The sequence below is a fragment of the Myxococcus sp. CA051A genome (assembly GCF_013336705.1).
GTDB lineage: Bacteria > Myxococcota > Myxococcia > Myxococcales > Myxococcaceae > Myxococcus > Myxococcus llanfairpwllgwyngyllgogerychwyrndrobwllllantysiliogogogochensis.
On record NZ_JABUMS010000019.1, the window covers coordinates 1 to 115,343 of the forward strand.

Here is a 115,343-nt window from a genome sequence, read left to right on the forward strand (position 1 = left end):
CCGACAACTTCTTCGCACTCGGTGGCCACTCCCTCCTCGCCACCCAGGTCATCTCTCGCGTCCGCTCCTCCTTCGGCGTCGAGTTGCCCCTTCGCGCCCTCTTCGAGGCACCCACTGTCGCCTCCCTTGCCGCGCGCATCCTCGCGGCCTCGCAGGAGAGCCTCACCTCTCAGCCTCCCCCCATCCTCCCGGTGCCGCGCTCCGGCCCGCTGCCTCTCTCCTTCGCTCAGCAGCGCCTCTGGTTCATCGACCAGCTCCAGCCCGGCAGCTCCATCTACAACATGCCCTCCTTCGTCCGGTTGGACGGGCATCTCGACATCCACGCGCTCCAGCTCAGCTTCGATGAACTCGTCCGCCGTCATGAAGCGCTCCGCACCACGTTCTTCGAGCTGGATGGGCAACCCTTCCAGCGCATCTCTCCCGTGGGCGAACTCCCGATGGTGCGCGTGGACCTCCGAGGCCTCGACGCGGAGACGTCTCACAGCGAGGTCCAGCGCAGATTGAAAGAGGAGTACCAGCGGCCCTTCGACCTCTCGACGGGTCCGCTCATCCGCGCTCAGGTCCTCGAGTTGAGCGACACCGAGCACGTGCTCGCGCTCAACATGCACCACGTCGTCTCCGACGGTTGGTCCATGGGCGTGCTCACCCAGGAGGTCGCCGCGCTCTACGACGCCTTCGCCCACGGCAGGCCGTCGCCCCTCGCGCCGCTCTCCATCCAGTACGCCGACTACGCCGTCTGGCAGCGTGACTGGCTCCAGGGTGCGGTGCTGGACCAGCAGCTCTCCTATTGGCGCAACCAGCTCACCGGGACTCCCTCGTTGGAGCTGCCCATCGACAAGGCGCGACCTCCGCTCCAGACGTTCCGAGGGTCCACGCTTCCGGTCTTCCTCTCGAAGGCCGTCTCGGAGCAGCTCAAGGCCCTTGGCCAGAGTGAAGGCGCTACACCGTTCATGCTGCTGCTCGCGGCGTGGCAGCTCCTGCTCTCCCGCTACTCGGGACAGGATGACATCGCCGTCGGCTCGCCCATCGCCGGCCGCCACCGCTCGGAAGTCGAAGGGCTCATCGGCTTCTTCATCAACACGCTGGTGCTGCGCGCGCGCGTCGACTCACGGGCGTCCTTCCTCCAGTTGTTGAGGCAGGTGAAGGAGTCCGCGCTGGGTGCCTATGCCCATCAGGACATTCCGTTCGAGCGACTCGTCGAGGAGCTTCAGCCCGCGCGTGACATGAGCCGCAGCCCGCTGTTCCAGGCGCTCTTCGTCCTCCAGAACACGCCCGAGTCCGCCGTCCAGAAGTCGGAGCTGACGCTCAGTCCGGTGGACCTGGGCAGCGTGGCGGTCACCGCCAAGTTCGAGCTTCAGTTGAACCTGACGGAGACGTCTGAAGGAGTCTTCGGTGGTCTGGGCTACAACTCCGACCTCTTCGAGCGCTCCACCATCGAGCGGATGGCTCGACACTTCGAGTTGCTCGTCGAAGCTCTCGTGGCGCGCCCCGACGTCCCGGTCCGCGCTCACGGAATGCTGACCATCGAGGAGCGGCACAACCTCCTCGTGGATTGGGCCACCGCTCCCGCGCACGTCTCGCCCGAGTCCACCCTGCCCGCCGTCTTCGCCGACGTCGTCGCACGTGCGCCCGACTCCGTCGCGCTCCTTTTCGGTGACACCTCCCTCACCTACCGTCAGCTCGACGAGCGCTCCAACCAGCTCGCCTGGCACCTGCGCTCCCTCGGCGTCCGCACCGACTCCCGCGTCGCCATCGCCATCGAGCGCTCCGCCGAACTCATCATCGCCCTCGTCGCCATCCTCAAGGCTGGCGCCGCCTACGTCCCCCTCGACACCCAATATCCGCGCGAGCGCATTGCATTCATGCTCGAGGACGCTCAGCCCCAGGTCCTCATCTCCACGCGGGCCGTCCTCGACAAGGTGCCCGCCGATGGCCTGACGTGCGTCCTCCTGGATGAGGTGTCGCTGACCAACAGCCCCACCGAAGCCCTGCCGTCGTCCGCGCTTCCCGAGTCGCTCGCCTATATCGACTTCACCTCCGGCTCCACCGGCAAGCCCAAAGGCGTTGGCTGCACCCACAGCGGCGTCATCCACACCCTCATCGGCGTCGACTTCACCCACCTCGGGCCCGAGCAGACCCACCTCCTCCTCGCTCCCATCTCCTTCGACGCCACCACCTTCGAAATCTGGGGCGCACTGCTCCACGGCGCGCGCCTCGTCGTCCTCCCGCCTCAGGCGCCCTCGCTCGAAGAGCTCTTCCAGACCGTCGCCCGCCATGGCGTCACCACGCTCTGGGCCACCAGTGGTCTGTTCTCCCAGCTCGTCGAGAGTCGCCTCCCCGCGCCTCCTTCACTCCAGCGCGTCCTCACTGGTGGCGACATCGTCTCGCCTCTCCATGTCCGACGCGCGTTGCAGGACTGGGGCATCTCCGTCACCAACTGCTACGGCCCGACCGAATCCACCGTCTTCGCCACGACCTTCCTGGTCGCTCGGCCCGAGGACGTTGGGGCAACGGTGCCCATCGGCAAGCCCACCAACGGCACCCGCCTGCTCGTCCTCGACTCCTCGCTTCAGCCCGTCCCCATCGGCATCACCGGTGAGCTCTTCATCGGTGGTGACGGCCTGGCTCGCGGCTACGTCGGCCAGCCTTCACTCACCGCGGAGCGCTTCATCCCGGACCCGTTCTCCTCCGTCCCTGGGGCGCGCCTCTATCGCTCCGGCGACCTCGTCCGCTGGAGCCACGACGGGACGCTCGCCTTCATCGGTCGCGCCGACGCGCAGGTGAAGGTGCGCGGCTTCCGCATCGAGTTGCCCGAAGTCGAAGCCGCGATGCTCACGCATCCATCCATCCGCGAGGCCATCGCCATCGCTCGCGAGGACGTCCCCGGCGACAAGCGGCTCGTCGGCTACTTCGTCGGCGACGACCTGGACGCCGTCTCCCTCCGAGCCTTCCTCAAGTCTCGGCTTCCTGAGTACATGGTGCCGTCGTCCCTGCTCCGCCTCGACGCGCTCCCTCTCACCTCCAACGCGAAGATTGACCGCAAGGCACTGCCTCCTCCCGAGGCCGTGCTCTCTGCTCCCTCCTCCACCTACGTCGCGCCGCGCACGCTCACCGAGGAGCTGCTCGCCTCCATCTGGGCGCAGGTCCTTCGCGTCCCACAGGTCGGTATCGAGGACGACTTCTTCGAACTCGGCGGCCACTCACTCCTCGCCATCAAGCTGATGGCGCGGATTCGCGAGCGCACAGGAGTCTCGCTCCCCGTCACCGCGCTCTTCCAGGGCTCCAGCATCGAGCGTCTGGCGCCATTCCTGGAGCAGCAGCAGGACGGCACGCGCGCCACGCCGAACCTCGTGCGCCTCGACTCGGGCACCTCCACCGAGCGCCCGTTGTTCCTGGTCCACGGAGGCGGCGGCAGCGCGCTGGGCTACACGGAGCTCGTTCGTCAGCTCGCGCCGAGCCGGCCCATTCACGGCCTCTCCGCGAGCGGCATTGATGGAGGCGAGTTGCCTCCCGCGTCCGTCGCGATTCTCGCGCGGGACTACCTCTCGCAGCTTCGCGCCGTACAACCCCATGGCCCCTACCTGCTCGCGGGCTGGTCCTTCGGCGGGCTCGTCGCCTATGAGATGGCGCGTCGGCTCCAGGCATCAGGCGAGCAGGTGGAGCTGCTGGCGATGATCGACAGCCATGCTCCCAAGCCGGAGCCGCGTCCGACACCGGATGCACTGTCGCAGCTCGCGGCCTTCGGACAGGTGCTCGGTCTGCCGTGGCGAGACCTCCCGGTGGACCCGGAGCGACTGGCCCGCCTCGAAGGCCGGGAGCGGCTCGCCTATCTGCTGGAGCTGACCCGCCGCGCCTCCACGCACGCCTTCGACCTGGACGTCGACGCGGCGGAGCGTCTCTTCGCGCTCTACCAGCGACTGAGCGAAGCCCAGCGCGGCTATGTGCCCACGGGCGCGCCGTATGAGGGGACCACCGTGCTCATCAAGGCCGCGACGCCGCTCCCGGGGCTCACCGTGACGGCGGACCTGGGCTGGGGCCCGTGGCTGGCCACCGCGCCGACGGTGCATGAGTCACCGGGAGACCACTACACGATGCTGCGCGCGCCGCACGTCACCACACTGGCCGAGCTGTTCGCTCGACTGCTCGCCGCGCTGAAGCGAGACGCCGCTTGATGTACGCGCGCTGCGCGGTCCCCCACGTCGGGGCTGCTAACGTCAGCAGGCCCGCTCCCGGAGTGGATGCTCTGGGGTGTCGGGCCCCGAGGGAGCACGCATCGTGATTGTCAGCATCGATGACCTGCGCCAGCGAGCAAGACGTCGGTTGCCCAGAACCGTCTTCGACTACGTGGAGGGCGCCGCCGACGACGGTTTCACCTCCGGTGCCAACCGACGCGGCTTCGACCGCTATCTCTTCCGAGCGCGGGCCCTGGTGGACGTGAGCGCGGTGGACCACTCCACCACGCTGCTCGGAGAGAATCTGGCCACCCCCATCATCCTGGGCCCCACGGGGCTCGCGGGGCTGCTCGCGCCTCGGGGCGAAGAGCTGGCCGCGAAGGCCGCGGCGAGCCGAGGCACCGTCTTCACCCTCAGCACCATGTCCATCGGAACCCTGGAGGAAGTGGCCGCCGCGGCGCCCTCCCCACTCTGGTTCCAGCTCTACGTCTGGAAGGACCGGAGCGTCACGCGTGCGCTGGTGGAGCGCGCGAAGGCGGCGGGTTATCGCGCGCTGTGCCTCACAGTGGACGTGCCCGTCATGGGCAACCGGGAGCAGGACCGGCGCAATGGCTTCACCCTGCCTCCTCGCGTCCAGTTCTCCAACGTGATGGACGTGCTGCGCCACCTGGGTTGGGTGCTGCGCATGTCAAAGAGCCCGCGAGCCACCTTCGGCAACTTCGTGGACCATCCTTCGCTGACCCGCACGGACGCGGTGGGTGTCGCGCGCTTCACCAACAGCCAGTTCGATCCTTCGGTGACATGGAAGGACGTGGAGTGGCTTCGCTCCATCTGGACCGGCCCGCTCGTGCTCAAGGGCATCACCTGCGCGGAGGATGCGCGACATGCCGTCTCGCTGGGTGTCGAGGCCGTCATCGTCTCGAACCACGGAGGCCGGCAGCTCGACTTCCTCCCGGGCGCCATCGACGTACTTCCGGAGGTGGTGGACGCGGTCGAGGGCCGAGCGGAGGTCATCCTCGACGGGGGCATCCGCCGAGGCTCCGACGTGGTGAAGGCCGTCGCCATGGGCGCACGCGCCTGCATGGTGGGTCGCCCGTTCCTCTACGGGCTGGCGGCGGACGGGCAGGCGGGCGTGGAGCTGTCGCTGGACATCCTCACCTCGGAGATTGACCGGACGCTCGCGCTGCTGGGTCGTCCGCGGCTCCGTGAGCTGGAGCGCTCCGCGCTGCGTGTCGATACCCCCGCGACCCTGGAACCCACCGCGTCCTCGCACCGACTGGAGACTTCCACCGTCACGAGGCGGGCGGGTGGGACAAGCGACACCTGAGTACCCCTCGGGACAAGGAGGTCAGGTTGACGGCGCGAGGTGACAGCCGTTAGCTTGCCGTTCCGTGTTGACGCCTTTCACTCCGATGGCCGCGCTGTTCCGCCGCTGCTGTCGGTCGTGTGCCTGTTGTGCCCTCTCGGGCCTGGGCTGTTGAAGCGCGCGCCGGAAGCCTCCTGATTCCCTCCGCGCCTCGCCTGGCCCCACCTCCGTCCCGAGGTCTGGGTCTGTTCCGTTGTTTCCCGCACACCGCTTCCCGACGCTCCCTCATGCACCTTCTCTCCACCCAGCCAGTCGCGACGCAGCAGGCGCCCCACGGAGCCCGCTGTGCGTGCTGTCTGGCGTGTGCGTGTGAGGTGTGTCCGCCGACAGGCGGGCCCCGAGCCCCGAGGAGCGGATAGCGGTTCCATCCCTTCTCCCCTGCTCGCGCGGCCCGCCCTCGAAAGAGGCGCGGGCCGTCTGCTTTTCAGCCCCTGGAGTCCACCGTGTCCGTCGTGCCGTCGTCTCCCGCACTTGGAATCGCTCGCGAACCCTCGGCCCTGCTCGCGGAAGCCGCGTCGCTCGAAGCCGCCACCACCGAGGAGATTCTCGCCTGGGTCGAGCAGCGGCTCGGCGCGCGCGCGGCCATCGCCTCGAGCTTCGGAGTGGAGGACATGGTCCTCATCGACCTGGCGCGCAAGCACGCGCCCAGCCTGCGCGTCTTCACCCTCGACACCGGTCGCCTGCCGTCGGAGACCTACGAGCTCATCGAGGTCGTCCGCAATCGCTACGGCATTCCCGTGGAGACCTACTTCCCGGAGCGAGCCCGCGTCGAGGCGCTGGAGTCGACCCAGGGCTACTTCTCGTTTCGCCGGAGCCTCGACGCGCGCAAGGAGTGCTGCGCCATCCGCAAGGTGGAGCCCTTGCGTCGCGCGCTGCAGGGACTGGACGGTTGGGTGACGGGGCTGCGCCGCGAGCAGTCCGCCAACCGCACCGAGGTCGCCATCGTCGAGCACGACCGCGACCATGGCGGGCTGCTCAAGCTCAACCCCCTGGCGGCCTGGAGCCGGCAACAGGTGTGGAGCTACATCCAGGCGAACGCCGTCCCGTACAACGCCCTGCATGACCGGGGCTACCCGTCCATCGGCTGCGCGCCGTGCACGCGCGCGGTGAAGCCGTACGAGGACGAGCGCGCGGGCCGGTGGTGGTGGGAGTCACGAGAGCACAGCGAGTGCGGACTGCACCGCGTTCGGTGACGCGGACTCCCGCCATGGCGACCTCTACCCCTATCGACTATCCCGTCTGCCTCCGGCTCGAGGGCCGCCGCGTCCTGCTGGTGGGCGGAGGCGCCGTGGCCGAAGGCCGGGCCCTGGCCCTGCTCGAAGCGGGCGCGCGGCTCCACCTGATAGCCCCTGACGTCACCGACACCCTCCAACGCCTGGCCGCCGAGGGACGTCTGGACTGGGAGCGCAGGGCCTACGCCTCCGGCGATGTACGCGGCCACGCGCTGGTGCTGGCCGCGACGGATGAGCCCGCCGTGAATCAACACCTGACGGCCGAGGCGCGTGAGCTGGGCTTGTGGGTGAACACGGCGGACGAGCCGGAGCTGTGCGACTTCACCCTGCCCTCGGTGGAGCGACGAGGCCCCATCACCGTCGCGGTCTCCACCGCCGGTCAGGCCCCCGCGCTGGCGCGCCACCTGCGCAGGGAGCTGGGGGCCCAGGTCGCGCCCCACCACGTCTGGCTGGCGAGGCTGAGTGGATGGCTGCGCCGACGGCTGCCTCGTGGTCCCCGGCGTCAGCGCCTGCTGAAGCAATTGGTGGAGGGAGAGCCTGGCGCGCTGCTCGCGCGCGGTGAGCGAGGGGCCGCGGTGGCTCGGCTTCGCTCGGAACTGAAGACCTTCAAGTCGTCTGGAGAGTTCACATGAAGGAGTCGTCGAGAGGGCGCGTGTACCTGGTGGGTGCGGGCCCTGGAGATCCAGAGCTGCTCACGCTGCGCGCGGCGCGCTTGCTGCGAGAGGCGGACACGGTGGTGCATGACCGGCTCATCCACCCCGGAGTGCTGGAGCACGCGCGTCCGCACGCCCGGCTCATCTACGTGGGCAAGGAAGGTGGGGGCGAGTCGGTACAACAGGAGGCCATCCACGCGGTGCTCATCGCCCAGGCACGGCTCGGCCGCACCGTGGTTCGCCTCAAGGGCGGAGACCCGTTCGTCTTCGGTCGCGGCGGGGAGGAGGCCCTGGCGCTGGAGGCCGCGCGCATTCCCTACGAGGTGGTGCCCGGCATCTCCTCGGGCATCGCGGTGCCCGCCTCGGCGGGTATTCCCGTCACCCATCGGGACATGTCCGGCGAGGTGACCTTCGCCACGGCGTTCCGCGCGGGGGGAGCGCCCGACTGGGGCTTCCTCGCACGCGCCCAGACGCTGGTGCTGTTCATGGCGGGAAACCGCCTGGAGGAGACGACGGCGGCCCTGGTCACCGCGGGTCGCGCGGCCTCCACGCCCGCCGCCCTGGTGGAAGCAGGCACCTGGGAACACCAGCGCGTGGTGGAGGCCACCCTGGGCACCGTCGCCCAGGAGGCGCGCAAGGCCGGACTGGGCTCTCCCTCGCTGCTGGTGGTGGGCGAAGTCGTCGCGCTGCGCGCTCGGCTCCCTTCGCTCGCGGCGAGGAATCACACGGCGACGGGAGACTCCGTCCCCCGGTTCGCGGAGGCGGGACATGACTGACACGACCCATGCACGCTCCACGCACCTGGAGGAGCTTGAAGCAGAGAGCATCCACATCCTCCGCGAGACGGTGGCGGAGTTCGCCAACCCGGTGATGCTCTACAGCATCGGCAAGGACTCGCAGGTGCTGCTGCACCTGGCGCGCAAGGCCTTCCACCCCGCGCCCCTGCCCTTCCCGCTGCTCCATGTCGACACGACGTGGAAGTTCCGGGACATGTACGCGTTTCGCGACGCCTTCATCGCGCGACACGGTCTGCGGCTGCTCGTCCATCAGAACCACAAGGCGCTCGCCGAGGGCATCAACCCCTTCGACCACGGCAGCCAGAAGTACACGCACGCGATGAAGACGCAGGCGCTGCTCGAAGCGCTCGCGCTGCACGGCTTCGACGCCGCCTTCGGTGGAGCCCGCCGCGATGAGGAGAAGTCCCGGGCCAAGGAGCGCGTGTTCTCCTTCCGGGACAAGCATGGCCAGTGGGACCCGCGCCGGCAGCGGCCAGAGCTGTGGAACCTCTTCAACGGCCGCGTGGACGCGGGCGAGAGCATGCGCGTCTTCCCCCTGTCCAACTGGACGGAGCTGGATGTGTGGCACTACGTCCTGCGCGAGAAAATCCCGGTGGTGCCGCTCTATTTCGCCGCCGAGCGCCCCGTCATCGACCGGGGTGGCACGCTGCTGATGGTGGATGACGAACGCATGCGCCTGCGCGCCGGGGAGCGGCCCACGCTCCGGCGGGTGCGCTTCCGGACGCTCGGCTGCTACCCGCTCAGCGGAGCCATCGAGTCATCCGCCACCACGGTGGAGGCCGTCATCCACGAGATGGTCCACGCACGTCAGTCCGAGCGCCAGGGCCGACTCATCGACCACGACGAAGAAGGCTCCATGGAGCTGAAGAAGCGCGAGGGGTACTTCTGATGGACACCGCACTCCAGGCCGTTGCGCAACCCGACATCCAACGACTCCTCGACGAGCACTCCAACCGGGCGCTGCTGCGGCTCGCGGTGGTGGGCTCGGTGGACGATGGCAAGTCCACGCTCATCGGCCGACTCCTCTTCGAGTGTGACGGACTCTTCGAGGACCAGATCTCCGCGGTGCGACGTGCCAGCGCGAAGCGGGCCGCCGCCCGGACGGAGCTTCCTCCAGAGCTGCTGGTGCAGGGGCTCAAGGCCGCGGCGGGCGCGGGTGACGAGGAGGAGCTGGACTTCTCCCTCTTCACCGACGGCCTGCGCGCCGAGCGCGAGCAGGGCATCACCATCGACGTGGCGTACCGGTACCTGTCCACGGCGCTGCGGAAGATCATCATCGCCGACACGCCAGGACACCTTCAGTACACGCGCAACATGGCCACGGGTGCCTCCACGGCGGACGCGGGCGTCATCCTGGTGGACGCGAGACTCGGCGTCCTGCCGCAGACGCGGCGCCACGCGTACATCGCCTCGCTGCTGGGCATCCCCTACCTCGCGGTGGTGGTGAACAAGATGGACCTGGTGGGCTACGAGCGCGCGACGTTCGAGCGCATCGGCTCCGAGCTGGTGGACTTCGCGCGCACGCTGGGCTTCGAGGGCGTGCGCCTGTTCCCCGTCAGCGCCAGCCGGGGCGACAACATCACCCGCCTCAGTCCCCGCACACCCTGGCACGAGGGCGGCACGCTGCTGGGCTGGCTGGAGTCGCTTCCTCACCAGCGAAGGCTCGACGGCGCGCCCTTCCGCTTCCCCGTCCAGTACGTGCTGCGGCCCCATCAGGACTACCGGGGACTCGCGGGCCAGGTGGCCTCCGGCACGGTGCGCGTGGGAGACGAGGTGCAGGTGCTGCCCTCGGGTCGCAGGACGCGCGTGGAGGCCATCGACACCTTCGACGGCGCCAAGGAGGAAGCCTCCGCGACGGACTCCGTCACACTGCTGCTCACGGACGACGTGGACGCCAGCCGAGGCGACCTGCTCGCCCACGTGGACCAGCCGCCCCTGGCACTACAACACCTGGACGCGATGCTGGTGTGGTTCGGTGAGCAGCCGCTGGACGTGACTCGCCGCTACCTGGTGAAGCAGACCACGCGCACTGCACCCGCGCAGTTCGAGCGTGTGCTCTGGCGCAAGGAGCTGGAGACCCTCTCGGAGGTGCCCTCGGAGTCGCTGGCGCTCAACGACATCGGCCGCGTCCGGCTGGTGTGCCGCCGGCCCCTGTTGTGCGACCCGTACCAGGAGAACCGGCGCACGGGGGCTTTCATCGTCATCGACGCGCTCACCCACGACACCGTGGGCGCGGGCATGGTGCTGGGCCCCGCGGAGTCCACTTCGCGCGCCGGTGCGCCGCTCGTCACGAGCGCCGAGCGACACGGACGGCTGGGCCAGGTCGGCGCCGTCGTCCTGCTTCCCGCCACATCCGAGGCGGCCAGTCGCGCGTTCGCGCTGGAGCGTGAGCTGTTCAACCTGGGCCGCCATGTCGCCACCGTGCCCGGGGATGTGGAAGTGGCCCTGGCCCTGGCGCGCGCGGGCTTGTTCGCCCTCGTCTACGCGGAGGCGCCCCAGGTCCGGCGTGCGCTGCGAGAGGAAGCCCATGACGCGGGCACGGGCTGGTGGGAGCTGGACGACGCGGAGGTCCCGGAGCAGTGGGCGCGACGCCTGACCGCGCCACGGGAGGACGCGACATGAGCGCCTCCTCCCCAGGCAATCTCACCCTGTCCCCGCCTCCTTTCATCGGTGCATTGCTGGGCGCGGAGAAGGGCACGTTGCTGCTGGAACTGGTGGCGGGGCTGGACCCGACGGCGCTTCATTGGCTGAGTGGTTACGCCGCGGGCCTCGCGGCACGCCCCGGTGCGGTCTCCACGGCGGCGACCGTCGCGATGGCTCCCACGGCGACACCCGCCGCGCCCCTCACCATCGTCTACGGCACGCAGACGGGAAACAGCCGGCTGATCGCCGAGCGACTCAAGCACCAGACGGAGAGCGCGGGCCTTCCCGTGCGCATCATCCGGGCCAGTGAGTACCCGGTGCGAGAGCTGGCACGCGAGAAGCTGCTGGCCGTGGTCATCAGCACGCAAGGAGACGGAGACCCTCCCGACGACGCGCGTGGGTTCTGCGAGCACCTGCTGGGCAAGCGCGCTCCCCGACTGGAGGGCCTGAGCTACGCGGTGCTCGGACTCGGGGACACCAGCTATCCGAAGTTCTGCGAAGTGGGGCGGGCACTCGACGCGCGACTGGCGGAGCTGGGTGCCACGCGACTGGTGGAGCGCGCCGACTGCGACCTGGACTTCGAGCCCATCGCCACGGGCTGGTTGGACCAGACGCTCGCTCGCGCTCGCGAGGCGCTCGAACCGCGCACGCCCTCTGTCGCCACCGTCGTCCCGCTGCGAGGCGCCACGGCCACACCTACCGTGGGAAAGGAAGCCCCCTTCGCCGCGACCGTGCTGGTCAACCAGCGCATCACCGGACGGGGCGCGCTCAAGGACGTCCGCCACGTTGAAATCTCCCTCGAAGGCTCCGGTCTGGAATACGCGCCGGGCGACGCGTTGGGGGTGTGGGCACCCAATCCACCGGAGCTGGTGGACGCCGTCTTGAGGCAGCAGCGACTGGATGGCGCGGAGCCGGTGACGCGCGACGGGAAGACACTCCCGCTGGCGGTGTGGCTCTCGGAGGGACTGGAGCTGACGCGCCTGAGCCGGCCCTTCCTGGAGCGACACGCCACGCTCGGCGCGAGCACCGCGCTCCAGTCCGTGCTGACGCCCACGGGCGCGGAGGCCTTCCGCGCGCTGCTGAAGAGTCATCAGGTCATCGACGTGCTTCGCCAGCACCCCGCGCCGTGGAGCGCGAAGGAACTGGTCCTCGCGCTGCGCAAGCAGACGCCCCGGCTGTACTCGATTGCCTCCAGTCCCAAGCGCGTGGGCGAGGAGGCACACCTCACGGTGGCGGTGGTCGACTACACGGCCTTCGGCGAGCGCCACCTCGGCGCCGCGTCGTCTCACCTTTCCACGCGAGGGGCGGACGCGGACTCGGTGCGGGTCTTCGTGGAGCGCAACGAGCGCTTCCGGCTGCCGGAGGACACGGACCGGGACGTGGTGATGATTGGCCCCGGCACAGGCGTGGCGCCCTTCCGGGCCTTCGTGCAGGAGCGCGCGGAGGTCGGCGCGCGCGGACGCAACTGGCTGTTCTTCGGAGAGCAGCACTTCCGCAGCCAGTTCCTCTACCAGTCGGAGTGGCAGGAGGCGTTGAAGAAGAAGACGCTCCACAAGCTCTCGCTCGCCTTCTCCCGCGACACGGCGGCGAAGGTCTACGTCCAGCACCGGCTGCGCGAGGCGGGCAAGGAACTCTACACCTGGCTGGAAGGCGGCGCCCACCTCTACGTGTGCGGCGATGCCCAGCGCATGGCACCGGATGTCCACGCGGCCCTGGTGGACGTCGTCGCCGAGCACGGTGGCCGCGGCCGAGAGGACGCCGAGGACTGGCTCAAGACGCTGCGTGACGAGCGGCGCTACCTGCGTGACGTCTACTGAATCCTTCTGACTGTGAGCAATGACATGAGCACCCAGCCCAAGCCCCTCTCCGAAGTGGAGCACATCAAGGCGAACAGCCGCCTTTTGCGCGGAACGCTGGCGGAGAGCCTGGCGGACCCGGTGACGGGCGCCATCTCCACGCCGGACACCAGCCTCATCAAGTTCCACGGCAGCTACCAGCAGGATGACCGGGACCTCCGCGAGGAGCGTCGCCAGCAAAAGCTGGAGCCGGACTACAGCTTCATGCTGCGCACCCGGCTCCCCGGGGGCGTCTGCACCGCCGCGCAGTGGCTCGTCATGGACGGGCTGGCGCGAGAGCACGCCAACGGCACCCTGCGAATCACCACGCGGCAGGCCTTCCAACTGCACGGCATCCTCAAGGGCGACCTCAAGCCGACGATTGCGCGCATCAACGCCGCCCTCATCGACACGCTGGCCGCATGCGGCGACGTCAACCGCAACGTGCTGTGCAATCCCAACCCGGTGGACACCCGCGTGCATGAAGTGGTGTACGGCTGGGCGGTGCGCCTGTCCGAGCACCTGCTGCCCAAGACTCGCGCGTACTACGAGCTCTGGTTGGACGAGGAGAAGGTGGCCGGCGGCGAGGAGGAGCCCCTGTACGGCGCCACCTACCTGCCCCGGAAGTTCAAGGCCGCCGTCGCGGTGCCGCCCGAGAACGACGTGGACCTGTTCGCGCAGGACCTGGGCTACATCGCCATCATCGAGGACGGCGTCCTCCAGGGTTTCAACGTCGCGGTGGGCGGCGGCCTGGGCGCGACCCACGGTGACGCCAACACCTTTCCCCGGCTGGCGGATGTGCTGGGCTTCGTGCCTCCCGAACAGATGCTCGCGGTGGCCGAGGAGGTGCTGAAGATTCATCGTGACTACGGAGACCGGGGCAACCGCAAGCGCGCGCGCCTGAAGTACGTCCTGGAGGACCGGGGCGTCGCCTGGTTCACCGAGGAACTGGAGCGCCGCCTCGGCTTCAAGCTGGAGCCCACGCGGCCCTTCACCTTCGAGCACAACGGAGACCGCTTCGGCTGGAGGGAGGGCCACGACGGGCGCTGGCACCTGACGTTGCATCTGGACAGTGGCCGCGTGGCGGACCGGCCCGGCGCGCTCCACCTCACGGGGCTGCGCGAGATTGCCCAGGTGCATGCCGGCGACTTCCGGCTGACCCCCAATCAGAACCTCGTCATCGCGGGAGTGCCCCCGGAGTCCAAGGAGCACATCGACGCGCTCGTCCGGGCCCATGGACTGGAGAGCTTCCGGACCGCCAGTCCGCTGCGGCGCAACGCGCTCGCCTGCGTGGCCCTGCCCACGTGCGCCCTCGCCATGGCCGAGGCGGAGCGCTACCTGCCGACCTTCGTGGAGCGCGTGGAGGGCCGCCTTCAGGCACATGGCCTCCAGGACGCCAACATCCTGCTGCGCATCACCGGCTGCCCCAACGGCTGCGCGCGCCCCTACCTCGCGGAGATTGGCCTCGTGGGCAAGGCCCCCGGTCGCTACAACCTCCACCTGGGCGGGGATGCCCGGGGCCAGCGCCTCAACCGACTGGTCCGGGAGAACATCGACGAGGCGACCATCCTCTCAGTGCTGGAGCCACTGTTCGCGGCGTATGCGAGCGAGCGACAGCAGGGTGAGGGCTTCGGCGACTATCTGGTGCGGGCGGGGCACGTCCCCGCGCCTCCGTCCCGCACACCTCAAGCCGCCTGAGCGACGCGCTCACTCACGCGCCGAACCAGCCACGCTGGCGGGCCTCTTCCAGACGGCCCTCCAGGTACTCCCACAGGGCGGGGCACCCCGCCTGGATGGGGGGCGCGATGCGGGCCACCACCCTCGCGTGGCTGATGCCGTTCTCCCGCCAGCTCTGTCCCTCGTTGGAGAGGTTCAGCAACACCGGCATCGCACGGTCCACCGCGTTCGCGTACCGGGACTCGGGAGTCTCCGCCTGCTCGAACTCCTTCCAGAGCGCGAGGAATGCAGGGCCCTGGGGCGCGGGCAACAAACCGAAGATGCGCTCCACCGCGGCCAGCTCCGCGGCCTTGCGCTCCTTCCACCCGCCCTCCACGAACGCCAGCGTGTCGCCGGTGTCGATTTCGCCCACGTCATGCACCAGCAGCATCCGAACCACGCGGTCCTGGTCAATCCCAGGTGGAGCATGGTGGGACAGGGAGAGGGCCAGCATGGCCAATTGCCAGCTGTGCTCCGCGGAGTTCTCGTAGCGAGCAAGGCCCAACGGTTTGACCTTGCGCGTGACACCCTTGAGCTTGTCCAGCTCCAGGATGAAGCCGATGACCTGTTGCATTCCGTCGCCGTGAGCCATCCCTGGATTGTTCCCCACCCCCCAGGCCCGCTCAACTCCAGAAGCGCCACCCCGAGGAATCAGGGAATGACCTTCGCGCGGCGGAAGTCATCGAAGAGGCGCAGGAACATCGCCTCGGTGTCGACGAACTCGTGGAAGCCGAAGCGCCGCGCCTTGGTGCCGTCGGCGAACATGTCGTAGTCCCACGAGAAGACGAAGTCGCCGAAGCGCCAGGAGGACACGTCCTGGTAGGAGTGGCCCGCCAGCCCGTGCTTCTCCGTCATCGCCTTCCAGAGCGGCGCCTTGTCCGCCATGACGACGTCGAGCGACATCTGCAGCGGAGGCGCCACCTCCAACCCGAAGTAGCGGGCAATCTTCGGCCACAGCTCGCTCCAGCGGAACAGGTCCCCGTTGTTGATGTTGAACGCCTGGTTCGCGCAGCGCGCATCCGTCGCCGCCCACACCGTCGCCTTCGCGAGCAGCCCCGCGTCGGTCATCTCCAGCAGCGAGTGATACGCACCGGGCTTGCCAGGGAAGCGCAGCGGCAGCCCCAGCTCCTTGGAGATGGACGCATAGACGGCAATCACCAGGGCCAGGTTCATCGGGTTGCCGAGCGCGACGCCGCCCACCACCGACGGACGCAGCGCGGTCCACGTCCACGCCTTGCCCTTCTGCCGCTGCTCCAGGAAGCGCTGCTGGTCCACGTTGAACTCGGGCGGCATGTGGTCCGGGTCTGTCTCCCGGGCCGGCGTCTTGAAGGGCCCCAGGTGCGCGCCGTAGACCTTGTAGCCCTGCATGAGACTGACGTGGCGCAGGCCCGCGGCCACCGGCTCGATGGCGTCCACGACGTTGACGAGCATCGCCAGGTTGGGCGCGACAAGCTCCGCCCACGTCGGCCGCTCCTGGTACGCGGCGTAGAAGATGTGCGTCACATGGCCCAGGTTCGCCAGCTTCACGCGGCAGTCTTCCGCGTCGAGCAGGTCCACCTGCACGTGCCGCACGCGCTCGGAGGAAGGGCCGCCTCGCCGGGACAGGCCGATGACCTCCCAGTCACCCAGCGACTCGAGGTGCTCGATGAGGTTGCGACCGATGACACCCTGCGCGCCCACCACGAGGGCGACCTTGTTGACCGTGCTCATGACACTCCTCCTTGCAGCATTCGTTCGTTGGGAGCGCCGAGGCGGCGCTCGCGGGACTCCAGGCGCAGCGCCAGGAGGACGATGAAGATGGCGGACACCGGCACCAGCGCCGACACCCACGTGACGGCGCCCAGGCCCGGGCCGCGGTCGATGATGACGCCACCGAACCAGGCGCCCAGCGCGTTGCCCAGGTTGAAGGCTCCGATGTTGAGGCTCGACGCGAGGCTCTGACCGGCCCCTTCGGCCTTCTCCAGCACCCACATCTGAAGCGGCGGCACCGTGGCGAACGCGGCGGCGCCGAAGAGGCCGATGGCGATGACCGTGAGGACGCGGTCATGCAGGACGAACGTCATCCCGAACAGCACCAGCGCCAGCACCGCGAGGCTGCCGAGGATGGACGGCACCAGCCGCCGGTCCGCGAGCTTGCCGCCCACGAGGTTTCCCACCACCAGCCCACCGCCGAAGACGAGCAGGATGGGAGACACCGCCGTCGGTGAGAAGCCGCTGAGCCGCGTCAGGATGGGCGCGATGAAGGTAAACACGGTGAACACCCCGGCGAAGCCGAGCACCGTCGTCAACAGTCCCAGCAACACCGGCCGCCGTCCCAGGGCCCTCAAATCAGCGCGCCAGTCGTTCGCCTCTTGCGACGCCTCGTCACGCGGTACGAACAGCGCAATCACCGCCACGGCGAGCAGGCCAATCAGCGCCACGGCCCAGAACGTCGAGCGCCATCCGAGCGACTGCCCCAGCCACGTGCCCAGCGGCACACCGAGGATGTTCGCCACCGTCAGGCCGGTGAACATGATGGCGATGGCCGACGCGCGCTTGTCCACCGGCACCAGGCCCGTGGCCACCACGGAGCCCACGCCGAAGAACGTGCCGTGGGAGAGCGCGGTCAACACCCGCGCGGCCATCAGCGTGCCGTACGTGGGCGCCAGCGCGCAGCCGATGTTGCCCAGCGTGAAGATGACCATCAACCCCAGCAGCACGTGCTTGCGGGACCAGCGCCCCGTCAACACGGTCAGCACCGGGGCGCCGGCCACGACGCCCAGTGCGTAGCCGGAGATGAGCAGGCCCGCCGTGGAGATGGAGACCCCCAGGTCCGTGCCCACCTCCAGCAACAAGCCCATGATGACGAACTCCGTGACGCCGATTCCAAAGGCGCCCGCGGTCAATGCGAACAAGGCCAGCGGCATGATTCGCGGCCCTCCCGTGAAGAAGTTGGATGGGGCCTTGTATGGACGGGGCGAATTCGCTGCGGTAGAGCGACGTGCGGAATAGGACTTGTGAGTTCGGCTCACCATGGCTCGCCTGGACGTCAATCGCTTCGGAGAGATGGAAGTCTTCGTGAAGGTGGTGGAGCTGGGAGGCTTCTCCGCCGCGGCGCGAGCCTTCCGGATGACCCCCTCCGCGGTGAGCAAGCTGGTGGCCCGGCTGGAGCAGCGGTTGGGGGCTCGGCTGGTCAATCGCTCCACGCGCGCGCTCCAGCTCACGCCGGAAGGCTGCGGCTTCTATGAACGCAGCGTGCGAATCCTGGGTGAGCTCGACGAGGCGGAGCGCGGTGCCGCCGCGAGCGACGAGCCCAGTGGGCGACTGCGCATCAACACCAACCCGGCCTTCGGGCGCTGCATCCTCATCCCCCTGCTCCCCGGCTTCTTCGCCCGATATCCGTCGGTGACGGTGGACCTCACGCTGACGGACAAGCTCATCGACCTGCTCGATGACCGCACGGATGTGGCCATTCGCCACGGGCAGCTCAAGGACTCCCAGCTCACCGCGCGCAGGCTCGGTGAGACGCGGATGGTCATCGTCGGCTCGCCGGACTACCTGAAGCGCCAGGGCGTGCCGAAGACTCCGGGCGAGTTGGCGTCACACAACCGGCTGGGCTTCAGCTACGCGCGCGCCATCGAGGGCTGGCCCCTGACGGAGTCCTCCTCGCAGCTCTCGCTGTCCCCGGTCGGCAACATCCAGGCGAGCGACGGTGAAGCGCTGCGACAACTGGTGCTGGCCGGAGTGGGCCTGGCACGGCTCGCGCGCTTCCAGGTGAAGGACGACCTGGACGAGGGCCGCCTCGTGGCCGTGCTGGAGGAGCACAACCCCGGCGACACGGAGGTCATCCATGCCCTCTTCCTCAGCCAGGGCGGACACCTGCCCGCGCGCGTGCGCGCCTTCGTGGACCACCTCACCACGCACGTGCGCCTGCCCTGACGGGCGACGACGCGCTCAGCTTCGCGCCAGCGCCTCGGCGAGCCTGGGCAGCACGTCTCCAGCGCTCGCTTCCACGCGAAGGTCCGCCAGCTCCACGCCACGACACTCGCCCAGGTTGAGGATGGCGATGGGCACGTGGCGCTCCGCGGCGCGGACGAGGAAGCGATAGCCGGAGTAGATGGCGAGCGACGAGCCCACCACCAGCAGCGCGTCCCCTTCTTCCAGCAAGGCGAACGCCTCCGTCACCGTGGGCGCGGGCACGTTGTCGCCGAAGAACACCACGTCCGGCTTCAGCGTCCCGCCACAGCGCACGCAAGCGGGCACCTGGAAGGACTGGAGCGCCTCCGACGACAGCTCCGCGTCACCGTCCGGCCGAAGCTCCAGCACCTGGTGGGAGAAGTCCGGGTTGAGCGCCAGCAGTCGCGCCTGCAGGTCGACACGCGCCTCCTGCGCCGCACAGTCCAGACAGCGCACGCGAGCCAGCGCGCCGTGCAACTCGATGACGCGCGAGCTGCCCGCGGCGTGGTGCAACCGGTCCACGTTCTGGGTGATGAGGCCGGGGACATGTCCACCCTGCTCCAGCGCGGCCAGCGCCCGGTGCGCGGGGTTCGGGTGGGCGGAAGCGAAGCGGGGCCAGCCGAGCAGACTCCGGGCCCAGTAGCGGGCCCGCACCTCGGGGCGCTGGAGGAACTCCCGGTGCTGGATGGGATTGCGCGCCCGGGCACGCGTGCCCGGCCCGCGATAGTCCGGGATGCCTGACTCGGTGCTGCAACCCGCGCCGGTGAGCACCACGGTGCGCCGTCCGCGCAGCAACGAAACCAGGGCGTCCACATCCTGGGCGGCCCCGGGAACGGGCGACGTCTGCGACAGAGGGGTCATGGCGGCCTAGGTATAATGGCCTCCCCGGCGGCTTGCCCAGACTCCCTGTCGGGCCCCCACCGCGACGCCCACCTCGCGGGCCAGGCCGGCGGTCGGGCCTCTGCTCGGCGCCCGTGTTAGAGTGGGCATCAGGGGCCAGTTCCGAGGAAGTACATGTACGCGTTGGTTCTTGTCCTGTTCTTCGCCTCCCAGGCTCCGGCCTCGGCGACCGAGCAGCCCCCTTTCCACGGCGCCCCCGGGCTTCAGGCCGCGTATGAGCAGGCTGACGCGGCCTTGCGGAACGACCAGCCGGAAGAGGCGTTGCGCAACTTCCACCGCTTGCTCGCGGATGCACCCAAGCATCCCGCGACGCACTGGCTCCACGGGCGGCTGCGCCTCAAGCGAGGCCATTTCGCCGAGGCCGAGACGGCGCTGAGTCAGGCGCTCGCGCGCGGCATCGACCCGAGGCATCGCGAGGAGGTCGAAGGTCAGCTCGACGCCGTCCGACGGCACCTGTCGGCCATGGAGGAAGCGCGCCTGGGGATGTCGTCGGAGCACGGCGTGAACGCTCACGACCCGGAGTCGCTCTTCGACGCGGGGATTCGCTCCCTCGAGGCGGGCGAGGTCGAGGGTGCGCTGGCCCATGCACGGCGACTGACGGCGCTCGCGCCCTGGAATGGCGAGGGCCATGCGCTGCTCGCCGTGATTCTGGAGACCCGGGGAGACAACGAGGCCGCGCGGGAAGCGGCCCGGCGAGCCCGTGAACTGGGCGCCACCCAGGGACTGCTGCGGGTCGTCGAGGAGCGGTTCGAGGACCGGCGCAGGGGGTGGCTGCTGGTGGGGATTCCCCTCGGGATGGCGCTGTTCCTGGGGTTGGGGCTGCTGCTCTCCTGGCTCGCGGGCCGAGCGTTGTCCTCGGCGCAGTTGGGCCGGCTCCAGGCGAGCGACCTGCACCTGCTGCGCGAGGAACAGACCGCGAGCGAGCGACTGGTGGACCGGATCTACATCGCGGTGCTCTGGTTCTCGTCCCTGCTGTTCTACGTCGCCGTGCCGATGATGGTGGTGCTGACCCTGGCCGTGTTCGGAGGACTGCTCCTCGCCATGGCCATGATGCCCGTCATCCCGGTGAAGCTCCTGTTCATCGGGGTGATTGCCTGCCTCGGTGGAATCATTGGCATCTTCCGGGGCCTGTTCTTCCGTGACACCCAGCCAGACGAAGGCCGCGCGCTGAAACGCGAGGAGGCCCCGCGCCTCTTCGCCGCGCTGGAGGAAGTGGCGGACGTCGCGAAGTCGCGCAAGGTGGACCGCGTCCTCATCGACGCGGGCACGGGAATCGGCGTGAGTGAGCGAGGAGGACGGCTGAGGGTGCTGCTGGGACGTGGTGAGCGAGTCCTCCAACTGGGGCTGGGCGTCGTGCGACTGCTCACGGTCTCCGAGCTCAAGTCCATCCTCGCGCACGAGTATGGCCACTTCTCCCATGGCGAGACGCGGCTGACTCCCATCATCGGTCGCATCCAGATCCAGATGGTCCGCATGCTCCACGCCATCCAGGCGGCGGGCTGGGCCTCCATCAATCCGGTGTGGTGGTTCCTGCGCACGTACTTCTTCGTCCACCTGCGCATCACCGCCGGGCACGGACGCCGCAGGGAGCTGCTCGCGGACCGGGTGTCCGCGCTCGCCTATGGCGGCGACACCTTCGCTCGCGCGCTGACGAAGGCGGTGGAGGGCAGTGACGCGTTCAAGCGCGGAATGAGCGTGACGGTGGGTCTGCGCGCCACGGGAAGGCCCACGAAGGACCTGTTCCACACCATCGACGTGGTGGCCCGGGACACGCCGCTCGAGTTCCAGGCGTTCATGCATGCGCAGCTCTTCGCGTGCCCCGTGGACGCGTACGACACCCACCCGCCTCCGTCCGAGCGCATCGAACGCGTGGCGGGCCTCCCTGGCCACCGCCCTGTCGAAGACACGTCCGCGCTGACACTGTTCGCCGATGGCGAAGCGCTCACGGACGAGCTGGGCGGCGAGCTGCTTTCGAACCTGGAGAACACGCTGGAGGGTCAGGGCCATGAGGCAGCCCCGCCCGTGGACGTGACGGACGAGGAGCGGGACCGCCTGGCCGCCGCCCTCGCCCTGCACCATGCGGCAGTCGTCCTGGGAGAACACCAGCACCCGGTCGCCTATCCCCTGCTTCAGGAGTCGGTGGGTCGACTCGAGCAGACCGCCGGTGAAAAACACCCGTATCTGGTGCCCCTGCTCACGGACCTGTCGAGGCTCCACGTCGAGCACCAGGCGCTCGACGCCGCGAGGCACGCGCTCCAGCGCGCCATCGACATCGTCCAGTCCCGGCCGGACCACGTGCGGCAAGAGGTGGATGCACTCAACGTGTTGCTGTCGGAGATTCCCCACGACACCAGAGCTGAGTCCCGCACCGCCTGAACCTCCGCAAGGAGCGAGCATCCGTGGTAGACGCCTTCCGCATGCCGAACTGGCAATGGAAGGCGTTCTCGGAGCTGACGTTGGACGAGCTGTATGACGTGCTCGCCCTGCGCCAGGAGGTGTTCATCGTGGAGCAGAAGTCGCTCTACCTGGACGTGGACGGGCTGGACCGGAGCGCCCTCCACCTCCTCGCCTTCGAGGACGCAGGCCCTCAGTCCTTCCTCGCAGCCTATCTGCGCATCCTCCCACCCGACGTGAAGTTCCCCGGCGCCTCCAGCCTGGGCCGCGTGGTGACGTCACCCAGGGCGCGAGGGCGTGGACTGGGACGAGAGCTGACGGCGCGAGGCATCACCCGGCTCGAAGCCCTCTACCCCGACGCGGACATCCGCATCTCCGCGCAGGACTACCTGCGGGCCTTCTACACAAGCCTCGGCTTCGTCGCCGAGGGTGACATCTACGACGAGGACGGCATCCCTCACGTCGAGATGGTCCGCCGCCCCCGACGCTGAGCAACGCCGCGTACACGCGCGACTGGAGCGCCTCACGCTACGTGTGACAGGCGCCGTGGTTTTCGCGCCCCCTGAAGCTCAAGGGGATGCCGTTGCTGGAGGCTCCGCGTCAGCGACCCGGAGGAGGTGTTCGGTGCCGTCCACTCGCACCGGACACTCGAAGCCCACCGGACGCCCGTCGGAGCCCGCGTCCGCCGCGAGACTCGGACCGGACAGAAGGGACAGCGCAAGCACCATCACTGAGCGGACCGTACGGCGAATCGAAGGGAGGGGCATGCGGTGACTCCCAATGTGTCGCTGAAATGTCCCAGACATACACTCCGGGCACAACCGCTCGCCAACCGCGGCCCCTCCACCGCGCGCTGACACGGGCGGACTACAGCTTGCGCAACCGCACGCGCTTCACCTTGTGGTCCGGTCCCTTGAGCAGGATGAGCCGGGCGCGCGAGCGAGTGGGCGCGATGTTCTGCGCCAGGTTGGGGCCATTGATGTCGCCCCACACGGACTCGGCCATCGTCACCGCCTCGTCCTTCGTCAGGTCGGAGAAGCGGCGGAAGTAGCTGCGCTCGTCGCGAAACGCCGTCTGCTGGAGCCGCAGGAAGCGGTCGACATACCAGCGGCGGATGTCCTGCTCGCTCGCATCCACGTAGATGGAGAAGTCGAAGAAGTCCGACAGGAAGGTGTGCGGCACCCGCTGTCCGGTGGCGCCGGACTGGAGCACGTTGAGCCCTTCCAGGATGAGGATGTCGGGCTGGCGGATGACCTTCGCCTCGTCGGGAACCACGTCGTAGACGAGGTGCGAGTAGACCGGCGCCGACACCTCTGGACGTCCCGCCTTCAGCTCCGCGAGCAGGCGCACCAGCGCGCGCCGGTCATAGCTCTCCGGAAAGCCCTTGCGCTTCATCAGCCCACGCTCGGTGAGGACGCGGTTGGGAAAGAGGAAGCCGTCCGTGGTGACCAGCTCCACGCGAGGATGGTCCGGCCACCGGCCGAGCAGGGCCTGGAGGATGCGGGCCGTGGTGCTCTTGCCCACCGCCACGCTGCCAGCGATGGCGATGATGAACGGCACCTTGCTCGTGGAGCCCCCCAGGAACGCCTGCTGCTCCATCCACAGCCGCTGGGCCGCGGCCACCTGGAGATTGAGCAGCCGGGACAGGGGCAGGTAGACGTCGGAGACCTCCTCCAGGTCCAGGTGCTCGCCCAGCCCCCGCAGACCGTCCAGGTCCTCCGTCGTGAGCGTCAGCGGCGTGGACGCGCGCAGCGCCCGCCAGGCTTCGCGCTCCAGCTCGACGAACATGGACACCGAGGGCGCAGCGGGTGCGGACATTGCGAGTCTCTCCTGCGGGTGCTGGATATCGCGCCTACCACAGCGGGGCGGGCCGCGCGCGGACTCAGGTGCCCGAGGCCGGGTCCCAGCCGTAGAAACGCTTCAGCTCTTCATACAAATCCGGCGTCTTCTCGCGCATCCGCGTGGGGCGCTCGAAGAAGTTCTCGGTCGCCACCGCGAAGAACTCCGCCTCGTTGACGGCGCCGTAGTCATCCAACACCTGGCGCTCCCGGGGGCGTCCCTCCTGGAGCCCATGGTAGTGCTCGCTCATCACCGAGGCCCAGGTCCGGTAGTGCGAATAGCTGCGCAGCTTCGGCGTCCCGTCGAAGGCCCCGTCCGCCCGGTCCAGGACGTGGGCGAACTCATGCGTGGCGGTGTCATGGCCGTCGTCCGGATTGCGCAGGCCCCCGAGCACCGCGGCCCAGGAGAGGATGACGGAGCCCCAGTTCTTGGCCTCGCCCAGCACCACACCGGTGCGGTCTGGCAGCAGGAAGGCATCGGGGTAGACGATGACTTCGCGCAGCCGGTCGTAATAGGCCAGGTCCAGGTGCACCACGAGCTGCACGGCGGTGGCGGACACGACGACGCGAATCTCGTCGGTGATTTCCAGTCCCCCGGCCCCGATGAACTCCTTCTCCCAGGCGAAGACCTTCAGCTTGGCGAGGAAGTCGTCGCGCAGCGCGGGAGACAGCGTGGCGAAGAAGGGCACTCGCGCGTCGAGGTAGCCGAGCCAGTCGGGAGGAAAGGGCCGACGCATGAGACGTCGGCGCCGCAGCTGACGAAAGAGACCGGTCATCGGGTCGGCGCCCCGGGGGCTCCCAGGGCTTCCTGGGGTCAGGCATAGCAAATGTTTCGCGGAAGTTCCTTGCCCACAGTCCGTGGCCCCACGAGGCACAGGGGGCGGTAGGGTGGGCTTCCATGGGTCCAGGCCGGCGGCCCCGCTGCAGTCACGGGACGTGCGACGAGTCATGAGCAGACGTGTGGTGAAGTGGTGCGCGGCGCTGGGAATCGCCCTGTTGTCGGGGCAGGCGGACGCGCAAGGTCCGGGGCAGGTGGTGGACGAGGTGGTGGTGCGCGGCCCCGAGAAGACGCTGCCGGAGACGGTGCGCTCCTTTTCGCGCATCGACACCGGCGACGAAATCACCTTCGAGGAGCTGGACAAGGTGGAGCGACGGCTGGTCGCCACCGGCCTGTTCCAGGAGGTGAAGGTGAGCCTGGAGCCCACGGCCCCCAACCGTGTGCGCCTCATCCTGGAGGTGGAGGACAAGGCGTCCTGGGTGGTGGCGCCCACGTTCGCGCTGTCCTCGGACAACATCGGCGGCGGCCTGCTGTACGCGGAGAACAACCTCTGGGGCCGGGCCAAGAAGTTCGCGACGGCCGCGCAGGTGAGCACGGCGGAGAGCGGCATCTTCGCCGGCTATCTGGACCCGAACCTCTTTGGGCTGCCGCAGCTGCGGTTCAGCCTGGAGGGCCAGCTTCGCAGCGACCGCATGGACGAGTACCAGCCAGGAGCGGGCCAGGAGGACCCGGTCGTCGTTCGGCGCACGCGGCTCAACTCGGCGTCCATCTCGAGCGAGCTGGGGGTGATGCTCTTCGAGCGCGTGCGCGCCGCCGTGAAGTACCGGCTGATGAGCATCGACGCGAAGTCCCCGGACCCGGAGAAGGAGGTCACCACGCCCGCGTTCTCCATCGGACCCTCGCAGCGAGATACCTCCCTGCGCCTGATGGTGGGGATCGACACCCGGCAGAACCTCCACGCGGTGATGGAGGGCCTCAACCTGGAGGCCTCCTACGAGGTGTCCAACCCCGGCGTGTGGAGCGACTTCCGCTACCGGCGCTTCGGGTTGTTGTACCGCCATGGCCTGCGCCTGTTCGAAGAGCACAACCTGGTGCTGCGCGGTGAAGCCGCCGCGGGCGTGGACCTGCCCTTCCACCAGGAACTGGTGATGGGAGGCAACGGCCTGCGGGGCTTCGTCCACCGTCAGTTCCGAGGCGACACCCGGCTGTCCTTCACCGCCGAGTATCACTTCCCCCTCTTCACCATCCGCTCCCTGTCCTTCCGGGGCGTGGGCTTCTCCGACACGGGGCTGATGGCGTGGAGGGAGCTGCCCTCGGACGGCGAGCTGCGGGACGTGAATGGGCGCGTGGTGCGCGGATACCTGCCCGACAGCCAGAGCGGACTGAAGGGCGCCACCCTGGCGCAGGGCCTGGGCGCGGGGTTGCGGCTCTATCTGCGCAACCTCGTGCTGCCCCTGGTGGGAGTGGACGCCGCCTACGGAGTCAACTCCGGGGAGTTCCGCTTCTATCTGGTGGCGGGAGTGAGTCCGACCTGAAGCAGACTGTCAGCCGGGCCGGCGGCGTGGCGTCAGGTGCGACGCGTCCGCTGGCCTCTCTCCGAAGCCTCAGATGTAGTCGGCGGAAGTCTCCCCTTCTCTTGTGAGTGCTCGCCATGTCCCAGGACCGCTTCACGACGAGCCGCGAGGTGTATCACCGCATCCGGTGGGACCCTCGCCTGGAGGCTCGCGAGTTCGTCATCGGCTACGACGCGCACGGCGAGGCCCTGGAGGAGATGCCATTCGAGGCCTTCGTCCCAGACGGTGAGATTCCGTGGCACCGCGTCTGGTACTTCAAGCGTGGCCGCGAGGTGATGTGGGACCGCAAGGAACGCATCGACCGGCTGAGTCACACCGCGTCCCCTACCGAGGAGCCCGCGCCCGCACCGCGTCGCGCGAGCGCGGCTCCTGGCTTCACACCCCTCCCCTCCTATCGCTACGACACGCGCGCGGAGGAATGGAGGAAGGTGTCGCCCACCTCGAACGAGGTGGCAGCGACACCGGACGTGCTCACCGTCGTCACGTTCAACGTCCTCTTCGACTTGTATGACGCGGAGAAGCTGGAGACCGAACGCAGGACTCCGGCGACGATGAACCTGTTGCGCGAGACGGATGCGGACGTCATCGCCCTCCAGGAAGTCACCACCTCCTTCCTGCAGGCCCTGCTCGATGAGCCGTGGGTACGTGAGCACTACTGGGTGTCGGACGGCCCGGAGGCGAACACGGTGGAGACCTATGGCCAGGTGCTCCTGTCGCGCGTGCCTTTCGCCTCGGTGTGGCAGCGCGTCTTCTCCCGGGACAAGCGCATCATCGCCGGCGAGCTGCGGGTGGCGGGCACTTCGCTGTGGGTCGCCACGCCTCACCTCACGAGCAACCGGGATGCGTCAGGCGCCGCCGCGCGAGGCGTGCAAGTCCAGGCGCTCGTCGACTGGGCTCGTGAGCTGACGGCATCGGCTGAAGGCGGTGCACCGGACATCGTGCTGGCCGGTGACTTCAACTTCGGAGAAGGAGAGCAGGAGGCGGACACCTTCACACGGGCGGGCTTCGTGGATGCGTGGCCCACCTTGCGGCCCTCGGAGACCGGGGAGACCTACAACCCCCTGCTCAATCCGCTGGCCGCGCTCACCACCGTCTCCGGTCGACTCCAACGACCGGACCGCGTGCTGGTGAAGTCTCCATCGGGTCGACTCGTTCCGGAGGCCGTTGGCCTCTTCGGCGAGGCCCCGCTGGCCGGGCCTCCGACTCCTTTGGGAGACGCGCTCTTCGCCTCCGACCACTTCGGAGTCCGCTGTGTCCTGGCGCGTGAGGTTTCCTCGCGGCCCAGCACCCTCCCGGGAGCGGAGCGACGGGTCCATCACACGGCCGTGGTGCTCATTCCACCCGAGGCCGCGTGGCCGCCCATCCAGGCCTTGCGCAAGAAGCACGACGCGAAGTTCGAGCGGTGGATGCCACACGTCACGCTGCTCTACCCCTTCCTCCCGGAAGAGGACTTCGACACCGCCGAGGCGGTGCTCGCGGAGACGCTCCGAGACATCGAGCCCTTCGACGTGACGCTCTCCTCTTTCGCCCACTTCGAGCACCGAGCCAATGCGACGGCCTGGCTCCGGCCAGACACCCAGCCCGAAGACGCGCTGGCGGCTCTGCACGCGAAGCTCGTGGCGGCCGTGCCCGAGTGCGCGCCCCCAACCCACGGATTCACACCGCACCTCTCCGTGGGACAGCTTCCACGCACGGGGGACGTGGAACTCGAACGGACGATCTCCTCGTGGGCCCGAGGCTGGCGTCCGGTGAGCTTCCGCGTGAACGAGGTCTGCATCATCCGTCGCAAGGGCGACACCCCGTTCGAAGTCGTGCGGCGAATTCCCCTGGGAGCATCCGCCCCGTCCCGGAAACCAGGGCCGGCGGAGTCGCAGGCGGCGGCCGGGCAGGAAGACACCCCGCTGCGCGCGGTGCTCGCGACCCTGTGCGCCCAAGCGACCGATGCGTCACGTGCGTCCAGACTCCAGGCGGTGAAAGGCCTCAAGGAGCTCTGCGAACGCGTGGGCACCACGCTGCATCCCTATGGCTCATCGCTGCTCGGCACGGATGGACCGGACAGCGACGTGGACGCGGTGGCCATTGGCCCCGCCACCCTCTCCCGTGAGGATTTCGCGCATGCACTGCTTCGAGAGCTGGAGAAGCAGCCGCCCTCCGCATCGGGCTCCGCGCGATTCGTGGCCGATGCCGCCATTCCCCTGGTGAAGCTGTCACTGGGAGGCGTGAGCTTCGAGGTGTCCTACGCCAGCCGTCCCGAAGGCGTGGCTCCTTGCGAGCCCTCGACGCTGCTGTCGCTCCATGGAGAGGAGCTGGATGTTGCGGGACTCCGCTCCGTCCTGGGACTCGCGGACATGCAAGGCGTGCTGGAAACACTGGGCGAGGACGAAGGACAGCGCGAGCGCTTCCGGACCCTGCTTCGCGCGGTGAAGACGTGGGCCAAGGCCCGGGGCGTCTACTCGCATGCGCTCGGCTATCTCGGCGGGCTGTCGTGGACGGTGCTCGCGACGTGGGCCTTCACGAGGGCGGCGCCGGGCACGGTGAAGACCGACGCGGAGCTGCTCGCCCACTTCTTCGGGACCTTCGCCACCTGGCCCTGGCCACAGCCCGTGGCCCTCACGCCGGAGCTGGCGCGCTATCGTCCGGATGGCAAGCGAGACCTGCTGCCCGTCATCGCCCCGGCCGCACCCGCGCGGAATACGGCGCGCAATGTGTCGCGCTCCACGTTCCGCGTCCTCCGCGATGAGTGGATGCGCGCTCGAGCGCTCGTGGCGGAAGCCCGCGCGGCGGGTACGACTCTCGCGTGGGAGGCGTTGTTCCAACCTGTCGACACCGCCCAGGACCTGCCCACGCGGCTGCGCCTGTCCGTCGAAGCACGCTCCGTGGAGGACCACGAAGTCGCCGTGGGCTGGGTCCTCGGCCATCTCACGGCCCTGGTGTACCGGCTGGAGGGAGACCGGCGGCTCTCCGTACGCCCGCTTCAGGCCACACCCGCGAAGGGCTCTTTCGTCATCGGCCTGAGCACCCGGGATGCGCAAGATGCGGGCGCGCTGGCCTGGAAGGCGGGCAGCCCGCTGGTCGAGGCCGTGGAGTCCTTCCGCGCATCCTTCCTGGAGTGGGCGCACCGTCCCGAAGGCACCGTGCTCCAGGTGGAGTTTCTACGGGGAAACAACAGGGGCGGATTGGACTCACAGGCCTCGTAACGCGTTGCACCAGCCGCGACCTCATGTCACGAATTGGAAAGGCCAGACCTTTCCATGAGAGCAACGACCAGGCTCCGCGCCTCCTTTTCCAGGAGGCTGTATGAGCAAGCGTTGGAGTGGTGTGACGGCCACCGTGGTGGCCTCACTGGTCCTGCTGGCGTGCGGCGGCATCGCGACGGAAGCCGACGACTCGGCGGTCGCAAAGCTCGAGCAGCAGTCCGCCGAGGCGGGCCTTGGCCACCAGTGCGGCGATCGCGAATGCGATGGGAACGAGCGCGTCACCTGTCCTTCGGACTGCCCGGCCTCTTGCGGCAATGGCATCTGTGAAGTGGGCGAGAATCAATCGACGTGTCCCACCGACTGTGGATATTCGCCGTACTGTGGCGATGGTGTCTGCGGCGCGGGCGAGAACTGCCCGGTGGACTGCGGCCCCGTGTGTCTCACGCCCAAGGCAATCACCCCTCCGCCCCAGGATGAAAACTTCATCCACGTGTGCGGCGACGGCTATTGCGAAGTGTCTGAGTACAGCAACTGCCCCAGGGACTGCTGCTCCTAGCGCGGACCAGTCGGGGCACCCGCCCGGCACCTCCCCCGCCACGTCCTGCGAACAACTCCCGGAGTGAGTTAGACTTCACATCAGGTCATCTTCTCCGGGGGGTCCTGTCTTGGCGGAAACCTATCGTGTCGCGAAGCTTCCCATCCGACTTCGCGGCTTCGTGGAGCCGGACACGAACGCGCAGTTCGAGGGCTACGTCGAGCCAGGCACCTACTTCGTCCTGGACGAGCGCCTCGGTTTTCCGACGCCCGACACGGACTACGTGCGCCTGGAAGTCCCGACGTTGGGCGCGCTGGACACCTGGATTTGCGTGCGGTGGCGGACCCAGCGCTACGCGACCGTCGTCCAGCAGGAGAAGCCGCCTCCGGCCGTAAGGCTGCCTTTCGACGACGAGCCGCTGGCCGTGGCCGAGGACCGGCTCGTCGCGCTCCTCGGCGGGCTGCGCGACTACCGTTACGACCCGGACAAGGCCTACTACCCGTGGACGCTGCCAGGCATTCGCGTCCCCCTGGGGCCTCCCCGGTTCAACAACTGCTGCACCTTCGTGGAGGCCCTCACCGTGAAGGCCTTCGCCGATGCGCACGGCGCGGCCTTCGCCTGGGACTCCCGCCGTCACCGACAGATGATGATTGCCTCCGCGGAGGACAACTTTTCCCCCGTCACCTCCGCCGTCGAGAGCGGCATGGCCATCCCGCCTCCGTCAGCGGACGTGCCACCCCACCCGTGGACACTCATCCAGGGCTGGCGAAACCAGTGGCGCTCCGGCCACACGCTCCTCGTCGTGGACCATCACCCCGCGACGGACAAGGTCCTGGTCCTCGAGTCCAACTGCGCCTTCGGGCTCGACGGCGTCGGCTACCGGGGCATCGGCAACCTGCGGGACAAGGGCATCCAGCCGCCCGCGGCGTGGTGGAAGCTGCCGGACGTGTGGACGTGGCGCCAGCTCTGCTCGACCTACCTGTTCAGGCAACAGGCCTGGCTCAAGGTCAAGAACCGCTCCCTGTCGCGGCTGTCTCCCACGGACCCCTGAGGCCCACGGCGCGGTGCGTGGCCCGTGCCTCACGACACGGCCACGAACCGCCTGCGTCGCAGGTCCAGCATCCACGCCTCCAGCGCGTCCACCGCCGCCTGGGAGGGCTCCTCCGGCAACACGGAAGCCTCCAGGGCGGCATCGAGCACTTCGAAGGAGCGGGCCACGTCGGCGCGCCACTTCGCGCTGAGCGATTCGGGCAGTTCGGACTTCTCCCCGCGTCGCTTCTGCTCCACCAGTTCGTGCGCCTCCGCGAAGCCGTGGGAATCCAGCAGCTCGGTGACATCCGTCTCCACCTCGCCGGTGCGCAGCGCGTGCGTCCCGGTGAGCGTGGTGCGCAACACGTAGAGGAGCTTCTTCGCGGAGCGGAAGCCGCTCTTCTCCCACTCCCGGAGCTGACCGTAGGCGAAGCCCCGGTAGTGCCGGTGCACCCGACGCGACAACACGCCGCGCACCAGCGGCTGAAGGGCCTCCAGCTCCGGGGAGACCCGCACGGGAATGGCCCCCAGCAGGCGCTCCAGGTAGTTGCCATTGCCCTGCAAGAGTCCCTGGAGCACGGGCTGGAGTTCGTTGGACGAGTAGTCCACCTCCACTCCGTCCACCACCTGGAGCCGCTCGGCGTTGAGCTGCCGGGGTTGCAGGCCCAGCAGCAGGGCCGTGGGCGCGATGTGGATGGACTTCAGGTCCAAATCACTGTCCGGCGAGGGAAAGCCATACGCATGCGCACCCGACAAGGACACCACCAGGTGCTCTCGCTTCGCGGACTCCTCGTCGAGCACGGCGTCCGCCACCTTCCGCTCGTGCTCCGTCATGGCGCCCTTCATTCCGAATCCCTCCACTCCGTCTCCGGGGCCTCGGGCGCCTCGCGCCCCAGCGGTCCCGGTGTCTTCAACACCCAGCGTCGCGCCACCTCGGCCCCCACGCGTCGCAACAGTCGGTCCGCGCGCGCGTAGTCGGGATGCTCCGGCAGTCGACTCTCCCGTCGCGCCGCCTCCAGCTCCGGCGCCATCGCCTCCGCGTCCCGCAGCACGTCATCGAGCGGCACGCTCCCCGCCTTGATGTCCAGCAGCCGTGCCTTCAGTGCGCCCGTCGCCTCGAAGACGGGCTCGCCATGGCGCAGCCAGCCCGTGGCCGTGGAGATCAACCGCAGCAGGTTGTACGCGTTCTTCGGCCGCAGCTCCCGCGCGGAGGGAGGACGCTGCCCCCCACCCCGGGCATAGGCCGTGAGCGCCGCGAAGTCGTTCGCCGTCAACAACCCCTGGTCCCACAGCGAGCGGTAGAGCTGCTTCACGTACGTCTTCGCCGCCAGCAGCGCGTCCTGCTGCGTGGGCGCTTCACGCGGAGACACCTCGGACAGGCGCCGCGCCACCTCGTCCAGGTTCGGAGCGGGCTCCTCGCACAGCCACTCCAGCAACAGGTCCCGGTGCTCGGCCAGCCGCTGGCTGCGCGTGAGCTTGTCCAGCTGACTCATGGCGTAGCGCCCGAAGCTGCCGAAGATGGCCTGCGAGGCGAACGCCTCACGCTCCGCGAGGAACCACTCGCCCAGTTCGTCCAGCGCCCGGGCTCCCGGCACGAACAGCGTCTCCAGCGTGTTCGGGTCCGCCCGCAGCGCCTGCTCCACCGTCTTGCGCGTCTCCCAGTAGGTGCTGCTGCCATCGGCGCTCACCAGGTCCATGGGCGCTTCGACCAGGCCGAAGGTCCACGAGAGCGGCAGCGCGAAGACGCCACGCACGTCCACGTCGGACTGGGCGTTCGCCAGTCCCCACGCATGGCTGCCCACGCGCGTCTCCAGCACCACGCAGGGCACCAGGGACTGCCACGCCGCCTCGCGACGCCGCGCGAACTGGACCTGCCCCGGACGACGAGGCACCAGCTCCTCACGCGTGAACCAGACCTCGCCCACGCCGACAATCTGGATGTCGAGCCCGCCATCCCGGGCGCGCACCACGCGCCCCACCACGCCCTGCGGAATGCGGCGCCCGCCCGAGGCCAGGCGCTCCACGCGCGTCGTCACCTCGGTGCCGTGCGGCAAGGGCACCGACAGCCGGTCCACCTGCTCCAGCCCCCGGATGCGAGAAGTCCCCGAGCGGGGAGGGTCCGTTGGAGAGTCGCTCATCGTTCACCTCGAAGTGGAAGTCGCGGTCGGCCAGGGACGGCGCGAAGCCCGAGGGGCTGACCACCCCGTCGGCTCAGCTCCGGGGCACCGTCGTCCCGATGCTCTCACGCAGCCGGGACAGCAGCCTGCGAGCCGTCTCCAGCTCCGCCCGGCAGCGGTCCAGGCGCTCCGCCATGTCGGCGACCTCGCCCGCGTCCGCGCGCAATTCGATGTCCCGGCACTGCGCCTCCAGCCCCGAGGCGCCGAACCACGCCGCGTTGGACTTGAGGGTGTGCGCCGCGCGGCTGACATCATCCAGCAGCCCATGCCGCAACGCCGTGTACGCGTCTTCGAGCAGGGCCGGCATGCTGAGCAGCGCGGTGTCGATGAGCTCCGGGAGGATGTTCCCCGCCTGGGTGCCCAGCTCCCGCCACAACCGCGCCAGCGCGGCGGGCTGCAGGCCGGGAATGCGCGCCGCCACCGGCACGATGTCCTCGTCGAGCGGCGCGTCCACGAGCGCGCCACGCTCGGGTCTGGAGCGCGTGCCGCCCTGCGGCCGCGGCGTCTGACAGCGCACCAGCGCGGCGGTCAGCGCCTCCACGCGGATGGGCTTGGCGAGGAAGTCATCCATCCCCGCCTCGAAACACTGCTCGCGGTCGGAGTCCATCGCGTTGGCCGTCATCGCGATGACCCATGGCTGCACGTTGGGCGGCAGCTCCTGACGCAGCCGACGCGTGGCCTCCAGCCCATCCATCTCCGGCATCTGCAGGTCCATGAGCACCACGTCGAAGCGCTGACGCATGGCCCACTGGAGCGCCTCGCGACCATTGGACGCGGCCTGCACCGGATAGCCCAGTCGATCCAACATCAGGCTGGCCAGCCGCTGATTGGTGGGGTTGTCCTCCGCCAACAGGATGCGCAGGGGCACGCGGTCTCCCGGACGGTCCCTGGGGATGGGCGCCCCCGCGGCGGCGGACTCCGCGCGAGCCCGGGCCACGTCCTGGGAGAAGCAGGACATCAACGTGTCATGGAGCTGGGAGGCTTTCATCGGGCGGGACAGCACCCCTGTGAAGAGGCCCGGCGGCGGCACCGCGCGACGACCGGGCGAAGTGAGCAGCAACAAGGGCAGCGCCCGCAGGTCCTCGCGCTCACGGATGCGCGCGGCGAGCGAAGGCCCGTCCAACCCCGGCATCTGATGGTCGATGAGCACGACGTCGAAGCCCGCGCCTGGCTGGAGCTTCGCGAGCGCCTCCATCCCCGAGCCCGCTTCCACCGGCACCGCGCCCCAGGTCTGGAGCTGCCGTCCGAGGAGCCGTCGGTTGATGGCGTTGTCGTCGACGATGAGCACGCGCCGGCCTTGCAACAGCGGCTGGTCCGCGCGCAGGTACCCGGCGGTCGTCTGCGGCGCGGCCTGCACGGTGAGGGAGAAATGGAACGTGGCGCCCTTGCCCGGCACGCCCTCGCTCTCCACCCAGATGCGTCCACCCATCGCCTCCACCAGGCGCTTGGAGATGGCGAGCCCCAGGCCCGTACCGCCAAACTTGCGCGTCACCGAGACGTCCAGCTGGTTGAAGGGCTGGAAGAGTCCCTTCTGCTTCTCCTCGGTGATGCCGGGCCCCGTATCCTGCACGGAGAAGGTGAGTTCCCAGGGAGCGTCCGGAGCTTCCTTGCGGCGCGCGCCGTCCACGGAGACGACGGCGCCTCCGGACTCGGTGAACTTGAGCGCGTTGCCCACGAGGTTGAGCAGCACCTGACGCAGCCGCGAGGCATCGCCCATCACCACCTGCGGCACCTGCGGCGAGATATCCGCGCCCAGGTCCAACCCCTTCTCGCTGGCGCGCACCGCGAGCAGGTCCAGCACCGACTCCACGCACTGCCGCAGGTCGAACGGGTGCGGGTCCGTCTCGAAGCGGCCCGCTTCAATCTTGGAGAAGTCCAGCACGTCGTTGAGCAGCGTGAGCAACGCCTCGCTGCTCTGACGGATGGTGGAGATGAACTCCCGCTGCTCCACCGTCAGGTGAGTGTCCAGCATCAGCCCCGTCATGCCGATGATGGCGTTCATCGGCGTGCGAATCTCGTGGCTCATCGTCGCCAGGAACAGGCTCTTGGCCTGGTTGGCGGACTCGGCCGCCTGGCGCGCGCGCTGGAGGTCGGTGATGTCGTGGTAGATGGCGATGAAGCCCAGTTGCCGTCCGCCCACCGACACCGGCAGCGCGAGCAGCTCCACGTCGACGATGGTGTGGTCCTTGCGCAGCCGCCGGGTGACGGAGTGCACGCGGCCTCGCTGCGTGACATCTCGCTGCGCCTTCTTCGCGTCGGGGAGGACGGTCTCCTCCGTGGCGACGAGGTCGAAGATGTGTTTGCCCAGCGCCTCCTGCGGCGTGTACCCGAAGAGGCGCTCGGCGGCGGGGTTCCACGAGAGCACGATGAACTGGCGGGTGATGGTGACGATGGCCACCGGGCTGTTGCGCACCACCGCCTCGAAGAACTCCTTCTGCTGGCGGATGGACGCTTCCACCTCCAGGCTTCCGCGCATGTCCTGGAGCTGGAGCACCCAGCCGAGCGGGGCGCCTTGCGCGTCCACCTGGGTCAGCGTCTGCACGCGCAGGTAGTACGCGGGCCCCGTGCCACCCGGACGCTGCCCGGCGAGCTCCGTCTCATGGGGCGTGTCCGGCGAGCCTCGCGTGTCCGGGGGGCGCCAGCCCGACAACAGCCGCGTCACCGCCATGCCCACCAGCTCCGCGCGGGGGCCGAAGATGCGCTCCGCCGCGCGGTTGACCTCCTGGATGAGGTGCGTGGCGTCGAGCACGAGCACCGCGTCGCGCGCGTGCTCGAAGACGGTGGAATGTGCTCTGGACGCCAGGTCGGTCACCGTTCCCCCTCCCGTCGCGAGTGTAGGTCAGCTCGGCCCCCCGTCACTATTTAGGGGCGCTCGAACAGATGATGGACCCCACCATTCCCAAAAAGAGGGCTCGTTGGGAGCCGCTCCCCGTGGGCCTGGGTCCTCTCCAGGTTGAACCCGGCCGGTGACCGCGCACTCGCCAGTCACCTTCCGCCCCGGAGAGGGCCCTGCGCGGCGGACGTGCTTCGTTGCCTGCTAGCGGCTGGTCCACCACACCTTGAACTGGCTCCAGGAGATCTTCCCCGTGCGGTCCGTGTCGACGATGTCGACGGCGATCTCCAGCTCCTCGTCCGTGACGTTCTGCCCGAGCGCTTCCAGCAGCCGCGCGAACTCGGTGCGCTCAATCGAGCCGGTGCGGTTGCGGTCGTAGCGCTGGAAGATGTCGAGCAGCTCGTTGCCGGAGCTGGTCAGCTCGTCCACCGCCGCGTGGACGGGCGCCAGGGGCTGGATGCCGGCGGATGAGGTCTCCACCTCCTCGACGAAGGGCGAGCCCGTGGCGGGGCGCTCGTCCCAGGCAACCGAGGTGACCTCGACGGACGGCGACGCGGGCGCCTTCCGGGAGACAGCGCGCCGGGGCGATGGGGACGTCGAGGTCCTGCCTCCGCTCGAGGGCACGGACGTCGTCGTCTTCGCGGCACTCGTGCGCGCCGTGCCCTTCTTCGCGGCGCTCTTTCGAGTCGCGCTCTTCTTCGCCGCGCTCTTGCGAGTCGCGCTCTTCTTCGCCGCGCTCTTGCGAGCCGCGCCCTTCTTCGCGGCGCTCTTGCGAGTCGCGCTCTTCTTCGCGGGGGCCTTCCGTGTCGCGCTCTTGCGAGTCGCGGCCTTCTTCGGGGTGGAGGCGCGCCGGGATGACTTCTTCGCAGCACTGGTCTTGCGTTTCTTCGTCGCCATGGGTGACTCCTCCTGGGCGGCGCGCATCGTAGCGCTCTCCCGGTGCGGGTCGGCAGCCCCCTGCGTGCAGGTAAGCCCCAGCCTGCCCTCCCCTCCCGACGGCCCATTCCGCCTGGCCCGCATGCCCGGCCTCCGGAATCTGGAGGACTCCGCGGGGTTGTTGCCCCTGCCCTCTCTCCGAGCGACCGGCGTGCCACCAGGTCGCTCGGCACCCAGGCCCCTCCTGCTCAGAACGGGCTGCCGGAGAGGTCTCGAGGACAAGGTCCGACATGACCCACCCGCTCTGGCGTCCCCTTGATACCCTGGAACCCTGGCAGACAAACTGTTAGCAGGCCGAGCGTCGGCCCTCCTGACTGCTCGCGGCGACAACGCGGTAGAAAGAGGGCCCCGCCAGATGTTCACATGCCACCGCGCGCTGCGAGTAGGGCCGCACCGCGCGCGTTTCGAGACACCCGCCCGAGCCCCATCAGGACTTCCGCCTCTGAATGAATGACTCGCTAGAGACCCTCCTCGCCGACGGAATCATCGAGGCCGTCATCGGCCAGTTGAAGACCGGTAAGGAAGCGGAGGTGTGGCTGGTTCAGCACTCCGGGCAGGTGGTCGCAGCCAAGTTGTACAAGCAGCGCCACGAGCGGAACTTCCGCAACAACGTGGGCTATCGGGAAGGGCGCGAGGTGCGCAACTCCCGGACGCGCCGCGCCATGGAGAAGGGCAGCCGCTTCGGGCAGGCCGCTTCCGAGGAGGCATGGAAGAGCGCCGAGGCCGACTCGCTCTACAAGTTGCACGCCCAGGGCGTGCGCGTGCCGACGCCGGTGATGTTCTACGAGGGCATCCTGCTGATGGAGCTGGTGCTCGACGCGCAGGGACAACCCGCGCCCCGGCTGGTGGAGGCTCCTCCGGCGACGCCCGAGGAAGCGCAGGCGATGTACGTGGACCTGCGGGCCCAGGTGGTCAGCATGCTGTGCGCCGACCTCATCCATGGGGACCTGTCGCCCTACAACATCCTGATGGGCTACCTGGGGCCCACCATCATCGACTTTCCGCAGACTATCGCCGCCGCGCGCAACAACCGCGCGGAGTTCTACTTCCGGCGCGACCTGGACAACGTGCGCGAGTTCCTCGCGGGCATCGCGCCCTGGTTGCACGGTGCCGGGGGCGACACGAGCGAAATCTGGAGCGCGTACACGCGGCGTGAGCTCACGCCCTCGTTCGTTCCCTCCGGCAGCTTCCGCGAGGCGCCGCGTCGCAATGGTAGCGCGGGCCGGGGAGCGAGCCGCCCCGTCCATGCGCAGCCGGTGGAAGCGCCCCCAGAGGCGCCCATGACGCCCGAGGAGGCCGAAGAGGCGGAGCTGCGCGCGCTGGAGGCATTGGTGCTCCGGCAGGGTGGTGGTGAGCGGAGCAAGCCTCCCGCGGCCCCAGCGCCGCGAGGCGGACGCCGCGGGCCCGGTCGGTCGCCGCCGCGTTCCGGAGGCAATCGCCCGAATGCTCCCGCTTCGGCGCCGCGAACGGGTGGCGCTGGCGATCAGCGAAATGCCGCGCGCCCGCCGCAGGGTGGTCAGCACTCGGGTGGACCGCGCTCGGCGCCCGCTGAGCAACGCAATGGGAGTTCACGCGCGCCTCAGGTCGAGCAGCGCAATGGGAGCACTCGCGCGCCTCAGGTCGAACAGCGCAATGGGAGCCCTCGCTCGCCTCAGGTCGAGCAGCGCAATGGGAGCCCCCGCTCGCCTCAGGTCGAACAGCGCAACGGGAGCCCGCGCTCCGTGCCGGGTGAACAGCGCAACAGCAGCCCTCGCTCGGCTCAGGTCGAACAGCACAACGGGAGCCCGCGCGCTCTCCAGTTCGAGCAGCGCAACGGAAGCCCACGCTCGCCGCAGGTTGAACAGCGCAACGGAAGCCCGCGCTCCGCGCCGGATGAGCAGCGCAACGGAAGCCCCCGCTCGCCTCAGGTCGAACAGCGCAACGGGAGCCCGCGCTCCGCGCCGGATGAGCAGCGCAACGGGAGCCCGCGCTCCGCGCCGGGTGAGCAGCGCAACGGAAGCACGTTATCGCCTCAGGTCGAGCAGCGCCGCGGAAGCACGCGCTCCGCGCCGGGTGAGCAGCGCAGCGGAAGCACGCTCTCGCCTCAGGACGAGCAGCGCCACGGAAGCACGCGCTCCGCGCCGGGTGAGCAGCGCAGCGGAAGCACGCTCTCGCCTCAAGACGAGCAGCGCAGCGGTGGTCCGCGAGGCACGAGTGATCCGCGCAACGGCGGTCCCCGTGACGCTCAAGGAGAGCCCCGCAACGGTCGGGCGGCTCGCGCGTCGGGGGACTCACGCAGCGGAACCCCGCGTGCCTCGGACGAGTTGCGCAACGCAGAACCTCGCTTCTCGGATGACTCGCGCAACGGGAACACTCGGGCTTCGGACGCTCCGCGCGGCGGCCACCCTCGTGCCTCGGACGAGTCGCGCAATGGCGGCTCTCGCGGCTCGGCGGAATCACGCAACGGAACGCCTCGCGCTTTCGATGGCGAGCAACGGAACGGCAACGGCTCCCGCACCGCGGATGAATCGCGCAACGGCAGCCCGCGCACCCGCTCCAGCGAGCAGCACTCCGCCCCGGGCGAACACCACCGGGCCCCGAGAGAACAGTCCGGAGTGGACAACACCCGCCCGGCTTCGGGAGAGCAGCGCCGTGGCTCCTCACGTTCCGCGCAGGGCGAGCAGCGCGACGGAGGCCCCCGGTCCACCCAGGGAGACTCACGCAGCGGCCCACGCGCCCCCCAGGGGGACGCCCGCAACGGCACGCCTCGTGAGCAATCCTCCGCGCCAAACGGCCGTCACGGCAACGAGGTCCAGGCTGGCGCCGAAAGCCCCTTCCCCGAGTCGCGGCAGCGACCTGCCCGGAACGAGCAGCGAGGTGGCAATCGGGGCAACGGCAGGGCCTCACTGCCTGTCGTGGAGGCCCGCCCCGAGACGAACGCACCTGATGCCAATCCCGGCGGCAACACGCTGCGAGAGCCTCGGCAGAATGGCCCCGGCCCCCGGCAGCAACGCTCCGCTCCGAACCGGGGCGGCGGCTCGCGCGCTCCTCGCGGCGGTCCCCAGGTGAGCTACGTCGCTCGCAACAACAACCCTTCGGACTCGGGCCCGACGGAAACGGGTTCCTGACCACCCCGTAGGACCCAGGCCCGGTGAGCACTTCACGTCACCGGGCCCGTCTCCACTCCTGCGATACAGAGCAGCACCCGCTCACCCGACGCGAACGACCACCTTCCCGAAGTGGGCGCCGCTCTTGAGGTGATGGAACGCCGCCACCGCCTCGTCGAAGGCGAAGACGCGGTCCACCACGGGACGGACCGAGTGCTGCGAGAAGGCACGCACCAGCGCCTCGAAGCCCTGGCGATGCCCCACCAGGATTCCCTGCACGCGAAGGTTCTGCATCAGGATGGACGTCAGCGGCACGGCGCCCGAGCCACCGCTCAGCACGCCGATGACGGACACCGTGCCCCCGGGCCGCACCGCGCGCAGTGACTTCTCGAACGTCCCGGCCCCACCCACCTCCACGACGTGGTCCACGCCCGCGTTCCCGGTGAGCGCCCGCGCCGCCTTGTCCCAGTCCGGCGTCGTCACGTAGTTGATGAGGTCGTGCGCTCCCAGCGCGCGCGCTCGCTCCAACTTGTCGTCGCGACTGGAAGTGATGATGACGCGCGCGCCCAGCAGCTTCGCGATCTGCAGCGCGAAGATGGAGACGCCGCCGGTGCCCTGGAGCAACACCACGTCTCCTGCCTTCAACGCGCCATAGGTCACCAGCGCGCTCCACGCCGTGAGCGCCGCGCACGGCAGCGTCGCCGCCTCCTCGTCCGACAGGTACGCGGGCGTGAGCATCACCCCGTCCTCGTGCAGCACCATCGTGTCGCCCAGCGCGCCGTCCAGCGGCCCCCCCAGCGTGTGCTGCTGCGCCGTGCGCGTCGGCTCACCCGCGGGCCACGCCTGCGAGAACAGGCCCATCACCCGGTCTCCCGGCTTCACGCGCGTGACGCCCTGCCCCACCGCGTCCACCACCCCCGCGCCGTCCGAGTTGGGAATCAGCGGCAGCTTCTGCCTCGGGTTGTAGCGGCCTTCCACCATCATCAGGTCGCGGTAGTTGAGGCTCGTCGCCTTCACCCGCACCCGCACCTGGAACGGGCCCGGCTCGGGGTCCGGCCGCTCGCCCAGCACCAGCTTGTCCAACCCGAATCCGCCTCGAATTTCATAGGCCCGCATGGGTCGGGTTCTACCGCGCCCACGCCCCAGAGTGGGAGTCGCGCTCGCACACGGAGGGCGCCTACACTCCCCGCCTCATCGTGCACGCCCTCCTCCTCATCTGCGCACTGCTCGCCTCCGCGCCCGGCCCTCGCTTCCCCCAGGGCACCGCGCGCATGGAGGTTGGCCCCGCGCCGCACGGGCTCCCCGACTGGAGCGTCCAGCGCTGCGCGGAGTGCCACGCCCCCCAGGTCGAGGCCTGGAAGCGCAGCGGCCACGCCACCGCGCGCACGGACGACGTCTTCCAGGTCGCCATCACCGAGGACCGGCCCGCCTGGTGTGTCCAGTGTCACGCCCCGCTCGCGCGGAACCTCGAGCGCGGCGCGCTTCCCACGGGCAGCCCTCCCGAGGAGCACGGCGTCACCTGCGCGGGCTGTCACGCCCCCCTCGGTGACGCGAAGGCCGCCCCCGCGATGCCCTGCGCGGGCTGTCACCAGTTCGGCTTCCCGGTGCTCCAGGGCGATGGCCAGCGCGTCCGGCTTTCCGACACCCAGTGGCAACAGGACACCGTGGGCGAATGGACCCGGTGGCGCAAACAGACGGGGGACACGCGCCACTGCACGAACTGCCACATGCCTCGCGGCGACCACGGACTGGGCGGCACCCGTCGCACGGAGTCCCTCAAGGCCGCGCTCGTCGTGGAGGCGGTGGACGGCGCGCTCCTGCTCTCCACGCGCGATGTGGGCCACGCCTTCCCCTCCGGTGACGTCATGCGCTGGGTCAGCGTGGAGGTCTCGGACCAACCCCTCTTCGAGTCCTCGCGCACCGTGGCCACGCTGGGCCGTCGAATCGAAGTGCGCTCCTGGCCACCGGAGCCGCTACCGCACCTGGGCGCCGTCGAGGACACCCGGCTGGTTCCGGGCCCGCCTCGCCGCATCCGCATGCCCGCGGGCGCGCGTTATGCCCGCGTCGTCTACCACCTGGTGTCCCGAGAGCAGGAAGACTCGGGACTCTATCCCCCGGGGCTCTCACAGCTGGTGCTGTGGGCCGCGCCCCTTCCCTCGACCCGCACACCCCTGGAGCGCAAGCCATGATTCTCCTGTCGCTCATCCTCGCCGCCGCGCCGCCGGTCCTCCTGGAGCCCGACGCGGGCACCGCCCACCGCCTGCATCCCCGCCGCGTGACGGCGTCCTCCTTCCTGGAGAACGGCTGGAACAAACACGCCCAGAACTACCTCCCCCTCTACGTCGCCGACGATGACCCGGCCACCGCCTGGGTGGAGGGCGCCAAGGGACGCGGCGAGGGCGAGGCCATCGAGTGGTGGGGCCCGGAGCTGACGCGCGCGAAGTCCTTCCGCGTCTTCCTGCGCAATGGCTACCAGAAGACGGACAAGCTCTACCGGGCCAACGCCCGTCCCAAGGGTGTGAAGCTGGAGCCGCTCGTCCAGGGCGAGACGGGGCCGCAGACGACGGGCACCGCCGTGGAGGTGGAGCTGAAGGACGTGCTCGGCTGGCAGGAAATCCCCCTGCCCGTGCCCGGCAAGGTCCAGGGCGTGCGGCTCACCCTCGTGTCCACCTATCCCGGCGCGTCGTACGACGACACCTGCCTGAGCGACCTGCGCGTCTACGTGGAGGGCGAGGACCCCTACAAGGCGGAGATGGAGACGGCCGCCTTCGAACAGGTGCGCGCCTACGCGTACGAGCGGAAGATGGCCGCCGCGCGCAACGACACGCAGGCGAAGCTGGAGTGGGCGCCTCGCTACAAGACCGAGGACCTCTTCATCCAGAAGAACACCGAGAAGCAGCAGGAGGTCTTCTACCAGACGGAGCGCACCCCCACGAAGTGGCTGGCCCAGGTGAAGGTGAAGGACTCCTACAAGGCGGAGTTGGCTCGCGCGAAGGCCGCGGCGGCGCTGTTCGACCGCGCCAGCCTGAACCTGGACGGCGACAAGTCCGAGGCCCGCTCGAAGTGGGTTCGCGTGAGGCCCGCGCTGCTGCGCCCGCAGAAGGCCGCCGCCAGTTCAGCGCTGTCCTCCATGGATGACCCTGGACTCGTGCGGGTCGCCGGCCTGCTGCACCTGGCGGACGCGTCCTTCTTCGAGTCCGACGCCACCCAGGCCCAGATGCGCGCGAAGATCGCCAGCACCCACAAGGCCGAGTCCCGCGCGCTCGCCGCCTGCGTCAAGCAGTGTGAAGCGGACCGCAAGGGCCGGACGCTCTCCGAGCCCGAGGAGATCTGCGGCTGCGATGAACAGTGCATGGGCTGCATGGGTGACCGGGAGCCCGAGCTGAGCACCCGGAGCGAGCAGCTCAAGCACCAGCTCACCGGTGGCGAGTACGTCCAGGGCTCGCTCGCCCAGCCCACCGCGTTCCTGCGCGGCCTCAGCGAGGAGAACGGCAGCCGCGAGTCGTGGATCTCCTTCCGCCAGACGCTCGTCACCTACTCGGGCGAGAAGGCCGACACGGTGCTCGTCTTCGGAAACCGGAACGCGGAGGATGGCGGAGAGCCCGTCTTCGTGCACGTGCTCGACTGGAGCGAGTCCGGGGGCAAGGCGAAGCTGAGCGCCATCACCACCTTCATCATCGGCCTCGAATCGGTGCGCGTGCTTCGCTACCGGCCCGCCACCAACGCCTGAGCCTCCAGTCGCGCCACGGCCTGCCGGGGGGTGAGGATGACGAAGGGCATCCCCTGTCGGTCCGACATCGACAACACGCGCTTGTCCTTGCTCACCAGCCACGCGGCCCCCGCCCGGGCGGCCAGGAGGAGGAACTTCTGGTCGTCGCGGTCCTTGCAACGAGGCAGCTCCAGCGAAGGCCCTGACGCGTCCGGCGGGAGCACCTTCACGCGAGCCCGGTAGCGTTCCAGGGCCGTCCTCCGGCCCTCCAGGTCTCGCCCCGGCAGGAAGTGGCGCGACGCCAACACGAAGCCCAGCTCCGCCAGCGTCGCGTCCTCCGCCCACGCCTCCAGCGCGCCCGCCTCCAGCGCCGTCTGGAGCACGCGCAGCGCGGGGTCCTCGAAGACGTACAGGTCCAGGACGACGTTGGTGTCGAGCACCACGGGGAGCGGAGGCGTCAATGGGGACATTCGGGTTCCTGGAGGCTGCGGTATGCTTGCCCGGCACTGTGTGAGGGGTGGATGGAACTACAGCTTTTGAAGTGTCCTGGCTGCGGCGCGAAGCTTCCACCCCCGTCCTCACCGAATGGCATCCTCACCTGCGACTACTGCGGTGCCATGGTGTCCGCGAAGGGCGCGGCTGTCTGGCCCAAGCCCGCTCGCCCCGCGGACGACCCTCCCTTCGCTCCGGACCGACCCCGCGTCACGGTGGCGAACACGCGCTACGTGCTGCTCGGGCGCCTGGGCCGAGGCGACGGCAGTGACGTGTTCCTCGCGCGCCGCGACTCCCGCATCACCGAACTGGTGGTGCTCAAGGTGGCCCGCGCGCTCGACGACAAGGACTTGCTCGCCCGCGAGTACGAGGTGCTGGAGGACCTGCAGCGCACCGACGCCCAGGGCGCCGAGTACTTCACCCGCCTGCTCCCCCAGCCCGTGGCGCGAGGCACCGCGAAGGACCCGGAGGGCATCGCTCGCGCGGCGCTGGTGTACCGGTGGACGAGTGGCTTCCAGCACACCTTCTCGGAGGCGCGTGAGGTGTACTCCGATGGCGTCGACCCACGCGCCGCGGTCTGGATGTGGAAGCGCGCGCTGGAGCTGCTGGGCTTCGTGCATCGCGCGGGCTACGTCCACGGCGCGGTGCTCCCGCCCCACCTGCTCCTCCACCCCAGGGACCACGGGCTGATGCTGGTTGGCTGGTCCAGCGCCGTGCGGCACCGCTCGTTCCAGTCCCTGCCCTCCACCAGCGCCTCGCACCGGGACTTCTATCCCGACGCGCTGTGGAATGGAGGCGTGCCCACTCCGGAGACGGACGTGGCGATGTGCGCGCGCTCCATCACCTGGGTCCTCGGTGGAGACCCGGCGACGGGCGCGGTGCCGTCCCGCGTGCCAGCGCCCCTGGCGGAGCTGCTGCGCGCGCAGCATTCGGGGCGGAGTGGCCTGGACGTCGATGCGTGGAGCGTGAAGGAGCAGGTCTCCGCCGCCGCGCAGGAGGCCTTCGGTCCGCCGAGTTACGTTCCCTTCACCCTGCCTGGGTGGCGTTGAGCGCGGCCTGGCCGTGCGAGGAAGGAGAGTCGAGCCATGGGTTACGGGAGCTACAGCCACGCGGCACATGCGGCATTCACACGGGCCCGTGAGGAGATACCCGTGCAGCGCGTCTTCCGACAGGAGCGCTGTCACCCGCTGATGGACCCGCACGGCGTGAAGTGGCGGGAGAGTCGCGACAGCGAGGCGCATTCCAAGTCCCTGGGCATCGTCTTCGCCCTCGACGTCACGGGCTCCATGGGCTCCATCCCGGAGCTGCTCGCCCGGCGCCGTCTGCCTGATTTCATGAAGTCCCTGATGGACGTGGGCATCCCGGACCCTCAGGTCCTCTTCATGGCGGTGGGCGACGCGAACAGCGACCACGCTCCGCTCCAGGTGGGCCAGTTCGAGTCCTCCGAGCGGCAGATGGACCAGTGGCTGACGTCCAGCTACCTGGAAGGCGGCGGCGGAACGCCCGGCACCGAGTCCTATGAGCTGGGCATGTACTTCGCCGCGCGCCACACGGACCTGGACTGCTGGCGCAAGCGCAAGCACCGGGGCTACTTCTTCATGACGGGCGACGAGCGTCCCTACGGGTACGTCTCTCGCAAGCAGGTGAGGTCCCTCATCGGCGACACACTCGACGAGGACCTGCCCGTGCGACAGGTGGTGGAGGAGCTCCAGGTCGGCTTCGAGCCGTTCTTCCTCATCCCGGACCTGGCCCGACGCCGCAACTGCGAGCGCGACTGGCGGGAGCTGCTCGGAGACCGCGTCATCTGCATGGAGGACCCCACCGACACCGTGGATGTGGCGGCCAGTCTCGTGGGCCTGTGCGAGGGCGCCATCCCAGACCTGGACGCGCTGGCCCGACATCTGGAGAAAGGCGGACTGGAGCGACCCCGACGCGGCGCCGTCATCCGCGCGCTCACGTCCTTCGCCGCGACGCTGGGGCGCGATGGCACGCCACAGCCTCGCCTGGAGGATGAGCCGCTGCCCACCAACGACGCCAACTCCGGCCACCGCCGCATCCCTCGCGACGAGCGATGAAGGCGCCCCGCGCGGCCCACGTCGTCGTCGACCTCGGCTTCGGCGACGCGGGCAAGGGCACGCTCACGGACTGGCTGGTGCGGCGCCACGGCGCCCAGCTCGTCGTGCGCTTCAACGGAGGCGCCCAGGCGGGCCACAACGTCGTCACCGATGACGGCCGGCACCACACCTTCTCCCAGCTCGGCGCGGGCACCTTCGTCCCTGGCGTGGCCACGCACCTGGCGCACTCCACCGTCTTCCATCCGCTGGCCCTCCACGTGGAAGCGCAGTACCTCGCGGAGCGCGGTGTCCCGGACGCCCTGTCGCGCGTGACGGTGAGCGAGCACGCCCGCGTCATCACCCCGTTCCATCAAGCGGCCGGACGGCTGCGCGAGCTGGGCCGGGGCGCGCGGCGGCATGGCACCTGCGGCGTGGGCGTGGGCGAGACGATGCGCGACGCGCTCTCGCATCCGGAGGCCACCGTCCTCGCGGCAGACTTGTGTCGACCCGACGTCCTCATCAGGAAGGCCCGCGCCGCGCAGGAGCGACTTCGCGCGGAGCTGGCCGAGGTGCGGCGCGCCGCCATGGGCCATCCCGACTCCGCGCCCGAGCTGGGACTGCTGGAGGACTCCGACATCCCCTCGCGCTGGGTGGAGGCCGTGCGCGTCATCCATCCCGAGCAGCGCGTGGTGGGCGATGGCTGGCTCGGCCCCCGGCTGCGCGAGGGCCACACCATCTTCGAGGGCGCGCAGGGCGTCCTGCTGGATGAGTGGCGCGGCTTCCATCCGCACACCACCTGGAGCACCTGCACCTTCGAGCCGGCCCTGGCCCTGCTGCGCGAGCAGGGCTTCAACGGGGACGTGCATCGACTCGGCGTGCTTCGCGCCTACGCCACACGCCACGGCGAGGGCCCCTTGCCCACCGAGGAAGCATCGCTCGCGGCCTTGGTGCCCGAGCCGCACAACACCGCCGACGGCTGGCAGGGCGGCTTCCGCGTGGGCGGGTTCGATGCGGTCCTCGGACGCTATGCGCTCCAGGTCTGCGGCGGTGTGGACTCGCTCGCCCTGACACATGTGGACAGGCTTGGCCCGCACTGGCCCGTGTGCTCCGCATACCACGCACCTTCCAGCACCGCGGAAGACGAGGCGCTCGTGGTGCGCGACGAGGCCGGGCGCGTCACGGCGCTGCGTCCCGGCGCGGCCCAGGACCTCGCATGGCAGGCGCGACTCACCGGGGCGCTCGCCCGCTGCACACCCGAGCGGACGACGCTTGCGCTGGGAGAGAGCGCCGACACCCGGACGCAGCGCTTCATCACCTGGGTGGAGGCGACCCTGGGCGTGCGCGTCTCCGTGACGTCACAGGGCCCCAGGGCCCGGGACAAGCGCTCCCGGGGCTGACGACGACAGGGCCTCCGGGCTAGCGTCCGGGCACATCGCGAGGTGCATTCGCGGTGTCTCCACCGAGGGGGTCTTTCAGTCATGGGTTACGGGAGTTACAGCCACAAGGCGCATGAGGCGATGACGAAGGCTCGCAGCGAGCTGCCGCCTCAGGAAGTGTTCAAGCAGCGCGCCTGCCATCCCCAGATGGACCCCTTGGGGGTGAAGTTCCGCGAGAGCCGCGACAGCGCGGCCCACCCGAACTCGCTCGCCGTCGTCATGGCGCTCGACGTGACGGGCTCCATGGGCAACATCCCCGAGAACCTCGCGCGCCAGACGTTCCCCTCGTTCATGAAGGACCTGATGGAGGCGGGCATCCCCGACCCGCAGGTGCTCTTCATGGCGGTGGGTGACGCGTTCTTCGACCGCGCCCCGCTCCAGGTCGGCCAGTTCGAGTCCTCCGAGAATCAGCTGGACCAGTGGCTCACCTGGATGTTCCTGGAGCGCGGCGGTGGCTCGAACCCCGGCGAGTCGTACGAGCTGGGCATGTACTTCGCCGCCGAGCACACCGCGATGGACTGCTTCGAGAAGCGCGGGAAGAAGGGCTACTTCTTCATGACGGGCGACGAGCCGGCCCTGGAGAACGTGTCCCTGACCCAGGTGAAGTCCCTCATCGGAGACACGCTCGACAAGGACATGCCCATCTATCAGGCCGTCGAGCGGCTGGAGCGGACGTTCCACCCGTTCTTCCTCATCCCGGACCAGCGGCGGAGGGGCTACTGCGAGGACTTCTGGCGCATCGTCATGGGCGACAGGGTCATCTGCATGGATGACGCGGTGGACACCTGCGACGTCGCCGCCGCGCTGGTGGCCCTCACCGAGCGCGCCGTCCCCCACCTCGACGCCATCGCCAAGCGCCTTCGGGACTCCGGCAAGCCCCCCGAGCGGGTGAAGGGCATCCTGCGGGCGCTGGAGCCCTGGGCCCAGAAGCTGCGAGCCACGACGTAGGACAGTGTCGGTCGAGGCTCTTTCCCACGGAGCCTCGCGCCGTGATACCCCGAAGCCGTGAGTGAATCCTTCGAACGGCTCGGACTGTCCAAGGCCACCCTCGGCGCCCTGCGCCGGGTGCGCTTCACGCAGCCCACCCCCATCCAATCCCAGGCGATTCCCCCTGCCCTCTCGGGCAAGGACATCATCGGCTGCGCGGCCACCGGCACGGGCAAGACGGCCGCCTATGTGCTGCCCCTCGTGGAGCGCTTCCACAGCAAGTCGGGCACGCTCGGACTGGTGCTCGCGCCCACCCGCGAGCTCATCCAGCAGATCGCCGAGCCCGTGCAGGTCTTCGCCGAGGCCCGCGGCCTGACGCACGCCGTGGTCATCGGCGGCGAGGACATGGGCGCCCAGGTGGAGGCCCTCAAGGCCCAGCCCACCTTCGTGCTCGCCACGCCTGGCCGCCTGGTGGACCTGCTGGAGAACGGCATGGTGGACTTCAGCAAGCTGGAGGCCCTGGTCCTCGACGAGGCGGACCGGATGCTCGACATGGGCTTCTTCCCTCAACTCGAGCGCATCTTCGAGGCCCTGCCCCGCCGGCGGCAGACGCTGCTGTTCTCCGCGACGCTGGGGCCGGACGTCACCGAGTTCGCCCGCGAGCGGCTGTACCGTCCCGTGCGCGTGGAGGTGACTCGCAGCGGCACTCCCGCCGAGCGGGCCGAGCAGCGGCTCTACATCGTCAAGGCCGAGGAGAAGTCCTCGCTGCTGCTCACGCTGCTGGCGGAGGACTCGACGACGGCGCTCGTCTTCACGAAGACGAAGGAGCGCGCGGACAAGGTGATGCGCATCCTCCAGCGCGCGGGCCACAAGAGCGCGGTGCTGCACGCGGACCGGACGCAGAACCAGCGTCGCCAGGCGATGGAGGGCTTCCGCAAGGGGACGTACCGGTGCCTCGTCGCCACGGACATCGCCGCGCGCGGCCTGGATGTGGAGGACGTGGGACAGGTCATCAACTACGACCTGCCCCATTCACCCGAGGACTACGTGCACCGCATCGGTCGCACGGCGCGCGCGCAGGCCAGCGGCGTGGCCTCCACGTTCGCCATCCCCAAGGACAAGGAAGTCGTCGCGCAGATTGAGCGCGTCATGCGCGGACAGATTCCCCGAGTGCCGGTGCCTCGCGAGGACCCCGTGTTCCAGGAGGCGTGGGCCCAGTTCCTCGCCTCACAGAAGAACCCGGGCCCGGCGCAGCAGGAATCGGAGGCGCCCAAGCGCGAGCAGCGGCGGCCCGAAGGCCGACACGCCCGCACGCATCGCAAGCGCTGACCAGGCCGAGGGCTCCAGGGCCACCCACCCCCGGCGACGGGGGTTCGCGTCAGAGGGAAGCGGGGCGCTCGCGCTCCAGCTCCGCGCGGAAGAAGGCGCTGCCTTTGGCGAGCTGCGCCATGTAGCCGCGCACGTCCTCGCGCGCCTCGTCGGACAGCTTCGCGAAGGGCATCACGTGCGCATCCGGCACGTAGCGGAACGTCAGGTTGATGCGCCGCGTGCGGAAGTCCGGCAGCTTCGGCGCCAGGTCATGCCCCTCGCGCGTGTCCACCCGCTGCACCCGGTGGAACGTCTCTTCCTTCCACCGCGTCCCGCCGAACAGCTCCAGCGAGCCGTCATCCAGCCACTGCTCCAGCACCACCGCGTCCCGCTCACCGGGCCGTGAGGACGTGACGAACTGGATGAGCGCCCGCTCTCCGAAGGACAGCGAGGCCACCGGCCCCGGCTCGAAGTCCTTGTGTTCACCCACCCGCGCCGTGTCCACCCAGCGGTCATCCTCCAGGCGACTGCCGTAGAAGTTCACCAGACAGGTGTTGAGGTGCCAGCCCTTGGGCATGTCCGGCCCCCGGAACATGCGCCGCGCCAGCGCCTCCACCTTGTCCACCTGCCGCTGGAGCACCGCCGGAAAGGGCTCCGCCTTGACGCACCGGTTCAAGAGGCCCTTGGGGGGGCGATAGTAGTCCAGGCACGCGAACTGCCAGTTTCCCAGCCAGTACACCGGCCGCAGCAGGCGCCGCTGCTGCTGCCCAGGCGGGGGCGGGAAGTGCTTGGAGTAACGCTCCTCCCAGAGCGGGTGGAGCCCACCGAGCCAGTTGAGGATGTCCATCCGGTCCGCGTCGGACAGGAAGCTCGCGTTGTAGTGGTGACCCGGAGTGCGCTGGCGGGCCTTCTGGGCCAGCGAGGGGCCACGGCGGGGGGGAAGGGCCATGGGCGGCCCCGTGCTACCACACCCGCTCTGTCCGGAGCGCCTGTTGCGCAATCCGGACACCCCGGGTGTTGGTAGGGAGGCCGGAACGCGAAACCACCATGTCCGAAGACCGCCTCCATGCGCTTTACCGCACCTACGGGCCCGCCCTGTATGCCCGCTGCCGCCAGATTCTGGGCGACGACGCCGCGGCCGCCGACGCGGCCCAGGAGACCTTCCTTCGCCTGCACCGGCAGTTGGCCCGCGCCCCGGATGCCCACCACGCCCTCGCGTGGATCTACCGCGTGGCCACCAACTACTGCCTCAACCAGGCCCGGGACCGCCGCCGCCGCGCCGTGCCCGTCGGAGAGCTTCCCGAGGCACCCGGCGTCGACGCCGAGCGACTCCTGGAGGACCGGGACCTCGCTCGCCGCCTCATCACCACCGCGCCCCCCAAGGCGGCCGAGGTCGCCTGGCTGCACCTCGCCGATGGGATGACCCAGGACGAGGTCGCCCAGGTGCTCGGCATCTCCCGTCGCACCGTCGTCAACCGGCTCGCAGACTTCCACCGGCACGCACACACGCTCGCCGGGAGGCCCCCCTCATGAACACCGCCCCCTCCCACGTCTCCAGCCTCAAGCTGGATGCCCTCGCGATGGATGCGCTCTCCCCCCAGGAGCGCAGTGCCACCCAGGCCCACCTGGACACCTGCCTCACGTGTCGCACCCGCGCGGACGAGCTGGCGTCGCTGCGCCGCCACTTCACCGCCTATGTGCTGCCCCGCGCCGACCGGCTCCCCACCCGCGTGTCGCCGTGGGGACACCGCTGGCGATGGTGGGCCCCCGCCCTGGCCCTCTCGTCGGCGGTGCTGCTCCTGCTCGCGCTCGTCGCCATCCCCTCTGCCGAGGAGCCCGAGCTCGCCCTCAAGGGAGGCGCGGTGCTCCAGCTCTTCGCGCACCGCGGCGAGCGCACGTGGAAGGTGGAGGAAGGCGAGGCGCTGGCCGCGGGCGACCAGGTGCGCTTCGTCGTCGAGGGACTGGGGCTGCCCTACGTCCTCGTCGTCTCCGTGGATGGCGCGGGACAGGTGAGCACCTACTTCCCGTTCGGGGGAACCGAGAGCGGCCTGTTGCCCTCGAGGGGGCTGCCGCTGGAGATTCCGGGGAGCGTGGTGCTCGACAGCGCCCCGGGCCCCGAGCGACTGTTCGCCCTGTTCTCTCGCAAGCCGCTGTCCATCGAGTCCGTGGCTCCCGCACTGCGTGAAATCTCGGCCGGGGGGGCTGACGTCATCCGAGACCGCACGAGGTTGCCGGTTCCCGCCGGAGCACAGGCCTCCTTCCTCTTCGAGAAGACCCAGCCGTGATGACCTTCATCCGCTGCCTCGTCCTCGCCTTCGTGTGTTGCGCCGCCCTGCCCGCCCAGGCGGGGACCCGGCGCATCGCGGTGCTGGTCGGCCACAACGTCGGCAGTGGCGAGCGGCCTCCGCTGCGCTACGCCGAGGCCGACGCGGTCAAGCTCGCCGGAGTCCTCTCCGAGCTGGGAGACGTGCCACCCTCGGACCTCATCGTCCTGCAGGGCGAGAACCTGGCCACGGTGCGCGCCGCGTTGGACGCCGCCGCGCGGAAGGTCGACTCGCTGCGCGTCACGCCGGACACGCGGGTGGTGCTGCTCTTCTATTTCTCCGGGCACTCGGATGGCGTGGCCCTGGAGCTGGGCACGGAGCGACTGCTGTATGCGGAGCTGCGCCGGTGGCTGGACGCGACGCGCGCGGATGTGCGGCTGGCCATCGTCGACAGTTGCCGCAGCGGCGCGCTGCTGCGCTTCAAGGGCGGACGACCCGGTCCCTCCTTCGAGCTGCGCTTGACGGACGAGGTGCACAGCACGGGGCATGCGCTGCTCACCTCCAGCGCGGAGGACGAGCTGGCGCTGGAGTCTCGCGAGGTCGGCGGTTCGCTCTTCACGCACCACCTGGTGTCTGGGCTGCGCGGGGCGGCGGATGCCTCCGGCGATGGGCTGGTGACGCTGGCGGAGGCGTATCAGTACGCCTATGCGCATACGGTCTCCGCCACCGCGGACGTGCTGACGGGCGCGCAGCATCCCGCCTATGACTACCGGCTGACGGGCAAGGGCGAGCTGATCCTCACCCAGCTCCCCAGCCCGGGCACGGCCCTGGAGCTGCCCTCCGACTTCGAGCGCGCGTTGTTGCTGCGTCCCGGGCGGGGACAGGTGCTCGCGGAGCTGGGGCCGGGCGCGGTGCCCCGGCTCGCGGTGCCTCCCGGGGAGTACGAGCTGCGGGCATGGCGCGCGGGCAAGCAGCACCAGGGCACGGTGCGCGCGCCGTCGGGACAGGTTCAGAAGGTGCGGTGGGAAGACCTTCAGCTCGTGGCCCCCGCGCCTCTCGTCGGTGGAAGGAAGGGGGGCTCGGAGCCGGTGGCGCGGACGGCCGTCTCCTCCTCGTCACCCGAGGAGTGGAACTGGCCGGCGTCGGCGGCTCAGGTGCAGCCTGGGCAGGCGCCCGGTGCGAAGACCTCCAGGACGGCGCCGGAGGAACCTCGTCCCTGGGAGGAGGCCGCCACGCGCCGGGCCGCGGCCGAGGCCAGCACGGTCTCGGTGGAGTCCCTGGAGCCTCCGACTTCGGAGCCCCTGGCGGTCGGCGCGCTGGAGCCCGCGGCCGAGAAGCCGGTGTTCGAACAGGCACTGCCGCCACCGCCCCTGCCCATGTCTCGATTCCAGAATCCTCCTGGGAGCCGTGCGCTCAGCCTGACGGTGGGAGCGCGCCAGACGGTGATCGATCCGGACGGGGCCTTGGTGTCGTTCCGACTGGAACTGTCCCGGACGGAGTCGAGCGGAATGACCTTCTCGCTGGAGCTGGGCCAGGGGCCGCACCAGGAGGACCGGGAGTTCATCACGGGGCTGGGCGTGGGCTATGCGTGGAAGAAGCAGGCCCGCATCGTGGAGTTCACCGGCGGCGTCGAGGCCAGCATGCAGCTTGTCGTGCAGAGCCGGTCGGGCGAGACGCTGTGGACCGTTGGACCCGCTGTCGCTCCCGTGGGGTCCATCGCGGTCTTCGTCATGCCCCAGCTCGCGCTGCTCATCGGAGGACGACTGCCCGTGGCCGTCCTCCGGATGGACGACTTCACCGAGGTGAAGTTCCTGCCCGCACTGGACCTGGGGGTGAGGACGCGCTTCTAGCGAAGCGCTCGACGTTCAGCGTCCGTGGGAGATACCGGCGGACGAGCCCTCCGAGGCACCGTGCACGGAGGCCGGCGACGCGGGCACGGCCGTAGCCGAAGCGGACGGCACCGACCCGGCGACTGGCAATGAGGCCGACTGCGCCGACGCAGCGACCGGGATGGTGGTCTGCACCGCTCCGGCAACAGGCGTGGCGGCGGGCTTCACCGTCTCGGCAACGGGCGCAGCGGGCTTCACTACCTCGACGACAGGTGCGGCAACCGGCTTCACCGTCTCGGCGACAGGCATGGCAGCGGGCTTGACCACCTCGGCAACGGGCGCGGCGGCCGGCTTCACCGCCTCGGCAACAGGCGCGGCGGCCGGCTTCACCGTCTCGGCGACAGGCATGGCAACGGGCTTCCCCGCCTCGGCAACGGGCGCGGCGGCCGGCTTCACCGTCTCGGCAACAGGCGCGGCGGCCGGCTTCACCGTCTCGGCAACAGGCGCGGCGGCCGGCTTCACCGCCTCGGCAACGGGCGCGGCGGCCGGCTTCACCGCCTCGGCAACGGGCGTGGGCTTCGCGCAGTTCGTCGCGAGCGCTGCATCCATGGCGGGCGCGGCACTCGTGGCGACGGCCACCGCGGGAGCCTTCGGTTCGGGCGGCAGTTGCCGGGGCGGCAGCACGAAGGGCGGCGGCACGGGGCAGTTCGTGCACGGTCCCCGCAGCGGCACCGACAACCGCTGGCCAGCACGCAGGAAGTTGTTCCGCATGCGGTTCGCCTTGCGAATCATCGACACCGTCGACGCGTACTTCAGCGCGATGCCGCCCAGCGTGTCACCGGAGCGCACGCGGTGCACCGTCACGTTGTGCTCGGGCTGCAACGACAGGAGCGGCTGCACCCTGCGCCCCAGCTCCTGCGCCCTCGGGTTGTGGAAGCGCAGATGGAAGTGGTCCCGATGCCGACGCGCGTGCCGGATGATGCCCACCGGGCTGAACAGCGAGTCCAACCACGCCTTGTCCTCGCCCACCGCGAGCGCATGGTCATACAGGACCTTCTGCACGCGCTTGTCCACGAGGATGAGCTGGATGTCCGTCTTGGTGACGACCGCGCGGATGAACGCCCAGTTGAGCGGCACGTTGATGTACTTCTCGCGCTCGCGCTCACGGATGGGGTCCACCGTCGGGTAATAGAAGCCGACGTCCACGTCCCGGCCATTCTGGTGGCTCTTGTGAGGACGCTTGTAGCCGCCCTCCTTGTTGCTGATGCCGTTGACGCGGATGGGCGGCGCTTCCGGGTACTTCGAGCGCACCTCACGAATGGCCGACACCAGGTAGTCGATGCTCTCCTGCGTGCCCCACGCAATCTCCGGCGACACGACAATCCAGTCGTCGCCCCGGGGGAACTGCACGGAGTTCACCAGCCGGCCGCTGTGCGCGAAACCCACCGCCATCGAGCCGAGCGACGCGATGTCTTCCTTCCAGCGCCGCGTCAGGTCCTCATCGGACACCTCCGCCGAGTACAACGGCCCCGTCGGCACCTCGCCGCCCACCACCGGCGTCTCTCCCTCGCCGTCGTCGCCTTCACCCTCGCCGGCCTCCGCCGCCTCGTCCTCCAGGTCCTCCGCCGACAGCGCGCAGCTCTCGTCGGAAGCCTGGGCCACGACAGCGGCGGCCCCGGAAGTCGCCCCCTCCGCCGAGACAATCGGCACGGCTTCAACCGGTGCCGGAGGCACCTGCTCTCGCGCGGGCGTCAGTCCTTCCGAACGCACGGACGCAAGGGCAGCCTCGCCGCCAGAGGGGGGAGCCACGCGCGCGGCACAGCCGGCGCAAACCAATAGGAGCCAGAGGGGGTAACGCACCGGGCCGGAGGATGGCCCGAGAATCGTTCGAGCACAAAGCCCCGCCCTGATTTTTTGGCGCCCCCCTGCCCCGGGGGGCGCTCTCTGCGTGGCCAGGGCCACACTTCCCGCGCGAGAATGTCCGCGTCAGGGCGCCGGCGCCGGCACCTTGAGTGCGACGTCGAGCGCCAGCTCAATCATCTCGTCGAACGAGGTCTGCCGGTCTTGCGGGGAGAGGGCCTCACCCGTCTGGAGGTGGTCCGACACGGTGAGCAGGGCAAGGGCGCGCGCACCGAACTCGGCTGCTACGCCGTACAAGCCAGCAACCTCCATCTCGATGGCCAGCACGCCCATCCGCACCAGCGTGGCGGTGAGCGGCTCTTGCGGGTGGTAGAACAGGTCGGACGTGAAGACGGTGCCCGCGCGCACGGCCTTGCTCCGTCGCTCCGCCGCCTCCATCGCCCACCGGGCGAGCTGGAAGTCCGGCACGGCCGCGAAGTCGTGGTCCAGCAGCCGCATCCGGTTCACCTTCGAGTCCGTGCCGGCCCCGGTGGCGACGATGACGTCCCGCAGCTTCACGTCCGGGCGGAGCGCGCCGCAGCTCCCCACGCGGATGAGGACGCGGGCGCCATATTCCTTGATGAGCTCGGTGGCGTAGATGGAGATGGACGGCACGCCCATGCCGTGTCCCATCACCGAAATCCTGCGGCCCTGATAGGTGCCGGTGAAGCCGAACATGTTGCGCACGGAGGTGACGCCCCGGGCGTCCTCCAGGAAGCGCTCGGAGATATAGCGGGCCCGGAGGGGGTCGCCGGGCATCAGCACCACGTCGGCGAAGTCGCCGGGTGCGGCGGAGATATGAGGGGTTGCCATGGGGGCGCACCATAACGCTCCGTGCGCCTGCCCGCGATTACCAACTCGAACTGCCGAACCCCGAGCCGCTCCCAGAAGAACCGCTGCTGTAGGAAGAACTGGAGAAGCCCGAGTCGCTGCTCGAAGAGGACGAGCTGGACGAGAACGAGCTGGACGAGGACGCCTCGCGAGCCCGCGCCTGCTCACGGGCCTCCTCGCGGCGCCGCTCCTCCTCGCGCTCGGCCTCCTCGATGGCGTCACGAGCCTCGCGCGTCGCCGAGTCCGCCGACCGCAGGGCCTCCGGATAGAGCCCCTTGTCGAGCGCGCGCCGCGCCGAGTCGAGCTGGGAGCCTCCCGCCCTGCCCCGCCAGGTCGCGGCGCTCTGCACGAGGCTGGCGGCGGACCGGATGGCGTCGGAGGCCTCCTCGGCGGCGCGCAGCTCTCCGCGCAGGTCCGCCGACTTGCGCGCGGCCTCGGAGGCGATGCGGTCCGCCACCCTGTCGAAGGCCACCCAGTCTCCATGGGGCTTCGCGAAGTCCTTCATCGTCGTGTCGAGCTCGCGACGCAGCGTCACCAGGGCGTTGATGGCGACCGTCGTCGCGCGGCTGTCGGTGATGCCGTCGTTGGCGGCCTGACGAATCCACTGGTCCGCGAAGGACAGGGCGCGGTCCGCCGAGGCCAGGCTCTCCTCGGCCTGGGCGTGGTGGGCCCGGTCCGAGGCGGCGGTCTGCCGCACCTGCTCCAGTGACAGGCAGGCGGAGGCGAGCCGCTCGGCGGCGTCGAAGGGGTCCGCGGGGCGCGTCTCCGCCGCGGTCACCGCCGCCAGGAGGAGCTGCCGGGCTGCATCGCGGGCCGTGCGCGTGGGCTGCATCGTGCGGGCATCGGAGGCATCAGTGTCACAGGCCGTGATGAGGCCCTGGGCCACGAGCAGCGTGTGGGCATTGCCCTCCTCGGTGGACTGGAGTCTCCGCGACTTCTCCTCGACTTCATCGAGCCGGGCGTGGACCCGGGCATGGCGCGCCTCCACCTCCGTCAGCAACGCGGCGGTGGCCAGCAATCGGGCCTCCGCATACGCCAGCTCCGACTCCGCCAGGCGCTTCGCCGCCTCACCTCGATGAAGGGCCACCTCGGCGAGGTTGTCCTGCACCGTGCCGTTGGCCTCCGGATGCACCGGGTCCTCCGGCCGCAGCCGCAACGCGGAGGGGCGATAGCCACGTGTCAGCGCCTCGAGCAGCACGGTGCCATCCGCCACGCGCACCTCGAGACGCCGGGCCTCCGCACGGCACGCATCCCGCCGGGCCGCGAAGTTCTTCCGGGCCTCGTGGCTGCCGGCGATGAGCGCCTCCACTTCGCCCACGCGCGTCAGGGTGGCCGTGAGCGCCGTGAGCGCCGCATCCAGCTGTCCCTCACCGAGGGCCGCTCGCGCCTCCGTCAAGGAGTGGGCACCAGAGGCATGCCGGTCGGTCGGGTCCGCGTCCTTCTCGCGAAGCATCGCCGAGGCGGGCTTGTCCATCGACTGCCCCAGCTCCGCGCGGGCCTTCGCCGTTTCCTTCTCCACGCGCGCCAGGGAATCTCGCGCCCGGGCCGAGAGCGCCACCAACTCGTCCGCTTCCGTCGCTCGCGTGGCCAGCGCCGAGAAGGACTGCCCCAGCACCTCGACGGACTCCTTCACCGGCTGGTCCACCAGCGCCTTCGCGGTCTCCTCCGCCGTATGTCCCAGGGCCGCGAGCGCGTCATCCAACCACCGGCGCGAAAGGCCCGCGCCCCCCAGCGCCTTTCCCGCCTGCGTCACCACCGGGAGCACCTCGCGCGCGGCCACGTCCAACACGGTGACGAGCGCCAGTGCATCATCCATCCGTCGCGCGCCCTGCGCGAGCGGCCCCTCCAGCGCGGCGAGCGGGTCCATGCCCAACAGGGACCTCGCTTGCTTCGCGAGTGCGTCCAGGCACGGCGTGACGTGACCGATGACGTCCTTCACGCGAAGCACCGCGTCCCCGGAGGCGGTCGTCTTCAGCTCGGCCGAGAAGGACTCCAGCACCTTCACCGAGTCCACCGAAGTCGTCGGAGCCTTCTCCAGCGAGTCCACCAGCACAAGGGCCCGCTCGGCATGGGTGTTGAACGCCTCCAGCAAGGCCTCGAAGGAGAGCGAGAAGGGCTGATAGCTCTTCAGGTCGCCGATGAGCCGCTGCGCCTCCGTGCGCGGTCCGCGCAGCACGTCCTCCACGCCTTCGTCGGGGTGGAAGACGATGGGCTCGTCGCGCAGCAAGCGGGTGACCTGCTCGTAGCGGGCCGTCCCCAGGTGCGCTCCCAGGGCCTTCGTCATACCCGCGCCCTCGAGCAGTTCCTCGGCCCGATGCAGCACGCGCGCGGCGGCGGTGGCGAGCAGGAAGAGTTCGTCCACATCGGAGGCGAGCTGCTGCCCGCGCTCCCGGGTGACTCCCGCGAAGCGCTTTTCGATGTCCTCTCGGGACTTGCCGGCGCACAGGTGCGTGCGCTCCAGGAGGCCGAAGAGCGCGTGGGTCTTCTCGTCGATGGCCGTGCGCCAGCGGGCATGCAGCTCGGTGGCCTTGCTCCGACTCGCGTTGCGGCGACGACGCGCCCAGACACCCGCGAGGAGCAGGCCCGCGCCACCCGCCGCCCCGCCCTGGTTGCGCGTCCTCCGGGCCTGCTCCGCCTCGTCCGCCGACGCGACTGCCGTGCGGTAGGAGTCCTCAGTCGCTCGCAGCAGCTCGCCGTACGTGGAGGCTCTCGCATCATACGCCTCGCGAGCCTGCCCCAGCGCCAGCCGGGCCGCCGCGAGCGGCTCCTGAAAGTCCTCGACCTCCGGCCTCGTCGCGAGGCGCTCCAGCAACCCCGCCAGCTCCGTGAGCCGCTGCCCATCCCGCCCCGCTGCATCCAGCGTCTCGGAGACCTTCGCGCGTGCCGCCTCGGCCGACGTGAGCGCGCCGCCATGAGCGAGCGTCATGTCGCGCACCGCGCCGCGCGCCTTCTCCGTCTCCGTGCGCAGCAGCGTGAGCCGCTCGGACGCGAACGCGGCCAACGGATGCGCGGACAGCGTCACCTGCGCGGACTCCAGCGATTTGAGTCGCTCGGACGCGGCACGGTGCGTCTCCATCGCCACGTTCAGCCCGTCCAGGCGCGTCCGCAGTCCGTCATGAACCGCCGTCGCCTTCGCGAGGTCGGCCTTCTCCAGAGGTGTCAGCAGCGCGAGGGCCTGGAGGACCTGCTGCTCCGCGCCAGGAAGGTCCACGGCGGCCGCGGTCAGCCCCGAGGGAAGCGCCGTCCCGAAGGCCGCGAGCCGCTGCGCGGAGAGGCGCGGCACCTCCTCCTGCATCGCCAGGAGCCGGCCCCGCAGGGACTCGATGAGCCGGTTGCGCTCGGCCACCTCCTGGTCGATGGCGGAGGCCACCCGCGAGTCGACGAGCGTCACGGTGTTCTTCGCCGCGTCGATGATGCGACCACCGTTGCGCATGGCCTCGATGGCCGGAGCATCCAGGTCGCCCTTCCACTGGGCCTCGCCCGCCTTGCGCCGGTCCTGCGCCTCCGAGCCGAAATACGACAGGTTCCGCTCCGCCAGGGACAGCACGAACACGGCGCCGTCCGGCTCCTGCGTCTTCGGATGCTTCAGCGCGCCGAAGCGGGTGCGATTGGACAACCCCTTGCCCAGGGCATGCAACGCGGCGTCGATACCCGTGAAGGTCGTGCCCTCGGCGTCGACGAAGCGCTCCCCCGCCGCGCTCCAGAGGAACACCACCGTCCAGTGGGGCGCGTTCGTCGCGAGCCAGGCCTCCAGTTCCTCGAGCTGTTCCTCGGAGACGCCGACGTCTCCCTTCACATAGACGTGCTGGGACTCGGACCAGATTTTCTCGACGCTCGTCGCGCTCTGGATGCTTCGAGGCTTGCGCGCGGCCTCGACGGGCGACGCGGCCAGGGCGAGCGCGAGGAGGAGCAGGGGCGCGAACGACAGGGACGAGCGTTTCATCGGTGGCACCGAGACGAACGAGCGCGGCGAGGTGTTCAAGGTGCGGCGACCCACGCGACATGAAAGTGCGCGTCGAGCGTGGCCAGGGCGTAGTCCTTGGGCAGCGGCGCGAACGGCGCGGCCTTCTGCACGGCGGACAGCGCGGCGGCATCCCAGACCTTGGAGCCCGACTCCTGGGAGACGACCGCGGTGACGAGCTTGCCATCCCGGCCAATCACCGCCTGGACCACCGTCCTGCGTCCCACGGCGGGCAGCCCCTTGCGCGCGGGCTGCTTCCACTTGCCGGCGACCTGGGAGTAGGCGCGCTGCTGATACGCGGCGCTCGTCAGCTCGGGCTGGAAGAAGGCCTGGAGCTGGGGGGTCCCACCGGCGGCGAGCGCCAGCGGCGCGACGACCAGCGTGAGCAGGGCCACGACAGACAGCGGACGGAGGCGGAGCATGGCGCGCAATGGTAGTCGCCACGGACCGCGCCGCGAAGGGGCCTCACGCCGTCAGTTCCACTCCATCTTCATCAACAGCTTCTCCGGCAGCAGCGTCCATGAGGGCGGCAATTCGAGCGACACCTCCCCCGTCCCCGGAAGCGTCAACTCCTCGCGCACGACACTGAAGGGATGCTGCGCGTCCTTTCGAAAGACGAAGGCCGTATAGGCCCCCTCCGGCTGCGAGCGGAACGTCCAGCCACCGCCCTCCCTCGCCGGCTCCCGCGAGTACATGGACTGAAGAAGCACCAATTCCCCCGGAGTGCTCGGAGCGGGCACCGACCCTGGCACGAGGATGGCCACGGAGTCCTCGCAGGCCCCCTCGACCCGCAGGTGGAGCATCACCCCGTCCCGACGCGCCTCGAAGTCCACTGTCACCGTGCCGGTAGCAGGGACCTGGACGTGCCGCGCCATGAACACGGGGCGCGACGCGGGCTCCTCCTCTTCGTGGAGATGGGGCTGGACAGCCACGAGATAGGAGCCGGGAGGGACACTTCCTTGCTCGAAGCGACCGGCGACGACCCGCACCTCCCTCCGGAAGCCACTCGCCGCGCCCGAGAGGACCACCGTGCCATCGCCTGTCTTCAAGCCGCTCACGGTGCCGCGCAGCGTGGCCCCCGCATCGAGCGCCACTGCGACCTCGTCCTGCCCCGCGCCGAGCAACAGGCGCTTCTGTGAATACGAAGTGTGCGTCACGACGAGCGCATACGGTCGCTCCATGACATGCGGCAAGGTGAAGGTGCCATCCTGCCGCGTCCTCGCCGCTCCTGCCTCCTCGTTGGGCCGAGCCTGCCGCTCCCAGCCCTCGGCATCCTCGGGGACGTCGCCCACGTCCACCAGCGCTCCCGCCACGGGCCTTCCCGTCGCCGCGTCCGTCACGCGCCCCCGCAGCGGCCGGCCCTGGTGGAGGACCACCGCTCCCAGGTCCAGGGACTGCCCCTCCACGACCTCCACCGTGAGCGACAGCTTCGCGAAGCCGGGGGCGGAAAAGTGGAGCGTCAGCTTCCCCTCGTTGAGGGGGCCCCGAAAGAACTCGCCCCGCGCATTCGTGACGGTGCCATCCCACAACTGGAACCGGGTGATGGGAGTGCCATCCTCACGAACCAACCTCCCCCGGATGCCCACGTCCCGGCGCATCACCAGGCGCACCTCGGAGTCGCCCGCCTCGACGCGCACGGAGGTCTGGCCCCTCGTCGTCGTGGCCCCCTGTGTCCGGGTCGCATCCAGTGAATGGCCACTCCCTCGCACCTTGAGCGAGTACGCCCCCGGAATGAGGTGGCTCAGCGTGAAGCGTCCCCCCTCGTCGGTCTTGCCCGTCGAAGGCCCGGGGTGCGACAGGACGCGCCTGGAGCCGTCGCCTTGCGCTCGCACCACCACGGCATTCCCCGCCGGGTGCGCTCGCACCTCGGCTCCATCGAGGGGACGGCCCTCCCCGTCCTCGACGACGCCCGAGAGGGACAGTCCCGCGGGGAACTGGAGGCGCGCATACACGGGCTCGAGCCCCCGCACCTCGATTTGAGTGGTCAACTGGCGCAGCGTCTCCGACTCCTTCTGGGTGACCATGAGGTAATGCCGCCCCTCCTCGATGCCCTGGAGCGCGAAGCGGCCCCTCGCGTCCGTGAACGCCCTCTTCTGGTGAGCGCCCGCCACCTCCGACACCACCGGCACTGCGCCGACCTGGGCGGAGCGCACCGGAGCGCCCGTCTCGCTCAGCACCTCGCCGCTCACCGTGGCGCCCGGCGTGAGCACCACCCGGAGCCCCTTCCGAGGTGACGTCACCGGAAGCCACGTCGGCCGATGCGCGTCATGGGTGACGACCAGTCCATGCTCCCCCGCCTCGGCGGAAGAGAGCAGGAACGAGCCGTCCTCCTCGGTCTTCGTGGTGCTCTCCAACTCGAGGTCATCCCGCGCCATGACCGACGCATCGAACGGGCCACTCAGGTCGCGCGCGGACCTCAAGGCGAGGCTTGCTCCCGCCAGGGGATGGCCTTCGGCATCCACCACCGTTCCCTCCACCGTGACCGCGTCGCGCAACACGATGGCGAACGGCACGGTGTCCGCTCCCAGCCGCACCTCGCCGTTATGGTCGAGGAAGCCCGGTGCCTCGACATTGACGGCGTAGATGCCGTGCAGCAGCGGCCCCAACGTGAAGGCCCCGCGAGCGTCCGTGGTCCCACGCTTTTCCAGGGGAACGGCGGGCGTCCCCATCAACCAGGCGGAGATGCTCGCCCCGACGATGGGCGCGCCCCTGGAGTCGCGCACCTCGACGGGAAGGAGCAGGGCGTTGCCGAGCGCCAGCACGACCTCGGGATAGTCGCCCCCAGGAGCCAGGCCGACGCGCTCCTCGGCCACCGCGTCACCGTGCGTGGCGGAGAACGAATATTGGTCAGGCCGCAGTGCCTCGAAGGTGAAGCGCCCCTGGTCGTCGGTGACGACGTCGCGCGTCCAGTATGGGTTCCCGCACCTCACACTCGCGCCAGGGATGGGCACGTCTCCCATGACGACACGCCCCGAGAGCCGACGTGCGCGGGGCATCATCACGTCCAGCCGCTGCATGCCGGTTCCCCGGAGCTGCACGCGCTGCGGGAGCAGCCCCTCCTTGGAGAAGAGGACGTTGTAGTCCCCGAAGGGCAACGACGCGAACTGGAAGCGCCCATCCAACGTCGTGGACACCTCGAAGGCACGGTTGTGTGCCACGAGGATGGCGGTGACGCGGACGCCCTCCACCGGCTGCGCGAACTCGTCCCGCACCTGGCCCGACAGCGGAGGCTCGCCGCCCAACCGCACTTCGACCTCCTCGCCGCCCGCGGCGACGTCCTCGCTCAACCCCACGCCTCGCGGCCCCTCGGCCCACACCGCGTACCGTCCCGCTTCCAGGCCCGCGAGCGTGAAGTGCCCCTCCGCGTCCGTCGTGGTGCGCGCCAGGGGAGGCGTCTCTCCCGCGCCGGATTCCAACCAGTCCAGCAGCCCCTCCGTCCGGCACAGGGTGCTCAGCAACAGCAGCTCACAGGGCTCGCCACAGTCGCAAGGCTGTTTGAGCAACGGCATGTCTGGCTTTGCTTCGGTGGCCACCACGACCGCGCCCTCGACAGGCCCATCGGGTCCGAGCACGACGCCACGCACCCTCAACTCACCTCGGGGCGCCTCGACGGGCGCCGCGAGCAGCGCGCGCCATGACAATCCCCGGCCCTCCGTTCCGAGGCCAGAGGAGGAAGGCTTTCCGGTGTCGCGCCCATCCACGCTCGTCCCGCCAAGCAACAGACGCCCCAGGAAGAGTGTCAGGAGCAGCAGCCCCGCGCCGATTCCAAACCATCGCCTCATGCGCGAGCCCACCCCGGAGGACCTCGTGTCGTCCGGTCAGCCTATCCGCATTCCCCCACCTCGCGCTGCAGTTCGTCGGCCTCGGGCTTTTTCCGTCGAAGCACCCGGGCCACGCGCCGCTCAGCGTCGCCTGGCGAGGGTGAACGCGGTGAGCATGAGCGCGCCGCCCGCTCCCATCGCGACGGCAAGGGGCATGCGCAGCCGCTCCGACAACGCGGAGAACACGCCCAGCGTCACCTCTCGGCTGGCGCTTCGCAGCGAAGGATTCCCCAGCTCGTCTCGCGTCGTACGGAGCTGGCGTCGCAGCTCCTCGGAGGCGCCCCGCACCGTCGCGGTCGCCGTGCGCTCGGCCATCGTCGCGACGACGACGCCCACATCCACGTCGGAGCGCTCGCGGTGCTCTTTCAGCTCCAGCTCCAACTGCCCCACCACGGCGTGGATGAACCGCCGCCCCACCTGCTCCAGCACCTCGTCGAGCCGCTCGGTCCGCGCATCCAGGGCCGTGCTCAGTCCCTCGACGAGCCCGCGCCCCGCCTGGGACGCCACCTCCGAGGCGATGGGCGCCAGCACGGGCATCTCGTGCTCCAGCTCCAGCACCGCGCCTCGCACCGCGCCCGTGGCCAGCGTCCGGGCCCGCGCGCCGGGCTGGCGCAGCTCCCGCTGACGCTGGTCCGCCGCCTTGGCCGAGTGGTCCAACCATCCATTCACCCGCTCCAGGAGGTCATGGGACAACGCATCCGCCCCGGGCATCGAGCGCCGCAGCTCCGCCACCACCCCCTGCACCGCGCTCTCCACGAGCGAGCGAGACCACGAACCGCGAGGACGCTCGGCCGCGACCTCGACCTCCCGAGCAAGCAGGGCCACGGCGTCTTGGATGAGCTGACGAAGCTGTCCGTCGAGCCCTGGCAGCTCCGCCTGGAGTCCCTCCGAGGCCCCCTGGATGGCGCCGCTCGTGAGCCCATGGGCGGCGATTCGCTCGAGTGACAGGGTCAGACGCCGCATCAGCTCGACTGGTGACAATCGTCCATCGTGGCGCATCGCTCGCTCCCCCCCGCGCGGAAGGCCCACTCCGCTCGACAACGATTGTGATGTCGCCCATCAACCAACACCCCGACGGACCAGCGGAGACAGCGCTCGCGGTGCCCCTTCGCGTCGACTCCTGACGCCACCGAGCACCGGGCCCGTCGTCGGCAGGGCGGGCAGGCAGCGGGGTCGCGAATGCAGTCCGGTTGCATCGCCCACCTCGCTCCGGGACATTGCCTCCGGGGATTGGACGATGCTGGGCTATCAGGCGAACTCACAGTGGCGCGACATGTCTGACTTCGTGGTGCATTTCACGAAGCCCGGACCGCCATTCCATGACGCCTACCAGAACATGATGAACATCCTGGGCACGCGGACGCTCATCCCGGGCGCCCAGGGCTTCGGGCTGGCGCGCAAGGAACCCCAGGTCGCGGACCGGCACCGAGCCGTCTGCTTCAGCGAGATTCCGCTCGACCAACTCGGCAGGCTCGTCCAGCGCCGCAGCCTGTATGGCATCGGCTTCAGCAAGAGCTTCATCCTCTCCCAGGGCGGCGGCCCCGTCTGGTATGTCCAGTACGCCTCGCCCGCGCACCTCTCCCTGAAGCACCAGGTGGACCAGGCGCTGGCGGCGACGGACTCACGAGCACACCCGCTCTGGGCGATGACGCCCTTCGTGGACATCCAGGGCGACAAGCACAACGCGCCCTACAACTACCGCTTCGACTGGGAGCGGGAGTGGCGCGTGCCGGGCCTCTTGCGCTTCACCGAGTACGACGTGGCGGCGCTCTTCCTTCCGGAAGAGCTGCACCCGACGGCTCGCGGCTTCTTCGAGTGGGCCGTGCGTGAGAAGGCGGGCCCTGGCTACTTCTGCCCCTGTCTGGATCCGCTGTGGACGGCGCCCCAGATTGCCGCGGCGCTGGAAAAACACGCGGAGGACTCCGTGCGCCTCCGGGCAGGGTAGTCACCCCTTGCGTCCATGAGCCAACACCGGTGCGGGGGCGGGGGCCTGTCAGCGCTTCTCCGGATGCCTATCTCTTCCGCTCCGACATGGGTGGGTGGACACGGGGGAGCTACACAGTGGCCGGAAGAAGCTTGTCGCGAGGCGTGCTGGCGTGTGTCGTTTGTCTGACGGTGGCCTGTGGGGGTGGCACCTCCCCCGGCCCTGGAGGTGACCCTCCGGACGAGCCGACGGGACCTTCGGGGACCATCCCCGACCCGCCCCCCACGAATCCCCAGGAGCTTCCGGACGCGGGCGTGCCCGATGCGGGGAGCCCCCTTCCGGACGCGGGTCCGCCCGATGCGGGCCCCGCGCCCATTGTCTGCGCCCCCACCGCTGGCGAGACGCGCTGGTTGACGGAAGGGCAGCTCGTCACGGCCACCGTGACGTGCGCCACCGGGAGCACCACGACGGGGCTGCGCTTCGGCGTGGACAACCTCCCGCCCGGCGCCACCTTCGACGAGGCCACCGCCACCCTGCGCTGGACGCCCGGCAGGGACCAGGCCGCCGTGTGGAACCTCGTCCTGCGCGAGCACACGAGCAATGAAACGGGCACCCTCAAGGTCGGCGTCGCGGAGAACGACGGAGGCCCCGGCAACATCAAAATCGTCGACCCGACGAAGTACACGGAAGAGTACGGGCTGCCCGTCTTCCACCTCATCTACACGCCGCCCCTCACCTCCGGCAGCGACAAGCCCGCGCAGCTCATCTACCGGGGCCGCACCTACAACATCGAAGCCAAGTACCGGGGCGCCACGTCCGGGGCCTTCCCCAAGCGCAGCTTCACGCTGGAGTTCCCGGACGAGGACCTCTTCAACGAGCCCGTCCACGGCGACGGCTTCCTCAAGAAGAAGCGCGTGGCGCTCGTCACCACGTTCAATGACAACTCCTACGTGCGCACGCGGCTCGCGTTCGACCTGTGGAGCCGCATGTCACCCGAGCACATCCGCGTGCGCACCTTCAGCGCGGTGCTCTATGCCAACAACCGCTTCCTCGGCCTCTATACGGCGGCGGACCTGCCCCACAAGCGGCTGATGGCGGAGCACGGCATGGACAAGGACTCGGACCTGTTCAAGGCCGTGGAGAACGACGCCAACTTCTCCCGCATCCGCAAGAACGGCGAGCCCAAGGCGTCACTGCGCGAGGGCTTCGAGAAGAAGGTCGGCGAGCCGGAGATGGGCCAGCCCCACGCCTGGGACACCCTGGAGGCCTTCATCACCTTCGTGGCGGACTCCGACGACGCCACGTTCCGCGCAAGCTTCCCGCAGCGCACCCGCCTGAAGGACTACGAGGACTGGTGGATCTTCAACTCCCTCATCCTCGGGACGGACTCCCACTCGAAGAACGCCTATCACGCGTATGACCCGAAGACGCAGGGTCCCTGGCGCTTCATCCCCTGGGACCTCGATGCGAGCTTCGGCCAGAACTTCGACACCACGCGCACCTCGCCGACGACGCGCAACACCTTCACCGGGAACAACCGCATCTTCGCGCGGCTGCTCGCGGACCCCACCTTCGCGGGGCCCATGCGCGAGCGCTACCGGACGCTGCTGCGCAACGAGCTGAAGCTGGAGAACGTGCTCGCGCTCATCGACGGCTACGAGAAGGAGACGTCCGCCGTCGCGAGGCGAGACTGGGCGCGGTGGCAATTGGAGTACCGCGCCCTGGGCGCGCCCGGCACCGTGGGCGAGGGCAACTTCCCCGCCTGGTATCAGCGCACGGATTTCCTCACCTACGAGGAGGAGCTGGAGTACGTGCGCCAGTGGGTTCGCACCCGCTGGCCCGCGCTCCAGTCCCAACTGCCCTGACGTCCTCCCCGCCGGTGGACCGCCCCGACTAGAACTGCGCCCAGCCCGGAACGCGCGGGTAGGGAATGGCGTCGCGGATGTTCTGCAGGCCGCACATGTAGACGATGAGCCGCTCGAAGCCCAAGCCGAAGCCCGCGTGCGGGACCGTGCCGTAGCGGCGCAAATCCCGGTACCACTGGTAGTGGGCCGGGTCCAAGCCGAAGCGCTTCATCCGCGCGTCCAGCACGTCCAGGCGCTCCTCGCGCTGGCTGCCGCCGATGATTTCGCCGATGCCCGGGGCCAGCACGTCCATGGCCGCCACCGTCTTCCCGTCCTCGTTGATGCGCATGTAGAAGGCCTTGATCTCCTCCGGGTAGTTCATCACCACCACGGGCCTCCCCACGTGCTCCTCGGACAGGTAGCGCTCGTGCTCCGTCTGGAGGTCCTTGCCCCACTCCGGCGCGTACTCGAACTTCTTCTTCGCCTTCTTGAGGATTTCAATCGCCTCCGTGTAGGTCAGGCGCTCGAAGCTGGAGTGGATGAACTTCTCCAGGCGCTCCGTGACGCCCTTCTGCACGCGCTCCTCGAAGAACTTGAAGTCGGGGCCACAGTCCTCCAGCACCGCCTTGAAGACGAACTTGAGGAAGCGCTCGGCCAGGTCCGCGTCCGCGTTCAGGTCCGCGAAGGCAATCTCCGGTTCGATCATCCAGAACTCGGCCAGGTGGCGCGTGGTGTTGGAGTTCTCCGCGCGGAACGTGGGGCCGAAGGTGTACACCTTCGACATGGCCATGGCGTAGGCCTCCACGTTGAGCTGGCCGGAGACGGTGAGGTACGCCTCCTTGCCGAAGAAGTCCTTGTGCCAGTCAATCTTGCCTTCCGGCGTGCGGGGCGGATTGACGGTGTCCAGCGTGGACACGCGGAACATCTGCCCGGCGCCCTCCGCGTCGCTCGCGGTGATGATGGGCGTGTTGACCCAGAAGAACCCCTCCTGGTCGAAGAAGCGGTGGACGGCCTGCGCCGCGCGGTGACGCACGCGGGTAATGGCGCTGAACGTGTTGGTGCGCACGCGCAGGTGGGCCACGTCGCGCAGGAACTCCAGCGTGTGCTGCTTGGGCTGAATGGGGTACGTGTCCGGGTCGTCCACGAAGCCCAGCACCTGGACCTCGTCGGCCTGGACCTCGAAGGCCTGGCCCTTGCCCTGGGACTTCACCAGCGTGCCGCGGCACACGACGGAGCAGCCCGCGGTGAGGTGGAGGATCTCCTTCTCGTAGTTGGGCAGCGAATTGGGGGCGACCACCTGGAGGGGGTCGAACACCGAGCCATCGCTGACATTGACGAAGCTGATGCCCGCCTTCGAGTCGCGCCGGGTGCGAACCCAGCCACGGACCTCCACCTTCGTCCCTGCCTCCACCGCGCCGGCGAGGACCTGCTTCACACTGACGACCTGCATTGACGCTCTCCCTTGAGCGGATTCGGGGGACGAGTTAGCCGCGCGCCGGCCCGAAGGACAAGCCCGGTGTGGCTTTCCGGGCCCCCAAACGCCTGTTTCCGGGCCCCGGACGGATGCCTGGAACCCGGCCAACCATGTCAGACCCCACAGGTACTCTTCTCCCATGGTCGCCCAAAAAGGGGACCACGAATCCCATGAAACCCGCACGTCATTCGCGAGCCGCCCTGGCCCGCCTGGCCGTGCCCTACCTGGAGAGTCACATGGCTACGCGCAAGTCCGCTTCCCGCAAGTCCGCCGCCCGCAACCGTTCCTCGGAGTCCACCAAGGCCGCCTTCGAGGACCTGGCTCGCAAGGCGCGCAGCAAGCCCGTCGTCCCCGCCAAGGAGCAGGAGGCCCGGGACACCCACGCCAAGAACGTGCTGGCGGACGTCTCCACCCTGTCGGCCGAGTCCGCGGTGAAGAAAGTCACGGAGGCGGGGCTCACCATCAACAAGACGCTTTCGGGCATCAACGAGCAGGTCATCGCGCTGGTGGAGGAGATGAAGCAGTTGGACGAGGCCATCCAGCTCAAGACGGACGAGCTGTCGGAGCTGCACGGCAAGGACGTGGCGGCCAGCGCCGTGGACGTGCTCGTGGCGGAGTACGACAAGCGCAAGGCGGAGCTGCAGGAGGAGATGGAGCGGCTGAACAAGGACATCGAGGACACGCGCGCCAAGGCGGCCACGGACCTGGCCACCGAGCGTGAGGCGGCGCAGATGGCGCGCCAGCGGGCGGAGGAGCAGTACGCGTATGACGTCCAGAACCTGCGCAAGAAGGAGCAGGACGCGTTCGTGGAAGGGCTGCGCGTGCAGTCCGCGGCCGAGCGGGACCGCAGGGAGAAGCTGGAGAAGGACTGGGCCGCGCGTGAGGACGCGCTGAAGCTGCGCGAGAAGGAGCTGGAGGACCTGCGCAAGCAGGTTTCCGAGTTCCCGGCGGTGCTGAAGAAGGAAGCGGACACGGCGGCGGCCATCGTCGGCAACCGCGTGAAGTCGGAGTGGGACCTGAAGCTCACGCTCGCCACGAAGGACGCGGAGACGTCGCAGCGCGTGGCCAGCATGGAGATTGCCTCGCTCAAGGACACGAACACCAAGCAGGCACAGGCCATCCAGTCGCTCCAGGCGGAGCTGGCGGACGCCAAGCGCCAGGTGCAGACCATCGCCGAGAAGGCGCTCGAGTCCGCCTCCGGCGCTCGCGCCCTGGCCGAAGTGCAGGGTGTCATCGCCAGCCGCGAGTACAACAAGACGAAGTAATCCCGGCTGGAGCCACACGGGGACGCTCGCCGCGCTCGGCCTCGCGAGCGTCCCGTGCGAAGGATTTCGACAGGGTGCGTTCAGCCTTCATGAAAAAGGCTGAAACACCTCCTCCTGGGTGCGTTCAGCTTTCATGGGAAAGGCTGAAACACCTTGAAGAATCTGAGTGCCGATGGACTCGGGCTGTCCTGGGATGAGTCACGCGCGGGCGTCGTTCGCGGAGTGAGCACGAGCGGGGTAGCGTGTCTCACCATGTCCTCTCCTGGCTCTGCTCGTTCTCGCGCGACCGGTCTGTTCGCGCTTCCCGCCCTGCTGTGCCTGCTGATGGGTTCCTCCGCCTCGGCCCAGGCGACCCGCACGTGGGTCTCGGGCGTGGGGGATGATGTGAACCCCTGCTCTCGCACCGCGCCGTGCAAGACGTTCATGGGGGCGCTCAGCAAGACGGCCACGGGTGGAGAGGTTGATGCCATGGACCCGGGTGGCTACGGCACGCTGACCATCACCAAGTCCATCACGATTGACGGCGGGCCCAGCGCCGGAGGCATCCTCTATTCAGGGACGCATGGCGTGGTCGTGAACGCGGCCGGCGCCACCGTCATCCTGAGAAATGTCGCCATCAATGGCGGCACCACGGGACTGGACGCCATCCGCATCCTCGCGGCGGACAAGGTGCTGGTGGAGAACTGCACGATTCAGGGATTCACCGGCTCGGGCATCAACATCCTGCCTGGCGCGGGCGCCGTGCAGCTCGTCGTGCGCAACACGACGGTCAACGGTGCGGTCGCCAGGGCGCCGACGACCGCCGGCGAAACCTCGGGTGGCATCCAGGTGGCGAGCGGCGGAGCCGTGATTGGAAACAGCCAGATTGCGTCCGGCCTCATCGGGCTCCACGTGCTGAACGGCGCGCGCGTCACCGTGAATGACACGACGGTGGTGGGCCACTCCGGCCAGGGCGTCCTGGCGGTGGGCGGTGCGCAGGTGACGCTGGAGCGGGCCGTGGTGGCGCAGAACGGCGTCGGAATCAAGGCGGAGGCCCCGGCGCAGGTGCGCATCTCCGACACGATGGTGGGCCACAACACGGGCCTGGGGCTGGACGGCCCGGTCGTCTCGTTCGGGAACAATCGCGTCGCCGCGGGCAACGGCACGGATGGTTCCCCCTCCACCACGCTGCCTCAGAATTGAGCCGCGCGATGGGGGTCCACTTGCGCTGCATCCTCGTGGTCGCGCTCTGCGCGTCCACTCCCGCGCTGGCCCAGGCAACGCGCACCTGGGTGTCGGGCGTGGGCGACGACGTGAATCCGTGTTCCCGCACCGCGCCGTGCAAGACATTCGCTGGCGCCATCAGCAAGACGGCCGCGGGGGGGGAAATCGATGTGCTTGACGCCGGCAGCTTCGGCACGTTGGTCATCACCAAGGCCATCACGATTGATGGCGGGCCGGCCGGCAAGGTGAGCGCGTCCAGCATCCCGGGAATCACGATCAACGCCGGCCCTCAGGACGTGGTGGTGCTGCGTCGGCTCTCCCTGACCGGGAGCGCGGGCACGCGCGGAACGACGGGTATCGCGTTCAACAGCGGGCGGGCGCTGCATGTCGAGCGCGTACAGATTCATGGCTTCCAGCAGGACGGCATCCGCTTCTCGCCCGAGGCGGGTGGCCAGCTGGTCCTCGCCGATGTCGTGGTTTCGGGAAATGGGGGCGCTGGCGTCCGGGTGAGTTCGCCGTCCGGGGTGGCCTCTGCAGTCATCTCGCGCGGCAACCTTTCAGGGAATCGCCAGGGGCTCTGGCTCGGCGCGGGCAGTGTGGCGACGGTGAATGAGCTGACGGCGTCCGACAATGCCGAGGCCGGCATCTGGGCCCGGACGGACGATGGCGGCAAGGTCCAGCTCAACGTGGAGCGGGCCCGGCTCACGCACAATGGCGTGGGCCTGCATGCGGCCTCGGTGGGGAGTGGGAGTCAGACGCTGCTAAGGCTGTCCCGCGCCGCCGTGGACGCCAATGTGCTGGCCACCACGCGGCTCATCGGCACGGGCACCGTCCTGTCCTTCGGCAACAACCGGATGGCGGGAGGCTCCGCGTCGACGTGTCCCACGGGAGCCGTCTTGCTGGAGGACGCGGCGCTGCCGGGGATTGCCCGGGGAGGAGTCTTCGCTCCGGTGGAGCTCGCCGTGCTGGGGGCCATGGGGAGCGTCACCTCGACGGTGTCGGGTGCGCTGCCTCGGGGCTTCCGGTTGGAGGGCGGCGTCTTCTCGGGCACTCCCGAGGAGGGCGGCGACTATCCATTCAGTGTGACGGCGACCGATGGGAATGGGTGCACGGCGTCACGCGACTTCACGCTCGCGGTGGCCTGTCCGCCCATGTCGCTGGGCCCCACCGTGTTGGCCGCGGGGACTACGGGACAGGTCTATGCGCAGACACCCTTCGTGCATGAGGGTGGCGAGGGCACGACGACGTTCGTGCTCGATGGGGCGCTGCCCCGTGGACTCCAGCTCCGTGACGGCGTCCTCACGGGAATGCCCACGCAGCCCGGCACCTTCCCCATCACCCTGACCGCGACGGATGGCGGGCGCTGCTCGTCGAGCCAGAGCTACACCTTGGCCGTCGCTCGCTCCGCCGACTTCCAGGAGGCCACGGTTCAGCTCCAGGCCTCGGCCAACCCCGCGTATGCGGGAGAGGCGGTGTCCGTCACCGCGAGCATCGTGGGCGGACAGGGAGAGCCCTCGGGGACGGTGACGTTCTTCCGGGGCACGGAGGTGCTGGAGGTCGTCACGGTGACTTCCCGCGAGGCGAAACACACGCTCGCGCCGCTTGCTCCGGGCCAGTACACCTTGAGCGCGGCGTACAGCGGAGACACCCGCTTCGGTGGAGTCGACGCGGCGCCTCTGACGTTGGAGGTCCTGCCCGCCAAGGCGCCCATCGAGGAGGGGGACAGCGGATGCGGCTGTCGACAGTCCGGCGCGCCGGGCGGAGTCCTGCTGACGCTGCTGTTGCTCGTGCTGAACCGCCGGCGTCGGGAGTCACCGACTCCAGGCTGAAGTCGTATACGCCGAGGGAACCCCCACCCGTGTCCGACGCTGGCATCGAGGCCAACGTCGTCACGGGTGGGGTTGAATCCTCGCGCTACCAGACCAGCACGGGTGCGGCACGGAAGCTGGAGAGCCCCGTGCCCAGCTGCCCATGGCTGCTGCTGCCCCAAGCCCAGACACTCCGGTCCGCGAGCACGGCGAGCGAGTGCTCACCCCCTGCCCCCACGGACACGGCGCCCGTCAGCCCCGCCACCTGTGCCGGCAACAGCCGCCAGTTGGACTTCGCCCCGCTGCCCAGCTGGCCCTGCTGGTTGCGCCCCCAGGACCAGACCTTGCCACCCGTCGTCACCGCGAGGCTGTGGTGCTCGCCCGCGTCCAGGGTGACAGCCCCCGCCACCCCGCTCACCTGCACGGGCAACAGCTTGCGCACCTGTGTGCCATCCCCCAGCTCGCCATAGGTATTGGACCCCCAGCCCCAGATGGTCCCATCTCCCTTCAAGGCCAGCGCATGCGTGCGTCCAGCCGAGACAGCCGTCACGCCCGTGAGCCCTTGCGTCTGCACCGGCGACAGCCGCCGGGCCGTGGAGTTATCGCCCAACTGTCCCAGCGAATTGTACCCCCAGCTCCACACCGTGCCGTCGTGCTTGAGCGCCAGGGAGAAGCCCTCGCCCGCCGCAATCGCAGCCACCCCCGTCAAGCCCTGGACGCGGACCGGCAGGATTCGGGACACGGTCGTCCCGTCACCCAGTTGCCCCTGGACATTGGAACCCCAGGACTGGACGGTGCCATCTCCCAGCAAGGCCAGCGAGTGCCGGCTGCCCACCGCGATGGACAGGACTCCCGTCGGCGAGGGAATCAACGTGGGCAGCGCCCGGGACACCCTCGTCCCATCTCCCAGCTCACCCTCCTGATTCTCCCCCCAGGAGAGCAGCCGCCCATCTGACTTCAAGGCCAGGGTATGCCCCTGACCGCCGGCAATCGCTCGACACTCCGTGAGCCCCAGCGCCGCCACCGGCAGCGCGCGGTTCAGGACGCTCCCATCCCCCAACTGCCCTGACAGATTCGCCCCCGTGCCCTGGACGCTCCCGTCCAGCGCGACGCCCAGCGAGAACTGATACGCCGTGGACAGCCCGCGTGAAGCCACGAGCTGCGAGCGCACCGGCAGCAACTGCCAATCCACGACCCCATCGCCAATCTGCCCGTCGGCATTCGCACCCCACGCCCAGACCGTCGCATCCTCCTTCACCACCAGGGAGTGCTGCTCCCCCACGGAGACCGTCCTGACCCCCGTGAGCGCGGGCACCTGCACCGGACTCGTACGCGCCGCCGAAGCCCCCCCTCCCAACTGCCCCTGGACGTTGGCACCCCAGCCCCACACGGTGCCATCCGCCTTCAAGGCCAGGACACTCTCGGCTCCCACCGACAGCGCCACCACCCCCGTGAGCCCTGGCACCCGCGCCGGAGCGAGCCGCGCCGTGAAGCTCCCATCCCCCAGCTGCCCCTTCGCGTTGCTTCCCCAGGCCCACACCGTGCCATCCGCCTTCAACGCCAGCGAATGACAGACACCCGCCCCCAGCGAAACCACGTCCGTCAGCCCCAGCACCTGCTCGGGCGCGAAGACCAGCCGGCCCAGGTCCTCGACGTCCTTGCACGTGTCCTGGCGGCCCCAGGTCCAGACCGTTCCATCCGCCTTCAACGCCAGCGAGTGCTCGACGCCCGCCGAGAGCGCCACGACGCCTTCCAGGCCCAGCGCCTTGACGGGCGCCGTCCGGGACAGGAACCGGGGATTGCCGTCCCCGAGCTGCCCCATCTCGTTGTCTCCCCACGCCCAGACGGAGCCGTCCACACTCAAGGCCAGCGAATGATAGGCCCCCACCGCCACGGCCGACGCGGTGAGCGTGGTGCCCACCTTCACGGGCAGGGCCCGGTTGACGTTCGTCCCATCCCCCAGCGCTCCCCAACTGTTCGAGCCCCAGCTCCACACCGAGCCGTTCTCCTTGAGCGCCACCGAGTGGTAGGCCCCCGCGGCCACGGCCGCCATCAGCGTCAGCGTGGGGACCTGGACGGGCAGCCAGCGAGTCTGCGTCGTGCCATCCCCGAGCTGGGACTGGTCATTCGAGCCCCAGGCCCACGCGGTGCCATCCGCCTTGAGCGCCAGGGAATGGCGCCCTCCCGAGGAGGCCTCCACGCGCTCCAGCAACCCCCGCGTCAGCGCGGGCGCCAGCTTCATCAGATAGGTCCCATCCCCCACCTGTCCGTCGGAGTTGGAGCCCCAGGCCCATACCTCGCCCGTGGCCACCACCGCCACCGAGTGCTGCCCACCTCCCGCCGACACGCCCTTGACCTGCGTGAGCCCGGGCACCTGGAACGGTGACAGTCTTTGCGTCTGCGTTCCGTCTCCCAGCTGCGCTCTCAGGTTGCTGCCCCACGCCCACACCGTTCCATCCCCCTTCAGCGCCACCGTGTGCTGGCCTCCACCCACCACCGCGGCGACACCCGTCAGCCCTGGCACCTGCGTGGGGACCAGGCTCGCCGCCGAGGTGCCCAGCCCCAGCTGTCCCTCGTCATTCCTCCCCCAGCTCCACACCGTGCCATCCGTCTTCAACAGCACCGAGTGAGAGCCACCGCCGGTCACCGCCGTCACGCCCGTCATCCCTGGGAGGACGGCGGGCAGCAAGCGGCCTGTCAGGGTTCCCGTGCCGAGCTGACCATCCGCGTTTCCGCCCCACGTCCACACCCGGCCGTCCGCCGTCAGCGCCATTGAATGAGCATTGCCCGCCGCGATGGACACCACGCCCGTCAGGCCCTGCACCTGCACAGGTGAGGTCTTTCGCACCGTCGTCCCATCTCCCAACTGCCCTGTCGCGTTGTTGCCCCAGGCCCACACCGTCCCGTCCGCCTTCAGGACCACGGAGTGGGAGAAGCCGGCGGCGATGCCCACCACGTTCGTCAGGTTCGGCAGGGCCGCGGGCACCGAGCGAGAGACGAGGCTGCCATCCCCGAGCTGGCCGCTGCTGTTGTAGCCCCAGGACCACACCGTCCCGTCCGACTTCAACGCCAGCGAATGCAGCTCCCCGGCGCCAATGGCCCTGATGCTGAACAGACGCCACACGCGCGTGGGCGCAGGACGAGGGCGGGTGGTGCCATTGCCCAATTGTCCAAAGGCATTTCCGCCCCAGGACCACACCGTCCCATCCGAGCGCAGCGCCAACGTGTGGTGCCGCCCCGCCATCACCGTGCCCTGGCGCGAGGCGCCCTCAGCGGCACGGATGGTGCCGAGTTCGGAATTTTCGAATGCACCCGGCTCACCACAACTCGCCAGCCACATCACGCACAACAGCCAGCACACCGGGATTCCAGACACACGTCTCGCGACACGCTCCATGGGACACCCCTTTTCAGACAGCCCGACGACGAGAACTTCCAAACAGGACCCGCGCGAAGCAGGGGCGCGGTCGGGAGGGTGCTCGCAGCAGCACGAGGCCCTCCCGGACTTCGTGCTGCCTTTGCCGCGCTACCAGACCCTCACGGGTGACACTCGAACAGGAGACAGGCCCGTGCCAAGCTGCCCCGAAGTGCTGTCACCCCAGGACCACTCGCCCCGGTCTCCTTGAATCGCATGCGCATGAGCGGCGCCCGCGGCGACGGACAGCGCCGAGAGGCCGGGAACATTCACGGGCACCAGCCTCTGCGTGACGGTGCTCCCATCCCCCAGCTGCCCCAGGTGATTGCGCCCCCACGCCCACACCGTCCCGTCCGAGCGCAACGCCAGCGTGTGATTGCGCCCCGCCAGCACCGTGCCCTGACGCGCGACACCTTCCGCCGCGCGCGCGGACGCGAGCTCCGCCGCCTTGCCACTGGCGCCGCGCTCGGTGCACCCCACCAGCACCAGCGCGCACAGCAACCCGCCCCACGCCAGGATGCCGGACACACTTCTCCCACCGCATTGCATGAGTCCCCCTGCTCCAGACGAGTCTTGCAATCCCTGTCACGAGCCCCGGCGCGCCTCCGAAGCCCGACTCCCGCGGCGAATCACCACACACGCACGGGCGTGGCGCTGTCGACGAAGGTCCCCGTGCCCAACTGCCCGCTCTGGTTGAGACCCCAGGTCCAGACCGAGCCATCCCCCTTCACCACCGCCACGTGATGCAGCCCGGCCGACAGGGACACCGCCCCCGTGAAGCCCGTCAGCGGAGCGGGCACCGAACGCGTGATGAACGTGCCGTCCCCCAGTTGCCCAGAGCCATTGAAGCCCCAGGACTCCACCGTCCCGTTCGACTTCAGCACGAAGGAGTCCGCGAAGCCGGCGGAGAGGCGTATCCCTTCCGTGAGCCCCTGGACCTGGATGGGCGAGAGCCGGTTGACCTGGGTGCCGTCTCCGAGCTGGCCGTCGGAGTTCTCACCCCAGGTCCACATCGTGCCGTCCGCCTTCAGCGCCGCGGAATGAGTCAGCCCCGAGGAGAAGTCCATCACCTCCGTCAGTCCCAGCACCCGCACCGGGAGCGGGGCATCATCCAGCGTCCCGTCGCCGATATTGCCGTGTGGATTGGTGCCCCACGCCCACAGCGTGCCGTCCGCCTTCAATGCGAAGAAGTTGTAGCCGCCCCCCGACACCGCGATGACTCCCGTGAGGCCCGAGACTTGCGTCGGAGCGAGCACGAAGCTCGACGGGGGCGCACCCGGGAACCACAGGGGATTGATGGACCACGCCCACACCGTGCCGTCGTCCTTCAGCGCCACGGAGTGGTGCATCCCCGCCCCCACCATCACCACGTTGGAGAGGCTGGTGATGCGCGTGGGCGTCCGCAGGCCGTCGCGAGCCGCCGGCCCACCGGGGCCCTCGAAGGTTCCTCCCCACGTCCACACCGAACCCTCCAGCGTGAGCGCCACCGTGTGGTCCCGGCCAGACGCCACCGCCAGCACCTCCGACAGTCCTGGCACCTGCCCGGGCGTCGCACGGCCCGGCCGGCCCGCCGCCCCGAGCTGCCCCAGGTAGTTCTCCCCCCAGGCCCACACCGTGCCGTCCGCCTTCACCACCACCGTGTGCGCATCCCCCGTCGACACGTCCGTCCGCTGCCGCCAGCCCGCCGTCCGCGTCGGCACGAAGGCCTGGAACGTCGTCCCGTCCCCCACCTGCCCGTCCGCGTTGGAGCCCCACGCCAGCACCGTGCCGTCCGCCTTCACCACCACCGTGTGCTGTCCCCCGCCCGCCGTGACGCCCTTCACCAAGGACACCCCCGTCACCCGCATCGGCGCCAGGCGCTGCGTCAGGCTTCCATCCCCCAACTGACCTCGCTGGTTGTTCCCCCACGTCCACACCGAGCCATCCACCCTCAACGCCACTGAGTGCTGGCCTCCGCCCACCACCGCCTCCACGTCCCAGAGCCCGGGGACCTGGGTCGGCGTCAGGCGCTGCCCCGTCGTCCCATCACCGAGCTGGCCGTAGGTGTTCTGTCCCCACGCCCACACGGTGCCATCCGACTTGAGCACCACCGAGTGCGAGCCACCGCCCGACAGCGCCGTCACGCCTGTCAGTCCCGCCACGGCCACCGGCAGGGAGCGGTTCAGCGTGTCCCCCGTGCCGAGCTGACCGTCCGCGTTTCCACCCCATGTCCACACGGCGCCGTCCGCCGTCAGGGCCAGGGAGTGCGCATTGCCCGCGGCGATGGCCACGACGTTGATGAGCCCTTGCACCTGGGTGGGAGCCAGGCGCTGGGACGTCGTCCCATCACCCAACTGCCCCGTGGCGTTGAGGCCCCACGCCCACACCGTGCCGTCCGCCTTGAGCGCCAGCGAATGCGAGAAGCCTCCCGCGATGCGCACCACGTTCGTCAGTCCTGGCACTCGCTGGGGCCACGCCCGACGCGTGGTGGTTCCATCCCCCAACTGCCCCCGGGTGTTGTCTCCCCACGTCCACACGGTGCCGTCGGCCTTCAGCGCGAGTGAGTGCAGCTCCCCCACGCCAATGGCACTCATCCCCAGCGGCCCTCGAATCCGTGTGGGCGAGGACTTCGCCGTCGTCGTGCCATCCCCGAGCTGACCAAAGGTGTTGCCACCCCACGCCCACACCGTGCCATCCGCGCGCAGCGTCAGCGTGTGATTACGCCCCGCCATCACCGTGCCTTGACGGGAGAAGCCTTCCGCGGCGCGGCTGGAAGCAAGGTCCTCGGGAGGCGGAGTTGCCCCTGGCTCGACGCAGCCCGACAGCCACAGCGCTCCCAATAGACAACCCCAGACAGCCACGGCGGCACCACTGCGCACACGGCTCATGTCTCCCCCCTCGACACGACTTGGAATGGACAGAGAAACACCAGACATGCACGCGAGACAAGCCTTTGCCTGGGACACCCACGGCTCGTCCACCCTCCCAGGTTGTCACCCCGGCCGGCCCACGTCCGGCATCCTCCCCGGCACTCGGGGTCGTCTGACGTGTGCATCCCAGCGTCCAGGTCGCCGGAGACCTCACCGGGCCAGAGGCGCCAGGTGGCGGGGCCGGCGTACGATGGCGCCATGACTCGAAGCCCGCCGTCCACCGCGCGCAGACGCGTCCCCTACTCCGGCCTCTGGCTCGACGGGTTCAGCCTGACGGCTGTCGCCGGAGGGGCGCTGCTCGCGGGCGGACAGGGCTGGCAGCGGGACGGCATCGGCGCCACGCCTCGCGCGTCGACGGGCGCGGCGTTCTGGGACACCTCGCGGGAAGAGTGGTTGGAACTCTCCCCGCTGCCCGAGCCCCGGCAGGACCATGCGGCGGTGGCGCTCCCGGACGGACGCGTGCTGCTCATCGGCGGACGGGACAACCCGACTCCGGAGCTGGACAGCACCCGCTACTGGGAGCCGGACACCCGGCGCTTCGTCCCCGGCCCGCCGCTGCGGGCCGCGCGCTCGCGTCCCGTCGCGCGCGTGCTCCCGGACGGCGCGGTGCTGGTGCTGGGCTCGGACCATGACAACGACATCGAGCGGGGCACACGCGCGGAAGTGCTGCGCCCCGGCGCCACGGCGTGGGAGCCCGCGGGCCAGACGGTTCGCATCTTCCACACCGGCCCCGTGTGCGTGAGCGGGGAGCGCGTCGTCATCGCCGGGGGCCGCGACAACGGCTTCGGCTTCGCCATCATCGAAGGCGAACATCTGGCGCCGCCCCTGAACCTGAGCACCGAACTCTGGGAGCCCTCGTCACGGGCCTGGAGGACCGCCCCCCATCCCCTCACAGAGGCCCGAGACGACGCCGAGGGCGTCACCCTCTCCGACAGGCGCATCCTCGTCGTGGGCGGCTGGCACCAGGGCACCTCGCTCACGAGCGCCGAGGTCTTCGACCCGCGCACCGAGCAGTGGACGGCGACGGGCGCGCTCGGCCTGGCCCGCTCCAGCTTCACCCTCACCGCGCTTCCGGACGGACGGGCCGCCGTGTCCGGAGGGCTGCGCTCGGACACCTACGCGGAAGCCACCGACGTGGAGCTGTGGAATCCGGCCACGGGCACCTGGAGCCCTGGGATGCCGCTGGCCGTGGGCCGCGCGGGACACCACGTCGTCCCGCTGGGCGAGGGCGCGTTCCTCGTCGCGGGCACCACGCGCGTGGCGCCGGATGGCTCGCTGGAGACGACTTCCGAAGTCTGGCGGCCCTGAAGCCGCGCCACCCCGTTACATCCGCATCCACCCCGACGGAGACAGACGCATGGACAACCCGGAGCTGGCCCGCATCCCCGGCGTCAACCCCCACGTGCCCGACGCGGCCCGCATCTACGACTACACCCTGGGAGGCACCCACCACTTCGAGGCGGACCGCCAGGCCGCGGAGTTCATGTTCTCGCTGGTGCCCTCCACCCGGAAGTGGTTGCGCATGTTGCGCGGCTGTCTGCGCACCGCCGCCCAGCGCCTGTCCTCGGACGGCTTCCATCACTGGGTGGACTTCGCCTCCGGCCTGCCGACGAGCGACCACGTCCACTCCGTGCTGCCGCAGGCCAAGGTGCTCTACAGCGACATCAATCCGCTCACCATCGCCACCGGCAAGCACCTGCTCGGCGACAATCCGCGCACGCGCTACATGGAATGCGACATCCGCTCCGCGGGGGACTTCCTGCGCCGCCCGGACGTCCAGACGTTCCTGGATGGAGAGCGGCGCGTGGCCTTCGGCGCCAACGGCATCACCGTGTTCCTCTCCTCGGAGGAGAACCGGAAGTTCTTCCGCGACTTGTATGACTGGGCCGCGCCCGGCTCCAAGCTCTTCGCGACCTTCGAGACGAAGGCCCCGGGCCTGAGCACGCCGAAGTGGGAGCAGTTCGTCGGCATGTTCCAGAAGATGGGCGAGTCCTTCCAGCTCTACTCTCTGCGCGAGTACCTGGACCTGTGCGGCCCGTGGACGCCCGGCCCCGGCGGAGTGATGACGGTGCGCGAGTTCCTGGGCCTGCCCGTGGGCCACATCACCGAGGAGGACCGCGAGGGCGTCGGCATCGAGTTCTACGCGGTCATCCTCGAGAAGCGCTGAGCCCGCGCTCGTCCGCGAAGCAAGCCGGCGGACGAGGCCTGCCCCCCGGGGCCCGTCTCCGGGAGGCCCACGGAGCCTCCGTCCGGCGCGCCGCGAAGCGAACGCCCGATGCACTGCAGTGCCGACTGCCTCACCACCGCTGAGTGCCTACCGTGTCGAGCAGGCAACGATCCGCGATGGTGAGGAGGAATCATGTTCCAGACGAGACGGCGTCAGGTGCTGGCGGGAGTGGTGTTCGGTACGGCCCTTGTCCTCGGAGGGTGCAGCTCATCCCGCTCCGCGAGCAAGGAGCAGCAGAAGGTCGACCAGTCCTGGCTGGCCCGAGTCCCGGAGTCGGAGCTCGGCGACGTGCGCAACGCCCAGGCGGAGCGACTCAAGGCCCAGGATGAAGTCACCCGCGCGGACGTGGCCGTCAAGGACGCGGAGCGCGCGGCGGAGGTCGCCCAGCGCAACGAGGAGGCCGCGAAGCTCTCCACCAAGGCCAACCAGACGGCCGTCGAGGCCGCGCAGGCCACCGGCCGGGCGTCCAACATCTCGCAAGCCCAGGCGGAGCTGAAGGCCACCGAGGGCAAGCAGGCGGCCGCCCATGCCCAGCTCGAGTGGCGCCAGCGCGCCATCGAGACCCAGAAGGCTCGCAAGGACCTTCGCCAGCGCGAGCTGGAGCTGGCCGACGCGCGCCTTCGTCAGGCCGAAATGGAGGCGCTGAGGAACAGCGATGACGTGCGCGCCAAGGACCTCTCCGAGGCCGAGTTCACCAGCGCGGTGGCCAACGCCCAGCGCAACACGGAGGAGGCCCAGCGACTGGTGGACCAGCGCCTGGGTGAGGAGCGTCAGGCCCGAGGCGAGTGGGAGAAGCTGCGCGGCGAGGCCCGGGGCTACGGCGGCAGCGGCACGTCCGACGGGGAATGACGCGCGGGCGACGACTTCCGGCCGCTACTTCGGCGGCGGCCGGAAGACGTACTGGAAGATGGGCTCGTCCTGGCCGGGAGGATATTGCGCGTCCAGGAAGGCGAAGTACGCGTGGCCCGCGATGAACGGGTCCTCCATGCTGTCGTAGAGGACCGACACCTGCGTGGCCCGGCCGGACGCATCCACCTGGACGCGCAGCTTGAGGTTGCCCTTGAGCTCCGGCAGTTCCTTGAGCCGCTCCATGTAGAGCGCCACCAACCCCAGCGACACCCGGTTGTAGATTTTGTCCGCCGCGCCCCTGGCCGGCGTCGCGGGCAGACGGAAGCGCCGCACCAGCTCCGCCGTCTCGGCTTCCGCCTCCGGCACCTTCCGCTCGGGGGCGGTCTGCGCCGCGCGGTAGGACACCAGCGCGTCCTTCCAGCGCTCCTGCCTCAAACACAACCGGGCCCGGCGCACGTGGATGTCGGAGCGCTCCGGCGCCCGCTCCGACGCCTTCACCAGGAAGCCCTCGCTGGCGGTGGCGTCCGCGCGCGCCTCGGTCAGCTCCGCCAGCCGCAAGAGCGGCTCGGGGTCCTTCAGCTCCACGTCGATGAGCCGGACCAGGGCCTTCTCCTCGTCCGCCGGGCGCGACAGCTCCGCGTAGACGCGGGCGAGCAGCGCCAGCGCCCCGGCCTCCGCGCCGCCCAGCTCCACGTACCGCTCCAGCGAGCGCGCGGCCTTGTCCTTCTCGGAGGCGGAGAGCCACAGGTCCGCCTGGAGCCGGTGCGCCTCGCGGTCCATGGGCTTCAGGGAGACGAGCTTCTCTCCCGCCAGGGCCGCCGCGCGCACGTCCTTCGCCGCATGGGCCAGCGCGGCCAGCTTGCGCAGCGCCTCCGGCTGCTCCGGCCAAACCTCCACCGAGCGCGACAGCTCCGCGCGCGCCTCCGCCTCCCGTCCGGGCTTCGCCGCCAGCAACAGGCCGAGCGCGGTGCGCACCTGGGGCGCATCCAGCTTCGCCAGCGAAGCACGCAGGCGAGCCTCCGCCTCCGCGGGCTTCCCCTCCGCCTGGAGCAGCAGCCCTTCCCCCCAGAGCGCGGGAGCGAAGTCGGGCGACGCCCGACGCGCGGCGGCCAGCGGACCTCGCGCCTCCGACAAGAGGCCCCAGCGGATGTAGATGAGCCCCATGCCCAGATGGGGCCAGGGGTTCTCCGGCTCCAGCGTGGACAGGGCCTTGAGCTCGTTCCAGCAGGTGTCCGCCGGGAAGGCGAGCCATGCGCGGTACACGCGTGGCATCAAGTCCTTGGGCCTCGCGCGGCCCTGCTCTTCCAGCTCACTGTCCAGCACGCGCAGCGTCCCGCGCACCCGGGCCGTCTCCACCTTGCGCAGCATGCCCATCACCTCGTCGGCGCCAGGCTGCGTGCTCTTCGCGCCAGCCGCGCCGGCCGGAGCAGCCAGCAGCAGGGACAGCAGCAGCAACACGCGCGGCGGGGAGAGGGACACCATGGAGTCGCGCGGAAGATACCAGACGGCCTCGCGAGAGCGGCCCGCGACGAATGAGCGCATGCCTGCTCCCCGGCCAGCCCCTCGCGGTCATCCCGACCCCAGGCCCGCTCCGGAGCGAACCGGGGGCCTTTGCGAGTCTCGGGACACGCGCCTCGCCCCCACCGCGCGCCGGGCGGGTGTCACCCTGGCGCGCGGCGGTGAGGCGCGAGCCGCTCCAGGGCGTCAGGCCCGGAAGCGGCTCGTCACGACGGACGACTCAGCCGATCTCCACCTTGCAGGTGGCGCTGCAGCCGTCGTTGCTGCGGGTGTTGCCGTCGTCGCACTCCTCGTTGGCCGGAGCGTCCTGCTGCACCTTGTTGTCGCCGCAGCGAGGGCCGAACACGCAGCCGCGAGCGCACTGCCCGTAGCCACCGGCGTTGATGCCGTCGTCGCACTCCTCACCTTCGTCCGGCACGCCGTTGCCGCAGGTGGCGCGGCAATCGGTGCGCTTGGTGACGAAGTCGTTGAGCGTCAGCTTGTACGAGGACGCCGTGGTGTGGCGCTCGGCCTGGTACACGACGACTTCGTAGATGCCGCCCACGGTGAGGCCCAGCGCGGAGGCCTGGCTCGACACGTTGACCGAGTCCTCCTGGGCGCCGTGCACGCCGCCCAGGTCCAGCGCGAGCTTGCCGTTGATGAACACCCACACGTCGTCGTCGCCGCGGAACGTGAGCACCTCGGTGCCCTTGTACTCGAACCAGTAGCGCGCCTCGCTGGTGAAGCTGAAGTTGTGCCCACCATTGCGCGGCTGCTCGAAGCCCGCGGCAATCCAGCCCTTGCCGTCCACGGGGAAGAAATCCGGGTCGTCGAACACGTACGACTCATCGGGCTGCTTGGCCAGGTCCAGGGTCCCCACGACGGTCTGGTTGATGCCCGCGGCGTCGATGTACCACTGCATGAAGGGGGCCTCGCCATGCGTGGTGGTGGAGCCCGTCAGCTTCGCCAGGCCGGGCTTGCCGCCGGGGTAGTCCTTGCCGTTGTAGCTCCGCACGAGCTCCGTCTTGACGATGCCCTTCTCGGAGCCATTGGCGTTCTCGAAGTCGATATGGCCCTTCGGGACCGAACCCGAGGCCGGCAGGTCCCAGCCACGGAAGTCACGGTAGACGACGGGGATGGAGATCACGTCCGGCGGCGTCTCCTCGATGAGCCTGCACACGAAGCCTTCCTCGAGCTTGCACGTCGCGGAGCAGCCGTCGTTGGAGCGCGCGTTGCCGTCGTCGCACTCCTCGGACGTGTCGTTGGGCAGCATGATGCCGTCGCCGCACGTCGCCTGGCAGGTGCCACCGGTGCAGCGCGGCTCGCGCTTGCACAGCGGCGAGCAGCCATCGCCCATGTCCTTGTTGCCGTCGTCGCACTCCTCGGTGCCCTCGACAATCATGTCGCCACAGGTCGTCCGGGTGCAGACCGCGCCCACCGTGGGGCACTTCCAGCCCTCCTCGAGGCGGCACTCGGAGTTGCAGCCGTCGTTGTTGGCGACGTTGCCGTCCTCGCACTCCTCATCACCCACCTTGATGCCGTCGTTGCACCGGGCGGCGTGGCAGCGACCGCCGGCCGCGGGGCAGTTCCAGCCGGCCTCCACCGTGCAGGTCGCGCTGCAGCCGTCGTTGGACGACACGTTGCGGTCATCACACGCCTCGGGAGCCTCCACGCGGCCGTTGCCACAGCCGAACTTGCGGATGCAGGGCTGACCCGCGACATCGCAGACCCAGCCGTCTTCGATGGCGCACGTCGCCGTGCAACCGTCGCCGGCCACCTTGTTGCCGTCGTCACACGCTTCACCCGTCTGGAGCGTGCGGTCGCCGCAGGTGTCGACGGGACAGGTGCCGCCGTCACAGAGGACGGGGCCACCATCACCCCCATCGGGGAGGCCGGCGTCGGGCTTGCCAGCGCCACCATCGCCTCCGCAGGAGGATGCAACTATCGAGAAGAGAAGAGAGGCGAGTACGAGACTCGCGAGCCGCGTTCCAACAGGGGGGACGGTCGCCATAGACACCGATGCTGGAAGTGCGCGCGGTGCGTGTCAACGCGGTTGCGCATTCGGCATCCCGCACCCTCCGTGAAAATGCAGGAAATGCGCAGATGTGCAGGAAGAGCGGACTGAATCACCTGTTTTCGTGTCTCAGACCCACATTCCCTTCCATGGCAGCCGTGTCCGGTCGGGACTCGATTGCCCTGGCTCCCGTGCCAGGGGGCCTGTCTCACGGGTGTCTCAGCGCGCGGCGTTGCGCAGATACTGGGCGTAGAAGCGAACCGCGTCCGCGTAGGCCGTCACGGCGATGCGCTCGTCCTTGCCGTGGATGCGCGCCAGGTCCTCGCGCCGCAGGTGCGCGGGGAAGAAGCGGTAGACGTTGTCGCTCAAGCCCACGAAGTGCCGCGAGTCGGTGGCGGCCACGTTGAGGTACGGCGACACGAGGACGTCGGGAAACACCTGGCGCAACGAGCGCTCCAGCTCACGCCAGGATTCGGAGTCGGTGGGAGACACCGGCGAGGGCTCGCTCTGGAAGTCCAGCGTGCCCACCTCCACGCGCGAGTCATCCACCGTGGCCCGGACATGCGAGAGCACGCCTTCGACGCTGTCACCCGGGAGGATGCGGAAGTTCACCACCGCGCGGGCGCTCGCCGGCAGGACGTTGTCCTTCACGCCGCCCTCGAACACGGTGACGGCCGTCGTCGTGCGCACCGCCGCGTTGGTGGTGGGACTGGCCGTGAGCTGCCGCACCACGAGCGGCTCGGTGAGCCACAGGTTGGCGAAGAGCAGTCGCATGCCAAAGGGCATCTCCGGCCCCACGCGGGTGAACAGCTCGCGGCTGCCCCCCTGGAGCCGCGTGGGCATGGGCGCGGCCTCCAGCCTCGACACGGCGCGAGCCAGCACGCCCACGGCGGTGCTGGGCGGCGGCATGGACGAGTGGCCACCTTCGCCCTTCACCGACAGCACCACGCTGACGAAGCCCTTCTCCGACGTGCCCACCAGCGCCACGGGCGCGCTCACGCCGGGCACCGTGCCGGACATGATGACGCCGCCCTCGTCCAGCACGGACTCCAGCCGGACGCCGCGCTCCTGGAGCCGCTTCGCGATGACCACCGCGCCCTCCCGTCCGCCCACCTCCTCGTCCGCGCCGAACGCGAGCAGCACCGTGCGCCGGGGCTTCTCCCCCGCCGCCAGCAGCGCCTCCACCGCCTCCAGCTGCGCCAGCACACTCCCCTTGTCGTCCAGCGAGCCGCGCCCCCAGACGAACCCGTCCGCCACCACCCCGGCGAACGGAGGATGGGCCCACGCGCCCTCCGTGCCGGGCGTCACCGGCACCACGTCCAGGTGCCCCAACAGCATCATCGGCCGCAGCGAGGCGTCCGTGCCCTGCCACGTGTAGAGCAGCGAGTGCGCCCCCACCACCTCGCGCTTCAGCTCGGCGTGGACGCGCGGGAAGTGCTCCGCCAGGTAGGCATGCAGGGCCGCGAAGGCCTCGGCGTCCGCGGGCACGCCCTCGGAGGCGGCCACCGTCTTCAACCGCAGCGCCCCCGACAGGCGCGACGCCAGGGCCTGAGCGTCCACCGTCAGCGCGGTCGCCTCCTCCGGCACCACCTGCCGGGACTTGAACGTGAGCGTCCGGGCGACGAGCACGACGGCGAGGACACCGACCCCAAGGGCCATGGACAGGAGAAGTCGTTTCATTGGCAGGTGCGCCACGCTACCAAAGGCGCCACCCCGGGATGGGGAACCTCCAGGACGGCCGAACCGGCTTCTCGAAATATGAGAGAACCCCTCGCCCTTGTCCTGGGGGAATCACATGCAGTACTGCTAGATAATTCCAGCACAAGAAATGTCAGGCTTCCCCGTATAGTCGGGAGACTGGTCCATGAGGTGCGCAGGTGAAGACTCGACACGCAGCGCGGTGGCAGCTCGTCCTGGCGTTGGGAGTGGGGACGCTGCTGGGGGGATGCGGCAAGAGTGACGAGGGCCCGGGGCTTCCGGCGGAGCCGTCCTCGGTGGAGGCGCAGGCCGCGGATGCCCAGGCGCTGGTGACGTGGACACCTCCGACGAGCGACGGTGGGCACCCTCTCCTGTACTACGTGGTGCGGTGCCAGCCCGCGTGCGGCGGCGCCATCGTCAGCGCGGGCGAGCGCCAGGCCACGGTGATGGGCCTCAACAACGGCTTCGCCTATCTGTTCAAGGTCTCCGCGGTGAACGCCCGGGGCGAGGGCACCTCCTCCATCCCCTCCGTGCCGGTGATGCCGATGCCGGGCATGGCCATCAGCAACCCCACGGTGCCCGGCCAGCCGCGCTCGGTGCGGGCGACCGCGGGCAACGGGCAGGCCTACGTCAGTTGGCTGCAGCCGGCGAGCTACGGGGGCCGCGCGCTCACGAAGTACGTCGTCACCGCCGAGCCCGGGGGCCGGTCCGTCACCGTGGACGCGCCCGCGGCGAGTGTGAGCATCCCGGACCTCACCAATGACAGGCCCCACGTCTTCACGGTGCGGGCCGTCAACGAGGTGGGCGAGGGCCCCACGGCGCTCGTGGGCCCGGTGACGCCCAGGCCCGGCGGTGCGCCGTCGAGCTGGGTGTCGGGCTACTACGTGGGCTATCAGCGCGCGCAACTGCCGCCGGAGGAGGTGGACTTCTCCGGCCTGACGCACATCATGGTGGGCCGCGTGCGTCCCCGCTACGACGGGACGCTGCACACGGACTTCGACGTCACCGTCTACGAAGGGCCCCTCATGGCGAAGGCGCTGTCGGCGGGCGCGCGGCTGGCGGGGAAGAAGTCCCTGCTGATGGTGGGCGGCTTCGGCGAGCACGATGGCTTCGTGCAGGCGTCCACGGGGGAGAGCCGCATCGTCTTCGTGAAGGAGCTCATCAAGGCGATGGAGGAGCTGGGCTACGACGGCCTGGACCTCGACTGGGAGCCCATCAACCTGCCGCCCGCGGGCAATGATGGAGAGCTGCTGCTGGCCCTGATTGACGAGCTGCGCGCGGCCCGCCCGGACATCATCATCACCGTGCCGGTGAACTGGCTGAACTCCAACTTCGGGATGCCCGAGGTGGAGGAGAAGTTCATGGCCCGGCTCGCCGAGCGCGTGGATCAGCTCAACATCATGTCCTACAAGATGAGCGGCCACTGGGGCGGATGGGAGAGCTGGCACTCCAGTCCCCTCCAGGACGAAGCCCAGAACCGCCCCACCTCCGTCGCCTACTCCGTGGAGGGATATCTGAAAGCGGGAGTGCCGCGCGGCCGGCTGGGCGTGGGCATCGGGTTCTTCGGCACCTGCTGGCAGGGCGTGACGGAGCCCCGCACGCCGCTGGACGGACGGCCCGACGTCAACGAGGGACAGAGCGACAACGCGATGAGCTACGACAACATCATGACGTCGTACTACAGCGCGGAGGCCCGGCACTGGGACGAGAAGGCCGCGTCCCCGTACCTCTCGTACCCGTCCGTGAATGGCCCGGGCCACTGCAACTACATCTCCTACGAGGATGGCCAGTCCGTCTTCGCCAAGGGTCAGTGGGCGCGCGCGCAGGGGCTGGGCGGCACCATCATCTGGACCATCAACCAGGGACACCGGCGGGGGCAGCCCGCGGGCAAGCAGGACGAGCTGCTCATGGACGTGAAGCGCGCGTTCCTGGACCCGTGAAAAGGCCCGGGGGCACGAAGCGGCGGCTGGCCGTGCTTCGCGCCCCCAGGAGTGTCACCCGACGTCGGTGACGACGTGGCTCAGGGCTGCGCCTTGGTCTGCGCGGCGGCGGGCGCCGGGAAGCCCCGCTTGCGCATCAGCGCGTTGATGCCGGCGTCGCGGCCGCGGAACGCGCGGTAGCCCTCCGCCGGGTCCACGGTGTTGCCCACGGAGAAGATGCTCTTGCGCAGCTTCTCCGCCACCGTCTTGTCGTAGGCGCCCTTGCCCTCGGTGAAGCCCTCGAACGCGTCCGCCGTCAGCGTGTCGGACCACAGGTAGCTGTAGTAGCCCGCCGAGTAGCCGTCGCCCGCGAAGACGTGGCCGAACTGCGGCGTGCGGTGGCGCATGACGATTTCCTTGGGCATGCCCAGCGCCTTGAGCGTGTCGCGCTCGAAGGCATCCGCGTCGATGCTCACGTCGCCGGCCAGGTGCAGCTTCATGTCCACCAGCGCGGAGGACAGGTACTCCACCGTGCCGAAGCCCTGGTTGAACGTCGCGGCCTTCTCGATGCGAGACACCAGCGCCTGGGGGATGGGCTTGCCCGTCTGGTAGTGCAGCGCGAAGGTGTTGAGCACCTCGGGCGTGGCCAGCCAGTGCTCCAGGAGCTGCGAGGGGAACTCCACGTAGTCGCGCGCCACGCTGGTGCCGGACAGCGACGGGTAGGACACCGACGAGCTCAGGCCGTGCAGCGCGTGGCCGAACTCGTGGAACAGCGTGCTCGCGTCCTCCCAGGAGATGAGCACCGCCTCGCCGGGCGCGCCCTTCACGAAGTTGGAGTTGTTGGAGACGATGGTCGTCACGTCGCCCCGGAACCGCTCCTGGTTGCGGTACGCGTTCATCCACGCGCCGGAGCGCTTGCCCGGCCGCGCGTACGGGTCGAAGTACCAGAGCCCCACGTGGCGGCCCGTCGCCTGGTCCTTCACCTCCCAGACGCGGACATCCGGGTGGTAGACCTGCACGTCCGTCACCGGGGTGAAGGCGAAGCCGAACAGCTCGCCGGCCACCCAGAACATGCCCTCACGCAGCTTCTCCAACTGGAGGTAGGGCTTCACCTCGTTCTGGTCCAGGTCGTACTTCGCCTTGCGGACCTTCTCCGCGTAGAAGCGGTAGTCCCACGGCTCGATTTTCAGCTTCGCGCGCTCCTTGTCGGCCACCTTCTGCATGTCCGCGACCTCTTCGCGGACGCGGGCCACGGCGGGCTTCCACACCGCCTCCATCAGCTCCATGGCGCGCTCGGGCGTCCGGGCCATGGCGTTCTCCAGCCGCCAGTGCGCGTGCGTGGCGTAGCCCAGGAGCTTCGCGCGCTCGGCGCGCAGCTTGAGGACTTCCGAGATGATGGCGTTGTTGTCGCGCGCGTCCCCGTTGTCGCCCCGGTTGACGTAGTTGCGCCAGACCTTCTCGCGCAAGTCGCGGCGCGACGAGTACGTCAGGAACGGCTCCATGGAGGAGCGCGTGTTCGTGATGATCCACTTGCCCTTCTGGCCCCGCGCCTCGGCCGCGGCGGCGGCGCCCGCGCGCACGGAGTCCGGCAGGCCCGCCAGGTCCTTCTCCGACTCCAGGACGACGGTGTAGCCCTCCTCGTCACCGAGCACGTGCTGGCTGAAGGACGTGTAGAGCGACGCGAGGCGCTGGTTGATGGCGCCCATCCGCGCCTTGGCCGCCCCGTCCAGCTTCGCGCCGGAGCGCACGAAGCGCGTGTGGTGCAGCCACGCCAGCCGCTGCTGCTCGGGCGTCAGCTTCGCCTTGTCGGGGGACTGGTAGACGGCTTCGATGCGACGGAAGAGGCCCTCGTTCTGGGTGATTTCGTCCTCGAAGGCGGCGAACCGGGGCGCCATCTCCCGCTCCACGGCCTGGAACTCCGGGCTGCTCAGGGACGAGCCCCAGATGCCGTACAGCGTCTCCACGTTGGCGTACGTCCGGCCCGCGTTCTCCAGCGCGGCCAGCGTGTTCTCGAAGTCGGGCGCGGCGGGGTTGCCCGCGATGGCGGCCAGCTCCCGGCGGTACTCGTCCATGGCGGCTTCGATGGCGGGCTTGAAGTCCTCCACCTTCACCTGGGCGAAGGGAGGCACGCCGCCGTGCGGGCCGGACCACTTCGCCAGCAGGGGAATCGAGGGGGCCACCGGCGCGGCGACCTCGCTCGAAGGGGCCGGCGCGGCGACTTCCGGGCGGGGCTCCGGGGACGTCGTCGCACAGCCGGAGGAGACGAGCGCGGCCACACCCGCGCTGGCGAAGAAGAGGTTACGCATGAAAAGTGGTTCTCCCGACGAAAAGGGGTGTGCACCAAAGCACGGAATCGCGGCGCCCAACACGTTCCGGGGGCCGCCTCTTCCCGACCGAGGACAGACGCCCCGACGGCCGGGTGAGGGGCCGCTCGAAGCGGGCTAGAGGGGAGGAGCCATGCCGGGGTGTCCCGGCTCGCGCACGTCGGCAGGAGCCTCCTCATGGGGAACGCACCGGGCACCCGCCCGTCCAGGACCCGAGCGCCGCTGCCGGCGCTGGTGGCGTTGCTGCTCGTCGTGGCGACGGAGGCCGGGGCGGACTGGCGGTGGGAGTACAGCTCCCCTGCCCCGCTCTTCCTGGACCGCAGCTACGTCTTCGGCTCGCCCAACCGCATCCGCCGACAGGGGGACCCGGACTCGCCCGCCCCGCTGCTGTTCGAGGCGCAGATTGCTCCCAATCTCTTCTTTCCCCAGCTCCACAACGGGCACTTCCGGAGCAAGGGAGGCGAGTGGTTCCTCACCGCGGTGCTCACGCCGTACATCCGGCTGCGGATGCTGAACACGGACAGCAATCCCGTCATCCCTCCGTCCTACGTCCCCAAAATCACGCTCCAGGTGGCGCACCTGCGCGTGCTCCCGGGCTCGCGAGGCAAGGACGGTCCGGGGCGGGGCCTGGCGCTCGCGGCCAACCTCACCGTGGGCCACTACTCGAATGGCCAGGAGGGGTGCTTCTTCGCGAACCAGGAGGGTACGGACCCCGACTGCACGCCGGCACAAGGAGAGCTCCCGCTCAACGAGCTGACCGGCAGCTTCTCCACCAACTTCCTGCGCGGAGAGCTGCACGCGCGCACCGCCTTCGCGGTGGAGCCGAGCCTGGACAGCGCGTGGCTCGTGGGCGGCGGCTCGTTCCTGGAGCTGAACACGACCATTGGCCCTGGCGGCATCACCGAGGAGCAGCGGCGCGTCTACGGCGATGGGAACTGGGGCGTGAGCCTCCTGGGTGAGCGCATCTGGAAGCAGCACCGGTTCCGACTGGAGTGCGCCCTGTCAGCGCCCTTCGGGGAGACGCCGCATCGGCGCGCCACGGTGAGCGCGGAGGTCGCCGCGCTGCCGTACTGGGGAGCGGGCTTCGGCCTCTTCGCGCGCTACGTGTACGGCCAGGACTCGTACAACATCCTCTTCCTGGAGCGCGCGAACTTCTGGCAGTTCGGCCTGGTGTTCGAACTGTCTCCGGGAGCCCGACTGAAGGCCGAGGACGCCGAGACGGACGCGGACAAGCGGCGGCCTCCGGGCTTCCGCTGAGGACCGAGGCCCGGGGGTGTGTCATCCTCCCGCCGCCCATGAACGCTCCGAGCACGTTGCAGGAACGCATCCAGAACGCCGGCCTGCTGGCCAAGGTCGTCCCCGTCGAGGAGGCGGTGAAGCACGTCACCGACGGGAACACGGTGGCCATCAGCGGCTTCACCAAGTCGGGGGAGCCCAAGACGTTCTTCCCCGCGCTGGCCTCACATCTGGCGAAGACCGCGCCCCAGACGCGCATCACCCTGCTGTCGGGCGCCTCTTTGTCCGAGGACGTGGAGGGCCCCATGGCGCCCTTCATTGGCAAGCGCGGGCCGTACATGTCCTCGTCGGCGTCGCGCCGGCGCATCCACGCGGGGGAGATGGACTTCACGGACGTCCACCTGTCCGCCTTCGCGCGCAACATGATGTACGGCTTCTACGGCGACATCGACGTGGCGGTGGTGGAGGTGTCGCGCATCCGCCCCAACGGCAGCGTCATCCTCACCTCGTCGGTGGGTGTCAGCGCCGAGGCGCTCGCGAAGGCGAGGAAGATCATCCTCGAGGTGAACACCTCCGTGCCGGACTACACGGGGTTCCACGACATCGTCCTGCCCACGGTGCACCCGCACGTGGGCTGGCCGCTGCCGCTGCTCAACGTGAGGGACCGCATCGGCAACCCCTACGTGGAGATCGACGCGAGCAAGGTGGTGGCGGTGGTGGAGTCGCGGACGCCGGACCACCCGGTGCCGTTCAAGGCCGCGAACGCGACGGACAAGCGGATTGCCCAGAACGTGGTGGCGTTCCTCATGCGCTGCCGCGAGCAGTTCCAGTGGGGCAAGCGCCTGCCGCCCATCCAGTCCGGCGTGGGCAACGTGGCCAACGCCATCATCGGCGAGTTGTACGCCTCACCGTTCCAGAAGATTCGATTCTGGACCGAGGTGTTCCAGGACGGAATGCTGCGCTACGTGGAGGACGACGCGAAGTTCGAGTACGCGTCCGCCACGGCGGTGTCCTTCTCGGCCGAGGGGCGCGCGCGGTTCCAGCAGATGTTCGAGCGGTGCCGGGAGCGGCTGGTGCTGCGGCCGATGTGGCTGTCGAACAGTCCGGAAATCATCTCCCGCCTCTTCGTCATCGCGATGAACACGCCCATCGAGGTGGACATCTACGGGCATGTGAATTCGACGCACATCGACGGCTCGCGCATCGTCAACGGGCTGGGCGGCTCCGGGGACTTCTTCCGCAATGCATACCTCAGCATCGTGCACACGCCTTCGGTGCGGAAGCTGAAGGATGGCCGGACGGTGAGCTGTGTGATGCCGTACGTGCGCCACATCGACCACACGGAGCACGACATCAAGTGCGTCGTGACCGAGCACGGCTACGCGCTCAACATGGACATCCGCTCGCCGAAGCGGCGTGCCACGGACATCATCGACCAGTGCGCGCACCCGCACTTCAGGCCGCTGTTGCACGCGTACCTGGACATGGCGGGACCGGGCGACGAGCCTCGCGCCTCCGACATGAAGGTGCTTGATGCGTGGTGGCGCGACTACGACGCGCTCTGCCGTGATTTCCCGGGGGAGTCCGAGGCGGAATGACGAAGCAGGACGACCAGGAGACACAGCCCCCGGAGCCGCTCCCTGGAAAGACCTCCGGGGAGGGCTCGACGACGCCGTCTCATGGGCAGCGCGAGGATGAAGGTGCGGCTCGCGACGCAGCCGCATCGGGGAAGTCCGCGAAGCAGCGACGCAACCGGCGCGAGGTGGACGAGTCCGACGCACCCGACGTGCCCGGTGCGGGGGAGCGCAATGGACGCGAGCCGTGTCCTCCCGAGGTCGCACAGAAGCTCCGCGAGTTGGACCGGCTGCGCAGGAGTGGCCGGTACACGACGGCGCTCGCGCTGGCCCGCTCGCTCGCGGAGGCGCATCCGAAGCTGGGGCGCGTCCTGCTGGAGCTTGCGATGACGCTCGGCATCTGGGGGAGCGCTCCCGTCGAGGCCCTCCCCTGGTTCGAGCGCGTCCTGGAGCTGGCGCCCGGACATCGCACGACACGCCTGCACCGAGCGCTGTGCCTCGCCCGCCTGGGTCTCCATGTCGAGGCCGTCGCGGACTTCGATGCGCTGGTGGACGGCGGCTACCGCAAGGCGCTCGTGCTGCACATGAAGCGCGCCGAGTCCCTGGAGGCGCTTGGCCGAGACGCCGAGGCCGAGCAGGACTGGACGCTCGCGCTCGCGGAGGACGCGGACAACCCCTGGCTGCTCCAGCAGCGGGCCGCAGTCCGCGCAAGACTGGGAAGGAGCGCCGAGGCCATCGAGGACCTCACGGCCGCGCTCGCCCTGCAACAGGGAGAGGGCATCGACCCCGAGCTGCTTCACGAGCGGGGCCTGCTACGCGCCCGGCTCGGCGAGGTCGACGGCGCGCGCGCTGACTTCCAGGCGGGACTGGACGCCCTTCGCCGGGGAGACCCGAGCACGCTGCCAGACGCGCTGCGTTCGGCACTCCAGGCGCTCACCGCGACCTGAATGGAAGAAGAGGGGCACCATGGACAACTGTCTTCGGAATGAAGTGCTCAGACTCCTCTCGCTCCACATGGACGTCACCAGCCCTGGTGGTGTTGGAATCGACAAAGCCTTTCCGGGTCCCGAAAAACAGAACATCAGCCACATGACCCTCACGGAGGCCAGGCAGGCGGGAATCACCATGTATGGCGATGCTTCGTTTTCCATCGACGCCTACGTGGGGAACTTTCCGAGCTTCGCGCATTTCGTGGCCACGGTGATTGTCCATGAAACTCGTGGCGTTCAATCACTCCACGGAGTCGAGCTGGAACAATTCGTGCCCGAGAAAGGCTGGAAGACGCTCTTCGGGGGCTTCGCCAAGGGGGTGACCGAGAAAAACATCTTCTCGGGGCGCAAGCGCCTGGGGAGTCCGACCAAGGCTTGCAGAATCCTCGCGACCGGCAACGAACAACTGTATGCGCTGGATTGCAACGGCAGCTACGCCACCCTCTTCATGCAGACGTCATAGGGTGCCTGCCGACCCCCATCCACAGCTCCGACTCCAGGGAAACCAAAGTCTTTCACAGACTCTGGACCGGAATCCCCCGCCTGCACCCGCAGACAGAAACTGTGGCATGCTCCTCATGCAACCCCATGGAGCGCCTCATCCCTCTGGAGGAGCAATGCGTTCATTGTTGATGATGAGTCTCACCGTCCTCGGATTTCAGTTCGGCTGCGGAGCAGGCGAAGCCGACCCAGGAATGCAGTCCGATTTGACATCACGCGAAGACTCACTGGTTCGCTGCATCGCCGATTACTATATCACTTATTACAGTGACGCCACCTACACCACGGCGGTCGGCAGCGAGCGGTGTACTTGCAACAGAACACCCACGCGCACTGGCGTTCAGACCGACTTTGCGGTCGAAAACTATTACGAAGAGTGCCTCTGACGCGCGGCAGCCACCCCGTAAATCCAGACAGCAACCACTTGCGCTGCCGTCAAGCAGCGCAAGTACACTTCCCTGCCACGCGGGAGCTGCTGTTTCAGCGAAACGCAATGGGCTCGAAGTGCTTCCCGTCGCGCGAGGACGCCAGTTGGTGGGCGAACACCGTCCATAGCTGGCCGCCAGCGACAACGAGGCGGGCGGCGCCGGGGGCGAGAAAGGGCAGCTTCAGGGCGACGCCCCGATCCTTCTCCATCCGGAGCACCTTTTCTCCGACGCTGACGAACAGTCGGTTCTTGAAGAAGGCCAGCGAGTGGATGCCGTCCTTGGGGAGCACGAGCTTCTGCGCCTTGCCCTTCTGGGGCAGATACCAGGCGTGCTCGTCCGTGTGCAGGTAGACGCCGTGCTCGGGGGCCGCGCACAGGCTCCGCACCGGAGCGCGCGTGGCATGACGCCGAACCAGGGCTCCGTCCTTGAGCACCCACACGCCGTCGTTGCCGAAGGCGAAGAGCGTGCCCTCGTGGACGAAGAGGCCGCGCAGGCCGGATTGCTCTTTTCCTCCGACGAGTTCAAGACGCAGCCCCTTGCCCTCGCGCACCAGGCGCCCCAGGCCGTTCTCGGAGCAGAGGCCGAAGAGGACGCCGTCGTGCACCGCGCCGTCCACCAGGTCCAGGCCCCCGGGACCGCTGACCTCCTTGAGCTTCCAGCTCTTGCCGGTGCCTTTGAATGCGAGCGCGGACACACCGAAGGCGGACAGGCCCCACGGCGCTCCCAAATCACGCAGGACGGGCGCCACGTAACCATAGGGCAGCGCCTTGGGCAGCTTCCTCCGGGTCCACGTCTTGCCGTCGTGGATGAGCAGGCGGTTGAAGTCGACGTCATAGGAGAGCCCGTTCGCCTCCAACTCGTCCACGTCCACGTCCACGTCTATCTGGCCCAGCCACACGACGTCGTTCCACGGCTGGTTCCACTTGATGTCTTGGTCGAAGTCCCACAGGTCGTCGCCGGCGACGTAGCCGTGGTCGGAGTCCGGATGGGGCGTGCCCGCGAGCACCACCACCGTGCCTTCCGGGGTGACATGCACATCGGCGAACACCTGGGCCGTGGAGTACACGTCCGGCGCGGCCTGCTTCTTGGGAGCCGGCGTGTCGGCGCGAGCGGACAGCGAGTCGACTTCGGACGGACGGGGCTTGGGCATGGGAGCGCGCTCAGTATTCCTTCAGGAGTCTACCGGCCGTCTCGAAGCGCAGGTTCTTGAACAGCGTGGCGAGCTTCGGCTTGGGAATCAGCTTCTTCGCAGCGGCCTCGATTCGCAAGAGCGCGAAGGCGAGCTCGTCGAGCGAGTCGAAGGCCGGCGACACCGCAACGTCCTCGCGCGAGTAGCAGACACGGAGGAGGCAGTCCTCCGACAGCTGCCCGCGCGGTTCGATGACTACAACCACGTGCATCCTCACAAGGGCCTGGAGATGCGGTCCCCTATCCAGTACCGACGTGCCGTATCACCCGATTGACTGTGTCCGATTTGACGGGAGCAACTACACGGTGCGGGTTGGCGGTGAGTTGTAGGGCGACCGGAATAAAGCGCCCATTCTGTCCGGCACGAGCGCGAAGCCCAGCGATGGGCACTGAAACGGTCCCTCTTTCTGGGTGAATCACGGCCTAGGCTGGACCACTCAGTCCCGGGACTTCCCTACCAGAAAGTGAAACACCCCATGTTCAGCTCGTGTGCCTCCCGATGGGCGCCTCGTCTGCGCCTTTTGCTCCTCGCGGGAACAGTGGCCGGGTCGGCCTGCGCCTCCTCCGATGTCGACCCGGATGCCCCCCAGTGCAAAGGGGTGCGCGCCTGCTCCCCGGGTGAGGGCTCCGGAGACGAGGACGTCATCCCACTCGTCATCACCCATGGTTCGCAGCTCACCGTATCGGACGTGGGGCCCGCGGGGATTGGCATCTCCTCCTTCACGAACGTCCCTGGAGGGACCTTCACCGGGACAGCGCTGGGAAGCTGGGGCGCGCTCTCTCGCACCGTTGGCGTCGGGGGCGAGACCATCGACGGCTTCTCCTTCCCTCAGGGCACCGTCGTCCTCGAGGGCGCGAACCTCACGTCGCAAATCACCGTCAACTCCGGGTGGCTGGTGCTGCGCGGATGCAAGGGCAGCCTCCTCCTCAACCATCCGGCGGGAAATGGAGGCGGTGGCGCGGCGCTGTACAGCGAACTGAGCGCCTTCAATTCAGTGGGAGCCAAGGACGGCAGGCAGCCCGCGAGGTCAATCTGCCACCGCTGCTATTTCCCGCACAGCGGGTTTGAGAATGTCTACTCGAACAACGTCACCATCACTGAGTCGTGGATTGCCGTGGACCCTGGCAGCGCTGGCGCTCACGCGGATGGCATCCAGACCTGGGGCGGGCAGTCGTACTTGAACTTCTCTCGCAATCGCCTGCAGTGGAACGGCGCCTGGAACAACACTCAGTCCGGGCTGATCGCGATGTACTCCGACGGTTCGCAGAGCGGGTTCAGCGGCTACGACCAGATCACCCTGCAAGACAACTACTTCGTGGTGGGCCTGGGCGGCGGAATCGCCTTGCACGCCCCCATGGGGGTGGCGGTCACGAACATGGTCGTGACCGGAAATCGCTGGGCGTGGAGTCCTGATTTCGGCGACCCGAACTACACGCCGGCCGTCTACAGAGGCTCCGGCGTGGCGAACTACAAGACCGGTGGGAACGCCTGGTCGAACAACCGCTGGGCGGACGGCCCCTCCGCGAACCAGTTCCTGCTGCCCGACAACAGGACCCGTTCAACAGACTACTGAGGAACCTCTCTCACCGCTGTATTTCTGACGCGGCGAGGCCCATCGCGGCTCGAGTGCTGCTCTACTGTCTGCCCTTTCCCGCCTGATTGGGCAGACACCCCTGGAGCGCCTCCCATGCAGACCCGACGAATCCCCTGGCTGCGCACCCTGTCCGCGAGCCTCCTCCTGCTGCCGGCGGCTCCCGGCCTCGCGCAATCGCTGCACTCCGAACGTGGAGGGCTCCAGGCCACCGACCTCGTCCATCGCCCTTCCCTCACCTCGACGACGCTGGACCCGCTGCGCTCGCTGGCCATCTCCGACCACGCCACCGTCTCCACCATCACCGCGCGCAGGGTGTTCGACCAACTCATCCGCCAGGCCGGCGATACGGGCCTCACATCGGACCAGCTCTTCCGCCAGCTCTGGGACACGCAGAACCCCGCGCCCGGGCAACCGGACCTGCCCGGCGGCCCCCACTGCAGCGACAACGCCAACACCCTCAACGGGGCCCCGTATGTCTGCAGACCTCTGGAGGGAGCGGATGCGAGCGCCCAGTCAGTCCCGCTCGACCGATACATCCTCGTGGGCCTCTTCAATCGCTTCGACCTGGCCCCCGTGGACGGCGCTCACTGCGGCGAGTACCGCATGTCCTTCGCCCGGTTCGTCGCGGCCCCGCAGGTGCGCTCACGCAACCGCTTCATCCTCGAAGGCGTACTCCCCAACCCCGCCCCCGAGCTCGGGCTGGAGGGCTGCCGTCCGGTGGCCCAGGCGTGGGCCCGGCTCTCCACCCTCGAGGACCTCACCCAGCGACAGGCCCTGCTGAACGCGCTCTTCTTCGAGGGTCTGGCCCCGGGCATCCCTCCCGTCATCCACATCAGCCACTACGGTGACAACCCCAGCGGCGCCGGACAGGTCCGCACCAACATGTTCATGCAGCAAGGTGTGGGCGCCCCCAACCCGTGGATGCTGCGCGAGTTCAAACTGAAGCATCAATGTGATGCCACGGGCTGCACGCCGCGCTTCATCCCCGTCACCGTGAAGTCGACGCCCCGGGGAGACTTCTTCAACCCCCTGAACACCAGTCCCCTCGCGGTGGGCTTTCGCGACCACTTCATCACGCAGGTCGCGAGCCTCGCGGTGGATGACTTCAACCGCTTCAACTACGCCGTCCCGGACGTCTACAACGCCGCGCAGAGCAGCTCCATGCCGTCGTTCGGCAGCGTGGACAACTTCCTCGTCGAGTTCAACAAGGCCGCCACGCCCAACGCCTTCTCAGACGCCCTTCAAGCGGAGCTCCAGCGAATCGGTAGCACGCTGACTCCGCATCAAGTCGTGGCGCGCGCTCAACTGCTGTCCTGCGGCGGATGCCATGACCTCAGCCGGGGAACCGACCTGGGAGGAACCCCTGGCATCGTGCCGATCGACTTCAAACGCTTCGTGCAGGTCGACGACCTCCTCTCACCCCTTCCACCCCCCGGGCCGGATTCCCGTTACGCCTTGTCCACGTCCCTCACGACCGCCTTCCTCCCCTTCCGCCAGCAGCTCCTCGGCGCCTTCCTGGACACGCCCGTCCTGGATGCCACGGTCTCCGCTCCCGACCCGCAAGTCCTTCACGTCCAGGCGGGCCAGCCCTTCCGGGGCACGGTGCAGGTAGCGAACACGGGCACCACCGCGTGGAGCGCGGCCCAGGGCGTCCGGGCCACCTCGCTCGATGGAGCAGCGGACCTCACACTGGCCCCAGGTGAGGTCATCCACTTCGGGCAGCGGAAGACATTCGACTTCACGCACACCGCGCCGACGAGCCTCGGGCAGACGACCTATCGCTGGAGATTGCAGCGCAACGGCCTGGCGTTCGGCCCCGAGGTGTCCCTCACCGTCGAAGTCCAGCCCGCACCGCGCTGAGCACGGCGACGGCCGCGCCTAAACCCCTCTACGTCTCTTGCGCGAGAGCGCGGGGAGCATCAACAGGGCGAGTCCGAAGAGGAGCTGCTCGCCCCCACCCGCGCAACCGCAGGACTCCGATTCCGCCGGAGGATTCCCACCCGCATCTCCAGGCCCACCGTCGCCGGTCCCCGCGTCCACCATCCCCGCGTCACCCTGCCCCGCGTCCAGCGGCCCACCGTCGCCGGAGCCCGCGTCACCCGCCCCCGCGTCCACGGGACCCGCATCCGGCGCTGGCGACACGAGCATGGAGAACTGGCAGGAGGCACGGTGGCCCGCGTGGTCCGTCGCCGATGCCTCGACCGAGGTGAGCCCCTCGGGGAAGACGGTCCCTGAAGGAGGCGTGCTGACCACCACGGGAGCCGGGTCCAGCGCATCGACAGCCGTGACGGAGAACGCCACGGGGATGCCGCTCTTGCCCGTCACCTGGGTCGGGCACGTGAGCTGGGGCGGCGAAGTGTCGCGTCGGATGGACACACGGTTGACGGCCGTTCCGCCCACGGAGGTGGCGGAGCAGGTGAACACCCGCTCCAGCGTGTCCACGGTCACCACCGCGCTGCCGCAGCCGTTCGTGTCGGTGACGGAGGATTCCAGGTCCCCTACGGACCAGGTGAGCGAGACGTCACCCACGTAGAAGCCGTTCTGCCCCAGGGTTCCCGTCACCGTCGGCGCGATGTGCGGCGGCGTCGTGTCCATGTCCAGCGCGAAGGGCTCCCGCCCGACGACGGGGTGTGTCGCCGCGACGAACAACGCGCCGCCGAAGAAAACGGGGGCCGATGGCGACGAGGGCATGATGCCCGGCGCGTAGTCCGCGACCAGCGTGGGCTGATTCGCGTTCACGGCCAGGGAGCAGAGCTCCACGCCCACCTGCCCGTCCGGATCACAGTCCAGGTACACCGTGCCGTGGAGCGTCTCCAACCAGGTCGTGCCATGAACGGGCCCCAGCACCCGCGTTCCCGAGGGAGTGCCGTTCGTCCGCACCAGCGAGCGGCCCGCATTCGTCTGGATGAGCAGGACGGCCTCCCCGGCTTGCAGGGTGGCATCCAACAGCTTCGTGTCCCCGGCCCCAGGCTCGAAGTCTCCCAGGCCGCGCGCCCCGGCTCCGTCAAGAACCCAGACCTCGCGCCCGCGTGCCCCGTCCACGGCGGTGAAGAACACCCACGACCCCAGACCCTGAAGGTCATCGGGCGACGTGTTCTCCGTTCCAGGCACGAGCCTTGTCCCCGCCGGTGTTCCATCGCTCGATGCGAGGGAGGTCTCGTTCGCGACGAAGGCCACCCTGTCGCCATAGGCCACGGGAAGACCGGCATCGAAGGTCGCCAGCCGCACCAGGGCTCCTGCATCGAGCGTCCCCGTCGCTCGGTACAACTGGTGGGTCCCCGAGGGGGAATCAGACTGGAGGAAATAGGCGCGAGTTCCCGCCGCGACGAGCCCCTGCGGGTACCCCACGAGCGGCTGCAACGCCTGGGTCCCCGCGCTCGTGCCATCGCTCCGGGCCAGCTCATAGCCCGACGAGCCCTTCTCCCGGGCAATCAACACCCTGGCCCCCAACTGCACCATGTCGAGGGCGCTGGAGAGGAACACGGCATCACCCGGTGCGCCCTGGGTGGCACGGACCGCGCGGCCCTCGAGGAAGACGAGCGTGCCCCCCAAGAGGGCTCGACGCCCGTAGGGGCTCCCTCCCGAAAAGGACTCGCCGCGCAGGACCTGCGTGCCCACGCCATCGGTGCGCAGCAATTCGATGCGGTTGTACGCCGGCCGCGTGCCGAAGTACGCGAAGGAACCGTCCACCGTCCAGTTCTCGGGTGATGAGTCCTGGTTCGGGGGCATCCAGACCCGCGTCACCGGCCGCTCCGGCACGCCCTCGGGGAGGACATGGAGCCACACCGCTGCATCGTCGAGGGTGAAGGCCGCCATCCCCGCCGTCGTCATCACCACGCTGCTCGTGATTCCGGTGGCGACCCGGGACACGCCTGTCGAGGTGCCATCCGTCCGCCACAACGAGAGCGCCCCACCCTTGGGCGTCGCGGTGAACAACAACTGCCCCGCTCCGGGATGAAGGGCGGCGAACGCCGTTCCGTCGGCTCCCGCGCTGAGGTCCGAGAGCATCACGGTGCCCTGCTCCGTGCCATCCGAGACCCAGAGTTCCTCGCCCGTCAGCGCGTCGCTCGCCGTGAAATAGAACAGCGAGCCGACCTGTGCGCTCAGGATGGTCGAGGGAAGCGCGGCGAAGCGGCGCACCACGCGCGGCGCGGCCGTCCCATCCCAGGCGAACAGCGCGGGCCCCAGGTCATCGGCGCCGACATAGATGGACTCGTCGCCCAGCAGTCCAACGCCCCCTCCCTTCCGGGTGAGCGACTGCGCCAGGCGTGTTCCCTCCGGGGTGCCATCCGTGCGCCAGAGCTGATAGCCCGCGTCGACAGGGACGACGATGGACCTCACCGTTCCGCTTGGATTCAAGGCGTGTTCCCACACCAGGGTGCTGGAGGACGTGATGGTCGCGAGGGGCAGGGTCCCCTCGGAGGTGCCGTCCGACACCTTCAACCAGTGGGTGTAGGACGTGCTGCCCGCCGTCCAGCTCCCGAACACCACGCGACTCCCCAGGTCCAGGTCCAGGCTCATCTTGGAGGTCATGGTCACAACGAGCCGGGTGCCCTCGGGGGTTCCATCCGTCACGTGGAGGTGCGAGGTCGTCCCGCCGGAGAATCCCGAGGAGAACCAGAGCTGCCCACCCCTGACGAAGGGATGGACGGCGCGAGAGCCCACGGACGAGTCGACCGCGTGGACGAGCCGCGTGCCGGCGGCGGTGCCATCGGTCCGCCAGAGCTGGTTGTAGGCGCCCAGATAGAGCGCGCCGTCAAACTCGACGAGGTGATAGGTCGTGTCGGTGATGCCCTCCGGGCCGGCCCTCGTGTCGGCGACGAGGCGGGTGCCCTCCGGGGTTCCGTCCGTCACCCACGGCTCGAGTCCATGCACACCATCGTTGGCCAGGAAGTAGAGGGATTGTCCCCAGACCTTCGCGCCATTCAATGCCAACAAGCCCCCGACACCGGGCAGGCTGTCCCTCAAGAGCCGGGTGCCCGCGGGTGTCCCGTCCGACGTCCAGAGCTCCAGGCCATGGACACCGTCATCCGCTCGGAAGACGACCCTCTCTCCCAGCACGGCGAGGAAGAAGGGATGGGAGCCGCTCGACCCTGGATGAATGTCCTTCACCAGCCACACACGGCCTTCAGCCGCGTTGGCGGCCCATAGCTCCAGGCCCGCCTGCGTGTTCAGGGTGAAGAAGACGGTGTCTCCGACCGAAGCGAGGACGGATGCACCGGAGAAGTCCTCACGCGCCTGGGGGTTGAGGTCCGCGAGCAGACGCGGCGACGCGGCCAGGAGACACAGCGCCAGCAAACCACCGTTCAACATGGAGTATCCCTAGGGGTGTGGAGCAGCGACCTCCCGCTTTAGCCCACCCTGCCCGCCAAGGAATACGTGTTTCGTGGCGGCCCTGGCTCAACCCATTCATGCCTGGTACCAGTCGCCCGTCGACCTGAGGAATTCCATCCCGAATTCAATCAGCTTGTTCTGGTCGTTGCCGCATGAATTCAAGACCTGGCAGACCTGCCTCTTCGTCTCTTGAGGCGCCCCCTCGAGGTTGTACTTCCGCCAGACACACCTCAGGATTTGTTCATCGAAAGCCTGATCGAACAGGCCGCGCGGCCCAATGGGTGTGGCCTTGTTCTTGACGATGAATTTCGCACCGATTTCGCAAAAATCGGTCAGCACCTGGATGCGGAGCGGCTTGCGCTCCCTGGGCAATCTGCCGGCAGTCATCTCATCAAACATCCACAGGATCTTGCGCAGCCTCGCGCACTGGATGGCTTGCTCGACCGTCAAGGACTGCTTGTTCTCAATCCATTCTCCGAGCGTATCAAGCTGGACGGGTTGATCCAGGGGGACGGCCTCGACACCCGGCGCGAGCGTCAGGATCTTCCCCGCGAACTGCCCGCTGTACATCAGCTCCAGGAGCCCCGAGGAGTGCAGGCCATACCTGACCTCCTGCAGTTCGGAGGTGCCGGGGGAGTCGGGACTCCCTCCATAAACGACGCTCGAAAGCAGGGTCTTGTGCTCGTTCGAGGACTTGTCGTACGCCCCCTTGGGTGCCGCCGAGCCATTGAAGAGGGCAATCTGGTAGATGCTCGGCCTGTTGCACGACTTCAGGAACCGGCTGACGATCCGCTCGACGGACCGCCATCGGGCCAGCACCTGCTCCTTTTCGTTCTGGGCGGTGTTGGGACCGAAGGCGAGGTTCGTGTCCTTCATCTCGATTTCCAGGCGGACCTGTCGGTTTCCGTCGAGGTCCATCGAATGTTCTTGGAGGTAGGCCTCGATGATCTGGAGCCAGCGGTCGAGGGTCAGGAATCTGGGTGGCAGGTTGCCCGAGGGCACGTCCTTGACCTTCGCGCCCGTCAGCGGAGGCACGAGCCCCCTGTTGTTCTCTTGATTGAACAGGGCCTCGATATGCTGCGTGTGGGTGACAATCGGGACCGCGTCCTGGCTGAACCAGACATCGCATTCGACGCCGCTCAGCTTCTTCTTCCTCCAGGCTTCGAGCGCCTTGATCACGGCGCCTTCGCTGTTTTCATGTTCGTGCGTATAGGTGAAGAGACTGTCGAACACCTGTCGCTCATACACCTTGCGGACCTTCTCGAAGGTGGCCCCGTCCCCGCGATGCGCGATGACGACGACCTTGGAGCGCATGTTGCGCTCCTTCCACTGCGCGTCGAGACGTTCGGCGAGCCTCCGGGTGATTTCATTTCCCGGGCAAACCGCGCTCAGCGCGGTGGAAATCTGATTGTTGAGATAGAATTGTTGTTCGTTGGGCTTGCGCTCGGCGCACCAATACTTCAACAGCGAATAGCAACCCAGAATCGTTTGATCGAGCGACGCGGCGGTGGCGGTGGCGTTCTGGAACTGGCCCACCGCGCCACGCTTGAGGCGACCGCTGATGCGGTTCAGCTTGCGCATGCCCTTGTCGGACAGCACGGCGCGGGCAACCAACTCCCGCCACTCCTCATCGAGGGAAGACCAAAGCGTCGGGTTCTCCTCGATCTTCGCGTCAAGCTTTGACGGATCCCACACCTCAGCCACGATAGACCTCGTTCCTTGATAGATGAGTTCCCCTGACGCCGTGGAATCGCTGCGACCGCGCGAGGCAGACCCCTGCTCGGGCGAGCCTTGTGTGGCGGATGGGGCCGTCGTCGCGGTGTCTCAGGAGCATCAGCCAGTCAGCGCCTTCTCGGGGGGAGCCGAGGCCCACTGCAAGCGATGCACCACGCGACCTTCAGTCATGCCTCGCGCGGGCGGGAGTTCGAGGCCGCGTATGTGGAGGACGCAGTGAGTGACCGGGGCGTTCCATCAGGACGCACACCTCTGTCCTGTCCCTGTCGACGAGGCTCAGTCGGGAGTGGACCGGGCTTGAGCGCGGGCGCCTTCGAGGACGACCTTCAGGCCGCGCGGCTCGTTGCGGGTGAAGGTCAATGACAGGTGGGCGCGCTGACACAGCTCGCGAGCGATGGCGACCCCCAGGCCACTGCCTCGCGGGTCTCTCTCCCGGGCGCCGCTGGCGCGGAACAGGCGCTCGCCGAGCCGTCCCAGGTCCTCGGCGGGCACGCCGGGGCCGTCATCCAGGACGGTGAGCCGGAAGCGTTCGGGGCCCGCCTCCTCGAGCACGGCCACCACGTTGCCGCCCGGGGTTCCATGGGTGATGGCGTTGTGGATGAGGTTGCCCACCGCCTGCTCCAGCATCGTCGGATTGCACCGCGTCCACAGCTCGAGGTCCGGGCGGGCCACGTCCAGCGTGAGTTGCTTGCGACGCGCCAGCAATGACAGCCGGCGCACCACGCGCTCCACCAGCATCCCCAGCGCGGCGCGCGGCTCGCCGTCCAGAGGGTCCACGCCCTCTCCCAGCTGGCAGGCCAGGCGAAGGTTGTCCACCAGGGCGGTGAGGTAGACGGTGTCCTCGATGCCGCGCACCAGCAGCTCGGAGAGCTCCTCGGCGGGGGCGGACGTGGCGAGCTCCAGGGAGAGCTGGAGCGAGGCGATGGGCGTCTTGAGGTCATGCGCCACGTTGGACAGGAAGCGCTCCAGGGCCTGCTGTTGCGCGAGGATGCGCGCGGCATCCGACTGGACTCTCGCCTGGGCGGCATCCAGGACGCGCGACAGGTCCGCCAGCTCGTCGTGCGCCGCGTCGCGCGTGGAGACATAGGCCGCGCTACCCAGGCCGCTGGCCGCGCCGTGCAGCCGCCTCAAGCGCTTGAGCAGCGGGGTGATGACGGAGATGGTGGACGCCGCCGCCAGGAAGGCGGTGAAGGTGAAGGCCGCGAGCATGAGCCAGCGCGCCTCGCTCATGCGGCTGACCAGGGGAGGCCACCGGTACTCCAGCAGGCTGCACGGCCCCGCTTCGGCCACGCGCATCAGGAGGCTTCCGCCCCACGCGCTCCCGTCGAAGCGCGGGAAGTGAATCGACATGGGCTGCGCGTCACCCGCGGCGAGCTGCTCCGCCAACGCGGGGTCCGGCCCTTCGCCCGAAGGGAGCGGAGCACGAGAGAGGACGCGGGCCACGTCGAAGGCGCGGACCTGGAGGCCCTGGGGCGAGGTGTGGCTCCAGCCCTCGGGCGCGGCGCGGCAGGCGTCGCCGTGGGTCTCCAGCATCGCCTCGGTGAAGAGGCGCGCGCTGCTCCGCGCGGACAGCTCCGCGGCCTTGTGGAACGCGACATACGCGGCCGACATCGTGGCCAGCAGCCCCAGGAGCAACGAGGCGATGGCGGTGCGCCACACCAGTCCATGCCACATCCTCACGCGCCACCCTCCAGGTCGAAGCGGTAGCCGATGCCCCAGGCCGTGCGCACGTGCGCGCCCGCGGAGCCCAGCTTCTTGCGGATGCGGGCCACGTGGGAGTCCACCGTCCGCGCGTCCCGCTCCTCGTTGGTCGGCAGGACCTGGTCCGCGATCTGCTCTCGCGTGAGGGCGCGGCCAGGGCGCTCGGCGAGGTACAGCAGCACGTCCAGCTCGGTGCGGGTGAAGGACACGAGGCCCTGTCCCTCGCGAGTGACGGTGCGCGCATCCAGGTCGATGCTCACGTCCGCCCAGCGCAGCACCCGGCGGGCGGGCGTGTCCGGCAGGCGGAGCCTGGCGCGGATACGGGCGATGAGTTCCTCCATCCAGAAGGGCTTGGCCAGGTAGTCCGCCGCGCCCAGCCCGAAGGAGCGCAGCCGCGCCTCCAGCTCCTGCCTCGCGGTGAGGACGATGATGGGGACATGGAGCCGGTGGTGCCAGGCCTCGAGCAGCGCGAAGCCGTCCGGGCCCGGCAGGTTCAGGTCCAGCACCACCAGCGCGGGAGGCTCCTTCTGGGCGGCCTCCAGCGCCAGGCGCCCGTCGGTGGCGAGCGACACCTGGAAGCCCGCGAGCTTGAGCCCGCGGACGATGCCCGCGGCGATGGGAGCGTCGTCCTCCACGACCAGGATGGGGCCTTGCGAGTCCATGGCGGACGACCTCCGATGCGGGGTTCAGCCTAGCTGGCGACGGCCCGGGGCGTGGAGCTCGCGGCGGGCGTCACCTCGAACGTGGAGTTCGGGTCGGGGGGAGTCGTCCCCAGGCTGTTCGCGACGGTGATGGGCCCCGACTGCGCGTCCTGAGGGACGTGGAAGCCAAGCTGCGTGTCGCTCACCACCTGGTAGCGGTCGACCGGCGTGCCGCCATACATGAATACGCCCGTCGTCCCGGTGAAGCCCGAGCCCTCCACCGTGACCTGCGTGCCGGTGGGGCCGGACATCGGGGTGATGCGCGTGACGGTGGGTTGCACACTGGAGTCCACCGAGAAGCGCTGCGTCGACCGCGCGCCTCCCTGCGCGGTGACGACCTGGAGGGGGCCCTGGATGGCGCCCGAGGGCACCTCCGCCGTCAGCTGCGTGTCGCTCTGCACCGTGTAGCTCGCGGGCATGGCCGAGTCGCCAAAGCTGACGCGCTGCACGTCCGTGAAGCCGCCACCCCGGATGCACACCTGCGTGCCCACCCCGCCGCGCGCGGGCGAGAAGCTGTCGATCCACACCGCGTGCGGAACGGTGAAGGCCGTCGAGGACGAGCCCGGGCCCGCGTCGTTGGTGACGGACAGCGGCCCCGTCTTCGTGCCGGTGTCCACCACCGCCACCAGCTCCGTGTCGCTGTGCACCTCGTAGGTCCGCGCCGGCGTGGCGCCGAAGTTCACCCCCGTCGTCCCGGTGAAACCCTTGCCCGTCACCGTCACCTGCGTGCCCGCTCCACCGGAGTCCGGAGAGAAGCTGGCGACGGTGGGCTTCGTGCTCGTGCTCACCGTGAAGGCCAAGCGGCTCGCCGTGGTGCCCCCGGGAGTGGTGACGAGGATGTTGCCGCTGACCGCACCAGGCGGCACGGTGGTGGTGAGCCGGGTGCTGCCCTGGAGGGTGATGAGGGCCTCCGCGGTGGAGTGGGTGCCGAAGCGCACGCTCGTGGCACCGGTGAGGTTCGTCCCCGACAGCGTGACTTGCGTGCCCGCCTTGCCCGTCGTGGGCGACAGCTGGGTCACCGTGGGCGCCGCCACGCAGGTGAAGGTCTGCGACGAGTCGCGGGTGTCCACCGTGTTGGTGACGCTGACGGTGCCACTCCTGGCGCTGTTGGGCACGTAGGCGAGGAGCTGCGTGTCGCTCGTCACCTCGAAGACGCCCGCGGACACTCCGCCGAACTTGACGCCCGTCGTCCCGGTGAAGCCCGTGCCCGTGAGGGTGACGGCGGTGCCCCGCCCTCCGGTGAGGGGCGACACGTCGGTGACGGCGGGCGCGGTGACGCTCAGCACCGTGAAGTCCTCGGAGGAGTGGGCCATGCCGGAGGGCGACTGCACGGACACGGGGCCACTGGTGGTCCCCGAGGGTGACGTGGCGGTGAGCTTCGTGTCGCCCACGACGGTGAAGGGCACCTCCACCGAGGGAGTGCCGATGAGCACCACCGTGGTGCCCGACAGCCCCGAGCCGGTGATGGTCACCTCCGTGCCCGGCTTTCCATGCGAAGGCGAGACGCCGTCGATGCGCGGCGCGGGGAGCACGTTGAAGGCCGCGTTCGAGATGCCGGTGCCCCGGCTGTTGGTGACGCGCACGGGGCCGGAGGGGGTCCTCAGTCCGAGTTCCGCGGTGAGCTGCCCGTCATCCAGCACGTTGAAGCCGGAGGCGGGCACCCCGCCGAATGTCACCGCCGTGGCGCCGGTGAAGCCCGAGCCCGTCACGGTGACTTCCGTCCCCTCCGCGCCGGAGGTGGGCGTGAAGGCGGAGATGGAGGGCACCTGACTGCCCTGCACGGTGAAGCCCTCCTGGGTGGCCGTGCCGCTCGGTGTCACCACGGTGATGGGGCCGGAGATGGCGCCGCCGGGCACGGTGACGATGAGCAGCACGTCCGACACCGGGGAGAACGACGCGAGGATGTCCTCGCTGAAGTAGACCGCCTGCGTTGTGAGCAACCCCGTGCCCGACAGCTTCACGTCCTCACCGAGCTGGGCGCTGGGCGGGTAGACGTCGGTGAGGTTCGGAGCCTGGGCCACGGAGAAGGGCTGGGTGCTCACCGCGCTGCCCGCGGCCGTGGACACCTGGATGGGGCCGCTGGTGGTTCCTTCCGCGACGCGGGCGACGAGCTGCTTGTCGCTCCAGGTGCGGAAGTAGTCGGCGGGCGTCTGGTTGAAGCGCACCGAACTCGCGCCCGCCAGCCCCGTACCGGTGATGGTGACCATGGTGCCGGGCGCGCCCCCCTTGGGGTTGAAGTCCGTCACCACGGGGGCGGCGGCCCTCTTCACCGAACTGGACGCACCCCGCTGGGCGCCGGAGCCGCCGGGCGTGAGCTGCCCGTAGAAGTACACGCCGCTGTCGAACAGGATTTTCTGGAGCGCGAACGTCTGCCCCGTGCCCTTCAGGTCGATGAAGTCCTGCAGGTCGGCGAGCGTCGACTGCGCCTTGTTCTGGATGAAATACATCACGGCCATGTAGATGCCCGCGATGACGCCCGCGAGCATCGCGATGATGGGCAGGCCGCTGCCCATCAGTGCCTCGAACGTCTGCACCACCGGGTCGCTCGTGTCCGGGGTGATGCTCACCTTCGGGTTGGCGATGTCGTAGTACGGCTCCTGCACGCCCTCCTTGTTCGCCTTGACGGTGAGGGTGAGGGTGCCGGACACCGAGACCTTCATGTGATGCGCGGTGCCCTTCATCGCCATGGCGATGCCGCGGTTCGTGACGCTGAACGTGAGCGAGGTCAGGTGCAACGTTGAGCCGTTGAGGCTGGCGTCAGTGGGCTTGATGAGCGAGAGCACCGGCGGGCTCCCCGTGACGTGCAGGTCCGACTCGGGGATGTCCATCTTGTCGGCGATGTTCGGCAGCATCTGCTCCAGGAGATAGGCGTCATCGATGAGGATGGCGGCGTTCTGCTGCGCGGAGGTGGTGAACGCGGGCGCGGTGGGGAAAGGCACCGGCGCGGGCCAGCTCGGCGGCGGCGCGTGGCCGTTCATCAGGAGGAGGATGCAGTCCGGGTCGTTGCTGTCCGTCACGGAGAACACCGCGGTGGTGGGCAGGCGCGGCGGCGCCGCCGTCACGGAGAGGGACTTGCCCTGGGTGACGGACGACTGGAGGAGCGAAAGCGTCGCCGACTCGATGAGGGACGAGACGCTCGACGGGGGGCTCATCGTGACGGTGAAGGTGTTCTCCGGGTCGAGGAACCAGAGGAAGTTGTGGGCGTTCGCGTCGTCCTCGGACGTCGACTTCGAGGCGGTGACGGACATGGCACCTCCCTGGAGCGAGCCCTGCGTCTTGTTGACGGCGTTGACCACCTGGCTCGACTCGAACGTCCACACGCCCAGGAGACCTGGCTGGGGCAAGGGCAGCGTGGCGTTCATGGCCTGCTGGAGCTGCGCGGCGGTGCGAGCGACGTTCCACAGCCGCACCTGGGTCAGGTCTCCTTGAGAGCCCTGGCCGAAGCTCAGGTCCTTGCCGGAGGTCTTCTGCCGCGAGGACAGCGTCGCGGTGCCCTTGGACTGGCCGTCCACGTAGAAGGTGATGACCTGCGCGGTGACGGACACCGCCACGAAGTGCCAGAGGCCGTCATCCAGCACCGCCGCCGTCCCCGGAGCCGGGTAGCGCTGCCCGCCCCACGTCACCACGGGCAGGCCGTCCTCCACGCTCAGCGAGAAGCCCTCCGCGGGCAGCGACACCAGTGTCCATGGCGCGGTGGAGAGTCCGCGCACCCAGGCCTCGAGCGTGAGCGCCTGACTGTCCAGGGTCCACGTCCCGCCCGCGAGCGCACGGCAGTCTGCCGCGCCGTTCGTGGCGAGGTACGACGCCGGATAGACGCAGCCCATGGCGAGGCTCGCCAGCTTGATGCCGATGCTCAGCGTCCCGTCGATGTCCTGGCGCGCCACCGTCCCCGTGCAGGGGGCACTGAAGACGACCTCGCCCGCCTTCGGGTCCAACGTCAGCGCCAGCTCCGTCAACCCCAGCGTCACCGAGCCATTCTTCAGGGGAATGGTCGGGTCCTCCGCCCCCGCGCTGAAGTTCTTCGCCATCGTCGTCAGCAGCGACGCGTCCAGGTTGACCGCCGCATCCCACCCTTGATTCACATCCGTCATGACTGTCTCCCCCTCTGTGGCGCCCCAAGCGCCAGGCAAGGTGGGAGGAGGATGCGCGGAGGGTATGGAGGAAGTGTGGAGGGCCGGGACTACCAGGTGCCGAGGGTGCCCAGCAGGTTGCCTGTCTTCGCGTCAAAGACATCCAGCCACATCCAGTGTGGCACATAGAGCCGGTCGCCCCGTTTCCGGATGCTGGAGGGGAGCGAGCCGTCCTTGGAGCGGGGAATGGGGACATCCCAGGTGGCGACCCCGGTCCTCGCGTCCCGGCGGACGAGTTGCATGCCGCCCGCCTTCAACCTGTAACCCACGTAGATGAGCGCTCGCGATATGCGCCGGGAGTCCCCGCGCCCTGGCGGCAGGGCGGCGCTCGCATGGATACGCTGCGACATGCCATCGCGGTCGGGCGCGTCATGGGGTCGATGAATCTCCCAGCGAGTTTGTCGCCGCGAGGCTGGGTAGTTGGAAGGTGTCGCGGCGGACTGCTCGCGTGAGGCTCCCGTGCTCCCAGCCGTCGTGCCGACCCGGCGGCGCTCAGCAGCGGAATATTCCTGAAGGTGGGGTGGCGGAGCCCTTGCGAGCCACCTTGTGGTATTGACTGGCGTACGAACTGGCGCACATCCCGCCTGTCAGCCGCTCCTCGATTGAACAATCGACCCTATATTTCCTCGAAGTACCAGCCCTGCGACTGAGTCGGTCTGACGCATCTGTTCGTCCGCCTGTGTGCAGCCCGTACGGCCCCGTCCATCTCGACGGGGCGTCCAAAACGACGAGAGCGGGAAAGAATGCGATGGGCAGTCAGAGCACTTCGGGCGTGCATCACCCAAGCCACGTCAGCCCTGGCGTCCCGGCTTCCGCTTGGCACCGGTGAGCACGTGGGCCGCTCCACCGCCACGCTGAGCACGTTGCTCCTTCAGCACGGGGACGACGCCCTTCCAGCAGAGATACGGGGCGCTCAGGCGGGTGAGGGCAACCGTGCTTGACGAAGGTCGACACGCGACCTGCGTCGACGCCTGGCTCGACCGAGCCGACAGGAATCTGTCGACGGAGGCCTTTCTCCAGCTCTTCGAAGCGGCCCTCACCGTGCTGTGGAAACAGACGTTGACCACGCTGGGAGAAGTGACTCTGAGCGCCATCGCTGGACGCGTTCTGCACAATGCCTCCGAGCAGTTCCCGCTCTTCTCGTCCCTCAAGGTCGAACGGCAGAGGGGGCTCCAGTTCGAAGAGCTCCGGGCACAGGTCCGCGCCGGGCGCGACTCCGGTTTGAGGGAGGGCAGTCGATTCGTGCTCGTGGAGTTCCTCACCGTGCTCGGCAACCTGACCGCTGAAATCTTAACGCCGGAGCTGCATGCGGAGCTCTCCAAAGTCGCACTTCCGGAGGCGGTTCGCCCACGCGTCGCCGCGGGCGAGGACACAACGTCATGACGAAGAGATTCGAAATCCCGCGCCTTCAGACGGGCGTCCCCAACCTCGATGAACTCTTCAAGGGCGGCCTGCCCAAGGGCTCCGTCACCGCCGTGTGCGGCCCGCCCGGGTCTGGCAAGACGACCCTCACCCAGCAGATCTGCTTCCACAACGCCTCGGCCGCCCACCGCGTCCTCGCCTTCAACACCCTCTCCGAGCCGACCGCGAAGACGCTGCGGCACCTCCAGCAGTTCTCGTTCTTCGACCCGAAGAAGTTCGAGGAGGGCGTTCAGTTCGTGGACCTCGGCGCCATGCTGCGGCTGAGGAGCTTCGATGCGGCGC

80 protein-coding genes (1 of these 80 running past the window's edge) are annotated in these 115,343 nt (G+C 69.3%); 45 read left to right on the forward strand and 35 right to left on the reverse strand.

The features are described 5' to 3' along the window. From HUA74_RS37240 to cysI, 9 genes are all read left to right on the forward strand, one after another. The coding region (locus HUA74_RS37240) for a non-ribosomal peptide synthetase (protein ID WP_174458395.1) at positions 1-4,172 on the forward strand (4,172 nt) is incomplete at its 5' end. A 103-nt stretch (positions 4,173-4,275) separates the two neighbouring features. Then, complete coding sequence (locus HUA74_RS37245) at positions 4,276-5,499, forward strand: alpha-hydroxy acid oxidase (protein ID WP_174458396.1); 1,224 nt, start codon at positions 4,276-4,278, stop codon at positions 5,497-5,499. A 482-nt stretch (positions 5,500-5,981) separates the two neighbouring features. Continuing rightward, entirely contained in the window at positions 5,982-6,731 is a 750-nt protein-coding gene (locus tag HUA74_RS37250) for a phosphoadenylyl-sulfate reductase (protein ID WP_174458397.1), read from the forward strand. Positions 6,732-6,745: 14 nt separating this feature from the next. Next, positions 6,746-7,402: a bifunctional precorrin-2 dehydrogenase/sirohydrochlorin ferrochelatase gene (locus tag HUA74_RS37255; protein WP_141644628.1), complete on the forward strand. Its 657-nt coding sequence runs from the start codon at positions 6,746-6,748 to the stop codon at positions 7,400-7,402. Beyond that, positions 7,399-8,199 carry a uroporphyrinogen-III C-methyltransferase gene (gene cobA, locus HUA74_RS37260; protein ID WP_141644627.1) on the forward strand — a complete coding sequence of 267 codons (801 nt, stop codon included), beginning with the start codon at positions 7,399-7,401 and terminating at the stop codon, positions 8,197-8,199. Before HUA74_RS37255 ends, cobA begins: the two co-directional genes overlap by 4 nt. Continuing rightward, positions 8,192-9,109 (forward strand): sulfate adenylyltransferase subunit CysD, encoded by a 918-nt coding sequence (cysD, locus tag HUA74_RS37265; RefSeq protein ID WP_174458398.1) that lies wholly within the window; start codon positions 8,192-8,194, stop codon positions 9,107-9,109. Before cobA ends, cysD begins: the two co-directional genes overlap by 8 nt. After that, entirely contained in the window at positions 9,109-10,842 is a 1,734-nt protein-coding gene (locus HUA74_RS37270) for a GTP-binding protein (protein WP_174458399.1), read from the forward strand. Before cysD ends, HUA74_RS37270 begins: the two co-directional genes overlap by 1 nt. Beyond that, positions 10,839-12,680, forward strand: coding sequence for an assimilatory sulfite reductase (NADPH) flavoprotein subunit (locus HUA74_RS37275; RefSeq protein ID WP_174458400.1), 1,842 nt, complete (start codon positions 10,839-10,841; stop codon positions 12,678-12,680). The genes HUA74_RS37270 and HUA74_RS37275 overlap by 4 nt, the downstream gene beginning before the upstream one ends. A 24-nt stretch (positions 12,681-12,704) precedes the next feature. After that, positions 12,705-14,396, forward strand: coding sequence for an assimilatory sulfite reductase (NADPH) hemoprotein subunit (gene cysI / locus HUA74_RS37280; protein WP_174458401.1), 1,692 nt, complete (start codon positions 12,705-12,707; stop codon positions 14,394-14,396). A gap of 13 nt (positions 14,397-14,409) precedes the next feature. Here the strand turns inward: cysI and HUA74_RS37285 are convergent, their stop codons facing one another. Genes HUA74_RS37285 through HUA74_RS37295 form a run of 3 tightly spaced genes read right to left on the reverse strand, consistent with a single transcriptional unit; the run spans position 14,410 to position 17,320 of the window. Further along, on the reverse strand, positions 14,410-15,006 hold the full coding sequence (locus HUA74_RS37285; protein ID WP_217442687.1) for an HD family hydrolase: 597 nt from the start codon (positions 15,004-15,006) through the stop codon (positions 14,410-14,412). A gap of 59 nt (positions 15,007-15,065) precedes the next feature. After that, positions 15,066-16,124, reverse strand: coding sequence for an SDR family oxidoreductase (locus HUA74_RS37290; RefSeq protein ID WP_141644621.1), 1,059 nt, complete (start codon positions 16,122-16,124; stop codon positions 15,066-15,068). Then, positions 16,121-17,320: an MFS transporter gene (locus tag HUA74_RS37295; RefSeq protein WP_174458402.1), complete on the reverse strand. Its 1,200-nt coding sequence runs from the start codon at positions 17,318-17,320 to the stop codon at positions 16,121-16,123. Before HUA74_RS37295 ends, HUA74_RS37290 begins: the two co-directional genes overlap by 4 nt. 106 nt (positions 17,321-17,426) lie before the next feature. Here HUA74_RS37295 and HUA74_RS37300 point away from each other — a divergent pair, with 106 nt between their 5' ends. After that, the gene (locus HUA74_RS37300; RefSeq protein ID WP_141644619.1) at positions 17,427-18,332 is read left to right on the forward strand and encodes a LysR family transcriptional regulator; all 906 of its coding nucleotides are present in this window, start codon (positions 17,427-17,429) and stop codon (positions 18,330-18,332) included. Positions 18,333-18,347: 15 nt separating this feature from the next. On the opposite strand, the gene HUA74_RS37305 is transcribed toward HUA74_RS37300, so the two are convergent. Next, positions 18,348-19,211 (reverse strand): NAD-dependent protein deacetylase, encoded by an 864-nt coding sequence (locus HUA74_RS37305; RefSeq protein ID WP_174458403.1) that lies wholly within the window; start codon positions 19,209-19,211, stop codon positions 18,348-18,350. 153 nt (positions 19,212-19,364) lie between these two features. Here HUA74_RS37305 and HUA74_RS37310 point away from each other — a divergent pair, with 153 nt between their 5' ends. Continuing rightward, entirely contained in the window at positions 19,365-21,626 is a 2,262-nt protein-coding gene (locus tag HUA74_RS37310; protein ID WP_174458404.1) for a tetratricopeptide repeat protein, read from the forward strand. A gap of 41 nt (positions 21,627-21,667) precedes the next feature. Further along, on the forward strand, positions 21,668-22,135 hold the full coding sequence (locus HUA74_RS37315; protein WP_174458492.1) for a GNAT family N-acetyltransferase: 468 nt from the start codon (positions 21,668-21,670) through the stop codon (positions 22,133-22,135). 376 nt (positions 22,136-22,511) lie between these two features. Here the strand turns inward: HUA74_RS37315 and coaA are convergent, their stop codons facing one another. Together coaA and HUA74_RS37325 are read right to left on the reverse strand one after the other, a co-directional pair. Further along, a complete protein-coding gene (coaA, locus tag HUA74_RS37320) occupies positions 22,512-23,462 on the reverse strand; it encodes a type I pantothenate kinase (RefSeq protein WP_141644616.1) in 951 nt (316 codons plus the stop codon). A 64-nt stretch (positions 23,463-23,526) separates the two neighbouring features. Further along, complete coding sequence (locus HUA74_RS37325; RefSeq protein WP_174458405.1) at positions 23,527-24,258, reverse strand: M90 family metallopeptidase; 732 nt, start codon at positions 24,256-24,258, stop codon at positions 23,527-23,529. Between the two features lie 172 nt (positions 24,259-24,430). Between HUA74_RS37325 and HUA74_RS37330 the strand changes: the two genes are divergently transcribed. The 4 genes from HUA74_RS37330 (at position 24,431) to HUA74_RS37345 (ending at position 30,617) form a co-directional block, all read left to right on the forward strand. Beyond that, complete coding sequence (locus tag HUA74_RS37330; protein WP_141644614.1) at positions 24,431-25,795, forward strand: BamA/TamA family outer membrane protein; 1,365 nt, start codon at positions 24,431-24,433, stop codon at positions 25,793-25,795. A gap of 116 nt (positions 25,796-25,911) precedes the next feature. Then, positions 25,912-29,031 (forward strand): poly(A) polymerase, encoded by a 3,120-nt coding sequence (locus HUA74_RS37335; protein ID WP_174458406.1) that lies wholly within the window; start codon positions 25,912-25,914, stop codon positions 29,029-29,031. Positions 29,032-29,131: 100 nt separating this feature from the next. Then, positions 29,132-29,587, forward strand: a complete 456-nt coding sequence (locus tag HUA74_RS37340) for a hypothetical protein (RefSeq protein ID WP_174458407.1) — start codon at positions 29,132-29,134, stop codon at positions 29,585-29,587. Positions 29,588-29,696: 109 nt separating this feature from the next. Further along, complete coding sequence (locus HUA74_RS37345; RefSeq protein WP_141644611.1) at positions 29,697-30,617, forward strand: hypothetical protein; 921 nt, start codon at positions 29,697-29,699, stop codon at positions 30,615-30,617. A 29-nt stretch (positions 30,618-30,646) separates the two neighbouring features. On the opposite strand, the gene HUA74_RS37350 is transcribed toward HUA74_RS37345, so the two are convergent. From HUA74_RS37350 to HUA74_RS37365, 4 genes are all read right to left on the reverse strand, one after another. Beyond that, on the reverse strand, positions 30,647-31,441 hold the full coding sequence (locus HUA74_RS37350) for a DNA polymerase beta superfamily protein (protein ID WP_174458408.1): 795 nt from the start codon (positions 31,439-31,441) through the stop codon (positions 30,647-30,649). After that, complete coding sequence (locus tag HUA74_RS37355; protein ID WP_174458409.1) at positions 31,438-32,733, reverse strand: DNA polymerase beta superfamily protein; 1,296 nt, start codon at positions 32,731-32,733, stop codon at positions 31,438-31,440. Before HUA74_RS37355 ends, HUA74_RS37350 begins: the two co-directional genes overlap by 4 nt. 73 nt (positions 32,734-32,806) lie before the next feature. Then, positions 32,807-35,584, reverse strand: a complete 2,778-nt coding sequence (locus tag HUA74_RS37360) for a response regulator (RefSeq protein ID WP_174458410.1) — start codon at positions 35,582-35,584, stop codon at positions 32,807-32,809. 225 nt (positions 35,585-35,809) lie between these two features. Continuing rightward, positions 35,810-36,502 (reverse strand): EF-hand domain-containing protein, encoded by a 693-nt coding sequence (locus HUA74_RS37365; RefSeq protein ID WP_174458411.1) that lies wholly within the window; start codon positions 36,500-36,502, stop codon positions 35,810-35,812. Between the two features lie 485 nt (positions 36,503-36,987). Here HUA74_RS37365 and HUA74_RS37370 point away from each other — a divergent pair, with 485 nt between their 5' ends. Then, positions 36,988-39,648: an RIO1 family regulatory kinase/ATPase gene (locus HUA74_RS37370; RefSeq protein ID WP_174458412.1), complete on the forward strand. Its 2,661-nt coding sequence runs from the start codon at positions 36,988-36,990 to the stop codon at positions 39,646-39,648. Between the two features lie 81 nt (positions 39,649-39,729). On the opposite strand, the gene HUA74_RS37375 is transcribed toward HUA74_RS37370, so the two are convergent. Further along, positions 39,730-40,743: an NAD(P)-dependent alcohol dehydrogenase gene (locus HUA74_RS37375; RefSeq protein WP_174458413.1), complete on the reverse strand. Its 1,014-nt coding sequence runs from the start codon at positions 40,741-40,743 to the stop codon at positions 39,730-39,732. Between the two features lie 80 nt (positions 40,744-40,823). Here HUA74_RS37375 and HUA74_RS37380 point away from each other — a divergent pair, with 80 nt between their 5' ends. Then, the gene (locus tag HUA74_RS37380; protein ID WP_371817369.1) at positions 40,824-41,816 is read left to right on the forward strand and encodes a multiheme c-type cytochrome; all 993 of its coding nucleotides are present in this window, start codon (positions 40,824-40,826) and stop codon (positions 41,814-41,816) included. Continuing rightward, positions 41,813-43,357, forward strand: coding sequence for a hypothetical protein (locus tag HUA74_RS37385; protein WP_141644175.1), 1,545 nt, complete (start codon positions 41,813-41,815; stop codon positions 43,355-43,357). Before HUA74_RS37380 ends, HUA74_RS37385 begins: the two co-directional genes overlap by 4 nt. Here HUA74_RS37385 and HUA74_RS37390 read toward each other — a convergent pair. Further along, positions 43,333-43,806, reverse strand: coding sequence for a putative toxin-antitoxin system toxin component, PIN family (locus HUA74_RS37390; protein ID WP_141644174.1), 474 nt, complete (start codon positions 43,804-43,806; stop codon positions 43,333-43,335). The genes HUA74_RS37385 and HUA74_RS37390 overlap by 25 nt on opposite strands. A 51-nt stretch (positions 43,807-43,857) precedes the next feature. On the opposite strand from HUA74_RS37390, the gene HUA74_RS37395 reads away from it, so the two are divergent. The 5 genes from HUA74_RS37395 (at position 43,858) to HUA74_RS37415 (ending at position 49,574) form a co-directional block, all read left to right on the forward strand. Next, on the forward strand, positions 43,858-44,877 hold the full coding sequence (locus HUA74_RS37395; protein ID WP_174458414.1) for a hypothetical protein: 1,020 nt from the start codon (positions 43,858-43,860) through the stop codon (positions 44,875-44,877). Positions 44,878-44,979: 102 nt separating this feature from the next. Then, positions 44,980-45,903, forward strand: coding sequence for a VWA domain-containing protein (locus tag HUA74_RS46160; protein ID WP_246137306.1), 924 nt, complete (start codon positions 44,980-44,982; stop codon positions 45,901-45,903). Continuing rightward, positions 45,900-47,279, forward strand: a complete 1,380-nt coding sequence (locus tag HUA74_RS37405) for an adenylosuccinate synthetase (protein ID WP_174458415.1) — start codon at positions 45,900-45,902, stop codon at positions 47,277-47,279. Before HUA74_RS46160 ends, HUA74_RS37405 begins: the two co-directional genes overlap by 4 nt. Before the next feature lie 81 nt (positions 47,280-47,360). Further along, positions 47,361-48,266, forward strand: a complete 906-nt coding sequence (locus HUA74_RS37410) for a VWA domain-containing protein (RefSeq protein ID WP_174458416.1) — start codon at positions 47,361-47,363, stop codon at positions 48,264-48,266. Between the two features lie 57 nt (positions 48,267-48,323). Further along, complete coding sequence (locus HUA74_RS37415) at positions 48,324-49,574, forward strand: DEAD/DEAH box helicase (protein ID WP_141644170.1); 1,251 nt, start codon at positions 48,324-48,326, stop codon at positions 49,572-49,574. Positions 49,575-49,623: 49 nt separating this feature from the next. On the opposite strand, the gene HUA74_RS37420 is transcribed toward HUA74_RS37415, so the two are convergent. Beyond that, complete coding sequence (locus HUA74_RS37420) at positions 49,624-50,502, reverse strand: alpha-ketoglutarate-dependent dioxygenase AlkB (protein ID WP_174458417.1); 879 nt, start codon at positions 50,500-50,502, stop codon at positions 49,624-49,626. Between the two features lie 98 nt (positions 50,503-50,600). On the opposite strand from HUA74_RS37420, the gene HUA74_RS37425 reads away from it, so the two are divergent. Genes HUA74_RS37425 through HUA74_RS37435 form a run of 3 tightly spaced genes read left to right on the forward strand, consistent with a single transcriptional unit; the run spans position 50,601 to position 53,667 of the window. Further along, complete coding sequence (locus HUA74_RS37425) at positions 50,601-51,086, forward strand: RNA polymerase sigma factor (protein ID WP_141644168.1); 486 nt, start codon at positions 50,601-50,603, stop codon at positions 51,084-51,086. Continuing rightward, the gene (locus HUA74_RS37430) at positions 51,083-51,838 is read left to right on the forward strand and encodes a DUF4384 domain-containing protein (RefSeq protein ID WP_141644167.1); all 756 of its coding nucleotides are present in this window, start codon (positions 51,083-51,085) and stop codon (positions 51,836-51,838) included. Before HUA74_RS37425 ends, HUA74_RS37430 begins: the two co-directional genes overlap by 4 nt. Then, entirely contained in the window at positions 51,838-53,667 is a 1,830-nt protein-coding gene (locus tag HUA74_RS37435) for a caspase family protein (protein ID WP_254625441.1), read from the forward strand. The genes HUA74_RS37430 and HUA74_RS37435 overlap by 1 nt, the downstream gene beginning before the upstream one ends. Positions 53,668-53,682: 15 nt before the next feature. On the opposite strand, the gene HUA74_RS37440 is transcribed toward HUA74_RS37435, so the two are convergent. The 6 genes from HUA74_RS37440 to HUA74_RS37465 all read right to left on the reverse strand — a co-directional run bounded on the left by HUA74_RS37440 (position 53,683) and on the right by HUA74_RS37465 (position 65,121). After that, positions 53,683-55,416, reverse strand: coding sequence for a penicillin-insensitive murein endopeptidase (locus HUA74_RS37440; protein WP_371817370.1), 1,734 nt, complete (start codon positions 55,414-55,416; stop codon positions 53,683-53,685). Positions 55,417-55,632: 216 nt separating this feature from the next. Then, a complete protein-coding gene (deoD, locus tag HUA74_RS37445; protein WP_174458420.1) occupies positions 55,633-56,358 on the reverse strand; it encodes a purine-nucleoside phosphorylase in 726 nt (241 codons plus the stop codon). Positions 56,359-56,395: 37 nt separating this feature from the next. Beyond that, entirely contained in the window at positions 56,396-60,319 is a 3,924-nt protein-coding gene (locus HUA74_RS37450) for a hypothetical protein (RefSeq protein ID WP_174458421.1), read from the reverse strand. 35 nt (positions 60,320-60,354) lie between these two features. Beyond that, positions 60,355-60,759, reverse strand: a complete 405-nt coding sequence (locus HUA74_RS37455) for a TonB family protein (RefSeq protein ID WP_141644162.1) — start codon at positions 60,757-60,759, stop codon at positions 60,355-60,357. A 51-nt stretch (positions 60,760-60,810) separates the two neighbouring features. Next, complete coding sequence (locus tag HUA74_RS37460; protein WP_174458422.1) at positions 60,811-64,119, reverse strand: carboxypeptidase regulatory-like domain-containing protein; 3,309 nt, start codon at positions 64,117-64,119, stop codon at positions 60,811-60,813. A 120-nt stretch (positions 64,120-64,239) separates the two neighbouring features. After that, a complete protein-coding gene (locus HUA74_RS37465) occupies positions 64,240-65,121 on the reverse strand; it encodes a hypothetical protein (RefSeq protein ID WP_174458423.1) in 882 nt (293 codons plus the stop codon). Between the two features lie 274 nt (positions 65,122-65,395). Here HUA74_RS37465 and HUA74_RS37470 point away from each other — a divergent pair, with 274 nt between their 5' ends. Both HUA74_RS37470 and HUA74_RS37475 read left to right on the forward strand, forming a co-directional pair. Beyond that, positions 65,396-66,103 (forward strand): abortive infection system antitoxin AbiGi family protein, encoded by a 708-nt coding sequence (locus HUA74_RS37470; RefSeq protein ID WP_141644159.1) that lies wholly within the window; start codon positions 65,396-65,398, stop codon positions 66,101-66,103. Positions 66,104-66,189: 86 nt separating this feature from the next. Continuing rightward, on the forward strand, positions 66,190-67,947 hold the full coding sequence (locus HUA74_RS37475) for a CotH kinase family protein (RefSeq protein ID WP_174458494.1): 1,758 nt from the start codon (positions 66,190-66,192) through the stop codon (positions 67,945-67,947). A 28-nt stretch (positions 67,948-67,975) separates the two neighbouring features. Here HUA74_RS37475 and asnS read toward each other — a convergent pair whose 3' ends face one another. After that, a complete protein-coding gene (gene asnS / locus HUA74_RS37480; RefSeq protein WP_174458424.1) occupies positions 67,976-69,376 on the reverse strand; it encodes an asparagine--tRNA ligase in 1,401 nt (466 codons plus the stop codon). A gap of 260 nt (positions 69,377-69,636) precedes the next feature. On the opposite strand from asnS, the gene HUA74_RS37485 reads away from it, so the two are divergent. The 3 genes from HUA74_RS37485 to HUA74_RS37495 all read left to right on the forward strand — a co-directional run bounded on the left by HUA74_RS37485 (position 69,637) and on the right by HUA74_RS37495 (position 73,697). Next, positions 69,637-70,665, forward strand: a complete 1,029-nt coding sequence (locus tag HUA74_RS37485) for a kinetoplast-associated protein (RefSeq protein ID WP_174458425.1) — start codon at positions 69,637-69,639, stop codon at positions 70,663-70,665. A gap of 252 nt (positions 70,666-70,917) precedes the next feature. After that, a complete protein-coding gene (locus HUA74_RS37490; protein ID WP_174458426.1) occupies positions 70,918-71,847 on the forward strand; it encodes a right-handed parallel beta-helix repeat-containing protein in 930 nt (309 codons plus the stop codon). 8 nt (positions 71,848-71,855) lie between these two features. Further along, positions 71,856-73,697, forward strand: a complete 1,842-nt coding sequence (locus HUA74_RS37495) for a putative Ig domain-containing protein (RefSeq protein ID WP_174458427.1) — start codon at positions 71,856-71,858, stop codon at positions 73,695-73,697. Positions 73,698-73,782: 85 nt separating this feature from the next. Here the strand turns inward: HUA74_RS37495 and HUA74_RS37500 are convergent, their stop codons facing one another. From HUA74_RS37500 to HUA74_RS37510, 3 genes are all read right to left on the reverse strand, one after another. Continuing rightward, on the reverse strand, positions 73,783-77,073 hold the full coding sequence (locus HUA74_RS37500; RefSeq protein WP_174458428.1) for an RCC1 repeat-containing protein: 3,291 nt from the start codon (positions 77,071-77,073) through the stop codon (positions 73,783-73,785). A gap of 129 nt (positions 77,074-77,202) precedes the next feature. Next, positions 77,203-77,619, reverse strand: a complete 417-nt coding sequence (locus HUA74_RS37505) for a hypothetical protein (protein ID WP_174468781.1) — start codon at positions 77,617-77,619, stop codon at positions 77,203-77,205. A gap of 101 nt (positions 77,620-77,720) precedes the next feature. Then, on the reverse strand, positions 77,721-79,958 hold the full coding sequence (locus HUA74_RS37510; protein WP_174458430.1) for an RCC1 repeat-containing protein: 2,238 nt from the start codon (positions 79,956-79,958) through the stop codon (positions 77,721-77,723). 240 nt (positions 79,959-80,198) lie between these two features. Here HUA74_RS37510 and HUA74_RS37515 point away from each other — a divergent pair, with 240 nt between their 5' ends. The 3 genes from HUA74_RS37515 to HUA74_RS37525 all read left to right on the forward strand — a co-directional run bounded on the left by HUA74_RS37515 (position 80,199) and on the right by HUA74_RS37525 (position 83,076). Continuing rightward, a complete protein-coding gene (locus tag HUA74_RS37515) occupies positions 80,199-81,308 on the forward strand; it encodes a kelch repeat-containing protein (RefSeq protein WP_174458431.1) in 1,110 nt (369 codons plus the stop codon). 49 nt (positions 81,309-81,357) lie between these two features. After that, a complete protein-coding gene (locus tag HUA74_RS37520) occupies positions 81,358-82,167 on the forward strand; it encodes an SAM-dependent methyltransferase (RefSeq protein WP_174458432.1) in 810 nt (269 codons plus the stop codon). A 192-nt stretch (positions 82,168-82,359) separates the two neighbouring features. Further along, positions 82,360-83,076, forward strand: coding sequence for a hypothetical protein (locus HUA74_RS37525; RefSeq protein ID WP_174458433.1), 717 nt, complete (start codon positions 82,360-82,362; stop codon positions 83,074-83,076). Positions 83,077-83,100: 24 nt separating this feature from the next. Here the strand turns inward: HUA74_RS37525 and HUA74_RS37530 are convergent, their stop codons facing one another. The 3 genes from HUA74_RS37530 to HUA74_RS37540 all read right to left on the reverse strand — a co-directional run bounded on the left by HUA74_RS37530 (position 83,101) and on the right by HUA74_RS37540 (position 88,282). Further along, positions 83,101-84,618, reverse strand: coding sequence for a hypothetical protein (locus tag HUA74_RS37530; RefSeq protein WP_254625434.1), 1,518 nt, complete (start codon positions 84,616-84,618; stop codon positions 83,101-83,103). Between the two features lie 196 nt (positions 84,619-84,814). Next, positions 84,815-86,584, reverse strand: coding sequence for a DUF4215 domain-containing protein (locus HUA74_RS37535; protein WP_174458434.1), 1,770 nt, complete (start codon positions 86,582-86,584; stop codon positions 84,815-84,817). Between the two features lie 222 nt (positions 86,585-86,806). Beyond that, entirely contained in the window at positions 86,807-88,282 is a 1,476-nt protein-coding gene (locus HUA74_RS37540; RefSeq protein ID WP_371817371.1) for a M20 family peptidase, read from the reverse strand. Between the two features lie 182 nt (positions 88,283-88,464). Here HUA74_RS37540 and HUA74_RS37545 point away from each other — a divergent pair, with 182 nt between their 5' ends. Further along, positions 88,465-90,225 carry a glycosyl hydrolase family 18 protein gene (locus HUA74_RS37545; RefSeq protein WP_174458435.1) on the forward strand — a complete coding sequence of 587 codons (1,761 nt, stop codon included), beginning with the start codon at positions 88,465-88,467 and terminating at the stop codon, positions 90,223-90,225. An 80-nt stretch (positions 90,226-90,305) separates the two neighbouring features. Here HUA74_RS37545 and HUA74_RS37550 read toward each other — a convergent pair whose 3' ends face one another. Further along, positions 90,306-92,510, reverse strand: coding sequence for a M3 family metallopeptidase (locus tag HUA74_RS37550; protein WP_174458436.1), 2,205 nt, complete (start codon positions 92,508-92,510; stop codon positions 90,306-90,308). Between the two features lie 195 nt (positions 92,511-92,705). Between HUA74_RS37550 and HUA74_RS37555 the strand changes: the two genes are divergently transcribed. The 5 genes from HUA74_RS37555 to HUA74_RS37575 all read left to right on the forward strand — a co-directional run bounded on the left by HUA74_RS37555 (position 92,706) and on the right by HUA74_RS37575 (position 97,214). Beyond that, positions 92,706-93,785 carry a hypothetical protein gene (locus tag HUA74_RS37555; protein ID WP_174458437.1) on the forward strand — a complete coding sequence of 360 codons (1,080 nt, stop codon included), beginning with the start codon at positions 92,706-92,708 and terminating at the stop codon, positions 93,783-93,785. A gap of 38 nt (positions 93,786-93,823) precedes the next feature. Beyond that, the gene (locus HUA74_RS37560) at positions 93,824-95,362 is read left to right on the forward strand and encodes an acetyl-CoA hydrolase/transferase C-terminal domain-containing protein (RefSeq protein ID WP_174458438.1); all 1,539 of its coding nucleotides are present in this window, start codon (positions 93,824-93,826) and stop codon (positions 95,360-95,362) included. Continuing rightward, positions 95,359-96,285: a tetratricopeptide repeat protein gene (locus HUA74_RS37565; RefSeq protein ID WP_254625436.1), complete on the forward strand. Its 927-nt coding sequence runs from the start codon at positions 95,359-95,361 to the stop codon at positions 96,283-96,285. Before HUA74_RS37560 ends, HUA74_RS37565 begins: the two co-directional genes overlap by 4 nt. Before the next feature lie 19 nt (positions 96,286-96,304). Then, positions 96,305-96,790, forward strand: coding sequence for a hypothetical protein (locus HUA74_RS37570; protein WP_174458439.1), 486 nt, complete (start codon positions 96,305-96,307; stop codon positions 96,788-96,790). Positions 96,791-96,944: 154 nt separating this feature from the next. After that, a complete protein-coding gene (locus tag HUA74_RS37575) occupies positions 96,945-97,214 on the forward strand; it encodes a hypothetical protein (protein ID WP_174458440.1) in 270 nt (89 codons plus the stop codon). A 94-nt stretch (positions 97,215-97,308) separates the two neighbouring features. Here HUA74_RS37575 and HUA74_RS37580 read toward each other — a convergent pair whose 3' ends face one another. Next, complete coding sequence (locus tag HUA74_RS37580) at positions 97,309-98,406, reverse strand: hypothetical protein (RefSeq protein ID WP_174458441.1); 1,098 nt, start codon at positions 98,404-98,406, stop codon at positions 97,309-97,311. Positions 98,407-98,416: 10 nt separating this feature from the next. Beyond that, entirely contained in the window at positions 98,417-98,650 is a 234-nt protein-coding gene (locus HUA74_RS37585) for a hypothetical protein (RefSeq protein WP_174458442.1), read from the reverse strand. Between the two features lie 393 nt (positions 98,651-99,043). Between HUA74_RS37585 and HUA74_RS37590 the strand changes: the two genes are divergently transcribed. Together HUA74_RS37590 and HUA74_RS37595 are read left to right on the forward strand one after the other, a co-directional pair. Then, positions 99,044-100,018, forward strand: a complete 975-nt coding sequence (locus HUA74_RS37590) for a hypothetical protein (protein ID WP_174458443.1) — start codon at positions 99,044-99,046, stop codon at positions 100,016-100,018. 114 nt (positions 100,019-100,132) lie between these two features. Further along, positions 100,133-101,899 (forward strand): NBR1-Ig-like domain-containing protein, encoded by a 1,767-nt coding sequence (locus HUA74_RS37595; RefSeq protein WP_174458444.1) that lies wholly within the window; start codon positions 100,133-100,135, stop codon positions 101,897-101,899. Positions 101,900-101,917: 18 nt separating this feature from the next. On the opposite strand, the gene HUA74_RS37600 is transcribed toward HUA74_RS37595, so the two are convergent. The 6 genes from HUA74_RS37600 to HUA74_RS37625 form a co-directional block, all read right to left on the reverse strand. Then, complete coding sequence (locus HUA74_RS37600) at positions 101,918-105,352, reverse strand: HYR domain-containing protein (RefSeq protein WP_174458445.1); 3,435 nt, start codon at positions 105,350-105,352, stop codon at positions 101,918-101,920. Between the two features lie 96 nt (positions 105,353-105,448). Next, on the reverse strand, positions 105,449-107,077 hold the full coding sequence (locus HUA74_RS37605) for a hypothetical protein (RefSeq protein WP_174458446.1): 1,629 nt from the start codon (positions 107,075-107,077) through the stop codon (positions 105,449-105,451). 306 nt (positions 107,078-107,383) lie between these two features. Continuing rightward, positions 107,384-108,781, reverse strand: a complete 1,398-nt coding sequence (locus HUA74_RS37610) for a cell wall metabolism sensor histidine kinase WalK (protein ID WP_217443673.1) — start codon at positions 108,779-108,781, stop codon at positions 107,384-107,386. 2 nt (positions 108,782-108,783) lie between these two features. Continuing rightward, entirely contained in the window at positions 108,784-109,470 is a 687-nt protein-coding gene (locus HUA74_RS37615) for a response regulator transcription factor (protein ID WP_141646599.1), read from the reverse strand. A gap of 29 nt (positions 109,471-109,499) precedes the next feature. Continuing rightward, entirely contained in the window at positions 109,500-113,600 is a 4,101-nt protein-coding gene (locus tag HUA74_RS37620; protein WP_174458448.1) for an IPT/TIG domain-containing protein, read from the reverse strand. An 89-nt stretch (positions 113,601-113,689) separates the two neighbouring features. Then, complete coding sequence (locus HUA74_RS37625; protein ID WP_254625437.1) at positions 113,690-113,989, reverse strand: hypothetical protein; 300 nt, start codon at positions 113,987-113,989, stop codon at positions 113,690-113,692. 583 nt (positions 113,990-114,572) lie between these two features. Between HUA74_RS37625 and HUA74_RS37630 the strand changes: the two genes are divergently transcribed. Together HUA74_RS37630 and HUA74_RS37635 are read left to right on the forward strand one after the other, a co-directional pair. Further along, the gene (locus HUA74_RS37630) at positions 114,573-115,022 is read left to right on the forward strand and encodes a hypothetical protein (protein WP_141646601.1); all 450 of its coding nucleotides are present in this window, start codon (positions 114,573-114,575) and stop codon (positions 115,020-115,022) included. Continuing rightward, a protein-coding gene (locus HUA74_RS37635; RefSeq protein ID WP_141646602.1) for an ATPase domain-containing protein crosses the window boundary here: on the forward strand, positions 115,019-115,343 show its start. 1,841 nt of this gene lie beyond the right edge of the window; the window shows 325 of its 2,166 coding nt (coding positions 1-325); its start codon is at positions 115,019-115,021; its stop codon lies off the right edge, out of view. The genes HUA74_RS37630 and HUA74_RS37635 overlap by 4 nt, the downstream gene beginning before the upstream one ends.

Bases quoted from the DNA above. Each gene is read 5' to 3' on its own strand.
- HUA74_RS37255 (WP_141644628.1), top strand. From the start codon at position 6,746: ATGGCGACCTCTACCCCTATCGACTATCCCGTCTGCCTCCGGCTCGAG.
- cobA (WP_141644627.1), top strand. From the start codon at position 7,399: ATGAAGGAGTCGTCGAGAGGGCGCGTGTACCTGGTGGGTGCGGGCCCT.
- cysD (WP_174458398.1), top strand. From the start codon at position 8,192: ATGACTGACACGACCCATGCACGCTCCACGCACCTGGAGGAGCTTGAA.
- HUA74_RS37270 (WP_174458399.1), top strand. From the start codon at position 9,109: ATGGACACCGCACTCCAGGCCGTTGCGCAACCCGACATCCAACGACTC.
- HUA74_RS37275 (WP_174458400.1), top strand. From the start codon at position 10,839: ATGAGCGCCTCCTCCCCAGGCAATCTCACCCTGTCCCCGCCTCCTTTC.
- cysI (WP_174458401.1), top strand. From the start codon at position 12,705: ATGAGCACCCAGCCCAAGCCCCTCTCCGAAGTGGAGCACATCAAGGCG.
- HUA74_RS37285 (WP_217442687.1), bottom strand. From the start codon at position 15,006: ATGGCTCACGGCGACGGAATGCAACAGGTCATCGGCTTCATCCTGGAG.
- HUA74_RS37290 (WP_141644621.1), bottom strand. From the start codon at position 16,124: ATGAGCACGGTCAACAAGGTCGCCCTCGTGGTGGGCGCGCAGGGTGTC.
- HUA74_RS37295 (WP_174458402.1), bottom strand. From the start codon at position 17,320: ATGCCGCTGGCCTTGTTCGCATTGACCGCGGGCGCCTTTGGAATCGGC.
- HUA74_RS37300 (WP_141644619.1), top strand. From the start codon at position 17,427: ATGGCTCGCCTGGACGTCAATCGCTTCGGAGAGATGGAAGTCTTCGTG.
- HUA74_RS37305 (WP_174458403.1), bottom strand. From the start codon at position 19,211: ATGACCCCTCTGTCGCAGACGTCGCCCGTTCCCGGGGCCGCCCAGGAT.
- HUA74_RS37310 (WP_174458404.1), top strand. From the start codon at position 19,365: ATGTACGCGTTGGTTCTTGTCCTGTTCTTCGCCTCCCAGGCTCCGGCC.
- HUA74_RS37315 (WP_174458492.1), top strand. From the start codon at position 21,668: ATGCCGAACTGGCAATGGAAGGCGTTCTCGGAGCTGACGTTGGACGAG.
- coaA (WP_141644616.1), bottom strand. From the start codon at position 23,462: ATGTCCGCACCCGCTGCGCCCTCGGTGTCCATGTTCGTCGAGCTGGAG.
- HUA74_RS37325 (WP_174458405.1), bottom strand. From the start codon at position 24,258: ATGACCGGTCTCTTTCGTCAGCTGCGGCGCCGACGTCTCATGCGTCGG.
- HUA74_RS37330 (WP_141644614.1), top strand. From the start codon at position 24,431: ATGAGCAGACGTGTGGTGAAGTGGTGCGCGGCGCTGGGAATCGCCCTG.
- HUA74_RS37335 (WP_174458406.1), top strand. From the start codon at position 25,912: ATGTCCCAGGACCGCTTCACGACGAGCCGCGAGGTGTATCACCGCATC.
- HUA74_RS37340 (WP_174458407.1), top strand. From the start codon at position 29,132: ATGAGCAAGCGTTGGAGTGGTGTGACGGCCACCGTGGTGGCCTCACTG.
- HUA74_RS37350 (WP_174458408.1), bottom strand. From the start codon at position 31,441: ATGAAGGGCGCCATGACGGAGCACGAGCGGAAGGTGGCGGACGCCGTG.
- HUA74_RS37355 (WP_174458409.1), bottom strand. From the start codon at position 32,733: ATGAGCGACTCTCCAACGGACCCTCCCCGCTCGGGGACTTCTCGCATC.
- HUA74_RS37365 (WP_174458411.1), bottom strand. From the start codon at position 36,502: ATGGCGACGAAGAAACGCAAGACCAGTGCTGCGAAGAAGTCATCCCGG.
- HUA74_RS37370 (WP_174458412.1), top strand. From the start codon at position 36,988: ATGAATGACTCGCTAGAGACCCTCCTCGCCGACGGAATCATCGAGGCC.
- HUA74_RS37375 (WP_174458413.1), bottom strand. From the start codon at position 40,743: ATGCGGGCCTATGAAATTCGAGGCGGATTCGGGTTGGACAAGCTGGTG.
- HUA74_RS37385 (WP_141644175.1), top strand. From the start codon at position 41,813: ATGATTCTCCTGTCGCTCATCCTCGCCGCCGCGCCGCCGGTCCTCCTG.
- HUA74_RS37390 (WP_141644174.1), bottom strand. From the start codon at position 43,806: ATGTCCCCATTGACGCCTCCGCTCCCCGTGGTGCTCGACACCAACGTC.
- HUA74_RS37395 (WP_174458414.1), top strand. From the start codon at position 43,858: ATGGAACTACAGCTTTTGAAGTGTCCTGGCTGCGGCGCGAAGCTTCCA.
- HUA74_RS37405 (WP_174458415.1), top strand. From the start codon at position 45,900: ATGAAGGCGCCCCGCGCGGCCCACGTCGTCGTCGACCTCGGCTTCGGC.
- HUA74_RS37410 (WP_174458416.1), top strand. From the start codon at position 47,361: ATGGGTTACGGGAGTTACAGCCACAAGGCGCATGAGGCGATGACGAAG.
- HUA74_RS37420 (WP_174458417.1), bottom strand. From the start codon at position 50,502: ATGGCCCTTCCCCCCCGCCGTGGCCCCTCGCTGGCCCAGAAGGCCCGC.
- HUA74_RS37425 (WP_141644168.1), top strand. From the start codon at position 50,601: ATGTCCGAAGACCGCCTCCATGCGCTTTACCGCACCTACGGGCCCGCC.
- HUA74_RS37430 (WP_141644167.1), top strand. From the start codon at position 51,083: ATGAACACCGCCCCCTCCCACGTCTCCAGCCTCAAGCTGGATGCCCTC.
- HUA74_RS37435 (WP_254625441.1), top strand. From the start codon at position 51,838: ATGACCTTCATCCGCTGCCTCGTCCTCGCCTTCGTGTGTTGCGCCGCC.
- deoD (WP_174458420.1), bottom strand. From the start codon at position 56,358: ATGGCAACCCCTCATATCTCCGCCGCACCCGGCGACTTCGCCGACGTG.
- HUA74_RS37450 (WP_174458421.1), bottom strand. From the start codon at position 60,319: ATGAAACGCTCGTCCCTGTCGTTCGCGCCCCTGCTCCTCCTCGCGCTC.
- HUA74_RS37455 (WP_141644162.1), bottom strand. From the start codon at position 60,759: ATGCTCCGCCTCCGTCCGCTGTCTGTCGTGGCCCTGCTCACGCTGGTC.
- HUA74_RS37460 (WP_174458422.1), bottom strand. From the start codon at position 64,119: ATGAGGCGATGGTTTGGAATCGGCGCGGGGCTGCTGCTCCTGACACTC.
- HUA74_RS37465 (WP_174458423.1), bottom strand. From the start codon at position 65,121: ATGCGGCGTCTGACCCTGTCACTCGAGCGAATCGCCGCCCATGGGCTC.
- HUA74_RS37470 (WP_141644159.1), top strand. From the start codon at position 65,396: ATGCTGGGCTATCAGGCGAACTCACAGTGGCGCGACATGTCTGACTTC.
- HUA74_RS37475 (WP_174458494.1), top strand. From the start codon at position 66,190: ATGGGTGGGTGGACACGGGGGAGCTACACAGTGGCCGGAAGAAGCTTG.
- asnS (WP_174458424.1), bottom strand. From the start codon at position 69,376: ATGCAGGTCGTCAGTGTGAAGCAGGTCCTCGCCGGCGCGGTGGAGGCA.
- HUA74_RS37485 (WP_174458425.1), top strand. From the start codon at position 69,637: ATGGCTACGCGCAAGTCCGCTTCCCGCAAGTCCGCCGCCCGCAACCGT.
- HUA74_RS37490 (WP_174458426.1), top strand. From the start codon at position 70,918: ATGTCCTCTCCTGGCTCTGCTCGTTCTCGCGCGACCGGTCTGTTCGCG.
- HUA74_RS37495 (WP_174458427.1), top strand. From the start codon at position 71,856: ATGGGGGTCCACTTGCGCTGCATCCTCGTGGTCGCGCTCTGCGCGTCC.
- HUA74_RS37500 (WP_174458428.1), bottom strand. From the start codon at position 77,073: ATGGAGCGTGTCGCGAGACGTGTGTCTGGAATCCCGGTGTGCTGGCTG.
- HUA74_RS37510 (WP_174458430.1), bottom strand. From the start codon at position 79,958: ATGAGCCGTGTGCGCAGTGGTGCCGCCGTGGCTGTCTGGGGTTGTCTA.
- HUA74_RS37515 (WP_174458431.1), top strand. From the start codon at position 80,199: ATGACTCGAAGCCCGCCGTCCACCGCGCGCAGACGCGTCCCCTACTCC.
- HUA74_RS37520 (WP_174458432.1), top strand. From the start codon at position 81,358: ATGGACAACCCGGAGCTGGCCCGCATCCCCGGCGTCAACCCCCACGTG.
- HUA74_RS37525 (WP_174458433.1), top strand. From the start codon at position 82,360: ATGTTCCAGACGAGACGGCGTCAGGTGCTGGCGGGAGTGGTGTTCGGT.
- HUA74_RS37530 (WP_254625434.1), bottom strand. From the start codon at position 84,618: ATGCGCTCATTCGTCGCGGGCCGCTCTCGCGAGGCCGTCTGGTATCTT.
- HUA74_RS37535 (WP_174458434.1), bottom strand. From the start codon at position 86,584: ATGGCGACCGTCCCCCCTGTTGGAACGCGGCTCGCGAGTCTCGTACTC.
- HUA74_RS37550 (WP_174458436.1), bottom strand. From the start codon at position 92,510: ATGCGTAACCTCTTCTTCGCCAGCGCGGGTGTGGCCGCGCTCGTCTCC.
- HUA74_RS37555 (WP_174458437.1), top strand. From the start codon at position 92,706: ATGGGGAACGCACCGGGCACCCGCCCGTCCAGGACCCGAGCGCCGCTG.
- HUA74_RS37560 (WP_174458438.1), top strand. From the start codon at position 93,824: ATGAACGCTCCGAGCACGTTGCAGGAACGCATCCAGAACGCCGGCCTG.
- HUA74_RS37565 (WP_254625436.1), top strand. From the start codon at position 95,359: ATGACGAAGCAGGACGACCAGGAGACACAGCCCCCGGAGCCGCTCCCT.
- HUA74_RS37570 (WP_174458439.1), top strand. From the start codon at position 96,305: ATGGACAACTGTCTTCGGAATGAAGTGCTCAGACTCCTCTCGCTCCAC.
- HUA74_RS37575 (WP_174458440.1), top strand. From the start codon at position 96,945: ATGCGTTCATTGTTGATGATGAGTCTCACCGTCCTCGGATTTCAGTTC.
- HUA74_RS37580 (WP_174458441.1), bottom strand. From the start codon at position 98,406: ATGCCCAAGCCCCGTCCGTCCGAAGTCGACTCGCTGTCCGCTCGCGCC.
- HUA74_RS37595 (WP_174458444.1), top strand. From the start codon at position 100,133: ATGCAGACCCGACGAATCCCCTGGCTGCGCACCCTGTCCGCGAGCCTC.
- HUA74_RS37600 (WP_174458445.1), bottom strand. From the start codon at position 105,352: ATGTTGAACGGTGGTTTGCTGGCGCTGTGTCTCCTGGCCGCGTCGCCG.
- HUA74_RS37610 (WP_217443673.1), bottom strand. From the start codon at position 108,781: ATGTGGCATGGACTGGTGTGGCGCACCGCCATCGCCTCGTTGCTCCTG.
- HUA74_RS37615 (WP_141646599.1), bottom strand. From the start codon at position 109,470: ATGGACTCGCAAGGCCCCATCCTGGTCGTGGAGGACGACGCTCCCATC.
- HUA74_RS37620 (WP_174458448.1), bottom strand. From the start codon at position 113,600: ATGACGGATGTGAATCAAGGGTGGGATGCGGCGGTCAACCTGGACGCG.
- HUA74_RS37625 (WP_254625437.1), bottom strand. From the start codon at position 113,989: ATGTCGCAGCGTATCCATGCGAGCGCCGCCCTGCCGCCAGGGCGCGGG.